General features: G+C 57.9%; 108 protein-coding genes and 1 pseudogene (1 of these 109 cut by a window edge). 50 read left to right on the top strand and 59 right to left on the bottom strand.

Annotated elements, in window-relative coordinates; translation table 11 throughout:
- Positions 1-17: 17 nt before the first annotated feature.
- The 5 genes from ACA047_RS17245 to ACA047_RS17225 form a co-directional block, all read right to left on the bottom strand.
- On the bottom strand, positions 18-455 hold the full coding sequence (locus tag ACA047_RS17245) for a type 2 periplasmic-binding domain-containing protein (RefSeq protein WP_497351297.1): 438 nt from the start codon (positions 453-455) through the stop codon (positions 18-20).
- 11 nt (positions 456-466) lie between these two features.
- Positions 467-1,558: a porin gene (locus tag ACA047_RS17240; protein WP_497351295.1), complete on the bottom strand. Its 1,092-nt coding sequence runs from the start codon at positions 1,556-1,558 to the stop codon at positions 467-469.
- Positions 1,559-1,722: 164 nt separating this feature from the next.
- Positions 1,723-2,157, bottom strand: coding sequence for a substrate-binding domain-containing protein (locus ACA047_RS17235; RefSeq protein ID WP_497351293.1), 435 nt, complete (start codon positions 2,155-2,157; stop codon positions 1,723-1,725).
- 11 nt (positions 2,158-2,168) lie between these two features.
- Complete coding sequence (locus ACA047_RS17230) at positions 2,169-3,404, bottom strand: porin (protein WP_497351291.1); 1,236 nt, start codon at positions 3,402-3,404, stop codon at positions 2,169-2,171.
- Positions 3,405-3,663: 259 nt separating this feature from the next.
- Complete coding sequence (locus tag ACA047_RS17225; protein ID WP_497351289.1) at positions 3,664-5,553, bottom strand: ATP-binding protein; 1,890 nt, start codon at positions 5,551-5,553, stop codon at positions 3,664-3,666.
- Between the two features lie 162 nt (positions 5,554-5,715).
- On the opposite strand from ACA047_RS17225, the gene ACA047_RS17220 reads away from it, so the two are divergent.
- The gene (locus ACA047_RS17220; protein WP_497351287.1) at positions 5,716-6,462 is read left to right on the top strand and encodes a sulfite exporter TauE/SafE family protein; all 747 of its coding nucleotides are present in this window, start codon (positions 5,716-5,718) and stop codon (positions 6,460-6,462) included.
- A 28-nt stretch (positions 6,463-6,490) separates the two neighbouring features.
- On the top strand, positions 6,491-7,261 hold the full coding sequence (locus ACA047_RS17215; RefSeq protein ID WP_497351285.1) for a class I SAM-dependent methyltransferase: 771 nt from the start codon (positions 6,491-6,493) through the stop codon (positions 7,259-7,261).
- 21 nt (positions 7,262-7,282) lie between these two features.
- Here the strand turns inward: ACA047_RS17215 and glyA are convergent, their stop codons facing one another.
- Together glyA and ACA047_RS17205 are read right to left on the bottom strand one after the other, a co-directional pair.
- Positions 7,283-8,521 (bottom strand): serine hydroxymethyltransferase, encoded by a 1,239-nt coding sequence (glyA, locus tag ACA047_RS17210; RefSeq protein ID WP_497351283.1) that lies wholly within the window; start codon positions 8,519-8,521, stop codon positions 7,283-7,285.
- A gap of 11 nt (positions 8,522-8,532) precedes the next feature.
- Positions 8,533-9,744 carry a benzoate/H(+) symporter BenE family transporter gene (locus ACA047_RS17205; RefSeq protein WP_497351281.1) on the bottom strand — a complete coding sequence of 404 codons (1,212 nt, stop codon included), beginning with the start codon at positions 9,742-9,744 and terminating at the stop codon, positions 8,533-8,535.
- A 348-nt stretch (positions 9,745-10,092) separates the two neighbouring features.
- Between ACA047_RS17205 and ACA047_RS17200 the strand changes: the two genes are divergently transcribed.
- Positions 10,093-11,481 carry an aminotransferase-like domain-containing protein gene (locus tag ACA047_RS17200; RefSeq protein WP_497351279.1) on the top strand — a complete coding sequence of 463 codons (1,389 nt, stop codon included), beginning with the start codon at positions 10,093-10,095 and terminating at the stop codon, positions 11,479-11,481.
- Positions 11,482-11,500: 19 nt separating this feature from the next.
- On the opposite strand, the gene ACA047_RS17195 is transcribed toward ACA047_RS17200, so the two are convergent.
- On the bottom strand, positions 11,501-12,496 hold the full coding sequence (locus tag ACA047_RS17195) for an aldo/keto reductase (protein WP_497351277.1): 996 nt from the start codon (positions 12,494-12,496) through the stop codon (positions 11,501-11,503).
- Between the two features lie 114 nt (positions 12,497-12,610).
- Here ACA047_RS17195 and ACA047_RS17190 point away from each other — a divergent pair, with 114 nt between their 5' ends.
- Positions 12,611-13,534, top strand: coding sequence for a LysR family transcriptional regulator (locus ACA047_RS17190; protein WP_497351275.1), 924 nt, complete (start codon positions 12,611-12,613; stop codon positions 13,532-13,534).
- Between the two features lie 63 nt (positions 13,535-13,597).
- Here ACA047_RS17190 and ACA047_RS17185 read toward each other — a convergent pair whose 3' ends face one another.
- Entirely contained in the window at positions 13,598-14,491 is an 894-nt protein-coding gene (locus tag ACA047_RS17185) for a LysR substrate-binding domain-containing protein (protein WP_497351273.1), read from the bottom strand.
- A gap of 225 nt (positions 14,492-14,716) precedes the next feature.
- Here ACA047_RS17185 and ACA047_RS17180 point away from each other — a divergent pair, with 225 nt between their 5' ends.
- The 9 genes from ACA047_RS17180 to ACA047_RS17140 all read left to right on the top strand — a co-directional run bounded on the left by ACA047_RS17180 (position 14,717) and on the right by ACA047_RS17140 (position 22,984).
- On the top strand, positions 14,717-15,793 hold the full coding sequence (locus ACA047_RS17180) for an ABC transporter substrate-binding protein (protein ID WP_497351271.1): 1,077 nt from the start codon (positions 14,717-14,719) through the stop codon (positions 15,791-15,793).
- Between the two features lie 68 nt (positions 15,794-15,861).
- The gene (locus ACA047_RS17175; protein ID WP_497351269.1) at positions 15,862-16,935 is read left to right on the top strand and encodes an ABC transporter ATP-binding protein; all 1,074 of its coding nucleotides are present in this window, start codon (positions 15,862-15,864) and stop codon (positions 16,933-16,935) included.
- A complete protein-coding gene (locus ACA047_RS17170; RefSeq protein WP_497351267.1) occupies positions 16,922-17,794 on the top strand; it encodes an ABC transporter permease in 873 nt (290 codons plus the stop codon). The genes ACA047_RS17175 and ACA047_RS17170 overlap by 14 nt, the downstream gene beginning before the upstream one ends.
- A gap of 6 nt (positions 17,795-17,800) precedes the next feature.
- Positions 17,801-18,598, top strand: a complete 798-nt coding sequence (locus tag ACA047_RS17165) for an ABC transporter permease (RefSeq protein WP_497351265.1) — start codon at positions 17,801-17,803, stop codon at positions 18,596-18,598.
- Positions 18,595-19,737, top strand: coding sequence for an NAD(P)/FAD-dependent oxidoreductase (locus ACA047_RS17160; protein WP_497351263.1), 1,143 nt, complete (start codon positions 18,595-18,597; stop codon positions 19,735-19,737). The genes ACA047_RS17165 and ACA047_RS17160 overlap by 4 nt, the downstream gene beginning before the upstream one ends.
- A complete protein-coding gene (locus ACA047_RS17155; protein WP_497351261.1) occupies positions 19,727-20,077 on the top strand; it encodes a (2Fe-2S)-binding protein in 351 nt (116 codons plus the stop codon). The genes ACA047_RS17160 and ACA047_RS17155 overlap by 11 nt, the downstream gene beginning before the upstream one ends.
- A complete protein-coding gene (locus tag ACA047_RS17150) occupies positions 20,074-21,450 on the top strand; it encodes an FAD/NAD(P)-dependent oxidoreductase (protein WP_497351259.1) in 1,377 nt (458 codons plus the stop codon). The genes ACA047_RS17155 and ACA047_RS17150 overlap by 4 nt, the downstream gene beginning before the upstream one ends.
- Positions 21,443-22,615: an NAD(P)/FAD-dependent oxidoreductase gene (locus ACA047_RS17145; protein WP_497351257.1), complete on the top strand. Its 1,173-nt coding sequence runs from the start codon at positions 21,443-21,445 to the stop codon at positions 22,613-22,615. The genes ACA047_RS17150 and ACA047_RS17145 overlap by 8 nt, the downstream gene beginning before the upstream one ends.
- Before the next feature lie 15 nt (positions 22,616-22,630).
- Complete coding sequence (locus ACA047_RS17140; protein WP_497351255.1) at positions 22,631-22,984, top strand: RidA family protein; 354 nt, start codon at positions 22,631-22,633, stop codon at positions 22,982-22,984.
- 80 nt (positions 22,985-23,064) lie between these two features.
- Here the strand turns inward: ACA047_RS17140 and ACA047_RS17135 are convergent, their stop codons facing one another.
- From ACA047_RS17135 to ACA047_RS17090, 10 genes are all read right to left on the bottom strand, one after another.
- A complete protein-coding gene (locus ACA047_RS17135; protein WP_497351253.1) occupies positions 23,065-24,684 on the bottom strand; it encodes an inorganic phosphate transporter in 1,620 nt (539 codons plus the stop codon).
- Positions 24,685-24,753: 69 nt separating this feature from the next.
- Positions 24,754-25,671, bottom strand: coding sequence for a polyphosphate kinase 2 (gene ppk2, locus ACA047_RS17130; RefSeq protein ID WP_497351251.1), 918 nt, complete (start codon positions 25,669-25,671; stop codon positions 24,754-24,756).
- Between the two features lie 269 nt (positions 25,672-25,940).
- A complete protein-coding gene (locus ACA047_RS17125) occupies positions 25,941-26,639 on the bottom strand; it encodes an outer membrane protein (RefSeq protein WP_497351249.1) in 699 nt (232 codons plus the stop codon).
- Positions 26,640-26,730: 91 nt separating this feature from the next.
- Positions 26,731-27,207: an SRPBCC family protein gene (locus tag ACA047_RS17120; RefSeq protein ID WP_497351247.1), complete on the bottom strand. Its 477-nt coding sequence runs from the start codon at positions 27,205-27,207 to the stop codon at positions 26,731-26,733.
- A gap of 60 nt (positions 27,208-27,267) precedes the next feature.
- Positions 27,268-30,684: a beta-ketoacyl synthase N-terminal-like domain-containing protein gene (locus tag ACA047_RS17115; protein WP_497351245.1), complete on the bottom strand. Its 3,417-nt coding sequence runs from the start codon at positions 30,682-30,684 to the stop codon at positions 27,268-27,270.
- 75 nt (positions 30,685-30,759) lie between these two features.
- Positions 30,760-31,845 (bottom strand): acyl carrier protein, encoded by a 1,086-nt coding sequence (locus ACA047_RS17110; protein WP_497351243.1) that lies wholly within the window; start codon positions 31,843-31,845, stop codon positions 30,760-30,762.
- A gap of 120 nt (positions 31,846-31,965) precedes the next feature.
- Positions 31,966-33,729: an FAD-dependent monooxygenase gene (locus ACA047_RS17105; protein WP_497351241.1), complete on the bottom strand. Its 1,764-nt coding sequence runs from the start codon at positions 33,727-33,729 to the stop codon at positions 31,966-31,968.
- Positions 33,730-33,732: 3 nt separating this feature from the next.
- A complete protein-coding gene (locus ACA047_RS17100; protein WP_497351239.1) occupies positions 33,733-34,344 on the bottom strand; it encodes an HAD-IB family hydrolase in 612 nt (203 codons plus the stop codon).
- On the bottom strand, positions 34,334-35,854 hold the full coding sequence (locus ACA047_RS17095; protein WP_497351237.1) for a class I adenylate-forming enzyme family protein: 1,521 nt from the start codon (positions 35,852-35,854) through the stop codon (positions 34,334-34,336). Before ACA047_RS17095 ends, ACA047_RS17100 begins: the two co-directional genes overlap by 11 nt.
- Positions 35,855-35,934: 80 nt before the next feature.
- Positions 35,935-36,948, bottom strand: a complete 1,014-nt coding sequence (locus tag ACA047_RS17090; RefSeq protein ID WP_497351235.1) for an SDR family oxidoreductase — start codon at positions 36,946-36,948, stop codon at positions 35,935-35,937.
- A gap of 539 nt (positions 36,949-37,487) precedes the next feature.
- Here ACA047_RS17090 and ACA047_RS17085 point away from each other — a divergent pair.
- From ACA047_RS17085 to ACA047_RS17020, 14 genes are all read left to right on the top strand, one after another.
- Positions 37,488-38,084, top strand: coding sequence for a TetR/AcrR family transcriptional regulator (locus tag ACA047_RS17085; protein WP_497351233.1), 597 nt, complete (start codon positions 37,488-37,490; stop codon positions 38,082-38,084).
- Between the two features lie 538 nt (positions 38,085-38,622).
- Positions 38,623-39,933, top strand: a complete 1,311-nt coding sequence (locus ACA047_RS17080; RefSeq protein ID WP_497351231.1) for an ABC transporter substrate-binding protein — start codon at positions 38,623-38,625, stop codon at positions 39,931-39,933.
- 25 nt (positions 39,934-39,958) lie between these two features.
- Positions 39,959-40,684 (top strand): ABC transporter ATP-binding protein, encoded by a 726-nt coding sequence (locus ACA047_RS17075; RefSeq protein WP_497351229.1) that lies wholly within the window; start codon positions 39,959-39,961, stop codon positions 40,682-40,684.
- Between the two features lie 21 nt (positions 40,685-40,705).
- Positions 40,706-41,398 (top strand): ABC transporter ATP-binding protein, encoded by a 693-nt coding sequence (locus tag ACA047_RS17070; RefSeq protein ID WP_497360414.1) that lies wholly within the window; start codon positions 40,706-40,708, stop codon positions 41,396-41,398.
- A gap of 2 nt (positions 41,399-41,400) precedes the next feature.
- Complete coding sequence (locus tag ACA047_RS17065) at positions 41,401-42,264, top strand: branched-chain amino acid ABC transporter permease (RefSeq protein WP_497351227.1); 864 nt, start codon at positions 41,401-41,403, stop codon at positions 42,262-42,264.
- On the top strand, positions 42,264-43,298 hold the full coding sequence (locus ACA047_RS17060) for a branched-chain amino acid ABC transporter permease (RefSeq protein WP_497351225.1): 1,035 nt from the start codon (positions 42,264-42,266) through the stop codon (positions 43,296-43,298). The genes ACA047_RS17065 and ACA047_RS17060 overlap by 1 nt, the downstream gene beginning before the upstream one ends.
- A gap of 84 nt (positions 43,299-43,382) precedes the next feature.
- On the top strand, positions 43,383-44,312 hold the full coding sequence (locus ACA047_RS17055) for a LysR family transcriptional regulator (RefSeq protein WP_497351223.1): 930 nt from the start codon (positions 43,383-43,385) through the stop codon (positions 44,310-44,312).
- A gap of 127 nt (positions 44,313-44,439) precedes the next feature.
- A complete protein-coding gene (locus ACA047_RS17050; RefSeq protein ID WP_497351221.1) occupies positions 44,440-44,934 on the top strand; it encodes a cupin domain-containing protein in 495 nt (164 codons plus the stop codon).
- Positions 44,935-44,999: 65 nt separating this feature from the next.
- Complete coding sequence (locus ACA047_RS17045; protein WP_497351219.1) at positions 45,000-46,019, top strand: hydroxyquinol 1,2-dioxygenase; 1,020 nt, start codon at positions 45,000-45,002, stop codon at positions 46,017-46,019.
- 92 nt (positions 46,020-46,111) lie between these two features.
- The gene (locus ACA047_RS17040) at positions 46,112-47,575 is read left to right on the top strand and encodes an aldehyde dehydrogenase family protein (protein WP_497351217.1); all 1,464 of its coding nucleotides are present in this window, start codon (positions 46,112-46,114) and stop codon (positions 47,573-47,575) included.
- A gap of 8 nt (positions 47,576-47,583) precedes the next feature.
- On the top strand, positions 47,584-48,651 hold the full coding sequence (locus ACA047_RS17035; protein WP_497351215.1) for a maleylacetate reductase: 1,068 nt from the start codon (positions 47,584-47,586) through the stop codon (positions 48,649-48,651).
- Positions 48,652-48,741: 90 nt separating this feature from the next.
- Positions 48,742-49,614: a dioxygenase family protein gene (locus ACA047_RS17030; RefSeq protein ID WP_497351213.1), complete on the top strand. Its 873-nt coding sequence runs from the start codon at positions 48,742-48,744 to the stop codon at positions 49,612-49,614.
- Positions 49,615-49,617: 3 nt separating this feature from the next.
- Positions 49,618-49,935, top strand: a complete 318-nt coding sequence (locus ACA047_RS17025) for a YciI family protein (RefSeq protein WP_497351211.1) — start codon at positions 49,618-49,620, stop codon at positions 49,933-49,935.
- A complete protein-coding gene (locus ACA047_RS17020) occupies positions 49,932-50,276 on the top strand; it encodes a Rieske (2Fe-2S) protein (RefSeq protein WP_497351209.1) in 345 nt (114 codons plus the stop codon). Before ACA047_RS17025 ends, ACA047_RS17020 begins: the two co-directional genes overlap by 4 nt.
- A 31-nt stretch (positions 50,277-50,307) precedes the next feature.
- Here the strand turns inward: ACA047_RS17020 and hisM are convergent, their stop codons facing one another.
- From hisM to ACA047_RS16995, 5 genes are read right to left on the bottom strand one after another with little or no spacing between them, the layout of a single operon-like run.
- The gene (gene hisM / locus ACA047_RS17015) at positions 50,308-51,015 is read right to left on the bottom strand and encodes a histidine ABC transporter permease HisM (protein WP_497351207.1); all 708 of its coding nucleotides are present in this window, start codon (positions 51,013-51,015) and stop codon (positions 50,308-50,310) included.
- Positions 51,012-51,701, bottom strand: a complete 690-nt coding sequence (locus tag ACA047_RS17010; RefSeq protein WP_497351205.1) for an ABC transporter permease — start codon at positions 51,699-51,701, stop codon at positions 51,012-51,014. The genes hisM and ACA047_RS17010 overlap by 4 nt, the downstream gene beginning before the upstream one ends.
- A 24-nt stretch (positions 51,702-51,725) precedes the next feature.
- Positions 51,726-52,496 carry an ABC transporter substrate-binding protein gene (locus ACA047_RS17005; RefSeq protein ID WP_497351203.1) on the bottom strand — a complete coding sequence of 257 codons (771 nt, stop codon included), beginning with the start codon at positions 52,494-52,496 and terminating at the stop codon, positions 51,726-51,728.
- 59 nt (positions 52,497-52,555) lie between these two features.
- Positions 52,556-53,410, bottom strand: a complete 855-nt coding sequence (locus tag ACA047_RS17000) for a PfkB family carbohydrate kinase (RefSeq protein WP_497351201.1) — start codon at positions 53,408-53,410, stop codon at positions 52,556-52,558.
- Positions 53,411-53,412: 2 nt separating this feature from the next.
- Positions 53,413-54,426 carry an SIS domain-containing protein gene (locus tag ACA047_RS16995; protein ID WP_497351199.1) on the bottom strand — a complete coding sequence of 338 codons (1,014 nt, stop codon included), beginning with the start codon at positions 54,424-54,426 and terminating at the stop codon, positions 53,413-53,415.
- A gap of 237 nt (positions 54,427-54,663) precedes the next feature.
- Here ACA047_RS16995 and ACA047_RS16990 point away from each other — a divergent pair, with 237 nt between their 5' ends.
- The gene (locus ACA047_RS16990; RefSeq protein ID WP_497351197.1) at positions 54,664-55,455 is read left to right on the top strand and encodes a GntR family transcriptional regulator; all 792 of its coding nucleotides are present in this window, start codon (positions 54,664-54,666) and stop codon (positions 55,453-55,455) included.
- Positions 55,456-55,510: 55 nt separating this feature from the next.
- Here the strand turns inward: ACA047_RS16990 and ACA047_RS16985 are convergent, their stop codons facing one another.
- The gene (locus ACA047_RS16985; protein ID WP_497351195.1) at positions 55,511-56,095 is read right to left on the bottom strand and encodes a TetR/AcrR family transcriptional regulator; all 585 of its coding nucleotides are present in this window, start codon (positions 56,093-56,095) and stop codon (positions 55,511-55,513) included.
- Positions 56,096-56,212: 117 nt separating this feature from the next.
- Here ACA047_RS16985 and ACA047_RS16980 point away from each other — a divergent pair, with 117 nt between their 5' ends.
- Together ACA047_RS16980 and ACA047_RS16975 are read left to right on the top strand one after the other, a co-directional pair.
- Complete coding sequence (locus ACA047_RS16980) at positions 56,213-57,649, top strand: amidase (RefSeq protein ID WP_497351193.1); 1,437 nt, start codon at positions 56,213-56,215, stop codon at positions 57,647-57,649.
- Positions 57,650-57,762: 113 nt separating this feature from the next.
- Positions 57,763-58,671, top strand: a complete 909-nt coding sequence (locus ACA047_RS16975) for a bifunctional helix-turn-helix transcriptional regulator/GNAT family N-acetyltransferase (RefSeq protein WP_497360412.1) — start codon at positions 57,763-57,765, stop codon at positions 58,669-58,671.
- A 69-nt stretch (positions 58,672-58,740) separates the two neighbouring features.
- On the opposite strand, the gene ACA047_RS16970 is transcribed toward ACA047_RS16975, so the two are convergent.
- Positions 58,741-59,556: a helix-turn-helix transcriptional regulator gene (locus tag ACA047_RS16970; protein WP_497360410.1), complete on the bottom strand. Its 816-nt coding sequence runs from the start codon at positions 59,554-59,556 to the stop codon at positions 58,741-58,743.
- Between the two features lie 93 nt (positions 59,557-59,649).
- Here ACA047_RS16970 and ACA047_RS16965 point away from each other — a divergent pair, with 93 nt between their 5' ends.
- Complete coding sequence (locus ACA047_RS16965; RefSeq protein ID WP_497351191.1) at positions 59,650-60,609, top strand: threonine dehydratase; 960 nt, start codon at positions 59,650-59,652, stop codon at positions 60,607-60,609.
- 290 nt (positions 60,610-60,899) lie between these two features.
- Positions 60,900-61,403 (top strand): hypothetical protein, encoded by a 504-nt coding sequence (locus ACA047_RS16960; protein ID WP_497351189.1) that lies wholly within the window; start codon positions 60,900-60,902, stop codon positions 61,401-61,403.
- 69 nt (positions 61,404-61,472) lie between these two features.
- On the opposite strand, the gene ACA047_RS16955 is transcribed toward ACA047_RS16960, so the two are convergent.
- Together ACA047_RS16955 and ACA047_RS16950 are read right to left on the bottom strand one after the other, a co-directional pair.
- Positions 61,473-62,063 (bottom strand): helix-turn-helix domain-containing protein, encoded by a 591-nt coding sequence (locus tag ACA047_RS16955; RefSeq protein ID WP_497360408.1) that lies wholly within the window; start codon positions 62,061-62,063, stop codon positions 61,473-61,475.
- Positions 62,064-62,116: 53 nt separating this feature from the next.
- Complete coding sequence (locus ACA047_RS16950) at positions 62,117-62,278, bottom strand: hypothetical protein (protein WP_497351187.1); 162 nt, start codon at positions 62,276-62,278, stop codon at positions 62,117-62,119.
- Positions 62,279-62,498: 220 nt separating this feature from the next.
- On the opposite strand from ACA047_RS16950, the gene ACA047_RS16945 reads away from it, so the two are divergent.
- Positions 62,499-63,446 (top strand): ABC transporter substrate-binding protein, encoded by a 948-nt coding sequence (locus ACA047_RS16945; protein ID WP_497351185.1) that lies wholly within the window; start codon positions 62,499-62,501, stop codon positions 63,444-63,446.
- A 43-nt stretch (positions 63,447-63,489) separates the two neighbouring features.
- Here ACA047_RS16945 and ACA047_RS16940 read toward each other — a convergent pair whose 3' ends face one another.
- The 3 genes from ACA047_RS16940 to ACA047_RS16930 all read right to left on the bottom strand — a co-directional run bounded on the left by ACA047_RS16940 (position 63,490) and on the right by ACA047_RS16930 (position 68,317).
- Positions 63,490-64,740 (bottom strand): MFS transporter, encoded by a 1,251-nt coding sequence (locus ACA047_RS16940; RefSeq protein ID WP_497351183.1) that lies wholly within the window; start codon positions 64,738-64,740, stop codon positions 63,490-63,492.
- A gap of 118 nt (positions 64,741-64,858) precedes the next feature.
- Positions 64,859-66,706 (bottom strand): pyruvate kinase, encoded by a 1,848-nt coding sequence (locus ACA047_RS16935; RefSeq protein ID WP_497351181.1) that lies wholly within the window; start codon positions 66,704-66,706, stop codon positions 64,859-64,861.
- 9 nt (positions 66,707-66,715) lie between these two features.
- On the bottom strand, positions 66,716-68,317 hold the full coding sequence (locus ACA047_RS16930) for an inorganic phosphate transporter (protein ID WP_497351179.1): 1,602 nt from the start codon (positions 68,315-68,317) through the stop codon (positions 66,716-66,718).
- Positions 68,318-68,552: 235 nt separating this feature from the next.
- Between ACA047_RS16930 and ACA047_RS16925 the strand changes: the two genes are divergently transcribed.
- A complete protein-coding gene (locus ACA047_RS16925; RefSeq protein WP_497360406.1) occupies positions 68,553-69,875 on the top strand; it encodes an APC family permease in 1,323 nt (440 codons plus the stop codon).
- Between the two features lie 95 nt (positions 69,876-69,970).
- Here the strand turns inward: ACA047_RS16925 and ACA047_RS16920 are convergent, their stop codons facing one another.
- The 8 genes from ACA047_RS16920 to ACA047_RS16885 form a co-directional block, all read right to left on the bottom strand.
- The gene (locus ACA047_RS16920) at positions 69,971-70,396 is read right to left on the bottom strand and encodes a potassium channel family protein (RefSeq protein ID WP_497351177.1); all 426 of its coding nucleotides are present in this window, start codon (positions 70,394-70,396) and stop codon (positions 69,971-69,973) included.
- A gap of 97 nt (positions 70,397-70,493) precedes the next feature.
- Entirely contained in the window at positions 70,494-71,141 is a 648-nt protein-coding gene (locus tag ACA047_RS16915) for a BON domain-containing protein (protein WP_497351175.1), read from the bottom strand.
- Between the two features lie 301 nt (positions 71,142-71,442).
- Positions 71,443-71,631 carry a YgaP family membrane protein gene (locus tag ACA047_RS16910; RefSeq protein WP_497351173.1) on the bottom strand — a complete coding sequence of 63 codons (189 nt, stop codon included), beginning with the start codon at positions 71,629-71,631 and terminating at the stop codon, positions 71,443-71,445.
- A 13-nt stretch (positions 71,632-71,644) separates the two neighbouring features.
- Positions 71,645-72,064 (bottom strand): DUF6691 family protein, encoded by a 420-nt coding sequence (locus ACA047_RS16905; protein ID WP_497351171.1) that lies wholly within the window; start codon positions 72,062-72,064, stop codon positions 71,645-71,647.
- A gap of 2 nt (positions 72,065-72,066) precedes the next feature.
- Positions 72,067-72,501, bottom strand: a complete 435-nt coding sequence (locus ACA047_RS16900; RefSeq protein WP_497351169.1) for a YeeE/YedE family protein — start codon at positions 72,499-72,501, stop codon at positions 72,067-72,069.
- Between the two features lie 33 nt (positions 72,502-72,534).
- Positions 72,535-73,338, bottom strand: a complete 804-nt coding sequence (locus ACA047_RS16895) for a sulfite exporter TauE/SafE family protein (RefSeq protein ID WP_497351167.1) — start codon at positions 73,336-73,338, stop codon at positions 72,535-72,537.
- A 28-nt stretch (positions 73,339-73,366) separates the two neighbouring features.
- Entirely contained in the window at positions 73,367-75,037 is a 1,671-nt protein-coding gene (locus ACA047_RS16890) for a bifunctional protein tyrosine phosphatase family protein/NAD(P)/FAD-dependent oxidoreductase (protein ID WP_497351165.1), read from the bottom strand.
- 45 nt (positions 75,038-75,082) lie between these two features.
- On the bottom strand, positions 75,083-75,961 hold the full coding sequence (locus ACA047_RS16885; protein WP_497351163.1) for an MBL fold metallo-hydrolase: 879 nt from the start codon (positions 75,959-75,961) through the stop codon (positions 75,083-75,085).
- A gap of 229 nt (positions 75,962-76,190) precedes the next feature.
- On the opposite strand from ACA047_RS16885, the gene ACA047_RS16880 reads away from it, so the two are divergent.
- The 7 genes from ACA047_RS16880 (at position 76,191) to ACA047_RS16850 (ending at position 81,510) form a co-directional block, all read left to right on the top strand.
- Positions 76,191-77,516: a sigma-54 interaction domain-containing protein gene (locus ACA047_RS16880; RefSeq protein ID WP_497351161.1), complete on the top strand. Its 1,326-nt coding sequence runs from the start codon at positions 76,191-76,193 to the stop codon at positions 77,514-77,516.
- A 146-nt stretch (positions 77,517-77,662) separates the two neighbouring features.
- Complete coding sequence (gene cydP, locus ACA047_RS16875) at positions 77,663-77,863, top strand: cytochrome oxidase putative small subunit CydP (RefSeq protein ID WP_497351159.1); 201 nt, start codon at positions 77,663-77,665, stop codon at positions 77,861-77,863.
- Positions 77,860-79,431: a cytochrome ubiquinol oxidase subunit I gene (locus tag ACA047_RS16870; RefSeq protein ID WP_497360404.1), complete on the top strand. Its 1,572-nt coding sequence runs from the start codon at positions 77,860-77,862 to the stop codon at positions 79,429-79,431. The genes cydP and ACA047_RS16870 overlap by 4 nt, the downstream gene beginning before the upstream one ends.
- Positions 79,424-80,560 (top strand): cytochrome d ubiquinol oxidase subunit II, encoded by a 1,137-nt coding sequence (gene cydB / locus ACA047_RS16865; RefSeq protein WP_497351157.1) that lies wholly within the window; start codon positions 79,424-79,426, stop codon positions 80,558-80,560. The genes ACA047_RS16870 and cydB overlap by 8 nt, the downstream gene beginning before the upstream one ends.
- Before the next feature lie 22 nt (positions 80,561-80,582).
- The gene (cydX, locus tag ACA047_RS16860; RefSeq protein WP_497351155.1) at positions 80,583-80,705 is read left to right on the top strand and encodes a cytochrome bd-I oxidase subunit CydX; all 123 of its coding nucleotides are present in this window, start codon (positions 80,583-80,585) and stop codon (positions 80,703-80,705) included.
- The gene (locus ACA047_RS16855) at positions 80,702-80,989 is read left to right on the top strand and encodes a cyd operon YbgE family protein (RefSeq protein ID WP_497351153.1); all 288 of its coding nucleotides are present in this window, start codon (positions 80,702-80,704) and stop codon (positions 80,987-80,989) included. The genes cydX and ACA047_RS16855 overlap by 4 nt, the downstream gene beginning before the upstream one ends.
- Before the next feature lie 140 nt (positions 80,990-81,129).
- Entirely contained in the window at positions 81,130-81,510 is a 381-nt protein-coding gene (locus ACA047_RS16850; RefSeq protein WP_497360402.1) for a rhodanese-like domain-containing protein, read from the top strand.
- Between the two features lie 55 nt (positions 81,511-81,565).
- Here ACA047_RS16850 and ACA047_RS16845 read toward each other — a convergent pair whose 3' ends face one another.
- The 4 genes from ACA047_RS16845 to ACA047_RS16830 are packed head-to-tail and all read right to left on the bottom strand — an operon-like array spanning position 81,566 to position 86,930.
- Positions 81,566-82,483, bottom strand: a complete 918-nt coding sequence (locus tag ACA047_RS16845) for a c-type cytochrome (protein WP_497351151.1) — start codon at positions 82,481-82,483, stop codon at positions 81,566-81,568.
- A gap of 10 nt (positions 82,484-82,493) precedes the next feature.
- A complete protein-coding gene (locus tag ACA047_RS16840) occupies positions 82,494-83,129 on the bottom strand; it encodes a c-type cytochrome (RefSeq protein WP_497351149.1) in 636 nt (211 codons plus the stop codon).
- 54 nt (positions 83,130-83,183) lie between these two features.
- Positions 83,184-85,961 carry a cation-transporting P-type ATPase gene (locus ACA047_RS16835; protein WP_497351147.1) on the bottom strand — a complete coding sequence of 926 codons (2,778 nt, stop codon included), beginning with the start codon at positions 85,959-85,961 and terminating at the stop codon, positions 83,184-83,186.
- Positions 85,962-86,006: 45 nt separating this feature from the next.
- On the bottom strand, positions 86,007-86,930 hold the full coding sequence (locus ACA047_RS16830) for a universal stress protein (protein ID WP_497351145.1): 924 nt from the start codon (positions 86,928-86,930) through the stop codon (positions 86,007-86,009).
- Positions 86,931-87,187: 257 nt separating this feature from the next.
- On the opposite strand from ACA047_RS16830, the gene ACA047_RS16825 reads away from it, so the two are divergent.
- The 3 genes from ACA047_RS16825 to ACA047_RS16815 all read left to right on the top strand — a co-directional run bounded on the left by ACA047_RS16825 (position 87,188) and on the right by ACA047_RS16815 (position 90,833).
- Positions 87,188-88,261, top strand: a complete 1,074-nt coding sequence (locus ACA047_RS16825; RefSeq protein WP_497351143.1) for an NAD(P)-dependent alcohol dehydrogenase — start codon at positions 87,188-87,190, stop codon at positions 88,259-88,261.
- A gap of 306 nt (positions 88,262-88,567) precedes the next feature.
- Positions 88,568-89,812: an MgtC/SapB family protein gene (locus ACA047_RS16820; RefSeq protein ID WP_497351141.1), complete on the top strand. Its 1,245-nt coding sequence runs from the start codon at positions 88,568-88,570 to the stop codon at positions 89,810-89,812.
- Positions 89,813-89,921: 109 nt separating this feature from the next.
- Positions 89,922-90,833: a universal stress protein gene (locus tag ACA047_RS16815; RefSeq protein WP_497351139.1), complete on the top strand. Its 912-nt coding sequence runs from the start codon at positions 89,922-89,924 to the stop codon at positions 90,831-90,833.
- A gap of 54 nt (positions 90,834-90,887) precedes the next feature.
- Here the strand turns inward: ACA047_RS16815 and ACA047_RS16810 are convergent, their stop codons facing one another.
- Positions 90,888-91,451 (bottom strand): GNAT family N-acetyltransferase, encoded by a 564-nt coding sequence (locus tag ACA047_RS16810; protein WP_497351137.1) that lies wholly within the window; start codon positions 91,449-91,451, stop codon positions 90,888-90,890.
- Positions 91,452-91,696: 245 nt separating this feature from the next.
- Between ACA047_RS16810 and ACA047_RS16805 the strand changes: the two genes are divergently transcribed.
- Together ACA047_RS16805 and ACA047_RS16800 are read left to right on the top strand one after the other, a co-directional pair.
- Complete coding sequence (locus ACA047_RS16805; RefSeq protein ID WP_497351135.1) at positions 91,697-92,590, top strand: universal stress protein; 894 nt, start codon at positions 91,697-91,699, stop codon at positions 92,588-92,590.
- A gap of 136 nt (positions 92,591-92,726) precedes the next feature.
- Positions 92,727-95,099, top strand: coding sequence for a phosphoketolase family protein (locus ACA047_RS16800; protein WP_497351133.1), 2,373 nt, complete (start codon positions 92,727-92,729; stop codon positions 95,097-95,099).
- A gap of 258 nt (positions 95,100-95,357) precedes the next feature.
- On the opposite strand, the gene ACA047_RS16795 is transcribed toward ACA047_RS16800, so the two are convergent.
- The 14 genes and pseudogenes from ACA047_RS16795 to ACA047_RS16730 form a co-directional block, all read right to left on the bottom strand.
- Entirely contained in the window at positions 95,358-95,507 is a 150-nt protein-coding gene (locus ACA047_RS16795) for an Hsp20/alpha crystallin family protein (RefSeq protein ID WP_497351131.1), read from the bottom strand.
- Between the two features lie 105 nt (positions 95,508-95,612).
- Positions 95,613-96,365, bottom strand: a complete 753-nt coding sequence (gene fnr / locus ACA047_RS16790; RefSeq protein WP_497351129.1) for a fumarate/nitrate reduction transcriptional regulator Fnr — start codon at positions 96,363-96,365, stop codon at positions 95,613-95,615.
- Between the two features lie 445 nt (positions 96,366-96,810).
- A complete protein-coding gene (locus tag ACA047_RS16785; RefSeq protein ID WP_497360400.1) occupies positions 96,811-97,596 on the bottom strand; it encodes a methyl-accepting chemotaxis protein in 786 nt (261 codons plus the stop codon).
- A gap of 111 nt (positions 97,597-97,707) precedes the next feature.
- Positions 97,708-98,970 (bottom strand): annotated as a pseudogene (locus ACA047_RS16780) (cache domain-containing protein); the annotation flags it as partial.
- 171 nt (positions 98,971-99,141) lie between these two features.
- The gene (locus ACA047_RS16775) at positions 99,142-100,254 is read right to left on the bottom strand and encodes a cyclic di-GMP phosphodiesterase (RefSeq protein WP_497351127.1); all 1,113 of its coding nucleotides are present in this window, start codon (positions 100,252-100,254) and stop codon (positions 99,142-99,144) included.
- A 379-nt stretch (positions 100,255-100,633) separates the two neighbouring features.
- Positions 100,634-101,230: a cytochrome c3 family protein gene (locus tag ACA047_RS16770; protein ID WP_497351125.1), complete on the bottom strand. Its 597-nt coding sequence runs from the start codon at positions 101,228-101,230 to the stop codon at positions 100,634-100,636.
- Between the two features lie 9 nt (positions 101,231-101,239).
- Positions 101,240-101,725, bottom strand: a complete 486-nt coding sequence (locus ACA047_RS16765; protein ID WP_497351123.1) for a nitrate reductase cytochrome c-type subunit — start codon at positions 101,723-101,725, stop codon at positions 101,240-101,242.
- A gap of 11 nt (positions 101,726-101,736) precedes the next feature.
- On the bottom strand, positions 101,737-104,241 hold the full coding sequence (napA, locus tag ACA047_RS16760; RefSeq protein WP_497351121.1) for a nitrate reductase catalytic subunit NapA: 2,505 nt from the start codon (positions 104,239-104,241) through the stop codon (positions 101,737-101,739).
- On the bottom strand, positions 104,238-104,501 hold the full coding sequence (locus tag ACA047_RS16755; RefSeq protein ID WP_497351119.1) for a chaperone NapD: 264 nt from the start codon (positions 104,499-104,501) through the stop codon (positions 104,238-104,240). Before ACA047_RS16755 ends, napA begins: the two co-directional genes overlap by 4 nt.
- A gap of 36 nt (positions 104,502-104,537) precedes the next feature.
- A complete protein-coding gene (gene napE / locus ACA047_RS16750; protein ID WP_497351117.1) occupies positions 104,538-104,705 on the bottom strand; it encodes a periplasmic nitrate reductase, NapE protein in 168 nt (55 codons plus the stop codon).
- A 221-nt stretch (positions 104,706-104,926) separates the two neighbouring features.
- A complete protein-coding gene (locus ACA047_RS16745; protein WP_497360398.1) occupies positions 104,927-105,892 on the bottom strand; it encodes an FAD:protein FMN transferase in 966 nt (321 codons plus the stop codon).
- On the bottom strand, positions 105,882-108,062 hold the full coding sequence (locus ACA047_RS16740) for a PepSY domain-containing protein (RefSeq protein ID WP_497351115.1): 2,181 nt from the start codon (positions 108,060-108,062) through the stop codon (positions 105,882-105,884). The genes ACA047_RS16745 and ACA047_RS16740 overlap by 11 nt, the downstream gene beginning before the upstream one ends.
- Before the next feature lie 25 nt (positions 108,063-108,087).
- Positions 108,088-108,558: a DUF2271 domain-containing protein gene (locus ACA047_RS16735; protein WP_497351113.1), complete on the bottom strand. Its 471-nt coding sequence runs from the start codon at positions 108,556-108,558 to the stop codon at positions 108,088-108,090.
- A gap of 94 nt (positions 108,559-108,652) precedes the next feature.
- A complete protein-coding gene (locus ACA047_RS16730; RefSeq protein ID WP_497351111.1) occupies positions 108,653-108,976 on the bottom strand; it encodes a PepSY domain-containing protein in 324 nt (107 codons plus the stop codon).
- A gap of 130 nt (positions 108,977-109,106) precedes the next feature.
- On the opposite strand from ACA047_RS16730, the gene ACA047_RS16725 reads away from it, so the two are divergent.
- Together ACA047_RS16725 and ACA047_RS16720 are read left to right on the top strand one after the other, a co-directional pair.
- Positions 109,107-109,766 carry a response regulator transcription factor gene (locus ACA047_RS16725; RefSeq protein ID WP_497351109.1) on the top strand — a complete coding sequence of 220 codons (660 nt, stop codon included), beginning with the start codon at positions 109,107-109,109 and terminating at the stop codon, positions 109,764-109,766.
- Positions 109,763-111,103, top strand: a complete 1,341-nt coding sequence (locus ACA047_RS16720) for a sensor histidine kinase (protein WP_497351107.1) — start codon at positions 109,763-109,765, stop codon at positions 111,101-111,103. The genes ACA047_RS16725 and ACA047_RS16720 overlap by 4 nt, the downstream gene beginning before the upstream one ends.
- 300 nt (positions 111,104-111,403) lie before the next feature.
- Here the strand turns inward: ACA047_RS16720 and ACA047_RS16715 are convergent, their stop codons facing one another.
- Complete coding sequence (locus tag ACA047_RS16715; RefSeq protein WP_497351105.1) at positions 111,404-113,119, bottom strand: amidase; 1,716 nt, start codon at positions 113,117-113,119, stop codon at positions 111,404-111,406.
- A 182-nt stretch (positions 113,120-113,301) separates the two neighbouring features.
- Between ACA047_RS16715 and ACA047_RS16710 the strand changes: the two genes are divergently transcribed.
- Both ACA047_RS16710 and ACA047_RS16705 read left to right on the top strand, forming a co-directional pair.
- Positions 113,302-113,652 (top strand): ArsR/SmtB family transcription factor, encoded by a 351-nt coding sequence (locus ACA047_RS16710; RefSeq protein WP_497351103.1) that lies wholly within the window; start codon positions 113,302-113,304, stop codon positions 113,650-113,652.
- Between the two features lie 36 nt (positions 113,653-113,688).
- A protein-coding gene (locus ACA047_RS16705; RefSeq protein WP_497351101.1) for a flavin-containing monooxygenase crosses the window boundary here: on the top strand, positions 113,689-114,322 show its 5' portion. 419 nt of this gene lie beyond the right edge of the window; 634 of the gene's 1,053 nt are visible here — the first part of the coding sequence; its start codon is at positions 113,689-113,691; the stop codon falls past the right edge of the window.

Below are 114,322 nucleotides of genomic sequence, written 5' to 3'. Positions count from 1 at the left end.
GTTGACCTGAAGCGTTCTTATTGCGGGTCTGGCGGTAGCGCCCTGACACTGCCATCCACTTCACGGGCCTCGATATAGCCAATAGTGGCGGGATTCTCTGCGATACGTTTTTTGACTTCCGTGCTGTTTGAAACCGCCAGCGGCGGCTGCCCTCTGCCGGTAAAGATTATTTTCGACCAGTGCGCTTTGAGCTGGGGTGCGGACTTGCCAGTGAACGTCGAGTAGAACTCATCGCGGGCCGCTGAATCTTCAGTCTGATCGATAGGAACCGCTGGTCCGCCGTCGGGAAAACGACTGGTCTTGCCCAGGAAAATATCCGCCACCTGATTACGCGTCAGCACTTTCACCGGGCTGGCGGTGGCGACGACGACCACCACATCGGCCCTGACGGTAGCGCTGGCTACGCCTATAACGAGCCCCGCTAAGGAAAATCCGATGAGCTTCACAAACCCCATGGCCTGCTCCATCAGAATACGAAATCGACAGCTAGGCTGATCAAGTTGTACGAGCCCCCCGGCGCAAAGTCCGGTTGGATATTGATAAACTGGCCGATGGCATTGTCCTTTAAACGCGTGTGATCGTATTGCAACTTGGCGTCCATATTTTTTGTGAAATCCCAGCGCACACCAAGGGAAAGCGTTTGCTGACCTTCGTTTATCTCTTGGTCCGCCTTTGTCCGTGCGTAAGTGATGTAGGGTGTGAACGCGTCAACGCGGTATCCGCCACTGACATACCAAGAGCTTTTCTTGATAAGTGAGGGTTCGAGCGTTACACGCCCCCATTCGCCCATGACGAACCAGTTGCCCGGATCATAGCTGGCCCCCATCCCGAAGAATTCGAGCGGTGTGGTGTTGGAGGGACCGCCGAGTGGATTGGATTGCTTCGAGGACAGGTCGGCTTTCATGTAAGCGATGCGGGTGGTCAGGGTGCCGAATTCGGTTGTATTGGTAATTCCCCAAAGTTCCCTGGCCATGACCTTGCTGGTATCGCCGGGCACTCGGCTGTCGTTCTGGCCGTAATTAGCCTGTACGGTATTGGTGATGTCATTGATGTGAAATCTATAGCTGACGTCCATGCCGTCGCTGCTGGTGATGGGTATCAGACTGTAGACCTCCCCTGGAGGACGCACCCAGGGCATGGTGTAACCGACCTTTCGGGTGTCGGAGAGCAAAAAAGTCGGCAACACGGTGCGGCCGACGCGCGCGTTGAAATCGGGTGTGATCTGGTACTTGATGTTGGCCCATTCCAAGAAAGGCCGGTAGCTATTGTCGTAACGCTGTTCTGAGATGGCCTGCACCACGGCCGAAAGCTGCGGTGTGAAAGTGGCGGTCAGTTGAGCGCCAATCAGACTGTCAACGTCGGCGCTCCAGCTGCGTGAATGACCTGCACCGTTGGGCTTGAACGTCCCGGCGAAGTCAGCCCTTCTCTCACTGGAGTGGACTATTCCCGCTGTGCCGAAACTGCTCAGTGTAAATATTGACGTATCAGGATCGTCAGCGCTGACGGTGCAGGCATACAACGTCACCACCAAGGCCACTAAACTTCGTTTGGGATCCATACGATCACTACTACCTCATCAAAAAAAAGCATCGTGTGGTTTAGGCACGTCTCCATAACCGGGCGCTTCGGCGTTGACCCCTATCTTCAGCCTGACCGTTGTTGCCAAAGACGGTGAATACGAATATCGATAAATAAGGCCCAATAGCCTGAATGAGGCTCTCATTACGGGTCGGGCGGTAGTGCCCTGACACTGCCATCCACATCACGGGCCTCGATATAGCCGATGGCGGCGGGATTTTCTGCGATACGTTTCTTGACTTCTGCGCTGTTTGAAACAGCCTGCGGAGGCTGTCCTCTGCCGGTAAAGATTATTTTCGACCAGTGCGCTTTGAGCTGGGGTGCAGACTTGCCAGTGAACTTTGAGTAGAACTCATCGCGGGCCGCTGAATCTTCAGTCTGATCGATCGGGACCGCCGGCCCGCCGTCGGGAAAACGACTGGTCTTGCCCAGGAAAATATCCGCTACCTGATTACGCGCCAGGGCTTTCACCGGGCTGGAGGCGGCGACGACCACCACCACATCGGCCCTGACGGTAGCGCTGGCCACGCACATGACGAGCCCCGCTAAGGAAAATCCGATGAACTTCACAAACCCCATGGCCTGCTCCATCAGAATACGAAATCGACAGCCAGGCTGATCAAATGATACGAGCCTCCTGGTTCAAAGCCCGGTTGGGTATTAGTCAACGGACCGGTAGCACTGCCCTTTAAGCGCGTGTGGTCGTATTGCAATTTGGCGTCCATATTTTTTGTGAAATCCCAACGCACACCCAGGGAGAGCGTTTGCTGACCTTCGTTCTGTCCCAGGAGGGAATTGAGGACACCATTGAGACCGACGGCGGCCTCGCTGAGGGCCGGTGGTAAAGCAGACACCGTCAAGCCCGGGGTGGAGGTGTCAAACTCTGACTTTTCTCGCGCATAAGTGATGTAGGGCGTGAACGCGTCAATTCGATACCCGCCGCTGACATACCAGGCACTTCTTCTACCGAGCGTGGAATGGCTACTCAGACGCCCCCATTCGCTCATCACGAACCACTGGCCCGGGTCATAGCTGGCACCCACCCCGTAAAATTCCAACGCTGTGCCATCCGAGTCGTACTGGTCCGCGATAGCATTGCCTTGTGCACCGAACTCCCTGAAGGTATCGAAGATTGAATTGAATTGCTCCACGGTGAGGTCGGCTTTCATATAGCTGATGCGCGTGGTCAGGGTTCCAAATTCGGTCGTATTGGTCACGCCCCAAAGCTCTCTCGCTATCGCCTTGCCGGCATCCCCGGGCAATCGGCTGTCATTCTGGCCATAGTTAGCCTGCACGGTATTCGTGATTTCATTTATATGAAATCGATAGCTGACGTCCATGCCGTCGCTGCTGGAGATGGGGATGAGACTGTAGACCTCCAGTGGCGGACGCACCCAGGGCATGGTGTAACCGACCTTTCGGGTGTCGGAGAGCAAAAAAGTCGGCAACACGGTGCGGCCGACGCGCGCGTTGAAATCGGGTGTGATCTGGTACTTGATGTTGGCCCATTCCAGGAAAGGCCGGTAGCTATTGTCGTAACGCTGCTCTGAGATGACCTGCACCACGGCCGAAAGCTGGGGTGTGAAATTGGCGGTCATCTGGGCCCCCATCAGACTGTCAACGTCGGCGCTCCAGCTGCGTGAATGACCTGCACCGTTGGGCTTGAAGATACTGGAGGCGAAGTCAGCTTTTTTCTCGCTGGAGTGGACTATCCCCACTGTGCCGAAGCTGCTCAGTGTAAACATCGACGTGCCTGAATCGTCAGCGCTGACGGTGCAGGCAGACAACGTCACCACCAAGGCCGCTAAATTTTGTTTGGGGTCCATATGATCATTGCTACCTCATCAGAAAAAAGCACCGTGTGGTTTAGGCACGGCTCCATAACCGGGAGCTCGGCGTTGACTAATGAAGTGACATGGGAACTGCCGCCATTCGTTGATTCCTTGTAACGTTGGCTCATAAATTGCGCGATACCACGAACCGAAGAGTAGCTTAAAAAAATGCCCATTCGGATCTGCAAGGCTTGTCGTCTCTGAATCCGCCTGTCATTCCCAAAAGAAAGCACCTTGCGCCGGTGCTCCGGCATTACGAAAACTGTGCCTGCTCAGAGGCTTTGATCGCCAGTTTGAGTGTGAAGATCGCACCTTTTCCCGGCCCATCGCTATGTGCTTCCAGCGAGCCCCCCATCTCCATGGCTGCCAGGACGCAGCTGTGCAAACCAAAACCATGGCCATCCTTACGCGTGGTGAACCCATGGGCAAAAATCCGCGTCAGGTTCTCTGGCGCAATGCCTTCGCCGTTGTCGATGACCCTGATAACCAAGGTCTGTTTTTGCTGCACCTCACTATGAAGTGTGATCTGAGGGCTTAGATCCGGCCTGTCATCCATTGCACTGCTGGCGTTTTTTATCAGGTTGACCAGGATCAGCAGCACTCGGTGCTTGTCCAGCTGCAGTAACGGTGTTTCTGCAAAATCTCGCACCACTGTGATCTGACGCGCTGCGAGTATTCCGGCGTTCATGCGCAGGGCATCCTCGATCAGTTCCTTGATTTGTACGGTCTCGGCGATGCTGGAAGCGCCTGCATAAGATTGCTGGGCGGCGACGATTTCTTTGATGTGATCAACGCTTTTGGTCAATTGCTCGAGTTCGTCGGTCATGCTTTGGCGTTCGACCGCAAGCGCATCCACCAGTTGGTTCAGGTATCCCGGCAGAAGCTTGCCTTTCTCGTCGTGGGAGATGAAATCACCCAGATCTTCGGCATGCTGGTTCATCAATTGCATCGCCTTGCCAAGCCCCAAGGCCTTACTGGCGCGCAGCTTGCTGGTGACCAGCCCGGCGGAGATGTTCACGCTATTAAGAACGTTGCCCACGTTATGCAGTACGTTGGTGGCAATTTCGGCCATGCCGGCCTGGCGGGCTACAGCGGCGAGCTGGGTCTGAGCTTCGGCAGCGCGCAAACGGCTTTGGGCCAGTTGCCAGCTCATTCGGGCAAGCAGCCCCACCAACAACACCAACAATAGGCTGCCGCCCGTCGCGCGCCAAAGATAGGTGTGCGCTTGGCGGGTCACGGCGGCCAGTTGTTCCTCTTCGGACAAACCGACAATCACCGCCAACGGAAAATCGTAGAGTTGGCGGGCGCTGGTGTAGCGCCGCACACCGTCCCACCCATTGACCGAGAGCACCGCCTCGGTGTTTTCAGTGTCCGGCACCACCGCCGCGTAATCGACTGCATCGCCAGCCGATACTCCTTCCCCAGTGCGTCGTACCCGGAAGACACCGTCGATGCCCAGTAAGCCGAGCAGGCCCTGGTCGCCGAGTTTCGAGGCGTCGTAACTGCTGACAAAATAAGCCGCATCGACCTCGACCCTGGCGATCCCGGAGAGTGTGCCGTCCGCCGCGTCGAGCCGGCGACTGAAGCGCAATCGCCATTCTCCCGTGGCAGGGCTTTTCCAGGGGCGGCTGATCGACAGTGAATCGTTGTGCCGCAGTGTCTGCTGCTCATCCGGATCCGCGCTATTTTCCGTCTCGTGCACGCGCGTGCTCGCCACGAATCCTCCGTCCGGGTTGACCACGCTGACGTCAAACACCAAGGGCGGCGGCAACAACGCCCGTTCTTGGAGTTTGCGCAGTGGATTAGGCTCACCCTCAGCTTCATAGGTGTACTTGACCAGCTTGAGGGTTTGATCTATTTCGTGAATGGCGCGCAACATTTGCGCTTCATAGGTGGCGCCGATTTCCAGGCTCGCGGTGGATGCGCTCTGTTGCGCGCGAACATGTTCGACCTTGACCAGGTACAGGGTACCCGACCAGATTGCCAGCAATAGCAGAGCGGCTAACAGCGGGAATAAAATGTAGGCTTCTTTGGCCTGGTCGAAGCCGCGCCGGAACAGGCGCTTTGCGGTACCGAAAATGGAGTCTGCGGAGTTGGCAATGCCAGGGGCCGACCTCAGTGTATTGGGCCGCTGGATCGGCATAGTGTGCTCCCTGCGTTGTTTCACTACGGAAAGGCTGGGTATCTGACGGAAAGAGTATCGAATCTGGTAAGAACTATAGACGACAAACCGCAGCTGTCAGTACGCCGTGAGACGAGTACACCTACAAACCCACGCCCATCCTCTAGAAGCGAGCATAGCCCCATGATTGACAGCGCCTGGCTGACCGGCGTCGGTTTGGTGATCCTTGGGGTTATAACGGGCTTTGTGGGCACCAACACAGGGGGCAGCGTATTTTTAACGGTGCCGGTGATGATTTGGCTCGGAATGCCACCCCAATCTTCAATTGCTACCGCTCGCTTAGCCTCGGTAGGGACCATGGTCGCTGGCTTGAGGCATTTCCATAACAAAGGAAAAGTCGATTATGGGGTGGCAATCCCAGCGGCGGTTCTAGGGTTGGTGGGGGCTCTTGCAGGGGCAAGCTTGCTTCTTCAAATAGACGCTTCGCTGTTGCACAAAGTAATTGGTTTGCTGACTTTGTTACTCGTGGCCCTGTCTCTTGTCAAAAAGCCCCGATCGTCCGACACGGCCCCCTCAATGATCAGGCGTGTTGTTGGGTACATTCTCTTTATCCCGGTGGGCATGATCGGTGGCCTATTTGGCGGGCAAGCCAAGCTGTCGACCTATTTGTATATCCTCTTCTTCGGGAAAACCATCAGTGAGTCAGTGGGGACTCGAAAAGTCGGAGGGTTAGTGCTATCAGTGGGCTCCTTGATGATATTCGGAGTCAGTGGCATCGTTAACTGGCAATATGGCTGCTGCCTGGTTGTTGGCACGCTGTTTGGGGCCAACGCTGGAGCCAAGTTCGCCCTGAAGAGGGGCGATGCGTGGATGGAGTCCGTATTCAATATAGTCGTTGTGGGTTTGGCATTGAAAATGCTCTTTTGGTAAACGTGTTCGTTAACGAGGTTCGCGACCCATGGCGCAAATTCAAAAGGCTGCTCAGCTCGGTTTCTCATCGCAAGCCAGCACCTATGCCAAGGGGCGCCCGAGCTATCCCGTTGAACTGCAAACCTGGCTGAGAGAAATACTCGGGATCGGGCCGGGGGCGACGGTTATCGATTTAGGCGCTGGCACCGGCAAATTCACTCGACTGTTGAAGTCCATGGAGACCGATGTTGTTGCAGTCGAACCTGTCGAGGCGATGCGAACCGAGTTTGCCAAAAGTCTACCGGACATCAGGATTCTGGACGCAACGGCCGAATCTATCCCGCTTGGATCTGAAACAGCGCAAGCGCTGGTATGCGCCCAAGCCTTTCACTGGTTTGCGAACGAAAGGGCCCTTGCCGAGATTCATCGAGTGCTCAAACCGGATGGTCGACTGGGGCTGATCTGGAACGTACGCGATGAGTCGGTGGACTGGGTGGCGGCCATCACTGAAATCATTACCCCGTACGAAGGCGACACTCCGCGCTTTCATACCGGCGATTGGCGATTGGCATTTACGGGGCGGCACTTCTCTACTCCCGAACTGACCTGCTTTCGACACAGCCACGCAGGCAGTGCCAAGGAAGTCATCCTTGACCGGTTCCTGTCGGTGAGCTTCATCGCGGCGCTGCCTGCTGCCCAAAAGGCGACAGTCACTGAGCAGTTGCAGCGCCTGATCGAAACGCATCCGTCCTTGCGCGGGTGTGAAAGGATTGAGTTCCCGTATCAGACTCAAGCCTATTTAAGTCGCCGTCTGGACTGATGGGCAGATCTGCTCCAGCAATCAGCTCGGCAGATACACCGGAAAACATTCACACAAGTGCATCACTCGGCGCCGGGCACTCTCCAGCAGCGCCGTGTTGTTCGGCTGCTCCAACAGGTCGGCGATCAGGTTCGCCACTTCGGCACATTCCGCTTCACCAAAGCCACGGGTGGTCAACGCTGGTGTCCCGATGCGGATGCCGCTGGTGATTGCTGGTTTCTGCGGGTCATTGGGGATCGCGTTTTTGTTCAACGTGATGTGGGCGCTTTCCAGCAGGGCTTCGGCCTCTTTGCCGGTGATGTTCATCGCGCGCAGATCGAGCAGGAACATGTGGCAGTCGGTGCCGCCAGACACCACTCGCAAGCCCCGTCGGGTCAGGATGTCGGCCATGGTCCTGGCGTTGCTGATCACCCGTTGCTGGTAATGTTTGAACCCATCGCCCAAGGCCTCATTAAAGGCCACGGCTTTGGCGGCGATGACGTGCATCAGCGGCCCGCCCTGGTAAACCGGGAAAATCGTCTTGTCGAGCAGGGGAGCGTATTGCGCCTTGGCCAGAATCAAACCGCCGCGCGGGCCGCGCAGGGTTTTGTGGGTGGTGGAGGTGACGAAGTCGGCAATTGCGACCGGCGACGGGTACAGACCCGCAGCGATCAAGCCGGCGTAGTGCGCCATGTCCACCATCAGGTAGGCGCCGATTTCATCGCAGATGTTGCGAAAGCGTTGGAAGTCGATGGTCCGGGAATACGCCGAGGCCCCGGCGATGATCATCTTCGGCCGGTGTTCCCGGGCCAGGGCTTCCATTTCTTCGTAATCGAGTGTCTCGGTGTCCTTCTTGAGCCCATAGGAAAACGCCCGGTAAAACTTGCCGGAAAAATTCACGGAAGCGCCGTGGGTCAAGTGACCGCCGTGGGCCAGGGACATGCCCAGAATCGTGTCGCCAGGTTCAAGTACCGCCAGGAAAACCGCCTGGTTGGCCTGGGACCCGGAGTGCGGTTGGACGTTGACGTATTCGCAGTTGAACAGTTTGCGCGCGCGTTCGATGGCCAGGTTTTCGATCTCGTCGACGACCTTGCAGCCCCCGTAGTAACGCTTGCCTGGATAGCCTTCGGCGTATTTGTTGGTGAGCACCGAGCCCTGGGCCTGGAGCACTTCTTCGCTAACATAGTTTTCTGAAGCAATCAGCTCCAGGTGGGTTTCCTGGCGATTGCGCTCGCGGTCAATCAGGCGGGCGATGACGGGGTCTAAATTTTGCAGGCTCATGGTGTGGTTCCTTAAGTAGGCGATTGGCTGCTTTGGGCGACGGCGGCGGCTTTGCTTTCCCGGGTGTAGGTCAGTACCCAATGCGCCACGAGACCGAAGATCAAACCCCAGAACGCAGCAGCCAGGCCCAGGAAGCTCATGCCCGAGGCCGTCACCAGGAAGGTGATCAGCGCGGCTTCCCGTTGTTTCTCGTCGGCCATGGCGCCGGTCAGCCCGGCACTGATTGCGCCGAACAAGGCCAGGCCGGCGAGGGAAGCAATCAACTCTTTGGGCAGCGCCGAAAACACTGAGGCCAGGGTCGCGCCGAAGGTGCCCATCAGAAGGTAGAACACCCCGCAGGCGATCCCGGCGATGTAGCGTTTGTCGCGGTCTTCGTGGGCTTCGCGGCCGGTGCAGATCGCTGCGGTAATGGCTGCCAGGTTAAAGCCGTGGGAGCCAAACGGTGCCAGCAGGATCGAGCCGATCGCGGTGACCGAAATGATCGAGCGCGCTGGCGTGTTGTAGCCCGAGGTACGCAACACGGCCATGCCTGGCACGTACTGGCCGGTCAAGGTCACCAACGCCAGTGGCAGGCCAATGTTGATGATTGCGTGCCAGCTCCATTCAGGGGCGATGAAGACCGGGTGGGCCACTGCAATGGTGATCGAACCGCTGTTGAGTTCACCGAACGAGGCGGCCACGGCGCAGCCGACAATCAGTACCGACACAATTGCGTAGCGCGGTGAGAAGCGTTTGAAGATCAGGTACGCCGCAATCATCGACAGCACCAGCGCCGGTTGCAGCTTGATCGAAGTGAACAGCTCGGCGCCAAAGCGGAACAGGATGCCAGCGAGCATGGCGGCGGCGATGGCTTTGGGAAGGCGGCTCATCAGTTTGTCGAACGCGCCGGACAACCCGACCAAGGCGATGATCACCGACGCCACCACATAGGCGCCGATGGCCTGGGGCAGGGTGACGGTGGGCAACATCGACACCAGTAGCGCCGCGCCCGGTGTCGACCACGCCGTGATCACTGGAATCCGCAGGCGCCAGCTCAGGAACAGGCCGGTAATCGCGCTGCCGATGGAAATGGCCCAGATCCACGAAGACACCACGTCGTTGGGCAGGTGCGCTTCCTTGGCGGCCTGAAACACGATGATCAGCGGGCCGGCATAGGAAATGATCACGGCGATAAAGCCCGCAACGACGGCTGACAGGGATAGGTCCTTTCTGAGTGTGTCCATGATGTCTCGTCTTGGCGCGGCAGGGGCGCGCAGTGATCAGGGGAGGATTGAGTCGATTGGTTCGATTCGATATGAGTGTATTTGAATAAATTGAGTTGATTCAATAGAGGGTGTGAAGGTGGTCGGGATTTTTATGCTTCAGATGCCGGGTTTTTCGATTGTTTTTCACATAACATTATGATTTATAAAATTAATAATATTTATATAAATATTTTCAGGTGACTCTTATCAGCGATTAAAAATCGCATCAATCGACTCAATGTGGTGATTGTGTCGATTTATGAGTTGCCTAACCTCCCTGTGATATGCTCGGATATTCATCATTTCTACGATGGGCAGTGATCATTCATGTGGGTTCCCCAGCTAAGCGAGTTCGGCCAGCCGATGTATTTGTCGATTGCTGACGCATTGGCGCGCGATATCGGCAATGGCGTGTTGAACGAAGGTGATCGCCTGCCGACCCTGCGGGAGCTGGCTAACACCCTGAATGTCACACCGGGCACCATCAGTCGGGCCTATAGCGAAGCTCATCGACGTCGTCTGGTTCAGGGGGAAGTGGGGCGTGGCACTTATGTGCTCAACCAGACGCAGCTGGAACTGCCGTCGAGCAACAGCGGCACATCGCTGAATCTGGGGCAATCCGAATTAATCGATCTCTCAATCATCAAGCCCTACAGCGAAACCCTGGAGTATTGGTTGCGCGGTGCGCTGGTGGGCATGGCCAAGAGCACCGATTTTGCTCGAGCCCTGGATTACGCGCCGGACGGCGGTCATCCGGCGCATCGCGAGGCGGGCGCGCAGTGGTTGCGCCACTCATTGCCCGATGCGCAATGGCAGCAAGTGGTGATCACGGCCGGGGCCCAGCATGGCTTGATGGTCGCGATGAGCGCCCTGACCAACGCCGGTGACCTGGTGCTTTGCGAAGCGCTTTGCTACCCCGGGATCATTTCCCTGGCCCATGGCCTTGAGCGCCGCCTGCGTGGCGTGCCGATGGACGATGAAGGCATCATTCCCGAAGCGTTGCGCGAACTGTGCCTGCGAGAAAAACCGGCGATGCTGGTTTGCGTGGCGACCTGCCAGAACCCGACGGCGGCGATCATGTCGCAAAAACGTCGGGCCCAAATCGCGGCGCTGGCTGAAGAGTTCGACTTCATTATCCTGGACGATGATATTTATGGCTTCCTCGCCACCGATCCGTCGATCAAGCCGCTGTCGGCGTTTGCGCCGGATCGCTCGGTGTACCTGACCAGCCTGTCGAAGTCGGTCATGCCGGCGCTTCGCATCGGCTATCTCTACAGTCCGCCGAAACTGCTGTCGCGCCTGACCTCGATGGTGCGCAGCAGTGTCTGGATGCCGTCGCCGTTGACTGCTCAACTGGCCAGCAATGTGATCACCGAGGGCCTGGACACCAAACTGATCCGCATCCAGCGCAACGAAGCCGCCGGACGGCAAGCGATTGCCCGGGAAATCTTTGCCAATTTCGAGCTCAAGACCCAGCCCTATTCGTATCACGTCTGGTTGACGCTGCCCGAGCCCTGGACCAGCGACGAGTTCACCATGCTCGCCCGGGCCAATGGTGTGCTGGTGCTCAGTGGCACGCAGTTTCAGGCTGAACGCTGCGCGAGCACCCGCTGTGTGCGGCTGGTGCTAATGTCGCCCACCAGCCAGGACGAACTGCGCTTTGCCCTGACCAAGCTGGCCAGCCTGATCGATTCCGACCCGCGACGTTACTACTGAGTCGCCGCCGGCTGGTTGATCAGCCGTTGAGTAACGTCATCGTCTGGGCATTGTATCTTTCGCCCGCCACCACGCCGTCGGCTCCGAAAATTTCATCGAGCTGGGCCAGCTCATCGGCGCTCAAGGCCACCGCAGCGGCCGCCACATTGCTTTCCAGATATTTGCGCTGCTTGGTCCCCGGGATCGGGATGACGTTGTCGCCCTGAGCCAGTACCCAGCCCAAGGCCAGTTGCGATGCGCTGATGCCCTTGTCCGCAGCCAATGCCTTGACCCTGTCCACCAGCGCCAGGTTGCGAGTGAAGTTGTCTGCCTGGAAGCGCGGGCTGAAGCGGCGATAATCATCGGCGGCGAAGTCTTCTGGAGACTTCAGCTCGCCCGTCAGAAAACCACGGCCCAGCGGGCTATAGGCGACGAATGCAATGCCCAGGCGACGGCATGTATCGAGCACGCCATTGTGTTCCGGGTCGCGGGACCACAGCGAATATTCGCTCTGGACCGCCGCCAGTGGATGCACCGCATGCGCCCTTTGGATGGTCTCGGCGCTGGCTTCCGAGATGCCGATTTGGCGGACCTTGCCGGCCTTGACCAGCTCGGCCATGGCGCCGATCGTCTCTTCAACGGGCACCTCGGGGTCAATGCGGTGCTGGTAGTAGAGGTCGAGGTAGTCGGTATTAAGGCGCTTGAGGCTACCTTCGATAGCTTGCTTGACGTACTCGGGGCGGCCATTGACGCCGCGGGCATGGGGATCGCTGCTGCGCACGAGGCCGAACTTGCTCGCCAGGCAAATACTTTCACGCTTGCCTTGCAAGGCCCGCCCCAGTAGTTCTTCGTTGGTGTGCGGTCCGTACATGTCGGCCGTATCGAACAGCGTCACCCCCAGTTCCAGGGCGCGGTGGAGCGTGGCCACGGCCTCTCGCTCATCCACGCCAGTGGTGTAGAAGTCCGACATGCCCATGCAGCCCAGGCCGATGGCGAAAACGTGTGGGCCTTGATGGCCGAGTTGGCGGGTCATCATGATGATTGCTCCTGGAGATAAATGACCTGTTCAGTCTCCAGTAAACGGTTTTCTGGATAAATCCATGATTTTTGGTTTAACTATTCGTGATATCTGAATAGTGGGCGTCGAACAATGGACCGATTACAGGCAATGCAGGTGTTCAGACGCATCGTCGAACTGGGAGGGTTTGGCAAAGCCGCCGACGATCTAGGGCTGCCCCGGGCCACCGTCAGCCTGGTGATACAGCAATTGGAAACTCACCTGGGCGTGCAACTGCTACAGCGCACCACGCGGCAGGTGCGCGCAACACTCGATGGTGAAGCCTACTATCAGCGCTGTGGCCAACTGCTGGATGATCTCGACGACCTCGAAAGCTCGTTGTCGGTGCAGCGCAGCCAACCACGGGGCACCTTACGCGTGGACATGCCCATCGCCTTTGGCTGCACCTGGATCTTGCCGCGCCTGCCGGATTTCTATCGGCGCTACCCAGCGCTGCAACTGGACATCGGCTTCCAGGATCGGCAAGTCCATTTGCAACGCGAGGGCGTGGATTGCGCGATCCGGGCGGGCAACATCGTCGATCAAGCGTTGGTGGCGCGGCCCATCGTGCGAATGCATCAGCTGACGTGCGCCAGCCCCGACTACCTTGCCCGCTTGGGCACGCCCCAGTGCCTGGAGGATTTGACGGCGCACCGGGCAATCAACTTTGCGGCCGGCCATGGGCGGTTTTTTCCGTTCGAATTCGAGGTGGCGGGGCAGGTGCGCGAGTTGCAATTGCCTGGCGAGCTGACCGTCAACAGTGCCGACGCTTATGTGACGGCCTGTGAGGCGGGATTTGGCCTGATTCAAGTACCGTGCTACCACGTTCAACGACAGTTGGCCGAGGGGCGCCTGGTTCAAGTGCTGAGCGAATACGGCGTGCCGTCGTGGCCGATTTCAGCGGTGTACCCGCCCCACAGGCAGTTGTCGCCGAGGGTTCGGGTCTTTATCGACTGGGTGATCGAGCTGCTGCAGGGGGCGGCGGATGCGCCGGGGGCGTTGATGGTGAGGGCTTAGCGTCGTTTTTCGGCTGCGCTTGAGCCGTTCAGTACCGGGCTTGAGCAATGGGTGCTTTGCACCTCAGGGCATCACTGTTTCTCGATAGTACGCCTTCAACGTATCGACAAACTCCTCGGCCAGTCGTGTTCTCATCTGTGCGGTCGGCCAAATCACATACGTCGGAAAGAGGATGTCCGGTATGAACGGTCTGACCACGATGTCCCGATGCAGGTAATCCTTGGCAACCAGCGGATGGGCGAGGGTGATGCCCATGCCGAGGGCCACCATCTCGCAGTTGATCGCGCTGTACTGCGCTTCAACTGCCATCACCCGCTCGACGCCTGCCTGTTCGAACAAACCGTCCACCAGTGACCGTGTGCCATCGCCGTGGCAGAGCGAAACGAACGCTTGCCCTTCAAGGTCTTCGAATGTGATGTGCGATCGCTTAGCCAGCACATGTGCGCGGGGCAATACGCACACAGCCGCTCTTTCGGCGAGTAACTCGATTTGCTGGCTGTTGACGTCGCCGGGATGGACCACGATGCCGATGTCGCAAAACTGCGATTTAACCCATTGTTCCACGGTCGGCGACGAGTTCACGTGCAGTGACACCGTGAGCTCGGGGCGCGTGGTGGTGAATTTCTTGATCACTGCGGGAAGCAGGCTCAGGCCCGTCGATGGCACGGCCGCTACACGCAGACGCCCGGTGCCCAGGTTGCGGATGTTCTTTGCCGAATGCCTGAGGCTGTCGAGGCCGACATAGGCGCGTTCCACTTCATGGAAAAACGCCTGACCCTCCTGGGTCGGAATCAGCCGAACGCCCGCGCGCTTGAACAGGGTCAGCCCGGTGCTCAGTTCCAGCTGCGCAATCAGCCGGCTGACATTGGGTTGCGAGGTATACAGCACGTCCGCCGCAGCGGTCATGGAGCCCAATCGCATGACGCTGCGAAAGGCTTCGATTTGCCTGAGATTCATGCCTGTACTCCATATCAAATATGAATAGCTAGCCCGAATATTCTGATTTGACCCTATGGATGATGCATCGTAATACTCCAGACCAGCAACCCTATAGCGCACCTGAAGATGCGCCACCGGCGCGAGGTATTCGCCGAGTACATGCGGCGTGCTGCATGGCTTCGATTGACCCCGAAGCAACTGACGCATTGTTCGATCTGCCCCCATGCACTTCGGAGATAGTCTGTGAATAGCCATAACTCGACCTCAGCAATACCGCCGTTTCGTCACCTGACCCGCATTGCCACTGCTGTCGCTGTTGCCCTTGTCGGGCTGGGCAGTGGCGCCGCATTCGCCGAGTCGACGCTGTATGTCGCCGGTGTAGGCGGCTCCACCGAGCAGATGTACAAGACCAAAGTCATCCCGGCATTCGAGAAGCAGCACAACGTCAAGGTGGTTTACGTCGCAGGCAACTCCACTGAAACCCTAGCCAAGTTGCAGGCCCAGAAAGGTCGTCAGCAGATCAACGTGGCGATGATGGACGATGGGCCGATGTACCAGGCGCTGCAAATGGGACTGTGCGCCAAGCTCAGCGACGCACCGGTTTATCAAGATCTTTATCCGCTGGCGCGGATCAGTCCTGAAGCGACCGGCATCGGGGTGGTCGCCACGGGTATCGGCTACAACGAAGAGGCGTTCAAGAAGCGTGGATGGGCACCGCCGGATTCCTGGGAGAACCTCACTGACACCCGCTACAAGCAACTGCTGGGCATGCCGCCCGTGACCAACACCTACGGCTTGCACACCCTGGTGGAAATGGCCCGTTTGCGCGGCGGTGGCGAAAAGAACATCGACCCCGGCTTCAAGGCGTTGAAGGACGAAATCGGCCCCAACGTCCTGGCTTGGGTATCGGCACCGGGTGAAATGGACGGCATGATGCAGAACGGCGACGTGGTCATGGCGGTGTATGGCAGTGGCCGTGCGATGGCGTTGCAAGGCACCGGTTTTCCACTCAAATTCATCTACCCGAAAGAAGGCGGCATTGCCCTGCAGGTCGCCGCCTGTGGCATCACTCCCAACGCGCAGCCCGAGCTGTCGCAGCAATTCATCCAGTATGTGCTCTCGCCGCAAGTGCAGGACATTCAGGCCCGGGAAAACGGTTTCGCGCCAGTCAACAAGACCGTGACCCTTGAGCCGGACATTGCCGCGCGCATGCCCTATGGTCCGGAGAAGGTCAATGCGTTGATCAAGGTTGATTGGGACACCATCAACCAGCAGCGCAGCGAGTGGACGACGCGCTGGAATCGCACGATCGAACGCTAGCCGCCCAACGGCTCCGATCCTTCCCGAAACCATTCTGGAGGCGCAGGCTCGGCCTGCGTGGCATGCCAATGGCATTTCTCACACTTGAAGGCATCGTCAAGACTTACGGCAGCTTCAAGGCCATCGACGGATTGAATCTGGAGGTGCGGCACGGCGAATTCATCGCCTTGCTCGGACCCTCCGGATGCGGGAAGACCACCACGCTTCAATCCATTGCCGGCTTTATCCAGCCAACGCAAGGGCGCATCGTCCTCGATGGCCGCGACATCACTCATGTACGTCCCGAGAAACGAGGCTTGGGAGTCGTCTTCCAGAGCTATGCGTTGTTCGCGCACATGACCGTTGCGCAAAACATCAGTTTCGGCCTGGAGATGCGCGGTGTACCCAAGGTTGAACGCAACCAGCGCATCAATGAAGCCCTGGACCTGGTGCGCCTCGGCGGTCTGGGTGAACGTTACCCCAAGGCGCTGTCCGGCGGGCAGCGCCAACGGGTCGCCATTGCCCGGGCCCTGGCCATTCGGCCCAACTTGCTACTGCTCGACGAGCCTATGTCCAACCTCGACGCCAAACTGCGCGAAGAGATGCACATCGAGCTACGGGCGATCCAGCGCGACCTGGGTATCACCACGATTCTGGTGACCCATGATCAGGTTGAGGCCATGACCATGAGCGACCGCATCGCCGTGATGCACAAAGGTCGAATCGTGCAGATCGACACACCGTACGAAGCTTACGAGCGCCCGCATTCACCGTTCGCTTCGGTGTTCCTGGGTAAGACCAACGCCTTCGCCGGCGCTGTGCATACCCGCAACGAACGGTGTTGCCAGGTGCAGGTCAAGGACACGCTATTGCACGTCCCTCACGAAGATCGCTCGCTGGGCAACGAAGTCAATGTCTATATCCGTCCAGAAAAAATCCGTCTGATGGAGGCGGGCAAGGGGCGTTTGAATGGACGCATCCGCTTGCGCGTGTTCCTCGGCAATCTGTGGTTGATCGCGGTGGAAAGTCACTTGGGTGTGGTGCACATGACCCAGCCCAACCTGGGCATGCCACCGCCCGATGAAGGCCATGAAGTCGGCCTGGACTGGTCCGACGACGACCTGCGCCTACTGGATCGGGAGGTCGCCCATGGCCAGGTATGATGCCGAACACGTCGGTGCCGCGCCTTGGTTGCTGAGTGGTCCGGTGTTACTGGTTTTCATCGTGTTGCTGCTGGTGCCTCTGCTCTTGACGGCAGTGTTGTCGCTCAACCTGTTCAGCGATACCGAGGGCGTATTGCCGGTCTACAGCGTCGGCAATTATCTGGAGGTTTTCAAGGATGGCTACTTCCACGACATCTTTCTGCGCACGGGTGGCATGGCGTTGGCCGTCACCGTCCTCTGCGTGCTGCTCGGCGTGCCGGAAACCATCATCATTGCGCGCATGGCGCCGCGCTGGCGTTCGTTGTTTCTGCTGGTGGTGTTGGGGCCGCTGCTGATTTCGGTCGTCGTGCGTACGCTCGGCTGGGCGATCCTGCTGGGCAACAATGGCCTGATCAACGATGCGCTGCTGGCGTTGGGCGTGACTGATCAGCCGGTAAAAATGCTGTTCACCCAGCTGGGTGTGATCATCGCACTGACCCATGTGCTGGTGCCGTTCATGGTGATTGCCGTGTGGGCCACCTTGCAACGCCTGGACCTGCAGGTGGAATGGGCCGGGTTGTCCCTCGGTGCGTCGCGTCTCACGGTGTTCCGCCGGATCATCCTGCCGCAGCTCATGCCTGGCATTCTCTCCGGTTCAATCATTGTCTTCGCCCTGGCCGCGTCGGCGTTCGCGACCCCGGCGATCATCGGAGGACGACGCCTGAAAGTGGTGGCGACCGCGGCCTACGACGAGTTTCTAGGCACCCTCAACTGGCCGCTTGGCGCCGCCATCGCGATGCTCCTGCTGCTCGCCAACCTGATCATCATCCTGGGTTGCAGCAAGCTGGCCGAGCGTCGTTTCAAGCAAGTCTTCGAGTAACCTGCCATGCACAAGAACGGATTTTTCTCGCTGCTGTTTCATTGGCTGTTCATCATTTTTATCGTCGCCCCACTGGTGGTGGTGATGGCGATTGCCTTTACCGACAAGGGTTACTTGTCCTTACCCACCGATGGCGTGTCGTTACGCTGGTTCCGGGCATTGCTTGAGAACCAGGAAATGCTCGACGCGTTCTTTCTGTCGCTCAAGCTGGGCCTGGTTTCGGCTACTGTCGCCACGTTGCTGGCGGTTCCGGCAGCATTGGCGATCAGCCGTTACGAGTTTCCAGGGCGCAGCACGTTGACCGGTTTCTTGCTCTCGCCGCTGATGATCCCCTCCGTGGTGCTGGGCATTGCGTTTCTACGGTTTTTTTCCATGGCGCAGATTGGCGGCTCGTTCTGGGCGCTGAGCATTACCCATGTGATTGTCGTGCTGCCCTATGCCTTGCGGCTGACGCTGGCCTCGACCATTGGCCTGGAGCGGGACATCGAACAGGCCGCCTTGTCGCTCGGCGCACGACGCTGGACCGCTTTTTACCGGGTGGTCCTGCCGCGTATCCGCACGGGTGTCATTGGCGGTTGGATGCTGGCATTTATCCAAAGCTTCGACGAGCTGACCATGACCGTGTTCGTCGCCACTCCGGGGACCACGACCTTGCCGGTGGCGATGTACAACCAGATCTCACAGACCATTGATCCGTTGATCACCGCTGTCTCCACGGTGCTGATCATCGGGACCCTGCTGTTGATGCTGGTGCTCGATCGCATGGTCGGGCTGGATCGGGTACTGATCGGAGAAAGCAAATGAGCCAGGACAGGTACGGCGTCGTGCAGTCGGACGTGATTGTGGTCGGTGGCGGGCTGGTGGGGATGGCGGTGGCCTATGGGCTGGCACGCACCGGTGTCGACACCGTGGTTCTGGATCAGGGCGACGATGCGTTTCGTGCCTCACGGGGCAATTTCGGCCTGGTCTGGGTTCAGGGCAAAGGCTATGACCTGCCGGATTACTCGCGCTGGACCCGTTCTTCGGCGAGTCGCTGGCCGGCGTTCGCGCAAGCGCTGATGACCGATAGCGGTGTCAACGTCCAGCTAAAGCAACCGGGGGGGTTCCATATGTGCTTCAACGACGAAGAACTGTTGGAGCGCCAGTCGCGACTGCAGACATTGCAGGATGCGCTGGGCGATTACCCGTTCGAAATGCTCGACGCCGCCGAAGTGAAAGCGCGTCTGCCGCTGGTCGGACCGGCGGTGATCGGCGCCAGCTATACGCCTCAGGACGGCCACGTCAATCCATTGAAAGTGCTGCGGGCCCTGCATGCCTCGGCACAGGCCAAGGGGGCGCGGCTGCATGGCAGCATGCAGGTCGACCGCATCGATTGTGCATCCGGTGAGTTTTGTGTCTGGGCGGGTCAGCGTCGCTTTGTTGCGTCAAGGATCGTTCTGGCTGCCGGGTTGGGCAACGCGGCGCTGGCGCGGCAGGTTGGCCTGTATGCACCGGTGGCGCCCAATCGCGGGCAGGTGTTGATCAGTGAGCGAGTGCGGCCATTTCTTCACTACCCGACGCTCAACGTCCGCCAGACCGATGAAGGCACTGTGCAGTTTGGCGATTCCATGGAGGAGGTGGGCTTCAATGACGGCACCTCTACCGAGGTGTTGGCCGCCATTGCCAGGCGCGGTGTTGCGACCTTTCCCTTGTTGCGCGATGTACGGCTGGTCCGGGCCTGGGGCGCATTGCGGGTGATGAGCCCGGACGGGTTTCCTATCTACCAGCAATCGCGCGCTCACCCGGGGGCATTCGTCGTCACCTGCCACAGCGGCGTGACCCTGGCGGCCGCCCATGCCCTGCGTATCGCACCGTGGATCATGGGTGGGGAACGGCCTGCAGAGCTGGCGGTGTTGACCGGCGATCGTTTTCTAACTGACAGGGTGTTTTCACATGCGCACTGATCCGCTGTTTCAACCGGTTATCAGTGAGGGCGGGGCGACGCCGACGGTGTGCCTGACCTTCAACGATGAACCGCTGAGTGTGCCTGCTGGCATGAGCGTCGCCGCTGCCTTGCTGATGTCCGGCATCAACCGATTTCGCGCCACGCCGGTCAGTGAGTCGCCCCGCGCTCCGTACTGCATGATGGGCGTGTGCTTCGAATGTCTGGTGGACATTGACGGTGTTCCCAACCGCCAAAGCTGCCTGATCGAAGTGGCCGAAGGCATGCGCATTCGTTCCCAGGAAGGGGCCCGGGATTTGATCTATCAACCCGGTGTCCGGGTCATGGAGGAACACTCATGAATCTTGAAGCCGTCGATGTGGTGGTTGTAGGGGCAGGGGCGGCCGGCATGGCCGCAGCGACGCAGATGGCCGGGCTGGGTCTGCAAGTGGTGCTGCTGGATGAGCAGGGAAGTCCGGGGGGGCAGATTTATCGGGGTATCACCCTGGCACCGTTGTCACGACGAGATCTGCTGGGGGCGGATTATGCCCAGGGAAATGAATTGGCCCAGGCCCTGCTCGCCTCGGGCGTGCGTTATGAAAAAGGCGCATCGGTGTGGCAAGTCACTCGGGATCATCAGGTCAGTTATCTGCGAGAAGGACGCTTGTATACGCTGGACGCCAAAGCCGTGCTGTTAGCGACGGGGGCCATGGAGCGACCGTTTCCGATCGCCGGCTGGACCTTGCCCGGCGTGATGAGCGCCGGTGCCGCGCAGATCCTGCTGAAAAGCTCAGGTTTGGCACCGAGCGAACCGGTGGTGTTGGCCGGTTGCGGTCCGCTGCTGTATTTGCTCGGCTGGCAGTACTTGCGTGCTGGCGTGACGATCAAGGCCTTGGTCGACACCACGCGACCCGAAGATTACTGGCGCGCCCGTCGTCACCTGTTTGCCGCTTTGCGCGCCTGGCCTTATCTGCGCAAGGGGTTGGAGTTACTGCGCAGCCTGCGCTCCGCCGGAATCGCTCATCATGGCGGTGCCGAACACCTGGCGATCGAAGGTGAGGAGGCGGCCCGGGCCCTGACATTCAGCGTGTCCGGCAAGGCGCAGCGCATCGCCACGCGCTGCGTGCTGCTGCATCAGGGCGTGGTGCCTAATATCCAGTTCAGCCAGGCGTTGCGCGCGCGCCATGAATGGGACCCGGATCAGCTGTGCTTCACGCCGGTCACCGATCCATGGGGTGAGCTGGATGTGCCGGGGGTCTATGTCGCCGGGGACGGTGCCGGCATCGGTGGGGCTCAGGCAGCGGTCGTGCAGGGACAACTGGCGGCGCTGGGGATCGCCACACGGCTCAAGGCAATCAGCACGGATAAACGTGATGACATGGCTCGGGGGCTGCGCGTTCGACTGGAGGCCAACCTGCGGATCCGACCGTTTCTCGACACGCTTTATCAGCCAAAGGAGCAAAACCGTATTCCGGCCGACGAGGTGATGGTGTGTCGCTGCGAGGAGGTGACAGCGGGTGAGTTGCGCGGCTTCGTCGCCCTGGGGTGCGCGGGACCGAATCAGGCCAAGGCATTTGGTCGCTGTGGCATGGGGCCGTGCCAGGGACGCATGTGCGGCCTGACCGTGACCGAAGTCATCGCCAAGGCCCGCGGTGTGTCGGCGGCCGAAGTGGGTTATTACCGCATCCGTCCGCCGATCAAGCCCATCACTCTGGGAGAGTTGGCCGGTGAGTGAGTCGAGCAGGCGCCAGGCTGACGTGCTGGTGATGGGTGGCGGCATTCATGGCCTGAGCACTGCGTTCTATCTCGCGCAGGCCGGCGTCAAGGTCACGGTGCTGGAAGCGGAGTATTGCGGTCGTCATGCCTCCGGGGTCAATGCCGGTGGCGTGCGTACCCTGGGTCGCCACACTCCGGAGATTCCATTGGCACTGTCGTCGCGCGATCTTTGGCATGATCTCAAAAATACCTTGGGCGACGACGGCGGTTTTGTCCCCAGCGGCCAACTCAAACTGGCGGAGAATCTGGCGGAACTGGTGGAGTGCCGGTTTCGGGTCGAGCACCTGCAGGCGTTGGGTTTCACCCATGAAGTGCTGATCGACGCGCAACAGGTGTTCGACAAAGTGCCGAGTGTTTCACGGCATGTGACGGGCGGCATCTGGGTCAAGGACGATGGGTACGCGGTGCCCTTCAGGATCATCACGGCGTTTCGCCGGGCCGCGGAGAAACGTGGCGTACACATCCACGAAAACACTCCCGCGCAACAGATCGAGCAGACGGGCCTTCAATGGCGGGTGCGTACACCCAGCGGCAGTTTCAGTGCCGAACATTTGGTGGTGACGGCGGGCGCCTGGGCCGCAGAGCTGGCTACACAGGTTGGCGAGTCGGTCCCCGTGCATCCTGAAGGCCTCATGTTGATGGTCACCCATCGCGTTGCACCTTTCTGTACGCCGGTGTTGGGCGCCACGGGTAGAGCGCTGTCGTTCAAGCAATTTGCCAATGGCACGGTTGTGATTGGTGGCAAGCTGATCGGGTCGCTGGATTTTCTGTCGCGCCATGGCGAGGTCGACATGGCTCGACTGGGCAGCAGTGCTCGCACTGTCACTGACTTGTTTCCGCATTTGGAGCACTTGGGCGTCAACCGCGTCTGGGCCGGCGTTGAAGCCTTCACGGCCGATGACCTGCCGGTGATAGGTGCCAGTCGCAAGGCCAGTAACCTGAGCTATTCGTTCGGTTTTTGCGGTAGCGGCTTTCAAATGGGCCCCGGCACCGGTAAACGGCTGGCCCAGCTCATTCTGGGCGAGCATTCGAGCATTTCACTGGAACCGTTCGCGATCGACCGTTTCAACGTAGCCGCCAGTACGACGGCTTCATCTTTTCAATCCACCTCAACCATGCCGTAACGCTAAGGAGTTCACATGCTGGACATCACACGCATTGAAACCAATCAACGCATGAGCCGCGTCGTTCAATGCAACGGCCTTACCTTTCTCGGCGGCCAGACGGCTACTGACCGGACCCAGGACATCAAGGGGCAGACCGCCCAGGTGCTGGCAAAAATCGACAACTTCCTGGCCCAGGCCGGCCTGGACAAAACCCGTATCCTCACCGCACAGGTCTGGTTGTCGGACATCCAGGCCGATTTCGCGGGCATGAACGAGGTGTGGGACGCCTGGGTGCCAGAAGGTCATGCGCCTGCACGGGCCACCGTTGAATCGCGTCTGGCGGCATCGGACCTACTGGTGGAAATCACCGTTGTCGCGGCGGGCTGATCGAGAGCGGTGCAAATCACCGGATGAAATGACGACAGGGCGCAAGGCCTCACCCGCGTGAGGCCTTGACGATTGAGCGGTCAGAACAGTTTAGTGAACAGCCAGTAGAGGCTTGCGGACAGAAGGATCGCAGCAGGAAGCGTGAGTACCCAGGCCATTACCAGGTTGCGGATGGTGCGCATCTGCAAGCCTGAGCCATTGGCGACCATGGTGCCGGCCACGCCGGAGGACAAGACATGGGTCGTGGATACCGGCAAGCCAAACATGTCGGCTGCGCCGATGGTCAGCATGGCCACGGTTTCGGCGGAGGCACCTTGGGCGTAGGTCAGGTGGGTCTTGCCGATTTTTTCACCCACCGTCACGACGATGCGCTTCCAGCCGACCATGGTGCCCAGGCCGAGGGCAATGGCCACGGCGATTTTCACCCACAGCGGAATGAACCGTGTGGAGTTGTCGATCTGCTGCTTGAACAGTTGCAGTTTGCCGCTGGTGTCGGCGTCGAAGTTGCCGACCTTGTTCTTGTCCATCAGGCGAATGGTTTCGCTGGTCAGGTACATGTCGTTACGCACGTTGCCCACCGCTTCGGCTGGCACCTTGGCCAGTGAGCCGTAACCCTTGACCTCGGCACCGATGCTGCCCGTCATGGCGGCAAGTGCCGGCACCAGCTGTGGCGTCGCTTCTTTGCTGCGGATGTAGTCGGAAAGAATCGGGCGTGGATCAGCCGGCGCCGGTAGGGCCGAGCCTTTTACCAAGGCTTGTTGAGTGACTTCAGCCACGGCGGCGAACTGCAGTGCCTGATCGGCTGGCATGGTGCGGTTCAGCGCATATGCCATCGGCAGGGTGCCGACCAGAATCAACATGATCAGGCCCATGCCTTTCTGGCCATCGTTGGAGCCGTGGGCGAATGACACGCCGGTGCAGGTCAGGATCAACATGCCACGAATCCACCATGGCGGCGGGGTGTTGCCTTCGGGGGCTTTGTACAGCGCGCGGTTCTTGACGAAGGCCCGCAGCGCCAGCAGCAACAATGCGGCAAAGCCGAAGCCCACCAGCGGTGACAGCAACAACGCGTAACCGATCTTGGTCGCCTGGGCCCAGTCCACGCCGCTGGTGCCATCGCGACCGTGCATCAGGGCATTGGCAACGCCGACGCCGATGATCGAGCCGATCAGGGTATGTGAAGAAGACGCCGGCAAGCCCAGCCACCAGGTGCCCAGGTTCCATAGGATGGCGGCGATCAGCAGGGCGAAGATCATGGCGAAACCGGCGGAGGAGCCGACTTGCAGAATCAGTTCCACCGGCAGCAAGGCGATGATGCCGAAGGCCACCGCACCGCTGGACAGCAGCACCCCGAGAAAATTGAAGAACCCCGACCAGGCCACTGCGAAGTTTGGTGCCATGGAGTTGGTGTAAATGACCGTGGCCACCGCGTTGGCGGTGTCGTGGAAGCCATTGACGAACTCAAAGCCGAGTGCAATCAGCAGTGCCACGCCCAACAGCAAAAATGGCGTCCAGGTGGTCACCACGGTGCCGAGTTCGCTCATGTCGTGCATCAGGCTGTAGGCGGTAAACAGCAGTCCGCTGCCCAGGACTGCAAAAAAGACCACCAAGGTCATTATGCTCGGCTTGCGGTTGAGTTGTGGCCTTGAGCCGTAGGAGATTGAACTCGATGAGTCCGTGGCCAGGATCTGGGTCGTCATGATGAAATCCGGTTCATTAAGGATGTGGCGCAGGGGCGCTCGGTGTTGGGTGTCCCTGTTCGGTCTGTCTTAATAGACCTGAGGCACGATGATCTCTGGCGGCGTCGGACTGCGGGAGTAGTCCTCCTGCCGCTCGCGCTGCGGCAGTTCGATTGCCGGTAGCTCCACCTCTTCATAGGGCATTTGCCCGAGCAGGTGATGGATGCAGTTGAGCCGGGCTTTTTTCTTGTCGTCGGCTTGCACCACCCACCACGGGGCTTCGGCGATGTGAGTGCGTTCGAGCATGATTTCCTTGGCCTTGGTATAGGCCTCCCAGCGCCGACGGGACTCCAAATCCATGGGGCTGAGTTTCCATTGCTTGAGCGGGTCATGAATGCGGCTGAGGAAGCGCAGGTGCTGTTCCTGGTCGGAAATGGAGAACCAGTATTTGATCAACTGAATACCGGAACGGGCGAGCATCCGCTCAAACTCTGGCACGGTACGGAAGAACTCTTCGTACTGATCGGCGTTGCAAAAGCCCATGACTTGTTCGACCCCGGCGCGGTTGTACCAGCTACGGTCGAACAGCACGATTTCGCCTGCTGCCGGCAGGTGCGAGACGTAGCGCTGGAAGTACCACTGGGTGCGTTCACGGTCGTTGGGCGCAGGCAAGGCGGCAACGCGACAGACCCGAGGATTGAGTCGTTGAGTAATGCGTTTGATCACGCCACCTTTGCCGGCAGCATCGCGCCCTTCGAACAGGATCACGACCTTATGCCCGGTCTTGACCACCCAGCTTTGCAGCTTCACCAGTTCGCCCTGCAGGCGGAACAGTTCGCTGAAATAAAGCCGTCGGGCTTCCTTCTCACTGACACTCTGGGCGTGCTCATCGAACAACGCATCCAGGCCGTGGCCGTCTTCGGATAACTCCAGTTCCAGCTCTTCGTCACTGTGATCGAGCAGCTCGCGGTGGATGCGCTGTATCAACGTTTCTTGGGTTGAAAGCATGGTGAGGCACTCGCGTCATGGATTTGGCAGACGCTAGTCGTAATTTGTTACAGGATAGTTAAGGCAGTTTTTGTTTCATGGGCTGAGCCTTCTTCCTCGGTTGAACAACTGGAGGCAGGCGATACCGGGATCGGTCGATCCCAGTCGTCGACGCGCTGGAGGGTGTTGCGACGCTCACCGAACCTACTCGCGAACCATATGCAGGGCAACTCACCTGTAAACGCTGGGTAGGCGCCTTGCCAATGCGAGGCGCCCATCCGGTTAACCGCTTAGAGCCAATAATGCAGACCGAGCATTAAGGATTGGGCGTTGTATTCAGTGCGCACATCGCCCGGGTACAGGCCTTGAATGTCACCAAAGTTCGCTTCGCGAGTCTTGAGGTATCGATAATCCAGGGACATGGACCATTGCTCGGTGAGCTCATAACCTACCCCGGCGCCGAATTGGTAGGCCGATACGGTGTCGCGATGAGTGCCGCCGAACGGGACGCCACCGGCTTCCAGGCCACTGACCGACAGCGTTGTGTAGCCCAGGCCGCCGCCAATGTAGGGGGTGAATCGACTGAAGGGCGCTGGTAGATTCAACACGTCATACCAAAGGTTGGCCATCAGACTGCTGGCTTTCTCTTCGCCTTTGCCGTCGATGCTCCCGCCGCCGTCGTAGACCCGGTCATTGAACTGGGTCAGGGTGTTTTTTCGGTAGCTGACTTCCACTTCCGGTCTGAGCCCGACGGGAAATCGCCAGCCCATGGCCAGCCCGGTGGCGAAGCCGGAATGCAAGGGTTGGTTGAACTCCATCTCGACGAAATCGAGGTTGTTCTGGCTAAGGTCCTGTGCAGCGACCCAGTTCAAGCCGCCCATGACACTGATGTAGGGGCCGAGCGTGTCGGCGGAACTGGCCGCGGGGGCCATAAAGCTCATGCCAATGACGCCCATCGCAAGGTACTGAGTATTTTTTAGTAGGTTCATGCTCGGTCCAAAGTGTGCTGTTATCGATAAGTAAGCGAAGCGCGTTTGGGAGCAAGCGTCCAACGCGCCCCCTTCCGGGATGGTTAATGGTTCATACAAGGTGCAAATTCGTTTCAGGTTTTTCGAGCCCAGGGGTACTGATGGCATTCGCTCGTTGTTCAGCCAGAGTGCACAGGTTGTCCAGTGCGGTGGTCATTGCCGCGGTCAGCATTTTGCGTAGCAGCCCGCGGTATAAAAAACTTAAGGGGCCGGAGATCTTTGCGCTATGGATGACGTGGGTTTCGTTGGGAGAAATCCTGCGCATCTGATGATCGAACTCAAGGTCGATCCAGAGCAGTCTTGCCGTGTTCCGATAGCTCTCATGCAGGCTCACGGCTTCCAGTTTCAGCGGCATGTTCAGGCCGTTTTTGAGGATGCATTTGCCTCGCGTTCCGGGTTGAAACGGGCCATTGAGTTCACAATGGCGAACGTCGGTATCCCATAACGGCGCTTCTGAAAAATGGCTCCAGATCTTCCATATTTCAGAAGGCGGCGATTTGACTATGACTTGCACTTTGACATCGTTCACGGCGACACCTTGGTTTGTTGGGGGCACGGCCAGGTTGGAGGGAGAGATCAATTGATTGCCTCAGGCAGCGGGTGCGGATTGACTCAACACTTGCGCGGTAATGCTGGCTTGACCGATTTTTTCGCCCCGGTTGAACAGGTCGATATAAATGCGGTTGGTTTTGAACGACTGATCCTGCGCGTCAAAACCGGCTTGCGGCGCCAATGACAGCGGACTGTTCCTGGGAATTGGCCGATCCAGAGTGAAACTCAAGGCCAGCAGGTTCATCGGGGTGTTGAGTGGAATCCGCAGATGGCTGTGGGCGATCTGCATGTAGCACTGGCGGGCAACTTCGAGGAAATACACCATCGAATAGTGCGCGGGGTCGCCCTCCTGGAAGAGGTGCTCATTTGGCAGCTTGACCGTGTCCACGCTCAAGCCTTGGGCGATGCCGCTCATGTCGCTGACGATGACGTTTTCTTCTCTGGCCTTGTGCAGCAAGGCCTTGTCGCGGCAGCGAGTGGCCGTGAACTCGCCGGCGGGCGATGTCTCGAACGCCGAGCTGTAAGCCATACCAAGGATGCAGGTGCACATCAGCTTTCCGGCCTGCATGACCTTCGCATTGAATACTTGGGGGTCTTTGCCCTGTTCCAGATGCAGATCAATCACACCCTGCTTTTGTACGTATTGCTGGAACTTGATACTCAGGGTTTTGACATAAGCGACTCGCCCACTCAGTGGAGGCATGGCGAGTTCAATCAGTTGCATCACGCCCTCAAGCAATAAAATGCCGGGGATGTGATCCAGAGGGTGATCGAAGAAATAGGGGTGCGCTTCATTCACCACCAGCTGGGCGCGCAATGACTGAGGGCTGCGCTGGACGTCGGTGATCACGATATTTTCCGGGCGACGCTGCCAGTGCGCCGGGCGTTGGGCTTCGGCGCCGCGGTGCAGGGCGAAAAGGCCCTCCATGGCGCGAACCCGCACGCGCAGTCCCGAGAGCAGGGTGTTGGTCAGCAGGTCGCTGAGTTGCAGCACGTCGACGCCATCATGTCGCGGCTCGCGGACAACGCTGGCAGGGCGGGCAGGCGCGATGACCTGCCGCAGTTCGTGGGATGCCGAATGAGCAAAGCGCAACATGAAGGGATGTTTGATGGCCGGGGTGGTTCCGGCCGTCTCCGGGCGCCACTCCCGAAGTTTCTCGGTAAATAGCCACATCACTGCCTTGCCGGCTTCGCGAACCTCGATCACCGTGTGAGCCGATGCACTCAGCATCACCGCCAACAGGGTTTCGATACCCGTGGCTTCAGCCAGGAAGCCGGTCATCTCTCTCACTGATCCACTGGCATGAGTCGCATCAGGCTGCAGCTCGCAGACTTCAATGCTTTGGTATTGCCTGTGCTCCTTGCCCAACAGTTGGCACGCCGCTTCCAGCGATTTCGCGGCATGGGCGAGGACCGCTGCGCGGATCACCAGCAAAGGTTTGTCGCTGGCGTCCGGTTGATACGGCCGCAGCGCAATCAGCCCCAGTCCTTCACCTTGCGTTGTTGTGGCGTGTCGGGCGCGCTCGACTTCGATTTCACCACTGATAAAGCGCCCTGCACCGAGCAAAAGCGTGGTGATGCCCTCTTTGAACCACTGCTGCGATGCCAGCAAGGTTTGCCAGAACAAACCCGGGGTGCCGACCAGTGTCTGATGGAAACCCTTGAAGTCATAAATCTGCGCCGGGTAGCCGGACAACATGTTTGGCAACATGGTTGCCACGTCCGTCACTTCCACGCCCGGCGGCATGCCTTGAGCCTGGGAGTAAAAGTTGTGAGCGCTGCTATACGCATTGCTGAAACGTTCCCCACCCATGTTGCAGCACATCACCATAGCCGTGCCGGATGAGCCGGCCACACCCGGCAGGCGTCGCAGTAAATGGTTGACGCGATCGGTGATCAACAGCTTGAACGGATCGACATGGGCCAGAGGTTTGGGCCCCATGCCGTACCCGTCGATATCAATGACGCGGTCCTGTGCCAGGAATTTCCCCAGTAATGGCTGAGCTGGAGCAGCGGTGTAATCAACGAAGCGCCCATAAGGGAAAACAACCGAGGGTGCTGCCGGCTGATTGAGCTGTTGCTTGAATGACTGCAATGAACCGTGACTGCCAATCGCCGCTTCAGCCTCGACGACAGCAAGGTTCAGTATCAGCACGCCGGGGGCGACCCGGGCGGCGGCGGGGCGGTCGTCGGGAATGTATTCATCCACCACCAGATGCGCGTTGGCACCGCCAAAACCAAAACTGGAGATGCCGATCCGCAGCGCCGTCTGACGATCAGCGAGGGGTTGTACCTGCTCTGTGGCCAGTTGCAGACAGGTCTCGTCAACTTTCGGGCTGGGCTGGTAGTCGGGCTGAGGTGGAATGCCTTTATGACGCAATATCATCAGCGCCTTGGCGAGCGAAGCGCCTCCGGCTGCGGCCAGTGGGTGACCGATGACGGACTTGATCGAGCCGATGGTTATTTTTTTTCCGTCCGCGCGATGGGGCGCGAAGAAGCTGTTCAACGAGTCCAGCTCGGTCGCATCACCCAGTGGTGTACCGGTGCCATGGGTCTCGATGTAGTCCACGTCGCCGGGATCGAGACCAATATAGGCACGTTGGTAAGCCGAGCACTGGGCCTGTTTGCCCGGCGCAAACACCGAGCCTTCGGCGCCATCGGCGGAAAGCCCCAATGCCCGCAGAACACCCAGGGGGCGGCGTTGGGCAATCAGGGCTTGGGATACGGGTTCGACCAGAAAGGCAACCGCACATTCGCCCGGCACAATGCCGTCAGCGTCCTGGCCGAACGCCTGCATTTGGGCCCGGGCGGAGAAGGCGGTCAACTGCGAGAAGCCCAAAAACAGTGCCGGTGGCAGCACGGTGTTCAGCGCCATGACAATGGCGTTATCCGCTTGTCCACTGTTGACCAGGGCTTGGGCCATATCGATTGCATAGGGGAACGAACTGCAGGCGGTGTCTACCGATAACGCCGGGCCACCCAGGGCGAAAGCTGCTGCCAGTTCAGCCACTTGTTCACCCGGCGTATAGCCCATTGACGCATCGGCTTTTGCGGACGCTCCCGTGACGAAATAACTCTCGTCACTCCAGGATGTCGCGACCACCAGTGCGGTGCGTTCCTTGATGAGCGCCGAGCCTTGTCCAGCGAGCTGGGTGAGGAGCGTCTGGAGTACTTTTTTGCCAATGGCGACCTGCCGTCCTTCATGCCGTGAAGGGGTCGATACGTCATCGGTCAGGCAAAAAGCACTGTCCAGGTAAGTGCGATCTTTTTCCCCTGTCTTGGCTGAATATATCGACGCTTTATCCAGTTCCCAGCGCGTCAGCATCGAATGGATAGGTGCTATCTGCCCTTGCGAGAGCAGGTGCCAAAGCGCATCCGTTGACGGTGCCCCAGGAAACTCGCCGGCCATTGCGCTGAAGCAAAAATCGCCCTCTGTTGTTACCGCGCCACTCATACCCTATCTCCTGATTGCCAAAAAGCTGGGTGATCGATTCGATCACCCGGATTCCATGCCATTTTTTACAGCGGCTCAGCTCAGTCTTGTCAGAAGCGACAAGGCGTCCTGCGGCGTGCGACGCGACATCAGGGCTTCACCGGCAAACTCGCTGGCAGAGCACTGTTGCGCCATGGATTGGCAGAGTTTTTCTCGGGCAAACCCGTTGAGCCCCAGTTGTGCAAAGGGGGTCTCAATGTCGATCGACTGTGGCGCGTCGGGGATCAGGGGGGTGAGGGCGTTGATAAGCAGATTGCCTATCTGCCCTTGAGCGTCCGTAGCGGCAGGTGATTGCCCTTCGGCGGGTGTGGCGGGTGTCGACTCGGGGCTGGCCAGGGCCGCTTTAATCAGCGCGATGGTTTCCTGCGGGAACTTGGCGTTGGCCAGCTCAGTGCTGTTGGCCTTGAGTGATGGCCACAAGGCGACGACCGATTCGAGGAAGTCCAGTTGCACCAGGGAATCGAGGCCCAGGCTTTCATAGCTTTGTTTCTGGTCGATCTGCTCTACCGTAAAACCGGTGATAGCCGCCAGTTGTTCAAGCACCCAGGCTTCGACATCCACGGCAGGCGCCTGCGGATCGGCTTCAAGGCGTGCCAGCAGGGCCGTAGGGGTGGGGGCATCAAAGAGTTGCGAGGTGAGCGCTTTCTTTTCCGGGAAGTGCTGGGCCAGGGATTCGAAAATATCGACCATCCCCAGAGAGTCGATGCCCATGCTTTCGAAACTTTGGTCGAAGTCGATTTGTTCCTTTTTGAACCCCGTGACCGAGCTTATTTCGGCGCGCAACCATTGCCCGTAGTTGAGTTCGGGCGTCTGTTCGACCGCGGGTGCCGATGCCAGTATCGCCGAATTCGGCTGGACCGGTTCCAGCACCGGAACGCTTTTATTGATGGGGGCTTCAAGCCCATGGGCATAAACACCCTCGAGGACTTGTTGATGAGCATTGAAGTAGTGCGCAGTGACGGATTCGGCCTGCTCCAGCAAACGCATCAATATTGATTCTTTTGCTATATTGGATTCGCACAGTGAATCAATGATTTTCTCAGAGAGAGAAAAATAGCTATTGGCTATTTTTCCATTGGACACAATGAATTCCTGCACCACATCGTTGAGTTGCATGCGCATGGGGGGTCTCCTAACCTAAGTCGGTCTATGTTTCTATCAGTAAGAAAAATCAAAAGTCATGGCCCAGGGTTGGGCCTTGTGTGAATCAATGAACCAAACTGGCAGTAGCCATACAGAGACTTAAAGTTGGAGTTGCACTGCGTCGATCTCGGAAGATGTTGTTTTTCTGGCACCCTTGAGTAGCCCGGATCGTACGTTCAGATACGTGATGAGCGTCATTGCATCAGCCCCCTGGAAAGCGATATAGCCATCAGGACGAATCAGCATCAACGTGCCCTCTTTGGCGTGGTAACGCTTGTGCAGCCGCCAATCGGGGTCCAGCAACGTCGAGTGCCAGGAAGGCAGTTCGGCGCTATTTAAGGCATCAATAACGCAATAAGCCTTGATGCCCGGATAGTCCTTCTCCACCGTTTCGGCCAGCGCGTAATAGCCCGGTAACAGAGGGGAAAACTGATCGGCCGCGCTGAAAATCAACAGCGTGAACGTTCCGTGGAACAAGTCGATCAAGCGTTTTGGCGGCAGACCTTGCAGTTGCCACAACTCGACATCGGGAGCCAGTTGGCCGGCGCGAGGCGCAGCGGTCTGGAATTCGGGTTTTTTCCCTTTTTTGTCCCAATTCTTGCGCTGCTTTTTCGTCAGCGATTCTTGAATGTAATCACTTTTGCCATAGTGGTACTGATGGCCGGAAATCATCGAGGGCAGCTTGCGCTGAACTTTGCGCCTGTTGCTCAACAGTGGCAGAACGTTGTCGCGCAGCCAAACCAGGGCGCGCTGCTTGACGGTAATCAGTCCCGTCAGTCGGTGTGCCGTGTTCTCGACTTCCAGGGCAACCGGGTAGCGCTCTTCGTTGTAGCTCTCCAGCAATGATGGATCCGCCAGGCCCTGATCGACATAGGCCATTTTCCACGCCAGGTTATAGGCCTCGGAAACCCCCAGGTTCATCCACTGCCCGCCGATCGGGCTGCCGATATGCGCCGAGTCGCCCACCAGAAACACAGAGCCTTGTTGCATCGATTGCACGCGGCGGTGTTGAAAAGATGCAATGGTGGTCGATGAAATATTGGACAGCGTCATCTTTTGCCCACGTCCTTCGCACAACCGCTGGAAGTTCTCCAGGCTCAAGGATGGGCGCTCGCCTTCTGGCGGCAGGTTGTAGGGCATCTCGATGAAAAGCCGATAACGGGACTGGGCGCTGATCGGCGCGACCGCTACATAACCGTCCTGTGCACCCAGGAAGAAGGCGCCTTCGTCCTTGCTTCCAGACCACTCGATGTCGGCATCGGCAAGCATGAAGAATCGGTCATAGGACGATCCTTCGAAGGTCATATCAAGGCGTTTTCTAATGTTGCTGCGAGCACCGTCGCACGCAACCACCCAGCGACTGGTAAAGGATTCGTCGCTGCCATCGGCATGATGAAGCTTCATGTGTACTGATCCCGGCTGGTTTTCTATATCGACCAGTTCGGTGTTCCACTCAACCTCTATCCCCAGCGCGTTCAGTCGCTCAAGCAGAATCTTCTCTGTCTGCGGTTGTGGCAGGCTGAGGAGCAGGGGATAGGTCGCGTCCAGATTGGAGAAGTTGTAGTTCAGCACCCGTTTAGCGTTCGACTGCACCGAAAACTGGTTAATCGTGAACCCGTCGCTGATGGCTTGATCGGCAACGCCCAGATCTCGAAAAATCTCCAGGGTCCTGGAGTGAATGGCCATCGCCTTGGTCGCGGTCGAGGGGCCGGCATTCTTTTCAATAATGCGAAAAGAGACGCCCCACTTTTGCAGCATGATTGCCAGGGACAGGCCAATAGGACCGGCGCCTACAATCATGACTGTCGGCGTGTGACCGGGTTGTTTGAAGTGCTTGGGGGCCAAGGTGCTCAGCGTGTTCATCGGTTAGTACCAGTTTCTGTAGAAGGGAGAGTTGGCAATGCTGAGCAGGGCATCGTCACCGGACGAGTCGCCGTAGGCATAGATGTAAAAGTCATCAAGGTTGCTCAAGCAGCCTTTGAGCCGTGTCACTTTTTCCCTTTCCACACAGTTGGTACCTGATATCCCACCGGTCAGTTTGTTCTTTGCAGTCGCCAGGCGGGTGCCGCACACGTAGTCAAAACCCGCTGCCTGACCCCAGGGAATCAGATAGTTCTCCGGCGAGTTGCTGACCAGCGCGGTGACATGCCCCATGGATTGATGCCATTGCAACCGGCGCAGGGCCTCGGGTCTGAGCCAGAGCGGTAGCAGTTCGGTAATGAAGTACTTGGCGTGCTCACGCTCTTGTTCCACTGACAGGCCGCCCAGGTAACAGGCAATGAACGCCAGTCGGGCTTGCATCAACGGTGTGATTCCCACGATCACGCTGAGCATTTTGGGCAGTAGGGGAATGATCCGGAGCCAGAACGATCTGGTTCCCACGATAAAGCGCATGTAGCGCCAGAACGTATGCCTGTCGGTCAATGTGCCGTCAAAGTCGAAAACGGCCAGTACCGGTTGGGTGCTTTTAGGTTGCATGAGCCTCTTCCTTGAGAGAGATAATCTCGATGGTTTTGGGCAGTTTGAAGCCCGAGAGGTAGCCCGAGAGCAGGGTGGAGACCGCGCTTTGGGTCAGGTCACCGTTCCCTTCAACGCACAGGTGCAATACGTTGACCTCTTTGTTGTCAGGGACGATGTAAGCCTTGGCACGCACCACGTCGGGGTGCTTCAGGGCAATGGATTCGATTTCCGTCAGGTCGACCATCTGCGCTTTGATCTTCGAGATCCGCAGGCGTTGGCAATAGAAGAACACATGCCCATCGTCGTCCCGCCAGACCAGATCACCGGTGTGAAACCAGCCCTCACGGAAGAACCGGGTATTGGTGTCCTCGGCGTCGTTATATCCGTCAATCACCATCGAGCCACGGATCAGCAGTTCGCCAATACGTCCAGGTGCCACATCCCGTTCCTCGGCATCGACGACCCGCAGTTCTACGCCGCTAATCGGTTGTCCCATGGCGCCTCGATGGACCGTGCCAATCGAGCTCTGGACGACCACTGGCATGCTCTCGGTCAATCCATAGCCTTGCAGCACCGGATTGCATCCCAGCAGTTTCCCCAGTTTCTCGGCTTCGTTGGCCGGTAGATGGCTGCCACCTGAATAAATCATCAGTTGAGGGTGCAGCGGCAGCAGCGAGCCCTTGCGTTTGGCCAGTCGCGTATTGAAGTAGCGAATGACGTCGGGCACCAGGCAAGCAAAGGTGACCTTATGCTCAGACAAGACTTCTGCCAGATCCCTATTGAGCAGGGTGTTGGTCATTAGCAGGGTGGCGCCCACACTCAATGGGAAAACCATCATCACGGACAGTCCGAAGATGGCATACAACGGCAGCGTCACCAGATGAACGGATCCGACGCCTTGAAGATGAAACTGCTCATGCAGCCCATCGCTCGATTGCGTCAGGTCAAGGTAGCGATGAGAAACGGCCAGAGGTTTACCGATGCCTCGGTAGGTAAACTGGACCGAGACGATCGGATTGCCCTCAGGCAATAACAAGGGCTCAGGCTGCCGGGGAAGTCGGGAGGCAGCCGTTGCGTTGGCGGGCAGGGGCGATGACGGCTCGCTTGTGGCGTTCAACACCAAGGTGTGACGAACGCCGTAGGCAGGCTGAAATATCTCGCTGTGCTGCTCAAATAGTGTTTCGGTCGTCACGACCAGCGTCGGCCTGGCGACGCTGATGACGCTGGTCATTTCGAACGGCGTCAGTTTGTAGTTGAGGATGACTGGAATTGCACCTCGCCCGATAATCGCCAGGTAGTAAGCGATGAACGCCACCCCATTGGGTAGAACCAGCGCTACTTTGTCACCCGGCGATACATCTAATGCTGTGAGGGCCCCATTGCACTCTTCAGCCTTAACGCGCAAACCACGGTAAGTAACGGTGTCTTCTTCCTCGTCCAGATGCCTGATAGCAATGTGGTCGGGGAAAGATTCTGAAAAACCGACGAACCGATGCAGAAAACCTTCTTTATATGAAAGGCTTTTCATTTACCAACCTCTCTCAATCCTTGAATGTATGGCCAGGCAAAAAAGTTCAACAGAGGCAGGCTACCGCTGAATTATTTCAATTAAGCATTTAGATAGTTATTGTTCCGGTACCAGTCTAGGGTATCGGTGAGTGTTTCAGCGACAGGGCGAAACTTGCACTCCAGCTCTTTTGAACTCTTGCTGTGACTGAAATGGGTGCGCCCTTGTTCTTGCTCCATGAGTTTGACCGTGGAGGTGCTGATCAGCACGGGCTTTTTTGTAATTCGGTAATAGCCTTCGTAGATCAAGGCAATTATGCGCAGCATGAACAGTGGTACTTTTCGCTCTGGTGCTTTTACGCCGCTGACGCTGGAGAGTGCCTGGAAAATACTCTTCATGTCCATGTGATTGCCGGCGGCCAGATAACGCTCTCCGGATCGGCCACGTGTGATGGCTGCGACTTGATGCTCCGCCACATCCCTGGCGTCTACAACGGAAAAGCTACCGGGCAGTACGCCGGGCAATTTTTTTCCGACAAAATCGAGCAAGAACTGTCCTGATGAGGTAGGGCCGATATCACCGGGGCCAAACATCCAGCCAGGCAATACCATGGCGATGAACATGTCCGGGTGTTGCGACAGAAACTCCTGAACTTTCTGCTCAGACAATATTTTACTCAAGTAGTAATCGTCAGCCTCCAATTCACTGCGAGACATGGTTTCATCGATGACTTGATCTTTATTGCCCTTGAGCACGGCAATGGAAGAGGTATGGACTGCGCGACGAATGCCGGCGGCATAAGCGGCCTGCAGCAGTCGCTCGGTGCCCGTCACATTCGTGTCATAGAGCTTTTGCCAGTGCTTTCCGCCTTTGTAGCTGTCGCGGAAATAGGCCGCCGTGTGAAACAGGGCATCACAGCCCTGCAGGGCATGGCTGAAGGCGTCGACATTGAGCATGTCGCCTTCGACAAATTCGACAGGCAGGTTGCCGAACTGTTTTTTGGCTTTTTCGACGGAGCGAACCAGCGCCTTGACCTTGATGTTGCGCTTCAAAAGCGCATGAACCACATTATTTCCGAGCAGACCAGTAGCGCCTGTAACGAAGGCATATTCCATTAAAATCCAGCTCCTGTGAGGTGGCCCGATGCGGCATTGAGATTGATGTCTCAGACCTCAATGTTTGTCGGGCTTTGGATACAAACGGCGCAAGTAAAAACCATGCGGTATTTGGAAATCAAGCGGTATTTAATGGCGCCTGAAGGTTGACGCTTCTGGGCGGGGCGCAAAAATACCCCTAGCGGCGCGGCTTTATGGGCTCATTATCTGGTTCGAGAGGCTCAAGGTCGTCGCCAGAAATTCTTCACCATTTGTCATCCGGCTCCAACGCGCTCAGCAGGAACCCCAAAAGGGGAAACGCGTAAGGTGGGATACGCTTGCACTGGCGGTGTAAAAACGTTGTCGGCAGCCCATCTTGCATTCCTCTGGCGTCGCCCCAATACATGACACTTACGTGACGCCTTCAAAGGTTTAAATGTAAATGATTAAAAAGGGCTGGTATAAGATAGCGTCGTAAGCGCTGGTTTTTTGCGCAGCGAGTAGGGGCTTTGTTGCATCCAGTTACAAATAGAGGGTTGTTTGGCCAGAGGAGCCGAGGCGTGATTAAAAAAAGATTAGGTCGAGAAGAAAGCCAGCAAGTAACAAGAGACAAGTTATTCGACACGGCCACTGACTTGATGGCTAGAAAGGGCTTCCACGCTGCCAGCGTCAACGCTATTTCCGAGGAGGCCGGTTTTTCGAAAGGGGCCTTTTTTTCAAATTTCGCCAGTAAGTCAGACTTGCTTCTGCAATTGACGCAACGGTTCAAGAGGGTAGAGATTGATCGATTGAGTATGACCCTGGCGTCGGGTTATTCAGCAGAAGAATTGACCCATGGCTTGAATGCTTATATTGACACGCTTAAGAACAACACCCGCTGTGCGATCCTGGATGCTGAGTTGCAACTGATTGCTTTACGCGATGAAGAGTTCTCACCGCATTACTACGATTTGCATGAGGAAAACAGTGAGGCCTTGGGCAAACTGATTACCATTATATTTAATCATGCCGGCAAGAAACCCCCCTTGGCGTATGCCGCTCTTGCCAAGACCTTCACCGCGCTGTCGGAAGGTTTGATATTGCAAGGACATAAAGACCCGGCTGTTGAAATAAAGTTGGTGTTGAACTCGCTTATCCAGACCGCAGAGCCTTTATAGAACGCTGTCCTCCTTGTGGTGGATACGCTATTCGCATGTCCGAGGCGCAGACCTCGGGCAGAATGCGCAAGGGCTCTTCTTTTCTGCAAAAGGTCTGATCGTTCGGGGCCAATTGCACGAAGGATGGGCACATTGACTCAGTGTGAGCATCCAAGCGTAGAGATTGTTCTGATTACGCAAACACTGAAGTCGCCGAGAATGGAATTGTTGGCGTAGTGGCGGGCTTGTAGCCTCCCTTATGCCGAGCATTACGATCTGCCAATGATCGAATGGAGCCCAAGCCAGGCTCATCAAGATAGACCTCCAACCGCATACCTTGCTTTCGGCCTTATGCCCCATTGGGGTCTGGCACTCATAAAAATAAGGAAGGCAGGTATGAATATTCGTGCACGGGCATATGCAGCAACCCTGTTCGACGTCAGCGTCTTTCTCTAAACCACCACCGTCGCAAAGCACCTGATCCTGCGTGCCGGCCAAGCCCATGCTGCGATCTTGTTCGTCTGGACTTTGCCAGTACGCAGTCGCTTTGGAGTACTACATGACAGATAACAACGATAAAAAACTGTTTGGCCGCGACTTCTCACGCCGTGATTTGTTGCGCAGCACAGGCCTTGCCGCCGGCGGTGTGGCGCTGGCCAGTTTGCCGTTCAACTTCGCCCTGGGCAGTGAACGGGTGATCAAGCTCGGCTATGTCAGCCCACAGACCGGTCCATTGGCACCGTTTGCGGCGGCGGATAACTACATCATCGAATCGCTCAAACAACTGCTAAAGAACACGCTCACCGTAGGCGGCAAGGCGTACCGCCTGGAAGTCATCGTCAAGGACAGTCAGTCCAACCCCAACCGCGCAGCGGAAGTGGCCAGCGAGTTGATTCTGTCGGATCAGGTCGACCTGATGCTGGGGTCGTCGACGCCGGAAACGATCAATCCGGTGTCCGACCAATGCGAAATTAACGAGATTCCGTGCATTTCCACCGTCGCGCCGTGGCAGTCATGGTTCTTTACCCGCGGTGGTAAGCCGGATCAGGGTTTTGAGTGGACCTATCATTTTTTCTGGGGCCTGGAAGATGTGATCGCTACGTACACCTCGATGTGGGGTGGCATACAAACCAACAAGGTGGTTGGCGGCCTGTTTCCCAACGACGGCGATGGCAATGCGTGGGGTGATCCGAAACTCGGCTTTCCACCGGTGCTCAAGCAAAAGGGTTTCCAATTGGTGGACCCCGGTCGCTTTCAAAACCTGACTGACGATTTCTCGGCACAGATCGCCGCGTTCAAAAAAGCAGAAGTCGAGATCGTGACCGGCGTGGTTATTCCACCGGACCTGACTACCTTCTGGACCCAGGCTCGCCAGCAGGGCTTCAAGCCCAAAGTGGTGTCGGTTGGCAAGGCGCTGCTGTTTCCCTCCGCGGTCGAAGCGTTGGGCAAGGCTGGCAATAACCTGTCGACCGAAATTTGGTGGAGCCCTGCGCACCCATTCAGCTCCTCGTTGACGGGTGCCAATGCGGGGCAGTTGGCCCAGGGGTTTACCCAGGCGACGGGCAAGCAGTGGACTCAGCCCCTGGGTTTCGTCCATGCCTTATTCGAACTGGCGGTGGACATCCTCAAACGCACCGAAGAGATCGGCAATCCGCATTCGGTACGCGACGCCTTGCTCAAGACCAACCTCAATACCGTGGTCGGGCCAATCAGTTGGAATGGCGGGCCGGTGAAAAACGTCGCCAAGACACCCTTGGTCAGCGGTCAATGGCGACTGGGCAATGACAATAAATACGACCTGGTCGTTACCAACAATTCCACCGCACCGGCGATTGCGTTGGGCGGCGAAATGCAGGTCATTACCTATTGATCGCTCGCGACTAAACAGGTGCACCATGCAACAGCCACTTCTGCAAATGAACGACGTGCACAAAAGCTATGGCTCGGTGAAGGTCACGCACGCAATGAGCCTGGCGCTGCAACCGGGTGAAGCCTTGGGTGTGATCGGTCCCAACGGCGCGGGTAAAAGCACGCTGTTCAACCTGATTGCCGGCGGTGTGTCGGCCGACAGCGGCACGATCCATTTTGATGGCCGCAACGTCACCCGTGAGCCCGTGTTCAAACGTTGCCAGCAGGGCATTGGTCGTTCCCACCAGATACCGCATCCCTTCGTGAAAATGACGGTGTTCGAGAACGTGTTGGTGGGGGCGACCTTTGGCGCGCGATTACGCGACAAGGAAGCCAATCAATGGTGCGCACAGACGCTGGAACTGACCGGCCTGATGCGCAAGGCCAATGTGCTGGCCGGTTCGCTGACCCTGCTCGACCGCAAGCGCCTGGAGATGGCTCGCGCGTTATCGACCCAACCACGCCTTCTGCTGCTGGATGAAATCGCTGGAGGCTTGACTGAACCGGAATGCCTGGCGTTGGTAGAAACCATTCAGGGCATCCACAAGGCCGGCGTAGCCATCATCTGGATCGAGCACATCGTGCATGCCTTGCTGGCGGTTGTCAGCCGCCTGACGGTCATTAACTTCGGCGCCAAACTGGCCGAAGGCGAACCGCGCAGTGTCATGGCCGACCCTCGGGTCCAGGATATCTACATGGGGATCGGGAGCTGAGACATGACGACCTCTTCAAACCTGCTGTCCATCGACAACCTCTGTGCCGGCTACGGCGACTTTCAAGCACTGTTCGACATCAGCCTGACCCTTGAGGCCGGTGAAACCGTGGCAATCATCGGCTCCAACGGCGCAGGCAAATCGACTTTCCTGCATTCACTTGCGGGGCTGATCAAAAACCAGCCTGGCGCCATCACCTTCAAGGGCCAGGCGATTGGAGACCTGGCGGCGAATCAGGTACTGGCACGTGGCATCGCCTTGGTGCCGGAAGGCCGGAAGCTTTTTGCGTCCCTCAGTGTCGAGGAAAACCTTTTGATCGGTGCCTATAGCAAACGCCCCGGCCCCTGGAATCTAGCACGGGTTTATCAGTTGTTTCCGGCCCTGGAGACACTGCGCAAGCGTCCCGGCACCGCACTGTCCGGCGGCCAGCAGCAGATGGTTGCAATCGGTCGAGGCTTAATGGCCAACCCGCAGTTGCTTTTGTGCGACGAGATCAGCCTGGGCCTGGCGCCGACGACGATCAAGGACATCTACGCCGCGCTGCCGTCGATCAAGGCCGACGGCACCACCGTGATTCTCGTCGAGCAAGACATTAACCAGGCGCTGAGTGTCTGCGACCGTTTCTATTGCTTCCAGGAAGGGCGCATAGCCCTGGCCGGGCGCCCGGGGGAAGCGGGTAAAGCACAAATCAAAGCGGCGTACTTCGGGATCTGATTATGGAATGGCTCAATACGCTTCTTCAGGGCATGTTGCTGGGTGGCCTCTACGCGATGTTCGCGGTGGGGTTGTCGCTGATGTTCGGCATCATGCGCTTGGTCAATATCGCCCATGGCGACTTCATCGTGCTGGCCTCGTACCTGGCGCTGATGGTGGTCAATCATCTGGGGCTCAGTCCGCTGGCAAGCCTGTTGATTGTGGTGCCGGTGATGTTCTGTTTCGGCTATTTGCTGCAACGGCTGCTGCTCAATAGAACACTTGGGCAGGACATTCTGCCGCCGCTGCTCGTGACCTTCGGCCTGTCGATTATCGTCCAGAACGTGTTGCTGGAAGTTTTCAGCGCCGACAGTCAAAAACTCTCCCAGGGCGACCTTGAAGTGGCCAGCGTAGGCGTTGGCAGTCTCAGTGTGGGTGTCATGCCGCTGATCGTGTTTTGCAGTGCGCTGTTGATCATCGGCGGCCTTCAGTTACTGTTTTTCAAAACCGCTGTAGGCCGTGCATTTCGCGCTACTTCCGACGACCAACACACCGCACGGCTGATGGGCGTCAACAACGCGCACATCTTCGGTTTGGCCATGGCGCTGGCGATGGCGGTGGTGTCGATTGCCGGGGTGTTTCTGGCGATTCGCACCAGTTTTGATCCCACGGTTGGGCCGGCCCGCCTGTTGTACGGATTCGAAGCGGTCATCATCGGCGGCTTGGGCAGCCTGTGGGGCACCCTGGCTGGCGGAGTGATCCTCGGAGTCGCCCAGGCGCTGGGCGCAAAGATCGATCCCGGCTGGCAAATTCTTGCCGGTCATCTTGTGTTTCTGCTGATTCTGATCGTGCGTCCGCGTGGTCTGTTTCCACGGAGTGTCGACTGATGAATGCCTTGAATAATCCTGGGTTCGGTTATCGCGTGCAGCGCATGACCCGTAGCAGCATGGTCGGATTGTCGTTGCTGGGCGTCTGCGTGTTGGTGTTGATCAGCGCGCCATTCTGGGCGGACCGTGCAAGTTTGCGGCTGGTTGTGGAGTTCGCCTATTACCTGGCGTTGGCGCAAATGTGGAACCTGCTGGCGGGTTACGCCGGGATGGTCTCGGTCGGCCAGCAAGCGTTTGTCGGTCTGGGTGGGTATCTATTGTTCATGCTCTCCACGCAGCTCGGCGTTGCGCCTTTGTTCGCGGTCTTGCTCTCGGGCGTATTGGTGGCGGTGTTGGCGATTCCCACGGCGTGGATCGTTTTCCGCCTGCGCGGCGCTTACTTCGCCATTGGCACCTGGGTCGTGGCAGAGGTTTTTCGCTTGGGCTTGGCGCAGGTCAGCAGCCTGGGCGGCGGTTCCGGACAAAGCCTTCCCGCAGCGATTGTGCGCCAGATCGGCAATGACCGCGACGAGCGTGAAATGCTGATCTACTTCACCGCACTGGCCATCTGCGTGGCGGCCATGGCCGTGGTTTATTTGCTGCTGCGCTCGCGCCAAGGGCTGGCCCTGGCATCGATTCGCGACTCTGAGCCGGCGTCCGGTAGCCTGGGCGTCGACACTTTCCGTACCAAACTGATGGTGTATGTGCTGGCTGCCGGTTGCACGGGGGTGGTGGGCGCGCTGATTTTCCTGCAAAAACTGCGTATCTCTCCGGACGCCGCGTTCAGCCTGCAAGATTGGACTGCGGTGGTGATCTTCATTGTCATCATCGGTGGCATCGGCACGTTGGAGGGGCCGTTGATCGGCACGCTGATTTACTTTGTGTTACGTGGATGCCTGGCGCAGTACGGCGCGGTGTATATGATCATTCTGGGTGTCGTCGCGGTGCTCATGATGCTCAAGGCCCCGCAAGGGGTGTGGGGACTGATCAGCGAACGACTGGGCTGGCAAGTTTTTCCCATGCAGCGGCGGTTGTGTGTTCAACACGATACATAACGCACTGTTCTGGATGTGGAGTGCGAGGTGCAGACAGGCTAACCTCGCTGTTCCTATAAGAACCAAGACATCCAGGACCCTGCCATGGATCGTTTACTCAGTGTCGAGGCCTTTGTGCGAGTTGCCGAAACCGGCAACTTCGCCAGGGCTGCCCAGCAATTGGGGGTGACACGCTCGGTGATCACCCACCGCATTCAGCAGCTCGAGCAATTTATCAATGCGCCGTTGTTTCATCGCAGCACGCGTCATGTGCGGCTTTCCGAGGTCGGCGAGACTTACTACAAAGAATGCGCGGACATGGTCGCGAGCTTCAACTCGTTGACAGAACACATGCGCGAGCTGCGTGCAAAGCCCACAGGTAAATTACGCGTACAAATGCTGCCGGGGTTTGCCATCAGCCATTTTGGAAGAATGCTGGCCGAGTTCACCCGGTTGTACCCCGACATTGAAGTCGACGTCATCGTCAACGACCGGGTGGTGGACCCGATCGAGGAGGGCTTCGATGTGGCGTTTCAGATGTTCCCGCCAATGGCGGAAACCCTGATCGAGCGCAAGCTCTTCAACGTGCGCCGATTGTTCTGCATGTCGCCAGACTATGCAGAACAATTTGGCATGCCCACGCACCCTCAACAGCTGCTGCAGCACAAAATCGCTTTATATGAAGGCTATCCGTCGCGAAATCGCTGGGTCTTCACCAAGGAAGATGAACAGGTGGAGCTGACTCTGCCTGGCCAGGTGCGATCCAATTCAGTGCACTTGCTGAGCGACTACGCGTCGACCGGGGTTTGTATTGTCTGCTTACCGACGTTGGTGGCAAGCGCCGACCTGCTCAGCGGGCGGCTGATTCCGGTGCTGCCAGAGTATGCCCTGTCATCCTTCAATTTCTCTGCGGTGTATCCCGCGACCCAGCGCCGGGCCTTGAAAGTCCGCACGCTGATAGATTTTCTGGTGGAAAAATTCGGCGAAGAACCGTGCTGGGACCAACCCTTGCTGGCGCGTGGTTGGGTGCGCTAAAGAAACGATAATCGGCTAACTGTTCGCGTTTCGCGAACACTGTTGTCGCACGAACTCTAATTGTTCCGGGCGCGGGTGCGACGTACTGTTGGGGCACTGTTACTACAACAACAAAACGGTGAAAACCATGAGTAGCGCTGCAATCGAAACGGTTTTTGGCTCGCTGGACAACTACAGCAAAGGGTCAGTTGAAATCATCAGCGGCCAAGCCAGTCACTATGCCTTTTCGAATATTTTTGAAGTGGCAGAAAAATCCCTTCCCTATGAGAAAGTCGTGGTGGGTCTCAACCTTGACTACGTCATCGAAACCCTGCGCGCCGAAGGTCAATCGCCTTGGTACACGGCCGCGCATGACGAGTTCGCCATCGTCATGGACGGTGAAGTCCGGGTCGACTTCATCAAGCTCGATACGCCTTTGAAAGAGGGCGAGGGCACCCGTTTGGCGGGTGATATTCCTGTGGGTAGACCGATGGGCTACGTGCTGCTGCAGTCTGGCCATCAATGCCTGCTGCCGGTTGGCACCGCCTACCGCTTCGAAGCCAGTAGCCCGGGCGTGATCATCCAGCAGACCATCAAAGGGCCTTTGTCGGTCGAGAAGTGGGCGGACATTTGCTTCAAATGATCCGCCGGGTCTGACCGGTTCAGACCAGCGTCCCCACCCATAAAAGCTATAAAAGGAATCCTGTCATGGCCATGCTTGAAAACGCTGTCGATAACGCGACCTTTGCCGACGACGAAGTCCGGGGCAGTGCCCCTCACGCAGTGACTGGCTATCGCTCATTTCAACTCGGCGCCTTCGAACTGTCGCGCGACGAGTATTTTGCCCGCATTACCTGGCCTGCCAAAGGTCAGACGCGTTCACACTTGATTCCAGTGGACGCTTTTCTTCGTGCCATGATGCGCGATGTGGCTTGGGGTTTTTTCTATGGCTGGGTCAACTTTGACCATGTCATTGGCACTCGCAATTACTATGGCAAAGTTGATCTGTACGCCGGTACCTTCAATGGCACGCTCAGGGCCGCCGGGGTCAATTACACCGAGAATTTTGAAACGCCGCTGATCATGGCGACTTTCAAAGCCATCCTGCGCGACTGGACCAACGCCACCTTCGACCCGTTCGCAGCGCCAGCGGAAACCGGTACGGCGTTCGGCCGTAAGAACGGCGAGAACATCGAAGCCATTGAACGCTTTCGCATCGCCACCAAACGCATGCCGGGTCTGTCGGACGATTCGCCGCTGCGTGATGACTTGCCGATCAATCGTCAGTTCAACGATGTGTCTCAAGATGAGCCTGAAATCCACGCCGCAGAGGGTTTCGAAGGCCAATTGCATGCCTTTAGCCTGTTCAAATACTTGTCGCGTTCCGACGTGACCTGGAACCCGTCGGTGACTTCGGTGTGCAAGGCCAGCCTGTTCTGCCCGACGACTGAAGAGTTCATTCTGCCGGTGTTTCATGGCAATGATCGGGTCGAGTGGTTCTTGCAATTGTCCGATGAAATTCTCTGGGATGTCGGCGACAAGGACGACGGCAACCCGCGCGCCCGTATCACCATGCGTGCCGGCGATATTTGTGCGATGCCAGCGGACATTCGCCACCAGGGCTATTCGACAAAGCGCTCGATGCTGCTGGTGTGGGAAAACGCGACTCCGAACCTGCCGCAACGCTACGAAAGCGGCGAGCTCAAGCCGTATCCGATCGAGTTCTAAGGCCCCGCGCATAGCCCGGCGTGCGTCGGGCCATTTGCTCAAGCATCCAGTCGTCAGACACTGCGCCATTGGCGCGGTGCCAGGAAAATATTATGCAAAATCAGCTCTATATCGATGGCCAATTCGTGGATGCGGTTGCCGGGGGGACCATCGACGTGGTGTCACCCCATGACGGTTCGTTGATCACCCGAGTGGCCGCTGCGCAAGCCGCTGACGTTGATCTCGCTGTCGCCGCTGCCAAGCGTGCGTTCCCGGCTTGGTCTGCACTGGGCGCTGCAGAACGCGGACGCCTTTTGCTCAAGCTGGCAGACAAGATCGAAGCGTGCAGTGAAGAACTGGCACAGCTCGAATCCCTCAACACGGGGCACCCCATCCGTGATTCCCGAGGCCTCGACGTTCCGCGCACCGCGGCCTGTTTCCGCTATTTTGGCGGCATGGCGGACAAGATCGAAGGTTCGGTGATTCCGGTTGAAGCCGGGTTTCTGAACTACGTACAGCGCAAGCCGATCGGTGTGGTCGGGCAGATCGTGCCCTGGAACTTTCCGCTGATGTTCACCAGCTGGAAAATGGGTCCTGCACTGGCTGCCGGTAATACGATTGTAATCAAACCCTCCGAGATCACTCCGCTGTCGACCTTGCGCATTGTTGAGTTGATGACTGAAGTCGGTTTTCCCAAAGGCGTGGTCAACGTCGTGCCGGGTTATGGCCATACTGCTGGTCAGGCTTTGGCCGAGCATCTGGACGTTGGCAAGATTGCCTTTACCGGTTCGACGGCGACCGGTCGCCGGATTGTCGAAGCGTCGAAGAGCAATCTAAAGCGTATTCAGTTGGAGCTGGGCGGCAAGGGCGCCAACATCGTGTTCGAAGACGCTAACCTGGACGCTGCCGTCAACGGCGCTGCCTGGGCGATTTTCCATAATCAGGGGCAGGCCTGCATCGCGGGTTCGCGTCTGATTCTGCACAAAGACATTGCTGATCAATTCCTTGAGCGCTTCATTGCGCTGGCCAAATCCATTCGACTTGGCGACCCGATGGACCCCGAGACCGAAATGGGCCCCCTGACGTCGGCGCTGCACCGTGACCGCGTGCTGGCCTACATCGAGATCGCGAAAGAGCAGGGCGGCAAAATCCTGGCCGGCGGCAAGGCTCCAGACGACGAACGACTGGCCAATGGTTTTTATGTCGAGCCGACCGTTGTTGAGGCTTCGCCGCAGGATCGGGTGTGTCAGGAAGAAGTCTTCGGTCCCTTCGTCACGGTGGTGCGCTTTAGCACCGACGAAGAAGCGCTGGCCATCGCCAATAACACTGAGTACGGACTGGGCAGCGGCCTATGGACGCAGAACCTCACACGCGCACACAAAATGGCCAACGCCATTCATGCCGGTATGTGCTGGGTCAACTGCTACAAGCGTGTCAGCCCTGGCAGCCCGTTCGGTGGTGTCGGTCAATCGGGCTACGGCCGTGAAATGGGGTTTGAAGCGATCCACGATTACACCGAAGCGCGCTCGGTTTGGGTCAATGTCGACGCCAAAATTGCTCCGCACTTCAAACGCTGAGGCCTGTCATGAATCCTTTTATTTACCAAAGCCTGCCGACCCGTGTGGTGTTCGGTTGGGGCAAGCTGTCGGCGCTCGTTGCAGAGATCGAGCATTTGGGCGCCAAGCGTGCGTTGATCCTTACAACGCCGGAGCAACAGGCCCTGGGTGAGCGGGTCGCGGCATTGCTCGGTGATCGTGCGGCAGGCGTCTACCCCCACGCGGTGATGCATGTGCCCCTGGAAGTGGCGCAAGCGGCGCGAGTTGAAGCGGCGCGTCTGGATGCCGATTGCTGCGTCGCCATTGGCGGCGGTTCGACCATTGGTCTGGGCAAAGCGATTGCCATGGATTCGGGGTTGCCGATTGTGGCCATTCCGACGACATATGCCGGTTCGGAGATGACCCCGATCTATGGTTTGACCGAAAACCGCTTGAAGAAAACGGGGCGTGATCCCAGGGTTTTGCCCAAAACCGTGATCTACGATCCGCAGCTTACGTTGACCTTGCCCGCGCAGATTTCCGCATGCTCGGGAATGAACGCCATGGCGCACGCGGTGGAAGCGCTCTATGCCCAAGACGCCAATCCAATCATTGGTTTCATGGCAGAAGAGTCGATTCGTTCATTGGCGCTGGCCTTGCCAGGTGTGGTCCAGGATCCCAACGATCCGGAGGCCAGGAGCCAAGCGTTATATGGCGCCTGGTTGGCGGGTATTTGCCTTGGTTCGGTCGGCATGGCGTTGCACCACAAGCTTTGCCACACCTTGGGCGGCACGTTTAATCTGCCCCATGCCCAGGCGCACGCAATCGTTCTGCCACATGCCGCGCATTACAACCATGAAGCGGCGGCGGGACCGTTGCAGCGAGCTGCGCGTGCTTTGGGGGGCAGTGAGGCGAGCGAGGTGGGTGCATTGTTGTACGCGCTGAACCAAAAACTGGGCATTCCATTAGCTCTGTCGGACATCGGCCTACCTGAAAACGGTCCGGCCGAGGCCGCGCAGATCGCCTGTGCCAGCCCTTACTACAACCCACGGCCATTTGAACAAGGCCCGATCGAGGCGCTGTTGACCCGCGCCATGAAAGGCCTGGCGCCAGCCTGATTCATGGGTGTCGCCGCAGGTTGCGCCGCAGCGGCTATTCGCTGCGGCCTTACGGTTGGCAGCAAGTCCCTCTTCGTCGGAATAACAATAATGGCCGATTACGACAAAACCTCGGAAGCACTGATCTGCGAAAAAGTGGTGAACAGTTTCAACGACGCTCCCAATGCGCGTTACAAACAGATCATGCAAAGCATTACGCGACACCTGCATGCGTTTGTCAGCGAGGTCGAACTGACTGAGCAGGAGTGGTTTGAAGGCATTCGCTTTCTGACCGAAACCGGCCATAAATGCGATGGCGTGGTACGTCAGGAATTCATTCTGCTGTCGGACACCTTGGGTGTTTCGATGCTGGTCGATGCGATCAACCATCGATACAGTGCAAACGCAACCGACACCACTGTCTTCGGGCCGTTTTACATCGAAGGAATGCCGGAGCGGGCTTTTGGCGAGAACATGGCGTTCACCCCAGGAGAGCGCGCCTTGGTGTGCGGCAGGGTAGTCGATACTCAGGGCAATGGTCTTGCCGACGCCGTATTGGACGTCTGGCAGACCGCCGACAATGGTATGTATTCAGGTCAGGACACCGAACAGCCTTTTGGTAACTTGCGCGGTCGCTACCGTACCGATTCCGACGGCTATTTTGCGATTCGTACAATTGTTCCGGTGTGCTATCCGATTCCCACCGATGGTCCGGTCGGGCGCATGCTCAATGCCGCCAACCGTCACCCTTGGCGGCCTGCGCACCTGCATTTCATGATCGATGTGCCAGGCCACCAAAAACTGGTCACCCACCTGTTCAATCACGACGACCCGTACCTGGAGTCCGATGCGGTGTTTGGTGTCAAACCGTCGTTGCGGGTGATCTATGAAGAGCGGGTCAAGCACGACGATTTGTCCGCGAGCCTGGACATCCCCTTGCCGTTCAGACGTGCGTGTTACGAATTTGTGATTGAAGCCGAGTGACGCATGGGACAATTTTTTGCGGTATTCGCTACAGACCATCCTGACTCTCTGGCGTTGCGTCAACGCCTGCGACCCGATCATCGGGCGTACTTGCGAGCGGCTGATACGCATCGTGTGGTGGTCCGCTTTGGTGGCCCGACACTCGACGAGACGGGTGCGTCCATGAATGGGACCTTGCTGGTCATTGAGGCTGGCAGCCTGCCGGAGGTGGAGGCGTTCTTACAAGACGATCCCTATGTCCGAGCTGGGCTGTTTGCCCGTGTCGAGATCCGGCCATGGCAATGGAGTCTTGGCAACCCGGAATTGCGGGGCGGGTTATGACTGCTATTACGTTGTGCCGGGTGGATGATATTGCGGATGGAGGGGCCTTGGGTCTGCCTGAACATCAACAGCTGCATCCCTCCGGGTTGGTTGCGCTACGTCAGGGTGAACAGGTTCGGGTGTACATCAACCGTTGCCCTCACTTCTCAGTCCCACTGGACTATCGACCGAAGGAGTTCTGCACCTATCGAGGCCGGTTTCTAATGTGCGCCCATCACAGTGCTGTGTTCCGCTTCGAAGACGGGCATTGCATTGATGGGCCCTGTAAAGGCGCGCATCTGGACTCTGTAGCGGTGGAAAATGTCGCCGGCCGAGTGGTCATGCAAGTTGCGGACAGTTGATTGAGTAAAGCGGTACGTGAGGCCCCGACATTTAGCTTAATCGCTCATACGCCAGCAACCGGCGCTCAGCCATTCGGAATACGCCCACCAGCGCACACGCCACCAACATGTAGAGCAGGGCGGCGATCCCATAGGCCTGAAAGGTTTTGAAGGTGGCAGCATTAACATCTGCCGCGATTTTCAGAATGTCGGGAACGGTTGCGGTAAAGGCGATGGCCGTGGCGTGCAGGACAAAAATCACCTCGTTACTGTAAACGGGGAGTGCGCGGCGCAGCATGCTCGGTATCAGCACAAGAATGAACACTTGGCTGCGGCTCATGCCCAAGGCCAGAGCCGCCTCGATCTCGCCGCGTGGAGTAGTGCGGAGCACGCCTGCGAGAATCTCGATGGTGTAAGCGCATGTATTCAAGGCCAGTGCCAGAATGACGCAATGCGTGCCGTCACGAAAGAACCACCACAGGCTCGGTGATTCTCTGATGAGGCTTAAACTGGCCAGCCCGCTGTAGATGATCAGCAGTTGCACGAACAGTGGTGTGCCGCGAAACACCAAGGTGTAAAGCTGGATGGGCAATGCTAGCCAACGACTGCCGTAGGTGCGAATCAGCGCCAGCGGTATCGCTGCGCACAAACCGATGGCGGCGGACGTCACCAACAGCCATAGCGTGATGGACAGACCGCTCCAGCGGTAACCGTCGGACCACAGGAAATTCGGCCCGAACTCTTTCAGTATTTCGATCATGACGCTCTCCGTGGCGGTTCGACGCTGTAGCGCCGCTCAAGGTGTTTGAGCGCAATGTTTGACAGGATCGCAAAGGCAAAAAATATTGCGGCGATTACCAGGTAGAAAAACATCTGTCGTGAGGTTGCATTGCCCGCCTGTTTGGCGACCTGGACCATGTCATTGAGGCCTAGCAGCGAAATCAGCCCGGCACTTTTCAAGAGCACTTGCCAGATATTGCCGATGCCGGGCAATGCGAACCGCATCATTTGCGGGAGGCGGATGCGCTGTAGTACTTGCCAGTGGCTCATGCCATAGGCGCGAGCCGCTTCGAGTTGACCCAATGGGATGGCCTGGAAAGCGCCGCGAAAGGTCTCGGCGCAGTAGGCGCCGTAGATGAATCCCAGCGTACCGATTGCAGTGCCGTAAGGGTTCAACTGGAATGATTCCTGGCCGAGCGCCTCCGCTACCTGGTTGAGGCCGATTTGCGCGCTGTAGTAAATGAGCAGCATCAAGACCAGGTCCGGGACGCTGCGCACCAACGTGGTATAGACCGTCGCGATCAGCCGTAGTGGCGCCAGCGGCGAGAGTTTCGCCAAGGCCCCGAGCAGACCAAGTGCGATGGCTACGCAGGCGGCCCACGTGGCCACCTGGACAGTCAACCACGCGCCCTGAAAAATGAGATAGCCGTATCCCTCGAGAAACATGCCTTCAGGCTCCGCGCGGGTGGTTTATTTAGGCGAGATATCGAAGTCGAAGTATTTTTTTGCGATGCGCTCATAGGTGCCGTTTTGGTGGATCCGCTCGAGCGCCTGATTGATTTCGCCAGCCAGTGCGGTATCGCTTTTGCGCAAGCCGATCCCGGTGCCCGGCCCGAAGATTTCAGGCGATTTAACGACCTCGCCGGCATAGCCGAAGCCTTTGCCCATTGGCTTCTTGAGCAGGCCTTCGGAGACCGCGACGGCATCGTCGAATGCGGCATCCAGCCGACCGTTGATCAAGTCCGAGTAGGTCAAGTCACTGCTTTGATAAGGCACCACCTCCACGCCTTTGGGGGCCCACATCCGCTTGGCATAGACTTCGAACACGCTGCCTTGCTGCACGCCGATGCGCTTGCCGCGCAGAGATTCGGCCGTCGGTTGCAAGGGGCTGCCTTCAGGTGCCACCAAGCGTGCCGGGGTGTCGTAAAGGGTATTGGAAAAGGCGATTTCGGCTTTGCGCTCTTCAGTGATCGAGAGGGCAGAAAGTATTCCGTCGAACTTCTTGCCTTTAAGGGCCGAGACCATGCCGTCGAAGGCGTTTTCCACCCAGACACAACGACGTTTCAACTCGGTGCACAGGCTTTCACCCAACTCGATATCGAAACCCGTCAGCGAGCCGTCCGGTCGCTTGGACTCAAAGGGTGGGTAGGTGGGGTCGACCCCGAAACGCAGCTCTTCGCTGGCGCCCCAGGTCATTAACGGGCTGGCCACGAGCATCAAACCGATCAGACATTTTTTCATCGACAGGGTATCCACGACAGGTTGGTTGAACAGTCCCGGAATGGCCGGGGCAGCACGCTTTAGCCTTGAATGTTCAAGGCTTGTTTCAATTGCTGGGAGCGTTCGGCGTCCAGGGCTTGGCCATGGCCAAAACCACCGACCCAGCCACACACCTGGCCGGCATAATCGACGCCCCTTAAAAGGCAGTCGGCAAGGCTTTGTCGGGCTTGCCACGCCAGCAAGAACGCCGCGATAAAGCCGTCGCCGGCGCCCATGCTGTCGATAAAAGTGCAGGGCAGTGCGGGCTGCTCATGAACGCCCTGTGCATCGACTGCGAGTGCTCCCTGAGCACCGCGAGTAATGACCACAGTCGTCGGGCCCATGGTCCGCATAGCATTCGCCAGCTCATACGCTTCTCTCGACGAGAGCTCGGCCGCCGAGAAGAAGGCGATGTCGACATGCTTGATCAGGGCCGGCCAATCGAACTCGACCCAGTTGTCCGAGAAGTCGAACGACAGGCAGCCGCTGGCATGCCGAATCTGCGCCAGTTGGTTTTCGAGGCCGCTGTAGAGGCTGCTGTGCGCCAGCGTAAATTGCGCGATGTAGGCCAAGTCGTCGGCATTGAGTCGCAGTTGACGACAAACACCAGGATCGCTGCCCAGAAACACTCGTTCGCCATCGATGCTGTCGACACATGCCCAACCATTGGCGCCAGGTAGCGTTCGGCAACGGGAAGAATCGACTGCTTCTTTTTGCAGGCAAGCGAGCAAGTGCTTGCCATGTCGATCATCGCCAACGCAGCCCAGGTAGGCGCTGCGAGTGCCAAGCCGGGAGGCGAATACCGCAACGTTGAGCGCATTACCGCCCGGGTATTCGATGTTTCGGTCCAGGTACACATCCAGGGTGTTGTCACCAACGGCGATCAGGCTGGCCATGCTCAGTACTCCGTTTTCCACATGTAGCGGCGAGTCGTCAGCGGTTGCTGATGCCAGACCGCCAGATGGGCGGCGATGCGTTCCGCGGCAATGCCGACAATGTAGGGCGCGACAATCGCGCGAATCTGCGGGTCGATACCCTCCATTGGGAAGTCTTTGGAGTCGTAGACCATGACCCGTTCGGTGTACCGCTGGCAGAAGCGCACGACCCGCTCCATCTGCGCTCGACTTGGGTCTTCGCCCACCAGCAGAAGCAGCGGGGTAGTGGCATCGATGGCTTCGAACGGGCCATGGAAAAATTCCGCAGCCTCCACCGGCAGACAGTGCAGCCATTGGCTTTCCATCACCACGCAGACGCCGAACACATAGGCGGTGGTGAACATCGGTCCCGATGCGAGGAAGTACATGACGCGATCATCTTTGTAGAGGCGCGCCTCTTCGCCAGCGCGCTGGTCGTTATTGACCGCCGCATCGGCCAGCGCCTGCGGCAGTGCTTTGAGCGAGCGGGTGAGCTGGTCCAGCAGCGGCCAGCCTTCGCGCTTGGCCAAAATACCGCCGATCAATGCTTGAAGAGTCATGAAGCAACCGAAGTACGCCTCATCGGTCCGCCCGAGCAGGAAGCAGTGTTGAACGGTCTGGGCTAAAGGCAGCTCGGCAGTCTGTGTCACGCCCACGGTGAGGCATGGCTTGTCCTGCAGAAAGCGTGCGGCGGCGATGGTTTCCTGGGTCGTTCCGGACTTGGAGGCGAGCACCACCAAAGTACGCTCATCCAGGCGCGGTGGGTCGATGTCCATGAAATCGGCAGGGAAGTAACGACGTACTTCCAATGAGTGGCTATAACGTTCAAGCCAGTACTGCAGGCCAAGCATGATGCGGTTGGGCGCACCGCAACTGACGAAATAGATGCGGTCAATTCGAGTTGCCAGCTCCTGGCCAAACTGCTGAGCGTCGTCGACGATTTGCACGGATTGCTGCAAGGAATTGATGAAGCCTTCCCGGTTGAATTGAATCGCCATGTGAACTCCTGAGTGCCTTGTCGCAGTGCTTCATGTTGCTGTCATGAGCACTATTTAGACCAAAAGATATACCATGAAAAATACCATTACAAGGCTTTTTCCCCGTGGTCTAATGGGCTGGTCAGGCGATTTACAGGGTATTTCCGAGCCAGCTTTTATTACAATGGCGTGTTTGCGGCTTTTTTTGTTTTTTTCAGTCGCAAGGGAGCACCAGAAAAATAATCCAGGATGTAGACCATGAAAATGATTCCTCCAAAACCCTCTGACGTGGCGCTTCTTGCGCCCCAACGCAAACAGGTGGCGTGGCAGGCCGTCCAGGCGTTGCTGGAAATGTTGGAGCGTCCGGAGTTCGGACCGACTGAACGTATTCCTGCGGAAAGGGACCTGGCCGAACATCTGGGCATCAGTCGGATGACCTTGCGCAAGGCTTTGCAAACACTGATTGATCGCGGCGTTCTTGAGCGCCGCGGCAATCGCGGAACCTTCGTGACTGCTCCGGGCGTCGAGCGGCCCCTCAACACCGTGGCACGTAAAGGCATTGCCGAGGTGGTTGAGCAGGCAGGGGCCAGACCCGGCAGCAAATTGCTCTATTTCGAACAAACCCAGGCCAGCGCGCGCGTCGCAAAGTTGCTGAAGATTCAGGAGGGGGACGCGCTGCTGACCATCAGGCGCCTGCGCACCGTGGACCAAAAACCGTTCTGCATTGAGACCAGCTACATTCCTGCTGCCCGCGTTCCTGAGCTGGTGGCGGGGGATCTGCTCGAGGGGGCCTCGTTGTATGCCTTACTGTCGTCGCGGTATCAGATCGAAATAGAAAGCGACGAAGGTACGTTGAGCATTGCCACGATGAACGATCAGGAGGCGCGTTTGCTCGAAGTCGAGCTCGGGACGGCCGCGCTGGTTTATCGGGGCGTGATTTTCGACCGTCAAGGGCAGCCGGTGGAGTACCTGGTCTCGATCAACCATCCTCAACGCGTGGTGTTCAAACTGGCAGACAGTCGGGTCAATAGCGTTCACACCAATCATTGAAGTGGGCCCGGGGCACGCTCGCTGACAGTGATGGTCTCCGTCGGGTGGCAGCCAGCTATTTCTCAGCTGACCCACCCATTTTCTTCCGAATCATCCTTATCAGGTTTTCACCGACGTGCTCGATGCTTTTGTTCTGCGAAACCACTTGAGCACCCTCCATCAGGTAAGTGAGTTCCAACGCAACCTCGTTCGGCTCGGGTAAATCGGCTTCGGCACAGAGTGCCGCCAACCGCAGGAACTGACGCTTCTTATGTTCTTCGATGAGTTGGCGGGCGGGATTTCCTGGCTCAGGTATCTCCGCCAGTGAGTTGGTAAAAGGGCAGCCCCGATAAGACGCCGCCGAGAGGTCATGCGCGATGAACTTGGCAAAACCGAGAATCTGCGCCTTTGGATCGCCGGCGTACTGTGCCGAAAGCGCTTCGAGAACCTCGGAGTATTTGTCCACGAGCAACCGCAGCCACTCAAGTACCAGCGCGTCTTTCGAATCGAAATGCCGGTAGACGGTCATCTTGGTCGATTTGGCCTTCGCCGCGATGGCATCCACCGTCACCCGACTGATGCCTTCGGTGAAAAAAAGCTCCTCGGCTGCATCGAGAATCCTTTCTCTGGGGGCTAGCTGGGGGATTCGTTCGGGCCGCATGGTGTTCTCCGCTTGACAGCGATACTCTTAGGTATCTTTCTATACCAATAAGTATCGTTCGATACTGGTAGGTACAATCATAGCGCTTTTGCCAGAAAAATGGCCCGGAGAATGATGATGAAAATCGCTGAATATGCAGAATACGACGCGCTGGGTCTTGCTGAGCTGATCGCCAACGGTGACGTCACCCAAATTGAAGTCAGCGCTGCGGCGCTGTCCGCCATCGAGCAGCTCAATCCAACGATCAATGCAGTGATTGAAGTGTGGGGGAACGAACCCCAGGCGGCTGGGCCGTTCAAGGGTGTACCCTTTCTGGTGAAGGATTTGGGTCTTACTGCCAAGGGCCGCCTGAATGAGCTGGGCAGTCGTTTAGCCGCCGGGTGCATTGCCCACGAGGACTCCAACGTGATGATCCGTTTGCGACAGGCTGGCCTGGTCACCCTTGGCAGGACCACCACTCCGGAATTAGCAGCCAGTACAACCACGGAAGCTTTATTTTCGGGGCCGACACGCAACCCATGGGACCCGGGCCGCAGTGCTGGAGGGTCAAGTGGTGGCTCGGCCGCTGCCGTAGCGGCCGGCCTGGTGCCTGCGGCGCATGCCACTGATGGCGGTGGTTCTATCCGCGTACCTTCAGCCTCTACCGGACTCTTCGGGCTCAAGTCCAGCCGGGGCAGGGTTTCAATGGGGCCGGCGGTGGACGAGGTGTGGGCCGGGCTTGCGGTACATGGCGTTGTCAGTCGAACAGTGCGTGATAGCGCCGCGTTACTGGATGCAATCGAGGGGGGAGCCGTGGGAGATCCCTTTGAAATCGCCAGGCCGCAGCATTCTTATTTATCGCAAATGACGCGTGAGCCTGGATCACTGAGGATTGGCCTTCTGCTGCATCCCCTGAACGCCACTCGCTGCGTCGAGTCGGTGGCAAAAGCTACTGGCAACGTTGCTGTTCAGCTCCAAGCCATGGGCCATAGTGTGGAAGAGGTCAATTTGGACATCGGTCTAAGCTGGGAAGGTTTCGTTGAAATGAATGCCCGGTTCTGGTCCGCCAATACCGCCGCCTGGATCAACGCCATTGCTGCGGGAACAGGCCGTCCCATTGACGCCAGCACGCTTGAGCCAGCATCGCTTTCGCTGCATGAAATGGGCAGTCGACTCACCGCCATCGATTTGCTCGAGGCCATGTATTTAAGAAATCTGGTGACCCGTAGCATGGGTAACTTCTTCTGCAAATACGACATCTTGTTGAGTCCGACACTGCCAACGCTGCCCCCTGCGATAGGCTGCTATAACGAAGGTCAAGAGCATGTGGATGGCAGAGGCTGGATGGACCGCGTATTCACCCACTCGCCCTTCACAGCATTGGCGAATGTTACTGGGTCCCCGTCCATGTCCATGCCGCTGGCATTTGATCCAGAAAGCGGTCTGCCTATCGGCATGCAGTTCTCAGCGGGATTTGGTCGCGAGGACATGCTATTTCGTTTAGCGGGTCAGCTAGAGCGAGCTTTGCCTTGGGCAGCACGCACACCTGAGATTTGGGCCGCAAAGCTTGACTGAACTCATTGATGGGTATTTAGTTGTGCTATACAACTAGTTGCTCGTTTGAGGTGAACCCCGTGAACCCTTGCGAATCAGACCTGATTAACAAAATCCGCTCGGCGTCGCGTCTCATGGTGCGAGAGTTGGGGTTCATGCAGACCACACTGGCTGCGACGGGTTATCCGCCGTCGTCTGTGCACACAATAGTGGAGATCGGGAATCGCGAATCACTGACGGCGGGAGAGCTTGTCGAGTTGCTTGGCCTGGAAAAATCCAGCGTAAGCCGGATGGTTCGCAAGCTCATCGAAGCTGGCGAGATCGAGGAAATCCCCCATGAGGCGGATGCGCGCGTCAAAAGGTTGCGACTCACGGAGCAGGGTGAAAACACTCTTCGATCCATTGATGCTTTCGCCACGAAACGGGTCGGCGCGGCCATGGCTCACCTGACCCCGGAGCAACGTCAGGCCGTGTGTGAGGGCATTGCCAGCTATGCCGTCGCTCTACAAGCCCATCGGCTCGGTACACAACAGCCTTCGGCACAGTTGACGATTGCCCGAGGCTACCGTCCTGGCGTCATTGGTCGCATGGTGCAAATGCACGCTGACTATTACGCCAGGCATTCGAGCTTCGGCCAGCCGTTCGAAAGCCTGGTTGCATCGGATATGGCTGAATTGATGGGCCGCTTGCACAACCCACGAAACGAGGTCTGGGTGGCTCTGGATGGCGAGCGGATTGTCGGTTCGATTGCTATCGACGGCGAAGCAGAGGACGGCGGCGCGGTCCTGCGCTGCTTCATTCTTGATGATTCAGCGCGAGGCAAGGGCGCCGGTAGACGCTTGCTGGCTGAAGCGATGAAGTTTTGTGACGAGTGGGGCTTTTGTGCAACGAAACTCTGGACGTTCCAGGGGCTCGATGCTGCTCGTAAACTTTATGAGGATTTCGGCTTCAGGTTGGAACAGGAGCAAGAGGGGCAGCAATGGGGGCGACGGGTCACGGAACAGTGTTTTGTAAGGCCGGGCCCAACCGCCGCGCAAATTTGAATCGTAATCCGTCAATTTCAATGGGCAGCACAGGGTTGTGGCTCCCCTTAACTGGATAACCCAGCGCTGTCAGGGCCTCGAATACCTGCGCAACTGCGCCGGACTCACTCCAAGGCGTTGCTTGAAGACCGTGGTCATGTGCGCCTGGGAGTTAAAGCCACAGGTTTGGGCAATGTCTGTCAATCTGGCTGTTGAATCGCGCATCAGGGCGCGGGCCTTGGCCAGGCGTCGGTCGATCAGGTAGCTATGTGGGCTTTTGCCGGTCGCGTACTTGAATGCTCGCATGAAATATCCCTCGGATAATCCAAGCAACGCCGCCATCGCCGGGACACCCAGCGGGCCGTCGAGACCGGCGTCAATGAACTCATCGAGCAGGCGCATCCGGCGGCCGGTTATAGCGCCTGGGGGAGGTGCCGACAACGTTTCGCTCCCCTTCACCCGCTCAGCCAACCCGATTGCCCAGGCTTCCCAATCGTCCTCCACCGAGGCCTGCAGCAGCGCGCCGCGCATTCGCCGCGCGAGGGTTATGGCCGGCGGGTCAATGCGATTGTTGAAGGCGCGGTCCCCCACCAATACAATCGCGTCGGTGCGCATGACCCGCAGGTATTCACCACCCTCGGGTGACTCGGAGAATACGTCGCACTCGGCGGGGACGAACGCCAGGCCGTTGGGCATGGCATTAAAGGGCTGCACCCGGTCGCTGCCGATGGCGTGCAGGCCTCGCTGGCTCTCGAAGGCAAAGCCGATCGCCGCCTGGGTCGCGACATATCGGGTCGCATAGGCAGAGCCGGGTAACAATTCGATCACCCACGGTCCTGCCTCGATACGACGGACCGGTTCAGTCAGGGGCGGCGGCTGGCGGTTTCGATGGCTCATAAACACCATGGTAATGAAGAGAGCGCGCAAAAGTCAGGTCAGTTTTCTGAAAGCCGGCCTATAGCGTCCGTGCCTAGACTGGGCAAAACCTGGAGGCCACTCATGCACAGACTGACGCGCGACGATATCGAACAAGCTGCTCGCCACGTATACCAAGTAATGCCCGCCACCGCCCAGTATTCCTGGCCTTTGTTGGCTGAGCGGTTGGGTTGCACTGTTTGGGTCAAGCACGAAAACCACACACCTATAGGTGCTTTCAAGGTACGTGGCGGCATTACCTTTATGCACTGGCTCAAACGCGCACATCCAGAGGTGAAAGGCATTGTCACGGCTACTCGCGGCAACCATGGCCAGAGCCTGGCGCTGGCCGCCAGCGCACTGGGATTGAGAGCGTTGATCGTAGTGCCGGAAGGTAATTCGGTAGAAAAGAACAACGCCATGCGCGGCTTTGGCGGCGAAGTGGTTGAGTGTGGCCGTGATTTCGAGGACGCCCGTGAAGAGGCTGCACGCCTGGCGCAAATACATGGCCTCTACTTGGTGCCACCGTTTCACACCGAGCTGGTCAAGGGCGTGGCTACTTATGCACTCGAGCTGTTCCAGGCTGTGCCTGACTTGGATACCGTCTACGTGCCGATTGGCTGTGGATCGGGGATTTGTGGGGTGATCGCCGCACGCGATGCCTTGGGTCTGAAAACCCAGGTGGTGGGCGTGGTTTCCAATGAGGCTGCGGCGGCAAAGTTGTCGTTTGAAGCCGGAGCCATATGCGAAACCGCCTCGGCGAATACCTTCGCCGACGGTCTTGCCGTGCGCAGGCCCATTCCCGAGGCCTTTGCCATCTACGGGGCCGCCGCAGCGCGGATCGTCTCAGTCAGCGACCAGGAAATTGCCGAGGCCATGCGCATTTATTACACCGATACCCATAATCTCGCTGAAGGCGCAGGCGCGGCAGCCTTGGCAGCGCTCATTCAGGAGCGTGACTCAATGGGGGGAACAAAGGTGGGTGTGATTCTCTCCGGTGGGAATGTTGACCGGTCGGTGTATGCGAGGGTGGTGGGTGAGTAGGGGCTCTATCGAGGCGTCCAAGGGATAAGCCTAGAACGATTATTTCTTACGGTTATTTATATAGGCGCTGATCGCATATCGATAACCGGGAAATCAGTGCTGTTGTTTATAAGGCGTCTGCAATCAGCGCGGTAAGTGTGCAGGAGCAGACAGCCTGGTTCCGTTCACCCCGCTAAGGATGCTTGAGCACTCATTCTCGCTGTTTGATCGCCATCTTGCTGGGCTTGGGGCAATGCTTAGAATCCGCCCCATCAGCGAGTCCAACTATCGATCTTACAGGGAGCCACACCATGATGAATGCCATGCAAATGCCGATGAACACCCACATGCCGATGATGCCGATGATGGGCATGCCGATGATGATGGCGACCATGACCTGTGAAATGATGGACGACGGCATGATGTGCAAAATGATGCCCGCTGCCGGCATGGACATGGCCATGTTCAAGAACAGCGCCGAAATGATGCAGATGATGATGAACTGCGGCATGCCGGTGATGATGCACTGCGCCAACATGAGCATGATGTGCATGTCCCCGGCGAGCATGGCCATGCCAATGGCAGGCATGATGATGCCAATGTCGATGATGGGCATGCCGATGCCATCGATGATGTGCGCGATGGAATGCACGATGATGGCTGACTGCATGATGTGCAAAGTCATGCCGATGGCGGGCATGAACATGGACATGATGAAAAACTGCTGCGCCCTGATGATGAAGATGATGAACGACTGCAGCATGCCGATGATGATGAGCTGCAATGGCATGCCGATGATGTGCTGCACCTGCTGATTCGTCGCGACGGTCAATGAAAAAGCCCGGCAGAGGGTCAACTCTGCCGGGCTTTTTAATACCTGCTTTTCAGTCCAGGCGCTCAGGGTAAGTGACTACCAGGTACGCCACCGCTTCACTGTCGGCCGGGTTGCGATAACGGTGGGGCTGGTCGGCATAAAACAGAATCGAGTCGCCGGTGGAGAGCAGGTAGCGTTCATCGTTGACGCTGATTTCCAGCACTCCCTGGGACACCACCAGGTTCTCCTGAACGCCAGGCCCGTGCCCTTCGGACTGGTCCTCGCCCAGAGGGCTCAGGCGCAGCTCGTAAAACTCCGACTGGCGCGCAACATCGTAGGGGAACAGGGCGCGGCTGACATAGGCGCCATTGGCGCTCACCAGGCGTTTGCTCTGGCTGGCCGACAGCACCGCCACCCCCTCGAAAGCCCGGTGCTCAAGAAACGCGGCCACCGAAACCTTCAAGCCTTTGGCGATTTTGCACAGCACTTTGATCGAGGGCACGCTGCGCCCGGATTCGATCTGCGCCAGCATTGCCCGACTGACACCGCACTGGCGGGCGAGGGCATCGAGGGAAAGATGCCGCTTGCTGCGCAGGCGTTGCAGGTTCTGCGCGACCCGTTCGCTGATGGGGTCTTGCTCCTGGGTGTCGAGGTGGTTCAAATCAAGCGTGGGTTCGTCGGCACTCGCCAGAAAGCGCGAGGGTTCCTGGGCGCTCACGGGTGGTGCGTCCCGGTCGTCTGGGCCGCCTGAACCCACTGAAACGCCTGATAACCGGCGTTACGCGCGTACATCTCCCACATGGCCCGGGCCAGTTGTTGGGCCTGCTTGCGTTTGCGGAACAGGACGAAGTCGATAACGTTGTCAGTTGGTTTCATAAGGCACTTCACTGTCGTGACCAATGGACGGGATGAGCTGAGAGTACGTATTTATTTTTATAGCTATAAATACTGATTATTTATTAATTAATTCCTTTGTGTTCTTAGTGTCGACGGTGGTTTGCGTCTATTAGCTTATTCTTTTTTAGAATTTCAAAACCTGACTGTAAGAGCGTTATGTTCTATTTAATTCGCTTTCCCATACATTCAGGAATTTCGCATGAAGCTCTCCCTACGCCTGCGCCGTCTGCTGGTCAGTACGCTGTTCGCCGCGCCTCTGACCCAGGCTTGCGAGCCGCTGGTACTGCACGTTGGCGACCAGAACTACTACAATGTACGGGCGTCGGTGGAGGCCTCGGGTATGCTCGAAGGTGCGCCCTATAGCGTCGATTGGAAACACTTCCAGGCCGCCGCGCCCCTGGCCGAGGCGTTGAACATTGGCGCCCTGGACCTGGGTTTTCTTGGCGATTCGGGCTTTCTCTTCCTGGCGGCCAAACAGGCACCGGTGAAGTTGATTGGCGTCTCGCGGCAGAACCCGGACACCATCGCCTTGCTGGTACCCAAGGACTCGCCGGTCAAAACCATCGCCGACCTCAAAGGCAAGAAGGTTGCCTACTGGCCCGGCGCCTGGAGCCAGCAACTGACCCTGCGCGCCCTGGAGCAAGCCGGTTTGCCGGAGAACCATGTCGAGTTCATCAAGTTGATGCCGATCGACGCCGCCGCAGCCTTGCCCCAAGGCAGCATCGACGCTTTCCCTGTGTGGGAACCCTATATCTCGCAACAGATTCTGTTTTCCGGCGCCCGGCCGATCCTGACCGCGAAAAACCTGATGCCCGGCCTTAGTGCCATCGCCGCCTCGACCTCGGCCATCGACAGCAAGCGTGAAGCCATCGCCGACTTCCTTGGCCGCGTGAAACAGGCGCGCGCCTGGGTCGACAACAACACCGACCAGTACGCCGACCTGTGGGCGAAAAAGGCTAACCTCGACCAGAATGTCTCGCGCCATTGGCTGCGCCAGGCGCACATGAGCGTCGGCCCGGTGGACCAGCAGGCCGCCGCCGACCTGCAGAGCACCGCGGACTTCCTGTTTAAGGTCAAGGCCCTGCCGGCTCCGCTGGCCACCGCTGGGATTGTCGATACGTCCTTCAGCCAGGCGCTGAGCCAGTAAAGCTCAAGGGTGTTCCAACGCACTGCCTGGCTGAGGAGAGGGGTCAGTACAAGGTTTGCTTGAATGGACGGGTGGCCGCCCCCCTGTAGAACGACAGGATCGCAAGCACCTGTACCGCGACGGCAGCCATCACGATGGCGGTAATGGCCTGGCCCGGGTCGGTAAAGGCCGCGCGGATCAAGCCAAAGAACGCCGGGGCGAAGGCGTAGGTGGCTTGACTGATGGCGACCATCAACGCGATCACCTTGGCGGTGTGTTCGCGGCTGAACTCGGTCTGCGCGATCAGCGGCGGCAATGAGGTAGCGTTGCCGATCCCCGAACCGATCAGCGCTACCGCCGCCCAGGCCAGCGCCGGATGAATGTCCAGGCCGAGGAGCATCAGGGTTCCCAGCATCTGGATGGCATAACTCAGGCAGGCCAATTGGCGACGGTTGGCGCCTTGGGTCATCAGGCGTGCGGCGACGTAGCGCCCGCCCATGGCGCTGGCGGTGGCCAGGCCCATGGCGAATGAGGCGTCGTGTGCGCCCATGCGTTGCGCCAGGATCGAATACAGATGGGCGATCAAACCGATCTGTGCGAATAGCCCCAGGGACATGCCGGCTGCCAGGGTCCGAAAACTTGCCGATTCAAGGGTCTGCGCCGTGGTCCAGGGGGCGGCGCTGGCGTTGGTCTTAACGGGTTCCGGTTGGTCTACGTTGTCGGGGTGCTGACCCAGGCTTTGTGGGCTTTTGTCGAACACCAGGAAGGCGAAGCTGGCGATGAGCACCACGGCCGCGACGCTGATCATCAACGCCGCCGTGGCAAAGCCAAACCGTTCAATCAACAACACCCACAACGGCGAGAAGATGACCCCGCCCATGCTGGCGCCGTTGTAAGCCTTGCCCAGGGCCTTGGGCCGCTCCTTGATGTACCAGGGAGCAATCAAGGTATTGACGGCCGCCGCGCCCAACGTCACCCAGCCGATCCCCGAGCAGATGGCCCCGGCATACAACACCCATAGCAGGTTTGCCTGAGCCCAGGTATTGACCCCGATCCCCAGTACGACAGTGCCCAGCAAGGTGATAACCGGCACACCGAAGCGTGCGTAAAGCCTCGGCAGGTTGGCGATGACCAGCGTGCCACTGAGAAAGTGCAGGGTAACGGCCGCCGACACTTGGGCGACGGGCCAGCCCGTGCGTGCCATGACCGCCTGCATATAGATGGGCGGACCGTAGAAACCGACCCCCCAACCGACAATTGCCAGGATGAACGTACAGGTCAGTACGGTCTTTCCAAAAAAACGCGTGTGCTTCATCGCCATCTCCTCCATGTTGGCTCATAGGTTAGGGTCCCGATGAGTCCTTCACTTCGAAGCGTGTCGAACTATGGATGTTGAATCTCCAGGCTGGCGCAAGAGGCCCTGAGTCGGCGAATTACTGATCGGGCAATGTGGCCACACGCAACTTCTTCATCAAGTCGCGTTTCTTGTCGTGATGCTGTTGCATCCGCTTGAGTATGTCGTCGAGCGTGGTAATGGCTTTGAGGATGTGAGGGCCTTTATTGAGCATCACGCACTCGGCGCGCACACCCATCGCGGCATCGGTGATTTCCGCTCGGGTGGGTGCTCCGGTCTTGGCCAGCGTCTCGAGAACCTGGGTTGCCCAGATCACCGGAACGTGAGCCGCTTCGCACAGACACAGCATTTCCTCTTGCAGCTCCGCCGTCCGTTCGAACCCGGTTTCGACCGCCAGGTCACCGCGAGCAATCATCACGCCCAACCGTGGTACCTGCATGCCCGCGAGCAGCAATTCTGGAAGATTCTCGAAGCCACGACGGGTTTCGATTTTCAACACCACACCCAGGTGGTGTGCATGCAGGCGGTTGAGCTGGGCCAGCAACGCTCTGACATCTTCAGCCTGATTCACGAACGACATTTCGACGATATCAGCATGCTCTGCGGCAAACGCCAGTGCCTGTAAATCGTCGGCTGAGAGCGCGTCGAACTTGAGATCGGTGGAGGGGAGGTTGATCCCTTTGTCAGCTTTGAGCTTCGCCCCATTTGGGGCATGGTGGATCTTGATGAGCAGTGTGTCGTCGGAACCGGACACGACGACGCCACCGATTTTGCCATCATCAAACCAGATGGGGTCGCCATTGGCCGCGTTGAATACCGCCGCCGCGCTGCAGCTTATTTGGGCCGGCGAGATCAGCTCCCCGTTTTCATCGAAACGGGCGGGTTGGCCCTCCTGTTCACCCAGGGTCAGCTTCAGCAGGTCGCCCTCATTGAGTTTGATCGAGCAAGGCTCAAGGGGCGTAGCGATGACCGTGGCCGAAGATTTTCGGCCACGGGAGGTTTTCACTTTCAGAACGGTGCCAGGGACAATGTAGGCGGTTTTGTGCAACTCGACCCAGCCCCCGTCATCATCAATTTCAATGACTTTCAGCTTGCGCTTGGCGTCGCGCGCGTCCCTGAATTTCAACACGTCGCCGACCTGAAGTTCCTTGAGCCATTTTTTTGGGACCTGCAGCCATTTGTCGCCACCGACCGGACGGGAAGTCAGGTACACCCTGGCTGGCGTCTGGACTTTCCCCAAGGCATTGCGGGCTGGCCGGACCTTCATCACGGCGAGTGCCGCCGTAGGCCCCGTGCGCAGCTTCGGCCCGGCGAGGTCCATGACCACTTGGCAAGGCTCACCCAATGTGTGGCTGGCACGGCGAAGGTGCTCGATCATTTTCAACCAGACTTCAGGGCCGTCATGTGCGCAATTGATCCGTTGGCAATTCATGCCTGCGGCGAGCATTCGCTCCACCATGATGTAGTCGTCGGCAGCCTCGGTCGGCATGGTGACCATAACCCGAATGGTCCTGTCCCGTGGCTGATCACCGAACAGCGCAAGACCGTGATCTTGCAATGAAGAGGTGCCAGCGATTGGATCATCCTCCACAGGTGAGCAATCAATGTCCTCGGTGGCCGATATCAGGCGTTGCAGCACGTCGATGACTCGATTTACCGAGCCCAGTACATTTCGTTCGCATCGTCCGAGCGAGGACAGGCCAAGCTCAGCCAGTTGGGTCTGCAAAAGTCGGATGTCGTGCTGTCTCAGCGCCAGGTAGCTGAGAAGATTCATTGCGCTGGCGCGATAGCTTTCATGAATGTGCGATAGATCAACCCCGGTGTTCGCAGCGCTGTGCATTCTTCTACGCAGGAACAGCAAGGTTTTCAGCGCCGATTGCAGCGCACTGTTATCGACAGTGACAATTGACGTTCGCAGGGGCTTCATGGCGCGCACTCAAAATATGGCGTGGAAGAGCGTATACAGGCCGGCGGACAACAGCATGGCCGCCGGCAAGGTGAACACCCAGGCGAGCAACAGGTTTCGCACCGTCGCCATTTGGATGCCGCTGCCATTCGCCGCCATTGCCCCGGCGACGCCCGAGGACAAAACGTGCGTCGTCGAAACGGGCAGTCCGAACGCATCGGCAGCGCCAATGGTCGCCATGGTCACGATCTCGGCGCTAGCGCCTTGGGCGTAGGTCAGGTGGCTTTTGCCAATTCTCTCTCCTACGGTGACCACGATACGTCGCCATCCAACCAGCGTTCCGAGGCCCAGGGCAATGGCCACCGCAACTTTCACCCAGAACGGGATGAATCGTGTGGCTTCGTCTATCTGCCGTTTGAATTCGTTGAGGTTCTCGCGGGTATCCGGCGGGAAATCCAGCAGCTTTTGCTGGTTCATCAACCGGATGCTTTCAGACGTGAGGAACATGTCGTTACGCACATTGTTCATGGCCTGCGATGGCACGTTGTTCAAGGTGCCGTAGCTACGAACTTCCTTGGCGATCAGGTCAACCACACCGGTCAAGGCCGGCACCAAATCCGGAGGTGCTTCGCGGCTGCGCACATATTCAAGCAGGACCGCGCGCGGATCAGCGGGAGAGGGCGCCGGTACAGCCTTGGCCAACCCATCGTGGGTCACTTGAGCCACGGCGACGAATTGGGTGGTCTGAGTCACCGGTACGGCGCGATTGAGGGCATAAGCCATGGGCAATGTGCCCACCAGGATCAACATGATCAGGCCCATGCCTTTCTGCCCGTCATTAGAGCCGTGAGCGAACGAAACGCCGCTGCACGTGAGAATCAGCAGGCCTCGAATCCAGGCCGGAGGCGGTTGATTGTTAACGGGCTCTTGATAAAGCTCTTTCTGTTTGACCAACAGACGCATCAGTAGCAACAAGCCGGCGGCGCAAACGAACCCTACCAGCGGCGAAATCAATAGCGCATACCCGACTTTGGTGACCTGCGACCAATCAACGCCTTGCAAGCCTGAGCGCCCGTCGAGCCAGGCGCTCGCGATGCCGACACCGAGGATGGAACCGATCAATGTGTGAGAAGAGGACGCCGGTAATCCCATCCACCAGGTGCCGAGGTTCCAGATGATGGCGGCGATCAGCAGGGCGTAAATCATCACGAAGCCGTTGCTGGAGCCCACCTGCAGAATCATGTCCACCGGCAGCAAGGCAATGACGGCGAACGCCACGGCACCACTGGAGAGCAGCACGCCGGTGAAATTACACAGCCCCGACCAGACCACCGCAACATTGGCCGGCAAGGAGTGGGTATAGATGACCGTCGCGACCGCGTTGGCCGTGTCATGAAAGCCGTTAACGAATTCGAAACCGAGGGCAATCATCAGGGCCAATGCCAACAGGCCATACGGCAGCCATGTGGTGACAACGGCGCCAGCCTCATCGACATCCTGGAAGACCCCCCAGGCGCTGAATGTAAGCCCGCCCACCAGCGCTACGGCAAACAGTAATAGAGTAAGCGGGCCCATGCGGTGGTCGAGGCGAGGGTGGATAGCCGCTGGCGTAGTGTGAAGGGAATGTTCCATATACACCTCAAGTTGGCCCGAACCTTCAGGCTAGAACTTGCAGATGACAGTTTTCCTACACCCTCTCGGCGCAGCGACGTATAGCTGTCTGGGGTGACGAGCGGCGCGGCACACGCCGAGGCAACATGACTGAACTTTCGTCTGGCAAATATTTCCACTGCTCAGAGAGTCATGCAGCTGCCTGGCGTTACGCGAGGTGTTCAGTAAACGTATGTCCGTTGCCAAGAGCCAGAACATGAATGTGACGCCGCCCCAATCCAGGACCACATTGCGACGTGCCGTAACGGGACCGATGCTGTTTCTTTTCATTCTTGGCGATGTGCTCGGCGCGGGCGTTTATGCGCTTGCCGGGACGATAGCCGGGGAAGTCGGCGGCGCAATCTGGGTGCCGTTATTGGTCGCCTTATTTTTCGCAATGCTGACGGCCGGTTCGTATGCCGAGCTGGTCACGAAGTATCCCCATGCGGGTGCGGCTTCGGTGTTCGCTGAGAAGGCGTTCAAGTCACCGCTCATTTCCTTCCTGGTCGGCTTTTCCATGCTTGCGGCAGCTGTCACAAGCGCTGCCGGCCTTTCGCTGGCCTTCGCAGGGGATTACCTTGCAGCCTTTGTTCATGTCTCACCCCACGTCGCTGCGTTGGTTTTTTTGGTGGCGATAGCGCTCTTGAATGCCCGGGGAATAGAAGAATCCCTGCGGGCGAATTTAGTGATGACGGTCATAGAGCTGTCAGGCCTGATTTTGGTCATCGTTGCCGCTGCCTGGTTCTTCAGATCAGGGCATGCAGACCTGGGGAACGCCTTGCAATTCAAGCCCGGGATCAGCCCGGTGCTGGCGGTGTTGGGAGCGGCGTTGCTGGCTTTCTATTCGTTTGTTGGCTTTGAAACCTCCGCCAATCTCGCCGAAGAAATACGAGACGTGCGACACGTCTATCCGCGTGCCCTGTTCGCGGCGTTGCTGACCGCTGGCATTGTTTACATGACCGTTGGCGTGGCGGCTTCATCGGTGTTGCCTATGGAGAAACTGGTCGCGACTTCGGCACCGTTACTTGAGGTCGTTCGGGCGTCGGGGTTGAGCGTTCCACCTCGCGTGTTTGCCTTCATAGCCCTCATAGCGGTTGCTAACGGAGCGCTTCTGACCATGATCATGGCCAGTCGGCTCACCTATGGGATGGCGTGCCTGGGGCTATTGCCAGACTCTCTGGCGAAGGTATTGCCCACGAGGCGCACACCGTGGGTCGCGATCATCGCCACCACGCTCGTATCAATCGCGTTGACGCTGACCGGCACCCTCGCCACATTGGCCGAGACAGTCGTTCTACTGCTGCTGTTCGTATTTCTGAGCACCAATCTGGCGGTACTGGTGTTAAGGCGTGACACGGTTGTGGAAGACCATTTCCGGGTACCGACCTGGGTACCGGTTCTGGCTATCGTGTCGTGCTTGATCTTGCTTAGCCAACAGAGCCTGGAAACCTGGCTTCGCGGCGCAGCCTTGCTCTTTGTGGGTGTGTTGCTCTATGCCTGCACTCGGATGGCCATGCCTACGGCAATAAAGCCAAGTTAGACGGTTGCCTTGGGTCAGGAAGTCTTTATCAAGGCCGTTCTCCTGCAAGACCCACGATTGGCTAATGTTCTGGGTGCACGGGCTGCGCAGAGGATTTACTTGTGACTCCAGTACTTTTGCATTTCCAGAAACAGAAACGATGCCGTCCAACTGATAAGTACCAGGCCGGTCAGTGCCTGCACGCCGGTGAGGTATTTAAGGTTGCCCACCGGAGAAATGTCACCGAAGCCGATGGTCGTGTAAGTGGTGAAGGAAAAGTACGCACAGTCCATCAGCGAACCATCGAAGTTACCCGTCAGGGTTCCCCATTCGCCGGAGCGTGCCAGCAGGTAATAAACTATCGCGAAGCACCAGACCTCCATGGCGTGCGCCATCAGCGCACCGAATACCCCGACAACAATTCGAAATCGCCTCCAAATCTTGAGTTGGGGCAGCCAGTCATTCAGACGTAGCAGGCATTCGTAGTGGATCACCACAACGATGATTACCACCAGTGTATTAATCAGTGTGACGATGAGCATGGCTAACCTTTGGCAGGGCGGGTAGATGGCGATCCTATCTAAAGGACGTCAAATAAGTCGATCAATACCGCAGCGTGCCAGGCCCCGGAGCACTGACTCAGGCAAGCAGTAGATGATTGTTCACCTCCTTGACGCCCGGTACTGACCAGGCCGCTCGTTCCGCTATCTTACGCTGACGCCATAGATGTACCTTGCCTTCGAGCCTCACCACATCGCCTTCGACCTTGACGTGAATACTATCGGCATCCACTTCGGCACTGCGTTTGAGTGACTTTTCAATGCGACGCTGGATATCGCCGGCGTTCGCCCGGGGACGGAGGGTGAGCCGATTGTCCACGCCGACCACACCGGACAGCTTGCGTACGGCCTTTTCCACGGTTTCTTTCTGATACTGCCAGTCCACCACGCCCTCCAGGGTAATCCAACCGGTTTGCACGATGACTTTGATGTCGCCTTCGGGTACGTCGCAGCTCCAGTTGATGATGTTCAAGGCGCGGCTCGCAATGGTGTCGTCTGCCGTGCCGGCGCCTTTCTCCAGTCGGACCTGGACTTCTTCGGCTACGGCGCGCACCCCCTTGATGCTTTTGACTGCGTGCTCAGCGCTGATTTTCTGGGCGTAGCTGCTGACGTGACCAAAGAGGGTGACAACGCCGTTGTCCACGGTCACTCCAATATTGGTGGCGTCGATTTCAGGCAGGAATTGGAGTTCATCCAAAATCATGTTTCGCAAGCTCAAGTCGTTCATGACGATAGCCTCTGACTGATTCGGTATAGATGACGGACCGAGAGTGCACGGTCAGTGTTTTCTACGCCTGCGTGCCGGAAAATCATTGAGCTACATCAACAATGCTTCTATATGAGCTATTCGCCGCGTCGCTGCGCTTTCCAGCGCTCGGTTGCACGCTTAATGACAACGTCTAACGGGCCAGAGTGAGTGGGTCATGGCGGCGAACCTTGGATCGAGGCTGGAGGGGAATCCATGGAGTGGCTCCAATGTCTGCGTCTAACGTCATGAGCCCCTCCAAAAAAACAGCGCAGTCACCACCTCAGTACCGTTTGCACGTCCTGATGCCCAACAAGGTATAGACCGGGCAGAAACGAAACAGGCCAGTTGCCAACGGCACCAGGCCGATCCAGCCCCACAAGCCGATCACGCCGGTCAGGCTCAGGGCAATGAGAACAAGCCCCGCGGCAATACGCAGGCTACGATCAATTGTTCCGATATTGGCTTTCATGCTGATCTCCCGATCAATGGCTGCGCCGAGTCTGCAGCGCAGTGAACAACAACATGCCAGCCAACATGGCCAGCATGAACACGATGACTTGCCAGTGTCCGCTCAGCAGGATTGCCACTGCGGGACCAGGACAGATGCCCGCTATTCCCCAGCCGATGCCAAACACCAGGCTGCCGACGATCAAGCGTGGGTCCAGCTCGCGCTTGGTCGGTAATTGCATCGGGCTTCCCAGCAGTGAACGGGACTGCTGGCGTGCCCAGGTAAGTGGGCCAATGGCTATGCCAATCGCCCCGATCATCACTAAGGCCAGGGAAGGGTCCCAGGCACCGGTCAAATCCAGGAAGGCCAGTACTTTTTTCGGGTTGGCCATACCCGCCAGGAGCAGGCCGAAGCCGAACAGCAGGCCGGCAATGAATGCAGTCAGTTTGAGCATGTTCAACCCCCCAGCCCATGACGCAGGACAAACACCGTCGCGAAACCGCTGAACATGAAACACGCCGTGGCGACCATCGAGCGCGGTGAAAGACGCGATATACCGCACACCCCATGACCACTCGTGCAGCCCGAACCGTAGCGTGTGCCAATGCCCACCAATAGGCCTGCGGCGACAAGACCTGGCCAGCCACTCTGGAACTCGATCTGCGGCACGATGGCAAACAAGCCCCATAAAAGCGGTGCGACAAGCAGCCCCAGAAGAAACAGGGCCTTCTCACTCACGCCCTCGCCACCACGCTCCAGGAGGCTGCCGATCAGGCCGCTGATGCCGGCGATACGCCCATTGGCAACGACGAACAGGCTGGCAGCCAGGCCGATCAAGGCACCGCCTGCAAGGGATGACCATGGTGTGAAGTTGAGCCAGTCAACACTCATGAAATTTCTCCGATACAAAAGGGTGAAGTTCAATCAGCTAAATGCTTTTACAAGCAGGGCCACTGCAACCAGCGCAGATAGAATGGCAAACCCTTTTTGTAAGTGTGGCTCCGACAGCCTTGCAGCGACCAGACGCCCGCCGAGCATGCCGATGAGTGCTCCAAGGGAAAACGGAACAGCAATCGCCCATTGCAGATGCCCCGCTGCCGAACTCGCTACAACCCCGGAAATCGAAACCAGTGCAATAACGGTTAGCGACGTCGCAAGCACCGACTGTGTTGTCAGATTGGTGTATCGCTGGAGTGCCGGCACCATCACAAAGCCGCCGCCCACACCGAGTAAACCGGAAAGCCCACCCGCGACTATGCCGGACATTGTGAGCGCCCATGCACAGGGGGCGGTCCAATTCAGCTTGCCGCGGTTTTCATCCAATACACAGGGCGGTGGTTTGTGCGGGGCCGATGCCTTTGATTGAGCAGAAGAGGGCAATGATTTTTGAAAGGCCCGGTATGCCACGTACATCAGCAAAAGGGCAAACATGATTGTCAACGGACGGTTCGGTGTGCGCTGGGCCAACCAAAGGCCAAGTGGGGAGCAGACGATCCCCGCGCCCGCAGTCAGAAGTGCGGCCTTATAGCGTACGGTGCCGTTTCTGAGGCCCATCACGGCACCCAGGGTGGCGGCTAAACCCACCGCGAGTAAACCGATCGGACCTGCTTGGGCCATGTTCAATCCCACGCCAAACACCAGCAATGGAACAGCCAGTATGCCTCCACCAGCGCCGGTCAACGCCAGAATCACACCCACGGTGAACCCGAGCAGCAAGGCTGCGATCATCTCAGTCTCCTTGCTGGGTGGTCTGATTTCATAAGTCCGCCATCTCTGGTTTCGCCAACCACTCATGACCCCTGAGCATTCCCTTCCAATACAGCGGTGGAAGAATCCGCTCTTTGAGCAGCCACGCCAGCCTCGATGGCCGGGTACCGTCAATCAGCCAGGACGGAAAACTGGGAGCGACCTTACCGCCATAGGTGAATTCCGCCAGTACGATCTTGCCCCGTTCAACGGTCAGCGGGCAGGATCCGTAACCGTCGTAATGGGCACTGCCTTTGGTTTTACCCATTGCCAGCAGCACGTTATGGGCAACCACGGGCGCCTGTTTACGCGCTGCTGCAGCGGTTTTGGCGTTGCTGGAATTGGTAGCGTCACCGAGTGCGTGAATATTCGCCCAGGTTTTATGACGCAGGGTGTCAGGGTCGACATCAATCCAGCCAGCCGCATCGGCGAGGGGGCTGACGCGGATGAAATCGGGCGCAACCTGTGGGGGCACCACATGCAGCAGGTCGAAGTCGTGAGTCACCAGGTGGGCACTGCCATCGGCTTTAACGCAACTGAAGGTGGCCGTCTGCGCGGGCCCATCAACGCGGGTCAGCGTGCTGCCGAAATTCAGGTCTATGCCATAGGCCCTGATGTATTCCATCAGGGCCGGCACGTAGTCGGGAACACCGAACAGCACTGCTGCGGCGCTGCAGAAGTCGATCTCGATATGGCTGAGTACCCCTTCACGTTTCCAGTGGTCAGCAGACATATACATCGCTTTTTGAGGGGCTCCAGCACATTTAATCGGCATGGGCGGTTGTGTAAATATGGCTCGGCCACTGCGCAGTTGCTGTACCTGTTCCCAGGTATAGGGCGCGAGGTGATACAGGTAGTTTGAAGTTACGCCATTGCGCCCCAGGGTTTCCGATAAGCCTTCAATGGCATGCCAATCGAGTTTGAGGCCAGGACACACCACTAACTGTTCGTACCGCACGACTCTGCATCCATCGAGAATGACGGCATTTCTTTCGGGTTCGAAAGCGGCTACGGCGGCTTTGATCCAATGCACGCCGCGAGGAATGGTTTTGCCCATTGTGTGGGCAGTCTGGGGGGCCTCGAAAACGCCGCAGCCGACAAGCGTCCAGCCCGGCTGGTAGTAGTGAACATCTGCCGGGTCGATAATGGCAATGTCGAGTCCAGGCTCGCGTGCCAATAAACTCGATGCCGTCGCAATACCCGCCGCGCCGCCACCGATAATGACCACGGCATGCTCGGCCTCGGCCACTTCAACAGGCGTACGTCCGTTATTGGCAATCCGGCGAATGACCCCCTTCATGTCGAACCCGGCCTTCTTGGCGGTTTCAACGATCTGTGGCAAGGGCTGGTGGCTCGCTTGTGACAGCGCCCACATCGTGGTCGAGCGCATGCCGGAACGGCAATACGCCAACACCGGTTTTGGAAGCGATTCAAATAATTTACCGAAGGCAACGCCTTGCTCGTCGGTGACCTTGCCTGATTCAGCGGGAAGGTAGTGCGCTTCAATGCCCATCGCCTGAGCCACACGTTTGATTTCGGCAAACAACGGTTGATCGCTGCCTTCGCCATCCGGGCGGTTACACACGATGGCGCGAAAGCCGGTGTTTTTCAGTTCAACCAATTGGCTGGGAAAAACCTGTTCTGATACCGATAAGCCTGGCGCAAGGTGGCGGATGTCCATAATGGTCTCCGTGATGGATATTTTTCTTATTGGGGGAGGGGGACGTCAGAGCACATCGAGCGGGATCTTCAAGTAGCGCGTGCCGTTCGATTCAGGCTCGGGAAAGTGTCCGGCGCGCATGTTGACCTGCACCGATGGCAGGATCAGCGTCGGCATCTCCATCGATGCATCACGCTTGGTGCGCATCGCCACGAATTCTTCCTCACTGATGCCGTTACGGACATGGACATTGTCGGCGCGTTGCTCGGCCACGGTGCTGGCGAACTGCACCTCGCGCTCTCCAGGCTGGTAATCGTGGCAGGTGTAAAGGACGGTGTCGGCCGGCAGACTCAGCACCTTGTTGATGGATTGGAACAATGTGCGGGCGTCGCCACCGGGGAAATCACAACGAGCGGTGCCGTAGTCAGGCATGAACAAAGTGTCGCCGATGAATGCAGCCGTTTCCTTGCCATTGCTGATGACATAGGTCATGCAAGCGGGTGTGTGGCCCGGAGTATGGAGTGCGTGGCATTGCAGCGTACCAATGGCAAAAGCTTCTTCATTCACGAACAGGTGATCGAACTGACTACCATCGCGGGCCATGTCGCTACCGGTGTTGAACAACGTGCCAAAGACTTCTTGCACGGTGGCTATCCGGCTACCTATCCCAATTTTGCCGCCGAGCTTTTCCTTAAGGTACGGCGCGGCTGTGAGGTGGTCGGCATGGACATGGGTTTCAAGAATCCATTCGACCTTCGCGTCCAGCTCGGCCACTCTGGCCATTAACTTGTCGGCCGTCGCCGTCGCAGTACGGCCTGACTTAGGGTCGTAATCCAGTACGCTGTCCACGAGTGCGCAGTGGCGGGTCGTTTCATCCAGCACAAGATAGCTGACAGTATGGGTGGCAGGATCAAAGAATCCTTCGACGTGCAGTGTTACGGTCATGATCGGTCTCCTTGGGCCCTAGCCGACCCGCTCGAAGAACTGGTATAGCAATAAGTTTGCCATGCCTTCGTTAAACAAGAGTCTATGTTTAACCATATGATTTAATTAATTTTTTATTGGGTTTCTGGTTTTGAGTTTTTTACCGCTCCTACAAAATGACTGCCATTGGCAGTGTTTGTTGGCATAGTGGCAGCGTCACCTTAGTCTGGATGGATTCACAGGAGCCACGATGGCCAATATCCTGCCGACCCCGCATAACACGCTTCCGCATCCGGACCAGGTGCAGTCACTGGTTTCGTTTCTTGAGCACGAGCCTCAGCCGATGATTGTGCTCGATCCCGATTACAACATCCTGGCGGCCAACACGGCTTACCTGCGTCAGTTCGGCAGCGCCGATAAACCTTTTATTGGCCATAAGTGCTATCGGGTTTCCCATCACTACGATGTCCCTTGCGATCAGGCGGGAGAGCATTGCCCGATGAAAAAGGCGAGGGAAATGCGCGGCCCGGACCGGGTCTTGCACATTCACCACACGCCCCGCGGCCCTGAACACGTCGATGTTGAACTGCGTCCGATCCTGGATGAACACGGCGACATCACCGCTTATGTGGAGCGTCTTACCCAGGTGCGCAGCGCATCAGCGCGGCCTAGCAATGAGGGGCTGGTGGGCAGTTCTCCCGCGTTCAACCAGGCCCTGTCGCAATTGCAGCGGGTAGCGCCATCCATGTTGCCGGTATTGCTGCTGGGAGAGTCCGGCACGGGCAAGGAATTGTTCGCTCGCGCCGTACATGAAACCAGTGATCGGGCCACTGGACCCTTCGTGGTCGTTGATTGCTCTGGCTTGACCGAAACGTTGTTCGAGAGCGAGCTGTTCGGCCATGAGAAGGGGGCGTTCACGGGCGCCACCATGCGCAAGCCCGGCCTGGTTGAAACGGCCCAGGGCGGTACGCTGTTTCTTGATGAGATTGGCGACGTTCCGCTGGCCATGCAGGTGAAACTGCTGCGGCTGATTGAATCTGGCACGTATCGCCGTGTCGGCAGCGTAGAGACCCTGCACGCGAATTTCAGGTTGGTTGCTGCCACTCACAAACCATTGGAAAAAATGATGGAGAAGGGTGAGTTCAGGCAAGACTTGTACTACCGCATCAGTGTATTTCCCATTCACTTACCTCCCTTGCGCAACCGTATTGAAGACATCGGATTGCTGGTGAATTCGTTTCTGCAACGTTCCGGTACGGGCAAGCGCCGGCTGACGATCGACGCCGATGCCCTGATGCAATTGCAGCGGTTTTCCTGGCCGGGCAATATCCGTGAGCTACGCAATGTTCTGGAAAGAGCCAGTCTGTTCGCGGATGACGGCGTTATTCACTCCGTGCATTTGCCCCTGGCCCCCACCGCAATCTCTCCCCGGATCGCTACTGCGGTTTCTTTCGACAGCGGCACACTGGCCCAGGTGCTGGCCACTTTTAAAGGTACCCGCAGCGAACTGGCCAAACACCTGGGCATTAGCGAACGCACTTTGTACAGGCGCCTGAAAGAACAAGGTTTGGCTTAGTCATCCGTTGCATCACCCACGGCTGCCACTGCCTGCCGCCCTGGCAGGTTGGCAGCGTGTTGATCTGCCAAGACATCCAGCGCTTTAGGTGGATAACTCTTAAGTAACTGTTATGTAACGATTAAAACAAGGTATCGCCTCTTGGCATGACGCGTGCTAATGGCATCGTCATGACTATTTCCGATAAACGACTGCGACGCCAATTGCTCACAGCAGTGCTGATCAAGCTGATCGTGCTGACAGCACTGTGGTGGCTGTTCATCCGGGATTCGCGCGTCAGCGTCGACTCGAACACCATCGGCGACAGGTTCGGTGTACCCATCTCGGCTCAAGGGGCAAGCAAGTGATCTCAGAACAACTGGTGGACTTGTCACGGCTGCAATTTGCAGCCACTGCGCTTTACCACTTTCTTTTTGTCCCCCTCACCGTGGGCATGGTGTGGCTGCTGGTCATCATGGAAAGCGTCTATGTGATGACAGGTAATGTCATCTGGAAAGACATGACGCGCTTTTGGGGCAAGCTGTTCGGCATCAACTTCGCCTTGGGCGTGACCACGGGGATTACCCTGGAATTTCAGTTCGGTACCAACTGGGCGTACTACTCGCACTATGTCGGCGATATCTTCGGCGCCCCGCTGGCGATAGAGGGCCTGATGGCGTTTTTCCTCGAATCGACCATGATCGGGCTGTTCTTTTTTGGGTGGGATCGTCTGAAGAGACAGCATCACTTGCTGGTCACGTTGCTGATGGCGATTGGAACCAACCTGTCGGCGCTGTGGATATTGATCGCCAATGGGTGGATGCAAAACCCGGTGGGTTCAGAGTTCAGCTACATCACCATGCGCATGGAAATGGTCGACTTCTGGACGGTGGTTTTCAACCCGGTTGCGCAGGCCAAGTTTGTGCACACCGTCTCGGCGGGTTACGTCACTGGCTCGATGTTTGTGCTGTCGATTTCCAGTTGGTATTTGCTCAAAAATCGTGATGTCGAGTTTGCCAAACGCAGCTTCCGGGTGGCGGCAGCGTTCGGCCTGGCGTCTGTGCTGAGCGTGATTGTGCTGGGTGATGAGTCCGGTTACACGGTGGGTGAAGCGCAGCAGACCAAGCTGGCTGCCATGGAAGCCATGTGGGAAACAAAGCCTGCGCCGGCTAGCCTGACGTTGATCGCGAGCATTAATGAAGCCGAGTCCAGAAATAACTGGGAAGTCGAGGTGCCATGGTTGATGGGCCTGATTGGTACCCGCTCAGTCAGCAAACAGATTCCAGGTATCCATGACATCAAGGAAAAGAACCGGGCTCGCATCATCCGCGGTATTACCGCAGTCAATGCGCTGGAAACACTGAGGGCCAATCGTACCGATCCGGCAGCGCTCAAGACGTTCGAAGAATATAAAGCTGATCTGGGTTTCGGCCTGCTGCTGAAACGGTACGTCCAGGACGTCAACCAGGCCACGCCGGCCATTATAGAGAGGGCCGTAAACGATAGCGTACCGCGCGTGACCCCCATGTTTTGGGCGTTTCGGATCATGGTAGGCCTTGGTTTTACCATGCTTGTGCTTTTCGGGCTCGCCTTCTGGAGCACCTTGAAGTCGACCTGCACGCAGCGCCGTTGGTTGCTGCGTTGGGCGCTCTACATGCTGCCTGCGCCATGGATCGCATGTGAACTGGGTTGGTTCGTCGCCGAATACGGCCGCCAGCCCTGGACGATCTACGGGGTGCTGCCGACCCACATGAGCGTATCCACGCTCAGCGTCAACAATCTGTATGGCTCGCTGGCCGGGTTCATCGTTTTCTACACCGTGCTGCTGGTGGTGGAAATGTTCCTGATGGTTAAGTTCGCCCGTCAAGGTCCCGGCAGCCTCGGCACAGGCCGTTATGCTCACGACGCCCATTTGAAGGAACTCAGTCATGTTTGATTACTTCACCCTGAAAATTATCTGGTGGGCGCTGGTCGGTGTCCTGCTGATTGGCTTCGCCATTATGGATGGCCACGATATGGGCGTCGGCACGCTGCTGCCGTTTGTTGGCCGCAATGACTTGGAGCGGCGCGTCGTCATCAACACCGTTGGGCCGCATTGGGATGGGAACCAGGTTTGGTTCATCACCGCCGGCGGCGCATTGTTCGCGGCTTGGCCCGTGGTGTATGCCACCGCGTTCAGTGGATTCTACTGGGCGATGATTCTGGTTCTCTGGGCGTTGTTCTTCCGCCCGGTGGGCTTTGACTATCGCAGCAAGATTCACAACGCCACTTGGCGTAGCACATGGGATTGGGGGCTTTTCGTGGGCGGGGCTGTGCCACCGTTGGTGTTCGGAATTGCGTTTGGCAACCTGCTGCAAGGTGTACCGTTCCACTTCAACGAGTATCTAGTGTCAACGTATACCGGCAGCTTCTGGCAACTGCTGAATCCTTTCGCGCTTCTCACCGGCGTTGTGAGCAGTGCAATGATCACATTGCAGGGCGGCGCTTATCTGGCACATCGCACTGAGGGTGTTATCCAGTCCCGGGCAATAAAAGGTGCGGTGGGCGCTGCGATCGTGCTGGTGTGTTCATTCATCGTTGCCGGCATCTGGCTGCAATGGATTGACGGCTATCGCATTACGTCGCTCGTTGATACCGGCGGGTTGCCTGACATTCTCAGCAAATCGGTGGTGCGCGAAGCGGGGGCCTGGATGGCTAACTATGGCCATTATCCTTTGCTGTGGCTGCTGCCCGCGCTTGGATTGGGTGGGGCGGCGGGTGCCGCCATGTTGTTGATGATGCGCCATACACTTTCAGCATTTGTCGCGTCATCGTTTGCGGTGATCGGTGTCATCAGCACGGCAGGCGTATCAATGTTTCCATTCGTCATGCCGTCATCAACGATGCCCGCGGCGAGTCTCACCGTGTGGGACAGCGTCTCCAGTCATCTAAGCCTGGCCATCATGTTTTGGGCCACGTTGATCTTCATGCCACTGATTGTGATTTATACCTCATGGGCGTATCGCGTCATGCGCGGTAAGGTCACTGTTGCACAGATCAAAGCCAACGAACATTCAGCCTACTAGTGCCGGCAGAGGAGTAGAGAATATGTGGTATTTCGCCTGGATGCTGGGCGTCGGTTTTGCATTGCTGCTGGCGATATTGAATGCAATGTGGGGCGAGAACGAAGCGGGTCGAGCCTTGAATGACAATGACGAGGCGCCGCTATGACGCCGCAACTCTCCAATGTCCAACCGTCTTCACGCATTCATGTGCTGAGTTTGATTATCGCAGTAGCCATCATGCTCGCCTGCACGCTTTACCCTCCCATTATGGCAACGCCCGATGGGAAAGCTGATCATGCGCTGGCTAGCGCATTGTTCGCTGCGATGAGCGTGGCTTTTGTGAGAGGTGTGGGTTTCGTGCCGCGGATGCAGGTCTGGCGGTGGCTGTTTTCACGCTGGACCTGCTTGGCGGCACTGGCGCTTGCTGGTTGGCTGAAGTTTCTGCATTGAAGGCTGAGGACGTGACAGAGCGCTCGAGTATCCAACATAAGAACAGTGTCCGCTCTATTTAAATGAGCCGCCCTGTCTTCGATACGCGTTGATGAGGGCTGCTCGACCTCGACCATAACGGGAGTCTGCAAAGTATCATGATAAAAACTGCCCATGATCTAGTCGTTGACGCCAGAGCACTGATCGAAGAAGTCGCCATTGAAGACGCCGATCAGGCTATCCAGGATGCAGATGTACTTATTGATGTGCGTGAAGCGGATGAGTATGCGGCTGGCCATCTCGCCGGGGCGATACATGCATCGCGCGGCATGCTGGAGTTTAAGTTGACTCACGACAGCGCGCTCAATTCCCGTGACCTGAACATTGTGCTGTATTGCAAGACAAGTGGTCGTGCGGCACTGGCCGCGGCCTCACTGCTCAATATGGGCTACCTGCATGTGAAGTCGATCGCTGGTGGATTTGACGCCTGGGTCAGCGCAAAAAAGCCGATTGCAGGCCCGCCTCTACCAGCTTTCGATTAACACCTTTAGGTGCGCCACATTGATCGAAGCCATGGGCAACGTCTGTTAGACGGAATCATTCAGTTCCTTGGCCAATTATTACGTCGTTCACTTTTTGCCCATAGAGATTGACGCCATCATTGGCGTGGAATTTTAATCGGGTCTGTTCGACAGAGCCGGCAATCATCCTTGGGTCTTTCGGGCGTTCGTGGCTGTTCATATAGGCTGCAACGTGCCATGCCTCATCGGCGGAAAGCGTTCCACCTTTACCTAAGGGCATATTTGATTGTATGAAGCCGGCTGCGGTATTGATTCGATGCATCCCCGCACCCCAGTTGAATGAATCTTTACCCCACAAGGGTGGAAACACGTAGTCACCCCCTGCCTTCTGGCCTTCACCTTCATGTCCGTGGCACACGGAGCACTGTGCATCGTAGATGGTTTTTCCCTTGGCGAGATCGAAACCTTTGGCAGGCTCAGGAACCTCAGGGTAAGAACGTCCAGGTAGCTCTTGCCCTGTAGGTGCCCCCGTGGCGAGCCAGTATGAATATGCCGTAAGAGCGGCGATGACTTGGCTGTCAGCGGGTGGTGCTTTTCCGTTCATACTGAACTGGAAGCATCCTTGTAAGCGCTCAGCGTAGGTATTGACCTTGTCGTTCTTTTTTCGATAGGCCGGGTACATTGTGTAAGCCCCCCGAAGAGGGGCAGAGTCGGCTTTTCTTCCCTGCTCTAAATGGCAGTTGGTGCAATTCAATCCGTTCCCTACGAACTCGGATGCGTTGGCTTTGGTATCGACAAAAATCGCGTGTCCTTGCTGGACTAATCGACCATAAGCGTTGTCAGGCAGCGTGTCCTCCGCAGGAGGAAGAAATGGGGGGGGCTGATGTTGAGTCGTATTTGGACTTTTGGTTGTTGCTGATGTGCCTACGATTTCAGCGGCGCAGACCATCGATATCATGTTGAAACTCATAAGTGCAGCGATGAACGATTTCATGGCTAGGCCTCTATTTACTGAGTTCAGCAAAATATTGGGAAACGGCCTCGACCTCGGTATCGGTGAGCGAGCGCGCAATGTGGCCCATGAGATCGTCTGGATCATTTGTTCGGGTTTTTTGCCGCCAGGCATTCAATTGCGATGTGAGGTACTGAGCTGACTGACCCGAAAGGGGCGGAAAAGCGGCACCGACACCGATGCCAATTGGACCATGGCACGCTACGCACTCGGGAATGTTTCGCTCCCATGCACCTCTTAATGCCAGGATTTCCCCCGGTCCTTTCGCTGGGTTCGCACGATTCACAGGCTTTACTGCAGGGCTTGGCATCTTCGCAAGCATGACTGCCAGGGCTTTAGACTCGTCTTCGCTCAATGCCTGAGCGATTGGAAGCATGATTGGACTGCCCCTGGAGCCTGAGCGGAAATCGTTGATCTGCTTCGTGAGGTAATCAGCAGGTAGGCCTGCAAGCCTTGGGAAACCTGGCAAAGGCATCCCTGAACCGTCCGCACCGTGACAAGTTGAACAGGCTATGGCCGCTGGATTAGACCCGCCTTGGGTGAATATTTTTTGTGCGTCTGCTGCAAAAGCGGATGTCGCCAATGCCCCGGATAAAGTACAGACTAAAGCCCATCGAGAAATGTCCATCGGCTAGCCTCGTAAGTAATGTGGTTAAGACTCCCCGCGGGCATTGGCCAGTAATTAATGATCAAGCTCGCCATCCCCCAATGAGGGCGTAGCGCTCTTCGATTCAGATAACCGCAGTCGAATCTGTTTTTCAATTTCGATAATGGCAAACAGAGCAACGCCAACCCCTATGATCAGTAATCCATCCATGAAGGGGATTGCTTGCGTAGCAAACACTTTTTGCAGGGGCGGTGCATACGTGATTGCTAACTGAGCGCAGGTCACCACGGCGACGGTCATCCACACCACTTTTGTCCCTCGAACGGCCTTCCAGGTCAGCGACGTGCCGTAGAGATTGCGTATGAAGAACAAGTGGAATATTTCCATCACGACCAACGTATTGACCGCAATGGTGCGGGCCAACTCCACTGAGTAACCTCGGTCGAGCGCATACGAAAAAATGCCGTAGACACCGCAGAGAAAGAGAATGGAAACAAGCACCATATGCCAGATCAACGCGCCGCTTATCAGCGGCTCGTGCCTTGAACGCGGAGGCCTGCGCATGGTGTTTTCTTCGGTCGGTTCGAACGCCAGCGCGATACCCAGTGTTATGGCGGTAATCAGATTGATCCACAAGATCTGTATCGCTGTCACTGGCAGCGTAAAGCCAAACAGCAGCGCGACAATGATGGTCATTGTCTCGCCCGCGTTGGTCGGCAAGGTCCAGCTCAGCACTTTCTTGATGTTGTCGTAGACCGTCCGCCCTTCACGCACAGCGGCCACGATGGAGGCGAAATTGTCATCTGCCAACACCAAGTCCGCGGCCTCTTTCGCCGCTTCACTGCCTTTGCCACCCATGGCGATCCCAGCGTCTGCGCGTTTTAGCGCTGGCGCGTCGTTGACGCCATCGCCGGTCATCGCCACGGTCATGCCGTTCGACTGCAGCAACATCACCAGCCTGAGCTTATGCTCGGGGCTGGTACGGGCGAAAATGTTCACGTCCTTCAGGGTTTCTTTGAGTGTTGCATCGTTCATGGTGTCCAGATCAATGCCAGTCAGTACCTTGTCCGGATTTTTCAGGCCGATTTGATAACCGATGGCGGAAGCGGTGCCGGAGTGATCCCCGGTGATCATTTTCACCGTAATACCTGCCGCCTGACATTGCTGAACTGCCTGGATCGTCTCTGGGCGAGGCGGGTCAATCATTCCTACCAAGCCCAGCAAGGTTAACGTCCCTTGCACGTCAGCAAATTCCAGAATGGAGTGCTCGGGCTGTACTGACCTGACGGCAAACGCCAACACCCGTTGGCCTTTGCTGGCGATGGTATTGGCCTGCCTGTGCCAATAATTAGTATCGAGCCGCTCAGTTTCTCCAGCGTTGCCACGCTGTTGCGTGCACATGGCGAGAATCTGCTCAGGCGCGCCTTTGACATAAATAGAGGCTTGTCGGTCATGGTTGTGATGCAGAGTCGCCATGAAGCGGTGTTTAGCGTCAAACGGAATGGCATCGGTGCGCGCCCAGGTGCCTCGCTCTTCTTCGCCATTGATTCCGGCTTTTGCGCAAAACACCAGCAATGCGCCCTCCATCGGATCCCCTTCGACCTTCCATGCGTCCTCGTGCTGCCTCAACATTGCATCATTGCAGAGACTGGCCGCGCGTCCCAGTTCGGCTAAGGTCGGGTGATTGGATGTGTCGATCAACTGATCGGCAAGGTTCATGTTGCCCGTGGGCTGATATCCCGCACCATCGACCGTGAAGGTGAGATCGCTGGTGACGACTGAGGCCACCATCATCTCGTTGCGGGTGAGGGTGCCCGTCTTGTCCGTGCAAATGACCGATACCGAACCCAGCGTTTCGATGGCCGGCAGGCGACGAACGATGGCATTGCGCCGGGCCATCGCCCGGACCCCGACCGCCAGTGTAATGGTGAGTACGGCGGGCAACCCTTCCGGTATGGCAGCGACCGACATGCCCACCACGACCATGAATATCTCGGTGAATACGTAATGCCCGACGAAATGACCGTAAACGAGTAGCAGGCCGGCGATCAGCAGAATCAATATCGTCAGCCACCGCGCAAAGACGTTCATTTGCTGTACCAGTGGAGTAGTTAATGTCTCTACTCCCGATAGCAGATTGCTGATGCGCCCGATCTCGGCTGATGTTGCGGTGGCAACAACGACCCCTGTTGCTTGTCCGCACGTCACGAGGGTGCCACTGAATGCCATGCAGGCACGATCACCCAGGGCGGCTTCGATGCGTACCGGTTCGGTATGTTTTTCTGCGGGTGCGGATTCTCCGGTAAGAATCGCTTCGTGTATCTGAAGTCTGTTGGCGTGCAGCAGGCGTAGATCAGCGGGGACTTTGTCGCCGGCCTCCAGCAAAACGATATCGCCTGGTACCAGTTCCTCGCCTGCAACGCTCAAGCGTTCACCCGAGCGAATCACCGCGGCACGTGGTGCCAGCATTTGCCGGATGGCGTCCATGGCTTTTTCCGCTTTGCCTTCCTGGACGTAGCCAATGATGGCGTTTGCCACAACCACCGCAAGAATGACCACCGTATCCCACAGGTGTTGCAGTATCGCGGTAATTGCAGCAGAACCTAGAAGCACATAAATCAGGATGTTGTGAAACTGCAGCAAGAATCGCAGCCATGCTGGACGCCGGGCTGATTCCGGCAGGCGATTGAAGCCTGTGCGCTCAAGCCGGGCTTGAACGTCGACCACGTTCAGCCCGACATGCTCATTGACCTCTAGCAGGTTCAACACCCGCTCTGCAGGCTGCGTGTACCACGCCACGGCATCTGTGGTATTCGGATTTTGCTCCGTTGATGCGTTGCTCGGTCGATTCATCAAGCCGTGTTCCTGTGCGCACGCAGCGGTGGTTTTTACACGCCCTCAGCCGACCTGCTGTGGCGCGATCACCCACAGGCTGCATGGCATCTTGTACAGCAGACTCTCCACGGTACTGCCAATCAGTTTGTCCAGGCCACCGTAGTGCACTCGGCCCATGACAATGACATCTATGTCATAGGATGCCGCGTAGCTGGCGAGTACCTTGGCGGGGTCGCCCATGATCATGCGCCGTTGTTCCGGGGCGATGCCGTTGCGTTCGGCCAGTGCGTCGAAGGCAGCACCCTGAGATTCGTAGAGCTGTCGGGACAGGGCAGAGGAGAAGAACACTGATCCATTGCCGAACCCGTATTCGGCGGCCGTGATGGACGACAAGTCATACGCATAAACGACTTCCAGCGTTGCGTCACAGGCGGCCGCCAGTTTGTTGGCTTCGCTCAGGATTCGGTCGTTGAGACCATCGTAGCGCCCGTCCTGATGAAACGGGTCGACGGCGGCCAGAATTTTGCGCGGGCGCGCATGGGTGAGCTTGTTGACGAAGTGCAGCGGCACTTCGCATTGGTGCAGCAGATGCACATCCAGCGGTGTGAACATCAGGCGCGTGAGCCAGGATTGATGCTCCACCGTCTTGATCAGCGCATCCATGGGCTGCTCTTTGAGGTGGATCAGAATTTCCTGCAACGGCCTCTCGACCCACGTCACTTCTGTCGTGACTTCGATGCCGAGCTTGCGCAGTGGCCTGGCCTGTTCCTCCAGCCATTGCCGATGGCGTTCAATGTAGCCGATGCGCATCTGTTCCAGTGCCTGTTCATTGACCAGGCCGGCCGTGGCCAGGCCTTCCAGGTAGTCGAAAGCGACAATATGCAGCGCGGCGCCTTCGGCCTTGGCCAGCGCGGCCGCCCGGTCGAAGGCCGGGCTGTGTTCCATCAAGGGTGAGACGACCAGCATCAAGCGTGATTGTGTAGACATGACGAACCTCCCGAGCGTGGACGTGTGGGGCACCGGGCGACCCTTCGCGCGGCGTGGCGTCTGGGAGCGATGATGTTCTCCCTCGGCCCCGGTAACTTGATCTGCATCAAACTCATTCCAAAAGCGTTTCATCGGGCGCAGACGGGCGCGGGCAATCGCGCAATGATTGATCATGATCAAGCTCCCCGGCACAAGAGCGGAGCAGGCTCGGGTTGCACCCTTGAATTCACGCGCATCAGGCAACCGGAGCATTGGTCATGGCCAAGATGAAAGCCGCGATTTTCGTGGAGAAGAATCGAATTGTGCTGGAAGACAAACCCATCCCCGAGGTCGGGCCGCTGGATGCGCTGGTGCGCATTACCACCACGACCATCTGTGGCACCGACGTGCACATTTTGCGCGGCGAATATCCGGTGGCCAAAGGTCTGACGATCGGCCATGAGCCGGTGGGCATCATCGAACGGCTGGGTTCCCAGGTGCGCGGTTTCGTCGAAGGGCAACGGGTGATTGCCGGCGCCATCACCCCCAGTGGGCAGAGCTATGCTTGTCTGTGTGGCTGCGGCTCTCAGGACGGTGCGGACACTCGCCACGGGTTTCGTGCCATCGGTGGCTGGAAATTCGGCAACACCATTGATGGCTGCCAGGCCGAGTACGTGCTGGTGCCCGATGCGCTGGCCAACCTCTGCCCGATTCCTGACGGCCTCAGCGACGAGCAGGTGCTGATGTGCCCCGACATCATGTCCACCGGGTTTTCCGGCGCGGAGCGCGGTGAGGTGAACATCGGCGATACGGTCGCTGTGTTTGCCTTGGGGCCTATCGGTTTGTGTGCGGTGGCCGGCGCCCGGCTCAAGGGGGCGAGCACCATCATCGGTGTCGATGCGGTGGCCGAACGCATGAACGTGGCCCGGGGACTGGGGGCCACTCATGTGGTCAATTTCAAGGACGGTGACGTGGTGGAGCAGATCATGACGTTGACCGACGGACGCGGTGTGGACGTCGCGATTGAAGCCCTCGGTACCCAGGGCACTTTCGAGTCGGCGCTGCGGGTGTTGCGCCCCGGTGGTCGCCTGTCGAGCCTGGGCGTCTATTCCAGCGACCTGACAATCCCCCTCAATGCCTTCGCCGCCGGCCTGGGGGACTACAGTATCGTCACCACGCTTTGCCCTGGCGGCAAGGAGCGCATGCGCCGGCTGTTGGCGGTGGTGGATAGCGGCGCCGTGGATTTGTCGCCACTGGTGACCCATCACTTCAAGCTTGACGACATTGAAGCGGCTTACGACTTGTTCGCCCACCAGCGAGACGGGGTGATGAAAGTGGCTATCACGCCTTGATGAGCGCCTGACTAACAGTGATCGGTTGTTCAATCAGGCCGCCATTGGGCGGCGGGAGGGTGATCATGATGATTTGGATAGAAGAGCAGATGATAGGGCCCCGCTGGGTGGTGCGCCTGGGCGCCTGCCGGGCGGAGTTCAGGTGCCTTGATGACGCCCAGGCATTCACAAGGACATTGCAGGCCCGAATCGAGGCGCCTCATGCCTGGCCGACGGGAAACGCACCCCTGCGACCGGGAACGGCGGATGTCGCTCGAGTGACGCGCCAACGAAGGTCCGATCAAGTCTCTCCATAGAACCGCCGTCATGACCGAAACCCTGGGTTTTACCAATGCTGCCGCTGCGCTGGGAATAGGCCTGCTGGTGGGGCTTGAGCGCGAGCGGCGCAAAGGCGAGGGCGACAGGCGCGACTTCGCCGGCTTGCGCACCTTTGCCATCATTTCTCTGCTGGGGTATGTCACGGTCCAGGCCGGCGGCCCTTTATTGCTGGGGTTTGTTGCGCTTGCGCTGGGCGCATTGGTCACGATGGCGTATTGGAAAAGCCTCGACAAAGACCCCGGCATTACCAGCGAAGTGGCTTTGTTCGCGGTGTTGGCATTGGGTGCGCTCTGCGTGAGCGCCCCGGCGCTGGCGACAGCGATTGGCGTGGTGATGGCCGGGCTGCTGGCCAGCCGCCAGACGCTGCACCACTTTGCCCGCAATCAATTGACCGCTACCGAGATGCGCGATGGCCTGGTGCTGTTGATCGCTGCGCTGGTGGTGCTGCCCCTGGCGCCGGATCGTTTCCTCGGGCCTTACAATGCGATCAACCTGCGCACCATTTGTACCCTGACCGTCATGCTGATGGCTGTGGGGGCGCTGGGGCACATCGCGGTCCGCACCCTCGGCACGCGCTACGGTTACGCCCTTAGCGCGATTGCCTCAGGGTTTGCCTCCGCCACGGTGACCGTCGCGACCATGGGGCACATCGCCGCGAAACAGCCGATAGATCTCAAGGCGCTGAGCGCCGCCGCTATGTTGTCCAACTTGGCGACGGTGGCTCAGATGGGCCTGATCCTCGGGACTGTGGAACCGGGGCTGTTGCGTTGGATGTGGGGGCCGTTGTTGTGCGGGATGCTGATGACATTGCTCTACGCTGGCGCGCTGATGTTTCCCCGGCCCAGGGTGCGAGCCGATGAGCCCATCAAGGATGGCGGGGCGTTCAGCCTGAAACTGGCGTTGACGGTGGTCCTGGCAATGACCGGTATCACCGTGTTGTCGTCGGCGATGCTCGATGGATTCGGGCAGACCGGTGTGATCGTGACCGCGATTTTCAGTGGGCTGGCCGACGCCCATGCCTCGACAGCCTCCATCGCCTCCCTGGCGAAAGCCGGGCTGCTGCCTTTCGACGGCGTCGCGGTGCCGGTCCTGATGGCACTGAGCAGCAACTCCCTGAGTAAATGCGTGGTGGCGTGGCTCAGCGGTGGGCGGGGGTTCGCCGGGTACGTCATTCCCGGACAGGTGCTGGTGACGCTGGCGATGTGGGCCGGGGTCCTGGTCCCGCGGTTTTAAGGGGGGCGAACAGCGGCCCACTTGATGAAGATCAAATCCCTCTCCTGGCAAACGCTCATTCTGAAATTCTATTGACTCAAGTGGCTGCCGCCACATGCTGAGGTGTCCCATGTCCCAGACCCAACGTTTGCTGTTATTGGCCCCTGACGCCATGGCCCGTACGCCTGCGTTCGACCGCGCCACCGAACTGGCCCTGGCTCTGGACTTGCCTCTGCACATCGTAGCGATCGATTATCTGGATTTGCTCTCGGTGGCCGCTCTCTTTGCGCCGGATCAGGTCAAGCAAGCGCGCGAGGGGTACCTGGAAACCCATCGGCACTGGCTGTGGCAACAGGCTGAACTGGCGCGTCGGCACGGGGTCGAGGTGACGTGCGAGGTGGTTTGGGGCAAAGACCCTTATCAGGCTCTGCAGCAATACATCAAAGAGATGCCACTGGCACTGATCATCAAGGACGCCCAGCCGGAACCGGCGATGAAGCGGGTCTTTTTCACACCGCTTGACTGGCGATTGCTGCGTGACTGTCCAGTGCCGGTGCACTTGGTCACGGACTCTCGCCATCCCCGGCCTCGGCGGATCCTGGCGATCGTCGATGTGTTGCGCAGCGAGGAGCAGGATCTGGTGTTCAATGACAGGATCGTCGACGCCGCCGTGAAACTGGCTGGACAGTGCAACGCACAGGTCGAGTTGTTGCACGCCTTCGACTGGACGGCCGTCTACGCTTCGGACATGGGCATCGGTGCGCTCCCCCTGGCCACCGGGCTTTACGAAGCGTTGGGCCAGGCACAGCACGAGGTGTTCGAGTCGCTGGCCGAGCGTCATGGGGTTGCGCCGCAGCAGCGTCATTTCATCGAAGGTACGCCGCTAAATAGCATTTGCGCGTTCGCAGGCGATCACCAGTGCGATGTCATCGTCATGGGCACCACCCAGCATCGTGGTCTGGACAGGCGTTTGGGCAGCACCGCTGAACAGGTGTTGCAACGTGCGCCCTGCAGCGTGTTGGCGATCAAGCCGGAAGAATGATGAGGTCAACAATGCGAGGGGCCGTGATGCGTGGCCCCGTGCAAGTGTCTGTGACTAAAGATCGAGGCGGTGGATGACCTGCCGGGTGTCGTCGGGGTCGGAGTGGGTTTCAAACCCCAGGCCATGAGCCAGGTCCCGCATGGGGGCGTTACTGGCGGCGTCGATGGAGTACAGCTGGCGATAACCGTTTTTACGCGCGGTTTCTATCAAATGCTTCATCAACACCGTCCCCAGTCCCAGATGCTGCCATGGGTCGGCGACGGTTACGGCGCACTCGCATTCATATTCGCCGGTGGCGCAGTAGCGGCTGACGCCGATTTCGATCAACTGGCCGTTGTCGTGGGTCAGGGCGATGTAGGCCATGCGCGCCTTGTAGTCGATATCCATCAACTGGTCGAGCATGGCTGTGCCTGGTTCATTGATTTGCGCCAGAAAACGCATGTGCCGGGACTCCGGTGACAGACGCTTGATGAAGTCATATTCGCGCTGACGGTCTTCTTCCTTCAACGGCCTGACCAGCACATGCCGGCCGTCTTTAAGTGTTTCGATCCAGTGCTTGCCACTGATGCTGGCATACATGGCAGCGGCGCGTTCGTTGTGGTCTTTGACGGTGAGCATGGTGCAATCCTCCATCGGATTTGAACGTCCGGCGCGGCAACGGCCACGCAGTCGTTACCGTTCTACGCCCGTGATGGCGATCGATTCTGATCTGGATCAGTGCTCGTGTTTGCACCCTTGGTTACCTTGCACTTGATACAGATCAAACCGCTCCCGCCGTAGTTGGGTGCACGCTGGGGGTCCCCCTCAAGAAGGTCGGAGCAAGACACCGGACCTGACGGGGAAGAGCCCAGCGGAGGTATGCGATGGCGCAATACCAGCGTTTACTAATGATTGTCGAACCCGACCTGCAGCCTTCTGCCGCGCTGCGTCGTGCCTACGCCCTGGCCAGGGCCAGTGGCGCTGCGCTGCATTTGTGCGCCTTTGTCCAGCCACCGCCGCGCACCCACTTGTGGGGTGAAAAAATCGACGAAGCGACGATCCAGCGCTATGTGCACCGCTACCGTCGCTGGATGGTGGAGGAGGCCGCGATGCTTAAGGAGGAAGGGCTGAATGTGACGACGCATGTGGTCTGGTCCCTTCATCCGCTGCTGGATATTCTGCGCTACGTCCAAGAGTTCCAACCCGACCTGTTGATCAAGGATGTCACCCTGGAGCCCTTGCTCAAGCGCGTCTTTGTAACGCCACTTGATTGTCATCTACTGCGCGAATGCCCGGTGCCGTTGCATCTGGTCAACCAGGCTGTCCGCGGCTTGCCGCGCCGGGTCGTGGCCGCGGTGGATCCCGCAGACCCCGAGGCCAATGCTTTGAACGAGCGCATCATCCAGGCGGCCGGGGCACTGGCCTTGCAATGCAATGCCTCGTTGCATCTGTTGTACGCCTGCGACCTGTCGCCTGCCTTCAACGGGGAGGCCTCGTTGCTGGCCGGGGCCTGGAATGAAGACTTTACCGACGCCCTGCGAGAATCGCTGCACGCGGCGTTCATTCACCTGGCCGAGCGTTACAGCATACCGCCGGAATGTCGCTACTTCGTCGTCGGCCTGCCAGTGCCGGTGATTCATGAATTCCTCGATGAGTTCGAGGCCGATGTGGTGGTGATGGGGGCCGTGCAACGCGCCGGCGTTGAGCGGTTGATTGGCAGCACGACAGAGCGGGCATTGTATTCAGTGCCGGGCAGCCTGTTGGCGGTCAGGGAATGAGAGTGGCGCTCTGACTCTGATGTAAATCAAGTCGGTTCCATTCCTGCGCTCCAGAATCAGCCATGGTAGGCCGTTGACAAGCGGCTCAAGCGATCAGGGTTAACCGCCGGTGATCCTGCTTTTTGTGGAGGATGTGATGAGCGAATTTCTCAACCCCGACCAACTCACAGGCATTGACGCCTACTGGCGTGCTTCCAATTACCTGGCCGTGGGGCAGATCTACCTCAAGGACAACCCTTTGCTGCGTAAACCGCTGCAACGTTGTCATGTCAAGCCGCGCCTGTTGGGTCACTGGGGCACGACGCCGGGGCTGAACCTGATTTACGTTCACCTCAATCACCTGATCAAGACCCACGACCTGGACATGATACTGATCACCGGCCCCGGTCATGGCGGTCCGGCCATCGTGGCGCAGAGCTACCTGGAAGGCAGCTTCACCCAGTGTTATCCCTCGGTGGAGCAGAACGAGAATGGAATGCTGCGTTTGTTCCGGCAGTTCTCCTGGCCATACGGACTTTCCAGCCATGTCTCGGCGCAGATTCCCGGCTCCATCCACGAAGGTGGGGAACTGGGGTATTCCCTGGCGCATGCCTACGGGGCGGCGTTTGACAACCCGGAGCTGATCGTGGCCTGCGTCATTGGTGACGGTGAAGCCGAAACCGGCTCGCTGGCGGCGAGCTGGCATTCCAACAAATTCCTCAACCCCAGGCGTGACGGTGCCGTACTGCCGATCCTTCATCTCAACGGCTTCAAAATCGCCAACCCCACGTTGCTTTCACGCATCAGTGAGGACGAACTGTCGGCCCTGATGTATGGCTACGGCTACGATCCTTATTTTGTCGAAGGCGACGACCCGCAAGCTGTTCACCAGCAACTGGCCAGGGTTCTGGACAGCATGTTGCTCAAGATTCGCGAAATCCAGCACACCGCCCGGGCGGACTCGTCGGGCCGTGAGCTGGAGCGTCAGCTTTGGCCGATGCTGGTGCTGCGTACGCCCAAGGGCTGGACCGGTCCGAAGTTCGTCGACGGCCAGCAGGTCGAAGGCACCTGGCGCGCCCATCAGGTGCCGCTGAGTCATTTCGAGCAGCCCACACACCTGACGCAACTGGAACAATGGCTCGACAGTTACCGGCCGCAGGATTTGTTCGACGCCAACGGCGCATTGCTGCCAGACCTTGCCGCGTTGGCACCGACCGGCCATCGACGCCTGGGCGCCAATCCTCATGCCAATGGCGGCTTGCTTTTGAAGCCGCTGGAGCTGCCCCGGTTTACCGATTACGCCCTTCAGCTTCCCGAGCCCGGAGGTATGCAGGCAGAAGCCACCCGCGTGTTGGGCGGTTTTGTGCGCGATGTCATGCGGCACAATCTCAAGGCAGGCAACTTTCGCCTGTTCGGACCCGACGAAACAGCCTCCAATCGCCTTGATGCGGTGTACGAGGTCAGCGGCAAAGCCTGGATGGCGGCGCTGGAAGCCGGCGATACGAACCTGGACTGCGAGGGCCGGGTAATGGAGATCCTCAGTGAGCAGGTGTGTGAAGGCTGGCTTGAAGGGTATCTGTTGACTGGTCGCCACGGACTATTTTCCTGCTACGAGGCGTTCATCCAGATCGTCGATTCGATGTTCAACCAGCACGCCAAATGGCTCAAGACCGCCGCCCAGATTCCGTGGCGCGCGCCGATTGCTTCGCTCAACTACCTGCTCACGTCCCATGTCTGGCGTCAAGACCACAACGGTTTTTCCCATCAGGATCCGGGGTTCATTGATCTTGTGGCGAACAAGAGCGCCGATGTGGTGCGCATCTACTTGCCACCGGACGCCAACTGCCTGTTATCCGTGGCTGATCACTGCCTCAAGAGTCGCAATTACATCAACGTTATCGTGGCCGGCAAACAGCCAGAGTGGCAGTGGCTGGACATCGACTCGGCGATCCGCCACTGCATGACCGGCATCGGCCGCTGGGCCTTCGCCTGCAAGGACGATGAAGACCCGGACGTGGTGATGGCCTGCGCCGGTGACGTGCCGACCCTGGAAATCCTGGCCGCCGTCACTCTACTGCGCCAATACGTGCCGGACCTGCGTGTGCGGGTGGTGAATGTGGTGGACCTGATGGTCCTGCAACCGCCGCAACAGCATTCCCACGGTTTGCCGGATGCGGAGTTCGATGAGCTGTTCACCGTGGACAAACCAGTGATTTTCGCCTTCCACGGCTATCCGTCGCTGATCCATCGGCTGGTCTACAAACGGCACAATCACGACAACTTCCATGTGCGCGGTTTCATGGAAGAGGGGGCCACCACCACACCGTTCGACATGGCGGTCATCAATCACCTGGACCGCTACCAACTGGCACTCGATGTCATTCAACGGGTGCCACGATTGCAGCCGTTGGTGGACAGCGCCCGGGACCGCTACTGGGAAACCATGGAAAAGCATCAGTTGTACCTTATCGAGAATGGGCAGGACATGCCCGAAGTCTTGAACTGGCGCTGGACGCCTACGCCGGGGTGACGACCAGGAAGCGTCATGGCATCGACTCCGTACCGTAGCGTTCGAACCCGACTTTTGGAGATCCATCCCATAGGGGATTTACTCAGGCAACCAGAGTTAACAGGCGAATTGGCTTGCCAGTGGCCCAGGCCTGCAACTTTTCAATCATTAGGGGAAAGAGCCGCAGATAATTTGTCGATTGGCTCACCCCTTTGCTCAACAAGCGCAGGCATAAAAAAGCCCCTCGTCGTTGGCCGGCGAGGGGCAGGGGAGCAGTCTTCAGTCTGCCTTGATCGGCGCGACTTTTTCCGCTTTCAGTACTTCATGTTTTTTAGGCAACGTCAGCGTCAGCACGCCTTTGCTGAACTGGGCTTCTATCTTGTCGACATCGACCCCTTTTGGCAGGTTGAACACCTGCAGCCGTGACAAAGCCTCCACGAGAAGAGAGGTTCGACACGGTGTCTTAATTTCGGCTTGAAGGTGAGGAGGGGTCTTGATTTAGATCAGGGGTCTGGCAAACCGTCGGGCGGTGGGTCACTGTTCAGTGTGACGATGGCAACCGGCGACTTTGTGCCTGAGACCGGGCAGGTCCAGGATATTGACGTTGCGTCCATGCATATCCACCAGTTCTTCCTGGCGTAGATGGGCGATGCACCGGCAGATGGTTTCCAGGCGCAGGCCCAGGTAGGAGCCAATGGCCTCTCGACTCATGCGCAGCACGAACTCCCTGGAGGAATAACCGCGCGTATTAAGTCGTTGAGATAAGTTCAACAGAAACCCTGCCAGGCGCTCATCGGCGTTCATGTTGCCAAGCAACAGCAACATGCTGTGGTCGCGCACGATCTCCTGGCTCAGGAGTCTGTTCAGGTTGTGCTGCAGAGACGGGAGGTCGCGGGCCAGTTTCTCCAGATGACTGAAAGGAATCGGGCAGACTTCACTGTCTTCCAAGGCTATCGCAGTACAAGCGTAATGATCGGTGCTGATGGCGTCCAAGCCGAGCATCTCGCCCTGCATCTGGAACCCGGTGACTTGTTCTCGGCCGTCCACTGACAATACGCTGGTCTTGAAGAAACCCAGCCGCACAGCATAGAGCGACCTTAGCGGATCGCCAGTGCGGTACAACGATGCCCCTTTTTTGACCTTCACCCGCTGAGCGATCAAGGTGTCGAGACGCTCGACTTCACCGCCCGTCAGCCCAATGGGTAGGCACAGTTCAAGCACGTTGCAATTGGAGCAGGCGGCTTTGAGGGAGTGCACGTTTAACAGGCGAACATTGGACTCGGACATTGGGGGTAGATTCCTTGGTTGCAGCAATCATAGAAGACCTGCCCCATTGCGCCTGTTTTTTGTCGCTCAAAGTAATACCGACTGTCGATTGGCCACACAGTCTGACAGGGAGTGGCACATGGACAGAGATGACTAGGTTTGCGCATCCCTTGAAGGTTACGTAGAGGGGATAAGGATGGGTTGCACCGCTATTTGTGGTGCGGGGCCGTCGCTGATTCAATGGGACTAAACGTATTGAATCATCCAATAAAAGATCACCAAGCATACGGATGTGACCTCTCAGACAACGTTCGGAATGGTTTACCGTATTTCCCTGGGGGCACAGCAATCGATGTGCCCCCCCCGGGGATAACGTGAATTTACGGCTCATGTATTACATTTGTTTGAGTGCCAGCGAATATTATTGCGCGCTTGAATTTATTTGATGCCTGTCGGTTTCCAACCCCTATTTTTTCACCTTGAATCGACTTAACTCCCGCTGCATCAGCGAAGCACGCACTGAAAGATCCTTGGCCGCCACCGCGCACTCTTGTGAGTTTGACTGGTTTTTCTGCGTCACTTCGTCGATCTGTTCAAGTCCGATGCTTGCCTGCTGCAAGCCTGAAGCCTGCTCGCTGGAGGCTTGGTAGATCAGCGAAACCAGGCTGGAAACCTCGCTGGTTCCACTGACGATGTTTTTGAGTGATTCGGCGGTTCGGCCTGCGATGATCATGCCCTGTCGTGTCTTGCTCGAGGAGTCGGCGATCAACGCGGCCGTCTGCTGGGCCGCCTCGGCGCTGCGGGCTGCCAGGCTACGCACTTCGTCTGCCACCACGGCAAAACCGCGCCCCAGCTCACCCGCCCGGGCGGCCTCGATGGCGGCGTTCAAAGCCAGCAAATTGGTTTGTGCGGCAATGTTATCGATAGTAGTGATGATCGCTGTAATGTCCTTGCCCGAGTTATCTATTTCGGCCATTGCGCCAATCAGCTCACTCATCAACTGGTCACTTTCTCCCGCATCGGCGCGTGATGCCTGGGATTGCTCATCGGCTTTTTTAGCGTTGGCGGCGTTGTCCCGGGTTTGAGCAGCCATTTGCGTCATCACCGCACTGATTTCGGTGATGGACGATGCGGAATTGGCTGCCCCATCGGATAAGGACTGACTCAGATCGGTGACCTGCCCCGAGCTGCCGGTGATCTGGGTGGCACTGGCCTGGACTTCGGAAATCAGCTGGTTGAGGTTACTGACCATCTTCTCAAGTGACTTGCCGAGCGTATCGTGGGGTGAAGACAACCTGACCTCTAGATCCAGATCACCTTCGGAGATGCGCTCGGCCACCCTGACTTGCCGTTGCAGGCTTTCAGACATGTCGTTAAGTGCGACCGACAATTGCCCCACTTCATCCTCGGTTTTCTGCACCAGACGACGGGAGAAGTCGCCCAGGCTGATATTGGCGGCCAATGCAGCTGCCTCACGAATCGGTCCGACGATTTTTGCAGCGGCAAACCATAGAGCGGCCAGCGCCAACAGTGAAATACCCAACCCCACCGACACTTGCCAGATGCTGTTGCTGATACTGCGTGCCTGCAACTCCTGCTCCAGGGTGATGGCCTGACTCATGACTACAGCCTTGGGCAAGCGAATCAGCACCGCCCAGGGCTTGCCTGTGCGCCCAAGTTCAATGGGCATCAGCACTTCGATATTCTGTGTTTGCGGATTAAGCAAACCGTCACTATGACCGCTCTGGATATCGCGCAGCACTTTTTCCCAGGAGCCGGGCAGCAGGGCCTTGATGGGCTGACCAATCAGGTCAGTACGCTGGCTGTCCGCTACTACCAGACCCTGGTTACTCATGATCGTCACCGAGCCCTTGCCACCATAGAGATCGGCAGACATCTGCTCGCTGAGTTTCTGGATAAAAGCGATATCGAAGTCAGCCCCGACCACGCCGTAGAACTTGCCATTGGAAACGATCGGAACCGACAAGGTGGTCAGCCATACGTTTTTACCCTGAACCACATAAGGAATGGGATCGAGCACACTTTCCTTCAGGGTTTCGCGCGGGCCGCTGTACCAGCCACCTTTTGGCACACCATTTGGGTGACGATCCGCAGAGTCATACTCGACCAATGGTTGCACCGCCACATGCCCCCCGGAACTGCGTGTCCAGTAAGGCGTGAAGCGCCCGGTTAATGGATTGCTGCCATCCTGAGCATTACGGAACGCGAGATCCTGCCCGTCCAGCGCATCCGGTTCCCAGCATGAATAAGTACCGTTGAAGTCAGGGTTATCCTTAAGGACGCTGAGCAATACGGTGTTGATCTGTTCTCGCCCCAATGCCAAAGGGCTTTGCGAGGCCTTGCTGGCGGCAAAGGCATTGGCCATGGTGCGAGCCGCATCCAGGGCATTTTGCAGCTTGGCCTGAATGGCGTTGGCACGGGATTCGGCCAGGTTTTGAATTTCCCGGATCGTTGATTTTTCAACCAGTGCTGTGACTTCGGCTGCCACGTATTGCTCATTAGCCCGAGCGGTAAAGAGCCCGTAAGCAACCAGGCTGACGGATGAAACAAACAGGCATATACCTGCCGTAACACAAATACGTACCTGCAATGATTTGAACTTCATAAAACCTCCCAGCCCAATCTATTTGTGTGCCGACAAAAAAGGCGGCAGATTTTTATGTTTTGCACGGTCTGGCAAGTGACGCTTGAATTCTTCGCTGCTTAAACTCAGCTGTTGTTGAGGTCGGGTTAAGTGAGTGTCGGGCGATCCAGGGAGTTTCCTGAACACTTAATTCTAGGCGGGAGGTCCGTTCCACAAGGCGTCTGTGTTCTTAAAGCCGTATTGCTCGGCCAAAACACGCTCAATAATTTTTTCGCTCGACGCAGCGTCACTTATGTCGATGGTCGAAGGCTTGATATAGGCATTTAAAACCGTGGAAAAGAAAATTTTTACGGTGGGCGTCAATAAAGAGTGTGGATGTTGCTCAGTGACCACGCCAATATGCCCACTGCTGAGGCGCACAACAGAGCCCACCGGATAAATGCCGACTGACTTTACAAATGCCTGGAATACTGAGTTGTCGAAATGTTGTTTCCATCCCGACATTTTTTGAACGGCGATAGCAGGGCCCCAAGCCTCATTGTATGGGCGATCAGATGTGACCGCGTCATAGACATCGCAAATGGCCGCCATGCGGGAAAAGAGGCTTATTTGCTCGCCGATTAACCGATCGGGATAACCGGAGCCATCCATTTTTTCATGATGATGGAGACAAACATCCAGCACCGCCTCATACAGCGGTGTCGAGGCGAGTAATATTTGAGCTCCCAATCGTGGGTGTTGACGAATGACCTCAAATTCATCATCGGTCAATTTTCCTGGCTTGTTAAGAATGGTGCCTGGAATCACCATCTTTCCAACGTCGTGCAGCAGGCCTGCAAGCCCGGCCTGATGGATAAGCTCCTCAGAAAAGTCCAGTTGATGAGCCACGGCAATCATTAAAGCGCAGACAGCGACTGAATGCATGTAGGTGTATTCAGTCGCCTGTTTGAGACGTACCAAGCTAATAAATGCATTCGGGTGACGCGTGATCGAGCAGGATATGTTGTCGACCAGTTCGTCTGCCTGTTTCATGGCGATTGCCTGTCCCATCCGCGCATGACTGAACATCTCGATGACCGCTGTCTTTGATTGGAGATAGAGTTTCTTCGCTCTGATGAGTTCTTCATTCAGCGTTGTGGTACTAACCACGCTATCGATCAGTTCCTCCTCAATCGTTGTATCCGGGGGGCTCGGCAAGCATGGGGCGTCTTGATGGGGTAACGTATCCTTCCAATAGGGGAGGTCGAAACAAGAACGACAGGGTTCGTTTTTGCAACATTCACCTGTTTCTTTACATTTCGTCATAGCGCTCATCCTTTCAGCGTCGCGGCGTCCCTGTTTTGTTCAAAACCTTCTTGGCTTTGTTTTTACAACTGACTGGATAGTGCTTGTCGAGGCTCCACGACGAATAGATTCACGGGTGACCACTCGCTCGGCGCATGAACAGATAGGTTGGCTGCATGGCTATTGTTGATATCAAGAGGACATCATTAAAATTATACTTTGGTATCGGTTTTGTACAGTTTTTGTAAAAGTTTTCGATGCAAGCTCAACAGAATATCGTTCGCTGGGTTTGTGAGCTTGGTCTGGCTTGGCTTGGCCAGGGCGTGTGGAGAAGGCTTTCGTCCTGGATGTCCGACGACTGCCCTCGATGCACGCGCTATACGTGATGTTCCAACTACTCTTACCAGCCTTTGACGCCGCTCATATCGGGTAGCTTGTGTGCGATGCCCTTGTGGCAATCAATGCAGGTGGCTTCACCGTTGGCCAGTGAAGTCGAGTGCATGGCCGCGGCACGCTTGCCTTGGCGGGTGAAATCCATGAACTCGAAGTTGTGGCAGTTACGGCATTCGCGGGAGTCGTTGGCCTTGAGCCTGGCCCACTCGTGTTCAGCCAGCTCGCGTCGCAGGGCAAGAAATTTGTCTCGCGTATCGATGGTGCCGAAAATCTTGCCCCAGACCTCCTTTGACGCCTGCATCTTTCGCGCGATCTTATGGGTCCATTCGTGCGGAACGTGGCAGTCCGGACAACTGGCACGCACGCCGGAGCGGTTGGTGTAGTGGATCGTGTCCTTCAACTCGACGAAGACGTTGTCACGCATTTCATGGCAGGAGACGCAGAACTTCTCGGTGTTGGTTGCCTCCAGCGCGGTGTTGAAGCCGCCCCAGAAAATGATCCCGGCGACAAAGCCCCCAAGCGTCAGAAAACCCAGGCTGTAGTAGAGGCTCGGACGACGCAGGATGCCCCAGTAATCCTTAAGTAGGGCGAACAGTGATTTCATGTTGCCTCCTCAGGGTTTTTGTGCGGCGTTGGCGTCGTCTTGCAGGATTTTGTCGATGGTCTCGAAACTGTTGTTCACCAGAGGCTTGGCTTCTGTTTGTGGCACGTGGCACTGGTTGCAGAAGTACCGACGCGGTGATACCGCCGCCAGCGCCTGGCCGTCGCGGTCCATGTAGTGGGTGATGCTGATCATCGTTGCCTGGGTCCGTGCGCTGTTGGCACGGCTGTGACAGGACAGGCATTTGTTGCCGTTCCTGTCGATCTGATAGCCGCGGATGGTATGAGGGATGGTCGGCGGCTGATCCGGGTAATTGCGCTCGCGCTTGAGGTCCTTGTTTTCTTCCTCGGCAATGGGTGGGGCGGCGATGCTCTGAGTCAAGGTGCCGCCAGGTCGGCGCCCATCGGGTGCCGGCGCGTCGAGCGGGTAGTCGATTTCTGCGGCGATGACCACGCCAATCGTAGCGAACAGGAGCAACGGCAGGATTCGAAAAGGCATGACGGTTCTCCTTAGGCCACGCTGATCAACTCGATGCGTATCGCGCATTTCTTGTAATCGGTTTGTTTGGAGATCGGGTCGGTGGCATCGAGCGTGACCTTATTGATCAACTTGTTGGCGTCGAAAAACGGTACGAATACCAGCCCTTGAGGCGGCTTGTTACGCCCGCGGGTTTCGATGCGCGCACGGATTTCACCGCGTCGGCTGATCAGTTTCACCTCACTGCCGCGCCGCGCCTTCAAGGCCTTGGCATCGTCGGGGTGCATGTAGACCAGCGCGTCCGGCACCGCCTTGTACAGCTCCTCGACGCGTTGAGTCATGGTGCCGGTATGCCAATGCTCGAGGACGCGTCCGGTGCTCAGCCAGAACGGGTAATCGGCGTCCGGGGATTCGGCCGGCGGCTCGTAGGGGAGGGCGAAGATGATCGCCTTCTTGTCCGGGTAACCGTAAAACTGCACCTCGCTGCCTTTCTCCACATAAGGGTCCAGCCCCTCGCGATAACGCCAGCGTGTTTCCTTGCCCTCGACGACCGGCCAGCGAAGGCCACGTTCGCTGTGGTAACGGTCAAACGTAGCAAGGTCATGCCCGTGGCCGCGACCGAACTGGGCGTATTCTTCGAACAGACCTTTTTGCGGGTAGAAACCAAAGGCCTTGGCTTCATCGTTTTTGTATCCGGCTTCCAATTGATCGACAGGGAACTGGTCGACCTGGCCATTTTTGAACAGCACGTCGAATAGGGTCTTGCCCTTGTACTCAGGTGCCTTGGCCAGCAATTCAGCGGGCCAGGTTTCGTCGGTGGTGAAACGCTTGGAAAACTCCATCAACTGCCACAGGTCCGACCTGGCGTCTCCCGGCGCGCTCACCAACTGATGCCAGAATTGTGTACGCCGCTCGGCGTTGCCGAATGCGCCTTCCTTTTCCACCCACATGGCGCTGGGAAGAATCAGGTCGGCGGCCTGGGCGGAAACGGTCGGGTAGACATCGGAAACAATCACGAAGTTATCCGGGTTGCGCCACCCCGGCAGCACTTCCTGCATGATGTTCGGCCCGGCGTGCATGTTATTGCTGGCCTGGGTCCAGTAAACGTTGAGCACACCATCCTTGAGCATGCGGCTCTGTTCTACCGCATGGAAACCGGGTTTTTCCTGAATGGTGCCGGCAGGTAGCTTCCAGATTTTTTCGGCAATGGCGCGATGCTTGGGGTTGGTGACAACCAAGTCAGCAGGCAATCGGTGGGAAAACGTCCCGACCTCGCGTGCGGTACCACAGGCCGACGGCTGACCGGTCAGTGAGAAGGGGCTGTTGCCCGGTTCGCTGATCTTGCCCGTGAGCAGATGGATGTTGTAGATCAGATTGTTAGCCCAAACACCACGAGTGTGTTGGTTGAACCCCATGGTCCAGAACGACACGACCTTGCGCTTGGGGTCGGCATACAGCTCGGCCAGGTTTTTGAGCCGCTCAGCCGGGACACCTGTCTCCTTGGCGGTTCGCTCCAACGTGTAAGGCTTGACGAAGGCGGCGTAGTCTTCGAAGGAAATATCCGTCCAGGTGTTGGCTTTGCTGGCATTTTTCGCCTTTGTTTCCCGCGGGTCGTCAGGACGAAGGCCGTACCCGATATCGTCAGCCCCCTTGGCAAACCGGGTGTGCTTGCTGATGAAGTCCTGGTTCACCGCGCCGCTTTCAATGATGTGATTGGCGATGTAATTGAGGATCATCAAATCGGTTTGCGGCTTGAACACCATGGGAATATCGGCGAGTTCGAAGCTGCGATGCTCGAAGGTCGACAGCACCGCGACCTTGACATGGGGCTGGCTTAGACGCCGATCGGTGACCCGGCTCCAGAGTACCGGGTGCATCTCGGCCATGTTCGAGCCCCAGAGCACGAAGGCATCGGTGACTTCGATGTCGTCGTAGCATCCCATTGGCTCATCCATGCCAAAGGTGCGCATGAAACCCATCACCGCCGAGGCCATGCAATGGCGGGCGTTGGGGTCGATGTTGTTGGAACGAAAGCCGCCCTTCATCAGCTTGTTGGCGGCATAGCCTTCCCACACCGTCCATTGTCCGGAACCGAACATACCGACCGATCCGGGACCTTTGCTTTTCAAGGCTTCCTTGAATTTCAGCTCCATGATGTCGAAGGCTTTCTCCCAACTGATCGGCTGGAATTCGCCCTGTTTGTCGTACTGGCCATTTTTCATGCGCAAAAGCGGTTGGGTCAGGCGATCGACGCCATACATGATCTTTGAAAGAAAATAACCCTTCACACAGTTCAGCCCACGATTGACTTCAGCCTTCACGTCTCCATGGGTGGCGACCACACGGTTATCCCGGGTCGCGACCATCACACTGCAACCGGTGCCGCAAAAACGGCAGGGCGCCTTGTTCCAGTCCAAGGTGACCATGTCCGCTTCGGTCATCAGATTGCTGGCAGAGGTCACAATCGGCAGGCCGGCAGCGGCGGCTGCAATGGCGGCGGCCTGGGTCTTGACGAATGCTCGGCGGGTCAGGCTCATTCGATATCTCCTTCTTCGGGTTCGAGGAGTTCGTGATAGATCAACGCCGCGTTGAGTACACCCGGCAAGTTGTTGATCTGTTCGATGCGTTGAAGGATTTGGTTTTCATGCACGGCCTCAAGCACCACCACCAACTTTCCGGCTGCACTTTCATGATGCAATTCCAGGCCGTCCAACAGACGCAGGTTTGCTTTAACCGCGTCGAACAATTCCGGTCGGGCAAGTACTACAAGACTGGCAATATGCAGGGCTTCGTCCATGAGCAGGCTCCAATAGCCTTGAGAAACAGCTATCCGTTAGTGGGGTGGACCCGGAGGGCCATAGAGCATTTGGAAAAACCAGACGAGGAAACCGTAGCCGCCGACGAAGGCAACCGACAGCAAGGGGAAGAGGCAGACGACGAGGAAGAGGAACAGCCGGGTTTCCTTGCGGCGTTCAGGTTTGTGTTCTTCAGCCAACGACATTTGGACAATCTCCAGCCGGAACTGGGGTAGATACTAGATCACGATGTTTGAGCTGGCCTCTCTGTCAGGTTTTTATCTAGACCAACGGTAACCTCATGGGCGGTCAGGCAATCCACTGGGTTCGGGTATTCGGGGCTAACGCTGCTGGTCCTGTTTCAACCCAGGATGTTGACGATCGATGGGGCGTTGCCCCGAGATTCCTGAGTGGCCAGGAATCGGCTTCAGCGCGTTTCAATCTGCGCCTGCACCTGTCCGCCGACAATGGACAGTTCTTTGAATTGCTCACCGTCGTGCAGGACGAACAATGCGTCCATCCCACGCTCCTGTGCCAGCCGTGGACCACCGATTTCGCCCAGCACCATCAGCGCCGTGGCCCAGGCGTCGGCAAGCATGCACGAAGTCGCCACGACTGTGACGGCTGCGAGTGGATTGCACACGGGGGCACCGGTGGCCGGGTTCATGGTGTGAGCATAGGACCGTCCCTTCACATCGACCCAGTGTCGGTAGTCCCCGGAGGTGGCGATGGCGGCGTCGTGGAGTTCCATCACACCCATGACTTCACGCATGCCTCGGCAGGGTTTTTCTATGGCCACGACCCAGGGGTGAGCATCAGGCTTGACGCCACGGGCGCGCATCTCGCCATCGATGCCGACCAAGTAGCGCGTGATGCCGAAACCCTCCAGGCAGCGGGCCAGTTCATCGACGCCAAAACCCTTGGCGATGCCGTTCAGGTTGAGGTTCAGCGGCGCCCGTTTGCGTATTTGATTGCGTTGTGGATCAACCACCAGCGCCGCACTGGCGGACAGCCGGGCCCGCAGTGGCGTCGTACCGAGCACCGGCTCCGTGACCGATTGTTCGCCGGGACCAAATCCCCAGGCGTCTACCAGATCACCGACGGCGATGTCGAAGGCGCCGCTTGATTGCTGGCTGACACGCAGCGCCGTAGACAGCACCGTGACCAGCTCCTTGGGCGCTGACATCCATTGCTGCTCGGGTGCGGTGTTGAGGCGGTTGAGGTCGGAGTCGGGTTTCCAGGTGGACATTTGCTGGTCCACCCGGGCCACGGTGAATGCCAGGCTGTGGCCGATTCTGTCGATATCGATTCCGGCTGCGGCATAGAACACGGCAGTGTAACGGGTGCCCATGGTCTCACCGTTCAGGCTGTAGCGTTGCCATTCAGTAGACATCTTCACGGTAGCGTCCTTGTGCCTTGAGGGTCTGCACACTCAGGTTGAGCGGCGCGAGTATTTCATCCAGCGCCTGCATCACGCCTTTGGCCATCTCGCGTCCGCCACATACCAGCACCTGGGCACCTTTCTCAATCAGCCGCCGCAGGACCTGGGCATCGTTGATCAAGCGGTCTTGCACGTAAGTGCGGTCCATAACCTGTGAGAACGCGGCGCGCAATGCCGTGAGGCGATGGTCTGCCAGGTAGCGCTTGAGCTCCGACTCATAGAGGAAATCCGAGGTCGGGTTGCGCCCGCCCCAATACAAATGCATGGGGTGGTGGGCCTTGTTGTTGCGGATAAACCCGGCCAGGGGACCAATGCCGGTACCGGCACCGATCAGAATCACCGGGTGTGCGCCCGACGCCGGCCGAAATTGCGGATTCGGCTGGATGAAGGCTTTGATCGGTGCGCTGATGTTCAGGCCGTGAAGGAACTCCGAGCACACGCCACCTTTATGTTTGCGGACACAGATCTCCAACACGCCATCCTGCGAACTGCTGGCCAGCGAGTAGAAACGCGGGACCGGGCTGCCCGGGGGCAGAATGCCGACTAGGTCACCGGCCTCAAAGTCCGGCAGCCTTCCCGACGCTTTGAAGCGCAGTACGTGGGTCGGTGCATCCACTTGCTCGCCGTAGGCAATGCGCTCGGTCAGCACCAGTTGATGGGTGTGCGGTTGTTGTGCAGTGTGGACCAGCATCAGGTCGTGGCCCAGAACTTCGCCCAAGGCGTGGCCCCAGCGAGAAAACTCCTGGGCGGATTGGCGATTGATGGTTTCCAGGCCCAGCAACGCAGAGCCACCGGCCTGCAACAGGGCATCCTGGACCTGCTGTGCGAACTGACAAAACTGCGGAAACTGCCGGTCACCAAAACCCAGCACGGCAAACGGCTGGCCGGGTTTCAGGCCGACTTTGGCCAGCCGTGCCAGAAACTGCGAAGCCGAGGCCGGAGCATTGCCGTCACCGTGGGTCGCGGTGAGGATGAACACGCGTTGGGCATTGACGTAGTCGTTGGCGTATTGATTCATCTGCGCGCTATGCACGCGGTGGCCGGCCTGGTGCAAGGCATCATGCAAGGTGTTGGCAAAGCCCCAGGTGCTGTTGTTTTCGCTGCCCACCAATATCACGGTGTCGGCCGACTGTGCGTCGCTGTTTTGACGGATTTTCGGCCCGGCCTTGCGGCGGCGCCACCACATCAGGATGCCGGTGATGCTCATCAATGGCACGCAGAGAGCACAAAGACCCAACAACAGGCCGAGCCACCAGAGACCTTCACCCGTGTGCAACCGATAGATCAACTCGTAGAGGTTGTGCATCGAATCGTGGGCTTGATAGGACAGTAAGATGCCGCTGGCCTGGTCCACGTAACCGTCGCCCTGGACCGTGCGCAGGGAAAACACGTCCTGCGGATTGTTGGGGCTGGGGTAGACGAGCTCGCGCAGGTCATTCAGGTCGGTGGCCTGCAAAGCTTGCAGGTTCGCCACCGGCAACGCCGGGCCGGCGCTGACGTGGGTGGGGAAGGTGGGCTCACTCTGACTGCCATCGGCGATGAAGTCGAAGGTGGTGGCGCACATATAGAGCCCGCTCAGTGCCGACAGCAGCAACCCAAGCAATGCCAGACGCCCGACTTCAGCGTGCCAGCGCTGGCTGAAGGTTCCTCGCAAGGGGCGCAGCAGGTTGCGCCAGCCGCCCTGTCGTCGGGCCAGCAACAGCGCACCGGACACCGATAGCATCAGCATCAATAGCGCGCCAACCCCCGACACCCCGTGGCCCGGTGTCCCCAGGAACAGCGAGCGGTGCAGGTCTTTCATCCAACGTGAGAGGGCAGAGGGTTCGTAAGGCGCCAGGCCTTGGCCGGTCAGCGGGTCAACCTTTTCTGCCCCTGCCTGACTGTCCTGGTTGTAGTAGACGATCACCGTCCCGGACGCAGTGCGCTGGATCTGCTCCACGCCCGGGAAGTGGCTGGCGATGCGCCCGGCCAACTGGCCGACGTTGATTTGTCCGGTCGCGGTGGGTGTGCTGTGCAGGCGTTCCAGGGCCGGGTCGACAGACAGCAGCGCGCCGCTGATGGCCAACAACATGACCAACAGGGCGGCGAACAGACCGGACAGGGAATGGAACTGGCGAAGCATGTTCAGCCTCCAGAAGTGGCAGGTGCTACAGATCGTAAGTAAAGGACTCGACGTAGGTATTGCCGGCCGCAGGCTTGCCTGCGCCCTCGCAAGTCAGGGGCACGCTGACATCGGCACGGGCATCACGTTTGTCCTCGACGGCGCTGTCAATGCGGATTTGATACCCGGCATCGATCAGGGTGTCTGCCAGCTCGACGCTGACTTTGAGCGTGCGCCCACTGCCGACACTGGCGCCGGTGACCCCGTCAAACTCGTTCGGATTCATCTGGCTTCCACGGGCCCAGTCGGCCAGATGTTTGTAATATTTGGCTTTCTTGCCGGCCACCCAGAGGGTTTTCTGATATTGGCCGGAGGCGTCAGTCAGGTAGATCGCCAGATACGCGTCATTTCCTCTATAACTCTTGAGCTGCGTGGTCAGGGTTACTTCACGGGCCTGGGCCAGCCCAGGCAGGGCAATGGCGCTGACGATGCAGGTTGCAGCGATGATTTTTTTCATGGGAGTGTCCTTTGTTGATCGTTAGGTCCAGAGCCTGGACCTGCTTGCTGACAGCAACCTGAAGGGCAGGGAAACTCCTCGACAGGTGGGAAGGTCATTCTGTGCGTGGCCTGCCGAGGTAATCCTTGGCATCGCCATCGTCCTGGAAGTGGATCTCGAGTTTGTGCAGGTGCAGCGATGCCGGTGAATAACTGGCTTCGATAGCATTGCCCTTGCGATCCAATCCCTTGAGCTTGTAGCAACCGTCGTCGACCTTTATCCGCTGCACACTCCAGCCATATTGCTGCTCCACCTGCTGGCGCAAGGTTTCGCGTGATTGCCAGTCACTGACCGGGTCGCGGCAGTCTTCCTCGGCCAAGGCGTAACCGGTGACCAGCAAGCTCAATAGCGCAGTGCTGGCAATAAAACCTGATTTCATGATCTGTCTCCTGTCGAGGCGCCGTCGTTGGCATACCCTAGGGTGCATTCCTGACAACCACCTGAATCTTCAGATTCACGTCAGGTAAGGCGATTAAGGTGCTGCACGACAACATCACAGGAGCTGCCAGATGCGGGTTTTATTGGTCGAGGACGCGCCAGGGCTGGGAGAGGCGGTGAGCGAACAGATCGCCGATGACGGCCACGCAGTCGATTGGGTGCAGCGCCTGGACCATGCGCGCAACAGCGTGCGCACCACCCCTTACGATTTGATCCTGCTTGACTTGATGCTGCCGGACGGTCGTGGGCTGGATTTCTTGCGTCAGCAACGGTGTGCAGGCGACGTGACTCCGGTGATCATCCTGACCGCTCAGGACCAGATATCCGATCGCATCGCCGGCCTCAATGCCGGGGCCGACGATTACCTGGTCAAGCCGTTCGACTTGTTTGAGCTCTCGGCCCGTGTTGCTGCGGTGGCTCGCCGTTACAGCGGCAACCCAAACCCGCAGATCAAACTCGGCAAATTGCACATCGACATGAGTGCCCGTACGGTGTTGCGGGCCGGCGCGACGGTGGACCTCACGGCGCGCGAGTGGGCGCTGTTCGAGGCATTTGTCCAGCGCCCCGGCGCGCTGTTGTCCAAGGCGCAACTCGAAGACCGGTTGTACGCCTTCGGCGCTGAAATCGAGAGCAACACTATCGAGGTCTATATCAGCCGGTTGCGCAAGAAACTCGGCCGCGACCTCATCGAAACCGTGCGCGGCATGGGCTACCGGTTGTCGTCCCCATGAAATCATCCAGCCTGCAAAAACGCCTCGGCCTGGGGTTGACCCTGGGCATGACCTTGCTTTGGCTGGCGGCGACTGTCGGCACCTGGCGGGTGGTGCAACACGAGTTGAACGAGGCGTTTGACAGCGCGTTGGAGGAGACCGCGCAACGCATCCTGCCCCTGGCTATTCTGGAAATCAGCAATCGGGAAGAGCCAGGTGAGGCACAGCACGTGGCCACCCTGAAAATGCACAAGGAATACCTGACGTACCTGGTGCGCGATGCCAAGGGCACGATCCTGATGCAGTCCCACGATGCCAACCCGAAGATCTTCAGCAAACAACCGACTGAGGGTTTCTCCACCACTAAAAAATATCGTCTGTATGGCGCCAGTGCGCTACGTGAGACAGTGTTCATCGAAATCGCCGAGCCCCTTGGCCATCGCCGCGAGGCCGCACGGGAGGCCTTGTTTGCTTTGTTGTTACCGTTATTGGCGCTGATCCCCATCAGCCTGTTGGGTACCTGGTTATTCGTACGCATGAGCCTGGGCAGCGTGCTGGCCTATCGTCGTGCCGTGGAGGTCCGTGGCGTAGGGGATCTGTCGCCGATCAAGGTGCCGCACCTGCCGGCGGAAATCGATCCTTTGGCTGACGCGGTTAACCGGCTGCTGGAGCGCTTGCGCAAGGCTCTGGAGGCCGAGCGCAGCTTCACCGCCAATAGTGCCCATGAACTGCGCACGCCACTGGCCGCGACCCTGGCGCAGGTCCAGCGGCTGCGCCAAGAAGCGCCCGAAGGCCCGTTGCGGTTGCGTGCGGTAAAAATCGAAAACTCGCTGCGTGAGTTGGCGCGGCTCTCGGAAAAACTCATGCAACTGGCCAAGGCCGAGGGCGGTGGGCTGTTGTCGCAAACGCCTCAGGATCTCATTCCGTTGCTGGCTCATGTAGTGGATGAGTGGTGCCACAGCAGCGGTCGCCCGATCAAGCTGCAGTTGCCTGCCCAGGCCCATGTGTACTCGGCCATTGACCCGGACGCTTTCGGGATCCTGTTACGCAATCTGGTCGAGAATGCACTGAAGTATGGCGAGAAGGATCAACCGATTGAAGTCAGTCTCACTGACCAGGCGCTGCTGCGGATAGTCAATGACGGCCCGCCGGTACCGGAAGCGGTGTTGCAGCACCTGACCGAGCGTTTTGTCCGTGGTCAGAGTGAAACCAGCGGGTCAGGGTTGGGGTTGGCGATTGCCAAGACGATTGTGCAAGGGGTCAACGGGCGAATAATGCTGCTGTCGCCGGCCACAGGCCGACAGGAGGGATTCGAGGTCCGTGTCTGGTTACCGCTCGCATCGGCGCCCGAGGGCTGAAGGGCATGGCGCTACTGACTCAATGGGGGATCAAACATGAGCCTATTCTGGAGTTGGGTGGGGTGCGAAAAAAATCAAAAACCATTCCCGATGAGACCAATGCATGTTGGCTCAATCGCAGCTTTCACAATTACGCGGATTATGCGCTCTCGGACGAGTTTGACCCCTCATGCCAGTCAGTTAAGCAGAAGCCACAGCATCACCCAAACCGTGGCGAGGGAGCTTGCTTCCTCGCCACGGGATTTTGTTTGTCGCTATTTCTCTTAACTGATCGGCATTAGGGTAAACCCCGCCGAACCGCTATTTTTCGTCGCCCGACAACGGTGGGGTCCGAGGTGGGATCAGTCGTTTCGAGCCAATTGATTCAAACGCCGAAGCCAAGCGCAGCAGTGTCGAGTCGTCATAGGCGCGACCGGCAAATGTCAGCCCGACGGGCATGCCAATGTCTGCCATGACCCCCATCGGTACAGTAACGGTGGGGACGCCCAGGTGCCGGATGGCGAGGTTGCCGTTGGCGACCCATACACCGTTGCTCCAGGCGATATCGGCAGACGCTGGATTGACGTCAGCATCCGCCGGCCCTACGTCGGCGACAGTCGGGAAAAGCACCGCATTGAGCCCAAGCCGATCCATCCAGTCTTCAAGGTCAATTCGCCGCGTCTGTTCAAGTCCGCGCAGCCCGTCAGGCAGGGTGGGAATCTGGTCCCAAGGGGTGATACCGCGCTCGGCCATCTTCACGTACTCGTCCATGCCAGCGGCGAGATCGTCCTCCCGGTTGGGCAGGGAGCCTGGGTCGTGGGGGAAAATCCGCGGTCCGTCAACGTCGGCCAGGCGATTCAATTTCGGATCATCGTTGGCTCGAAGAAAGTCATCGAACGCCCAGGCCGACAAGTCCCATAACTCATGGTGCAGGAACTCTTTGGAAACCAGGCCTCGAGTAAACACCGTCGGTGCGCCAGGGCGGTCGCCCTCGCAGTTGGACACCAGCGGGAAGTCCACTTCCATCACTTCGGCACCACAGGCTTCGAGGGCCTTGCGAGCCTCCTCCCAGAGCGCGATCACCGAGGGGCGGGTGATGATTCGCTGCCCCGTCGGACCGCCGATACCGGGAGCATCCGCCGTGCCCGCTTCGGGATCGGCGTTGATGTACATGCGCGGAACGCCGAACCGAATGCCGGCGAGCGCACCCGTATTGGCAGCCAGGCTCGGATACGAGGCGGGGCGAACCGAGGCGACGCTCGGAATGGGCACCCAAGGCTGCAGGCGCCACAGGTCTCCCCGAGTCTCGGGGTCATCTGCCACCACTACGTCGAGCACCTCAAGTAGGTCGGCCATCGTCCTGGCATAGGGCACGACAACATCCATCGTCGGCGTCAGCGGCCAGTTGCCACGCACCGAGATCACGCCGCGCGAAGGCGTGTAGGCGCACAAACCATTGTTCGATGCCGGGCCTCGTCCGCTGGACCAGGTCTCTTCGGCCAGGCCGAATGCTGCAAAGCTGGCCGCAGTCGCAGTGCCCGCACCGTTCGAAGAGCCGGATGCAAACGGAGCGGTGAGATAGTCGCCGTTGTACGGGCTCTCTGCACGGCCATATACCCCGCGCTGCATGCCTCCGTTCGCCATGGGCGGCATATTGGTCTTGCCCAGGCAGATCGCGCCAGCAGCACGAAGCCGTTCGATCGTGAACGCATCGCGATAGGCAATCAGGTTCGCGAAGGCAGGGCTTCCAGAGGCTGCGGTGAGCCCCTTCACCAGATAACTGTCCTTGGCCGTGTAGGGAATGCCATCGAGCGGACCGAGGCTCTGGCCGCTGACTCTACGGGCATCGGACGCCTGCGCTTCCTTGAGTGCATCGGGGTTGCGAACCACCACCGCGTTGAGGGCAGTGGGCGTTTCGGGACCGTCGTAGGCATCGATCCTGGCGAGATAGGCCTGGACAAGTTCTACCGCGGTGGTCTTGCCAGATTCGAGCGCAGCACGCAGTTGTGCAATCGAGACTTCGGTGATTTCGATCATGCTGTTACCACTTCCGCTGACGGGTGACGTGATGCAAGGGGCCATTCAAACTGAGTCTTGGGCACTTCAGATAATCTCAAAGCGGGTTCTCATATCGTTGGCGTGCACTGTACTACGGGATCTCGGATTGCGTGAGTTTCGTGAATTGACGTATGCATGAATATGCACATATAGTTGCAAGCATGACAAACAAGCCCTCTACACGTACCCAAGCCATCGATGCCGCCATCGAGTCTCTCGACGGGGCGTTTTTCAAGGCGCTTTGTGAGCCGTCGCGAGTCGCTGTGCTCAAACGCGTCATGCAACTGGGCCGTGCGGATATCGCCGAGATTGCCGAAGGGCTCCCTCAAGAGCGCTCAGTGGTTTCCCGCCATCTGCAAGTGCTGTTAGAAGCGGGCATTGTCCGCGCTACCAAGGTCAGCCGGCAGATGTTCTATGAAGTCGATGGCCCGGCTGTCGTGACGCGGCTTGAAGCCATGCTCCAGCAAATGAAGAAGCTGGCCCCGTTTTGCTGCCCTGGTGTTCCAGAGTAGTTTTTTTTACCTCTATGTATGCATGAGTGCGCACACATGAATGTAAGTAATGAGCCCATGGATGTCATTGTCATTGGTGCGGGCCAAGCAGGGCTTGCGTGCGGTTGGCATCTGCGGCAGCACACTCTCAGGTTTCTCATCCTGGATGCCGAGCGCCAACCTGGTGGGAACTGGCGCAATTACTACGACAGCCTGAGGCTGTTTTCCCCGGCAGTTTATTCATCACTGCCAGGGATGCCGTTCCCAGCTAACGCTCATCACTATCCACTGCGCGATGAAGTGGTACGTTATCTGGAGCAATACGCGGACGCTTTCCAGCTCCCCATTCGGCAGAACATTCGAGTCGAGCGGGTGTGGAGGGAAGATGGACTGTTTCTGCTCCAGGCATCCGATGGCCAGCGTTTTTGTTCAAAGGCATTGATCGTCTGCACCGGCGGATTCAATCAGCCGTTCATCCCTGATGTTCAGGGATTGGAGCGTTTTCGCGGGCAGCGTTTACACAGCGCGGATTACCGAAATGTCGACGGCTTTAGGGATCAAAAAGTAGTGGTCGTAGGTGCAGCCAACTCAGCCGTACAAATTGCCTTTGAGTTGGCTAAAGTCAGCAGCGTCGTGTTGGCGACAAGAGAGTTGATTCGGTTTTTTCCACAAAAGATCCTGGGTGTGGATT

The sequence above is a fragment of the Pseudomonas sp. LBUM1664 genome (assembly GCF_059695895.1).
The sequence above is the reverse complement of the archived record's forward strand: the minus strand, read 5'-3'. Positions and strand labels throughout refer to the sequence as shown.

Coding starts and splice junctions, on each gene's coding strand:
- ACA047_RS17245 (WP_497351297.1), bottom strand. CDS start 455: ATGGGGTTTGTGAAGCTCATCGGATTTTCCTTAGCGGGGCTCGTTATA.
- ACA047_RS17240 (WP_497351295.1), bottom strand. CDS start 1,558: ATGGATCCCAAACGAAGTTTAGTGGCCTTGGTGGTGACGTTGTATGCC.
- ACA047_RS17235 (WP_497351293.1), bottom strand. CDS start 2,157: ATGGGGTTTGTGAAGTTCATCGGATTTTCCTTAGCGGGGCTCGTCATG.
- ACA047_RS17230 (WP_497351291.1), bottom strand. CDS start 3,404: ATGGACCCCAAACAAAATTTAGCGGCCTTGGTGGTGACGTTGTCTGCC.
- ACA047_RS17225 (WP_497351289.1), bottom strand. CDS start 5,553: ATGCCGATCCAGCGGCCCAATACACTGAGGTCGGCCCCTGGCATTGCC.
- ACA047_RS17220 (WP_497351287.1), top strand. CDS start 5,716: ATGATTGACAGCGCCTGGCTGACCGGCGTCGGTTTGGTGATCCTTGGG.
- ACA047_RS17215 (WP_497351285.1), top strand. CDS start 6,491: ATGGCGCAAATTCAAAAGGCTGCTCAGCTCGGTTTCTCATCGCAAGCC.
- glyA (WP_497351283.1), bottom strand. CDS start 8,521: ATGAGCCTGCAAAATTTAGACCCCGTCATCGCCCGCCTGATTGACCGC.
- ACA047_RS17205 (WP_497351281.1), bottom strand. CDS start 9,744: ATGGACACACTCAGAAAGGACCTATCCCTGTCAGCCGTCGTTGCGGGC.
- ACA047_RS17200 (WP_497351279.1), top strand. CDS start 10,093: ATGTGGGTTCCCCAGCTAAGCGAGTTCGGCCAGCCGATGTATTTGTCG.
- ACA047_RS17195 (WP_497351277.1), bottom strand. CDS start 12,496: ATGATGACCCGCCAACTCGGCCATCAAGGCCCACACGTTTTCGCCATC.
- ACA047_RS17190 (WP_497351275.1), top strand. CDS start 12,611: ATGGACCGATTACAGGCAATGCAGGTGTTCAGACGCATCGTCGAACTG.
- ACA047_RS17185 (WP_497351273.1), bottom strand. CDS start 14,491: ATGAATCTCAGGCAAATCGAAGCCTTTCGCAGCGTCATGCGATTGGGC.
- ACA047_RS17175 (WP_497351269.1), top strand. CDS start 15,862: ATGGCATTTCTCACACTTGAAGGCATCGTCAAGACTTACGGCAGCTTC.
- ACA047_RS17170 (WP_497351267.1), top strand. CDS start 16,922: ATGGCCAGGTATGATGCCGAACACGTCGGTGCCGCGCCTTGGTTGCTG.
- ACA047_RS17165 (WP_497351265.1), top strand. CDS start 17,801: ATGCACAAGAACGGATTTTTCTCGCTGCTGTTTCATTGGCTGTTCATC.
- ACA047_RS17160 (WP_497351263.1), top strand. CDS start 18,595: ATGAGCCAGGACAGGTACGGCGTCGTGCAGTCGGACGTGATTGTGGTC.
- ACA047_RS17155 (WP_497351261.1), top strand. CDS start 19,727: ATGCGCACTGATCCGCTGTTTCAACCGGTTATCAGTGAGGGCGGGGCG.
- ACA047_RS17150 (WP_497351259.1), top strand. CDS start 20,074: ATGAATCTTGAAGCCGTCGATGTGGTGGTTGTAGGGGCAGGGGCGGCC.
- ACA047_RS17140 (WP_497351255.1), top strand. CDS start 22,631: ATGCTGGACATCACACGCATTGAAACCAATCAACGCATGAGCCGCGTC.
- ACA047_RS17135 (WP_497351253.1), bottom strand. CDS start 24,684: ATGACGACCCAGATCCTGGCCACGGACTCATCGAGTTCAATCTCCTAC.
- ppk2 (WP_497351251.1), bottom strand. CDS start 25,671: ATGCTTTCAACCCAAGAAACGTTGATACAGCGCATCCACCGCGAGCTG.
- ACA047_RS17125 (WP_497351249.1), bottom strand. CDS start 26,639: ATGAACCTACTAAAAAATACTCAGTACCTTGCGATGGGCGTCATTGGC.
- ACA047_RS17115 (WP_497351245.1), bottom strand. CDS start 30,684: ATGAGTGGCGCGGTAACAACAGAGGGCGATTTTTGCTTCAGCGCAATG.
- ACA047_RS17110 (WP_497351243.1), bottom strand. CDS start 31,845: ATGCGCATGCAACTCAACGATGTGGTGCAGGAATTCATTGTGTCCAAT.
- ACA047_RS17105 (WP_497351241.1), bottom strand. CDS start 33,729: ATGAACACGCTGAGCACCTTGGCCCCCAAGCACTTCAAACAACCCGGT.
- ACA047_RS17100 (WP_497351239.1), bottom strand. CDS start 34,344: ATGCAACCTAAAAGCACCCAACCGGTACTGGCCGTTTTCGACTTTGAC.
- ACA047_RS17095 (WP_497351237.1), bottom strand. CDS start 35,854: ATGAAAAGCCTTTCATATAAAGAAGGTTTTCTGCATCGGTTCGTCGGT.
- ACA047_RS17090 (WP_497351235.1), bottom strand. CDS start 36,948: ATGGAATATGCCTTCGTTACAGGCGCTACTGGTCTGCTCGGAAATAAT.
- ACA047_RS17080 (WP_497351231.1), top strand. CDS start 38,623: ATGACAGATAACAACGATAAAAAACTGTTTGGCCGCGACTTCTCACGC.
- ACA047_RS17075 (WP_497351229.1), top strand. CDS start 39,959: ATGCAACAGCCACTTCTGCAAATGAACGACGTGCACAAAAGCTATGGC.
- ACA047_RS17065 (WP_497351227.1), top strand. CDS start 41,401: ATGGAATGGCTCAATACGCTTCTTCAGGGCATGTTGCTGGGTGGCCTC.
- ACA047_RS17060 (WP_497351225.1), top strand. CDS start 42,264: ATGAATGCCTTGAATAATCCTGGGTTCGGTTATCGCGTGCAGCGCATG.
- ACA047_RS17055 (WP_497351223.1), top strand. CDS start 43,383: ATGGATCGTTTACTCAGTGTCGAGGCCTTTGTGCGAGTTGCCGAAACC.
- ACA047_RS17050 (WP_497351221.1), top strand. CDS start 44,440: ATGAGTAGCGCTGCAATCGAAACGGTTTTTGGCTCGCTGGACAACTAC.
- ACA047_RS17045 (WP_497351219.1), top strand. CDS start 45,000: ATGGCCATGCTTGAAAACGCTGTCGATAACGCGACCTTTGCCGACGAC.
- ACA047_RS17040 (WP_497351217.1), top strand. CDS start 46,112: ATGCAAAATCAGCTCTATATCGATGGCCAATTCGTGGATGCGGTTGCC.
- ACA047_RS17035 (WP_497351215.1), top strand. CDS start 47,584: ATGAATCCTTTTATTTACCAAAGCCTGCCGACCCGTGTGGTGTTCGGT.
- ACA047_RS17030 (WP_497351213.1), top strand. CDS start 48,742: ATGGCCGATTACGACAAAACCTCGGAAGCACTGATCTGCGAAAAAGTG.
- ACA047_RS17025 (WP_497351211.1), top strand. CDS start 49,618: ATGGGACAATTTTTTGCGGTATTCGCTACAGACCATCCTGACTCTCTG.
- ACA047_RS17020 (WP_497351209.1), top strand. CDS start 49,932: ATGACTGCTATTACGTTGTGCCGGGTGGATGATATTGCGGATGGAGGG.
- hisM (WP_497351207.1), bottom strand. CDS start 51,015: ATGATCGAAATACTGAAAGAGTTCGGGCCGAATTTCCTGTGGTCCGAC.
- ACA047_RS17010 (WP_497351205.1), bottom strand. CDS start 51,701: ATGTTTCTCGAGGGATACGGCTATCTCATTTTTCAGGGCGCGTGGTTG.
- ACA047_RS17005 (WP_497351203.1), bottom strand. CDS start 52,496: ATGAAAAAATGTCTGATCGGTTTGATGCTCGTGGCCAGCCCGTTAATG.
- ACA047_RS17000 (WP_497351201.1), bottom strand. CDS start 53,410: ATGGCCAGCCTGATCGCCGTTGGTGACAACACCCTGGATGTGTACCTG.
- ACA047_RS16995 (WP_497351199.1), bottom strand. CDS start 54,426: ATGGCGATTCAATTCAACCGGGAAGGCTTCATCAATTCCTTGCAGCAA.
- ACA047_RS16990 (WP_497351197.1), top strand. CDS start 54,664: ATGAAAATGATTCCTCCAAAACCCTCTGACGTGGCGCTTCTTGCGCCC.
- ACA047_RS16985 (WP_497351195.1), bottom strand. CDS start 56,095: ATGCGGCCCGAACGAATCCCCCAGCTAGCCCCCAGAGAAAGGATTCTC.
- ACA047_RS16980 (WP_497351193.1), top strand. CDS start 56,213: ATGAAAATCGCTGAATATGCAGAATACGACGCGCTGGGTCTTGCTGAG.
- ACA047_RS16975 (WP_497360412.1), top strand. CDS start 57,763: ATGGTGCGAGAGTTGGGGTTCATGCAGACCACACTGGCTGCGACGGGT.
- ACA047_RS16970 (WP_497360410.1), bottom strand. CDS start 59,556: ATGGTGTTTATGAGCCATCGAAACCGCCAGCCGCCGCCCCTGACTGAA.
- ACA047_RS16965 (WP_497351191.1), top strand. CDS start 59,650: ATGCACAGACTGACGCGCGACGATATCGAACAAGCTGCTCGCCACGTA.
- ACA047_RS16960 (WP_497351189.1), top strand. CDS start 60,900: ATGATGAATGCCATGCAAATGCCGATGAACACCCACATGCCGATGATG.
- ACA047_RS16950 (WP_497351187.1), bottom strand. CDS start 62,278: ATGAAACCAACTGACAACGTTATCGACTTCGTCCTGTTCCGCAAACGC.
- ACA047_RS16945 (WP_497351185.1), top strand. CDS start 62,499: ATGAAGCTCTCCCTACGCCTGCGCCGTCTGCTGGTCAGTACGCTGTTC.
- ACA047_RS16940 (WP_497351183.1), bottom strand. CDS start 64,740: ATGAAGCACACGCGTTTTTTTGGAAAGACCGTACTGACCTGTACGTTC.
- ACA047_RS16935 (WP_497351181.1), bottom strand. CDS start 66,706: ATGAAGCCCCTGCGAACGTCAATTGTCACTGTCGATAACAGTGCGCTG.
- ACA047_RS16930 (WP_497351179.1), bottom strand. CDS start 68,317: ATGGAACATTCCCTTCACACTACGCCAGCGGCTATCCACCCTCGCCTC.
- ACA047_RS16925 (WP_497360406.1), top strand. CDS start 68,553: ATGAATGTGACGCCGCCCCAATCCAGGACCACATTGCGACGTGCCGTA.
- ACA047_RS16920 (WP_497351177.1), bottom strand. CDS start 70,396: ATGCTCATCGTCACACTGATTAATACACTGGTGGTAATCATCGTTGTG.
- ACA047_RS16915 (WP_497351175.1), bottom strand. CDS start 71,141: ATGAACGACTTGAGCTTGCGAAACATGATTTTGGATGAACTCCAATTC.
- ACA047_RS16910 (WP_497351173.1), bottom strand. CDS start 71,631: ATGAAAGCCAATATCGGAACAATTGATCGTAGCCTGCGTATTGCCGCG.
- ACA047_RS16905 (WP_497351171.1), bottom strand. CDS start 72,064: ATGCTCAAACTGACTGCATTCATTGCCGGCCTGCTGTTCGGCTTCGGC.
- ACA047_RS16900 (WP_497351169.1), bottom strand. CDS start 72,501: ATGAGTGTTGACTGGCTCAACTTCACACCATGGTCATCCCTTGCAGGC.
- ACA047_RS16895 (WP_497351167.1), bottom strand. CDS start 73,338: ATGATCGCAGCCTTGCTGCTCGGGTTCACCGTGGGTGTGATTCTGGCG.
- ACA047_RS16890 (WP_497351165.1), bottom strand. CDS start 75,037: ATGGACATCCGCCACCTTGCGCCAGGCTTATCGGTATCAGAACAGGTT.
- ACA047_RS16885 (WP_497351163.1), bottom strand. CDS start 75,961: ATGACCGTAACACTGCACGTCGAAGGATTCTTTGATCCTGCCACCCAT.
- ACA047_RS16880 (WP_497351161.1), top strand. CDS start 76,191: ATGGCCAATATCCTGCCGACCCCGCATAACACGCTTCCGCATCCGGAC.
- cydP (WP_497351159.1), top strand. CDS start 77,663: ATGACGCGTGCTAATGGCATCGTCATGACTATTTCCGATAAACGACTG.
- cydB (WP_497351157.1), top strand. CDS start 79,424: ATGTTTGATTACTTCACCCTGAAAATTATCTGGTGGGCGCTGGTCGGT.
- cydX (WP_497351155.1), top strand. CDS start 80,583: ATGTGGTATTTCGCCTGGATGCTGGGCGTCGGTTTTGCATTGCTGCTG.
- ACA047_RS16855 (WP_497351153.1), top strand. CDS start 80,702: ATGACGCCGCAACTCTCCAATGTCCAACCGTCTTCACGCATTCATGTG.
- ACA047_RS16845 (WP_497351151.1), bottom strand. CDS start 82,483: ATGAAATCGTTCATCGCTGCACTTATGAGTTTCAACATGATATCGATG.
- ACA047_RS16840 (WP_497351149.1), bottom strand. CDS start 83,129: ATGGACATTTCTCGATGGGCTTTAGTCTGTACTTTATCCGGGGCATTG.
- ACA047_RS16835 (WP_497351147.1), bottom strand. CDS start 85,961: ATGAATCGACCGAGCAACGCATCAACGGAGCAAAATCCGAATACCACA.
- ACA047_RS16830 (WP_497351145.1), bottom strand. CDS start 86,930: ATGTCTACACAATCACGCTTGATGCTGGTCGTCTCACCCTTGATGGAA.
- ACA047_RS16825 (WP_497351143.1), top strand. CDS start 87,188: ATGGCCAAGATGAAAGCCGCGATTTTCGTGGAGAAGAATCGAATTGTG.
- ACA047_RS16820 (WP_497351141.1), top strand. CDS start 88,568: ATGACCGAAACCCTGGGTTTTACCAATGCTGCCGCTGCGCTGGGAATA.
- ACA047_RS16815 (WP_497351139.1), top strand. CDS start 89,922: ATGTCCCAGACCCAACGTTTGCTGTTATTGGCCCCTGACGCCATGGCC.
- ACA047_RS16810 (WP_497351137.1), bottom strand. CDS start 91,451: ATGCTCACCGTCAAAGACCACAACGAACGCGCCGCTGCCATGTATGCC.
- ACA047_RS16805 (WP_497351135.1), top strand. CDS start 91,697: ATGGCGCAATACCAGCGTTTACTAATGATTGTCGAACCCGACCTGCAG.
- ACA047_RS16800 (WP_497351133.1), top strand. CDS start 92,727: ATGAGCGAATTTCTCAACCCCGACCAACTCACAGGCATTGACGCCTAC.
- fnr (WP_497351129.1), bottom strand. CDS start 96,365: ATGTCCGAGTCCAATGTTCGCCTGTTAAACGTGCACTCCCTCAAAGCC.
- ACA047_RS16785 (WP_497360400.1), bottom strand. CDS start 97,596: ATGGTCAGTAACCTCAACCAGCTGATTTCCGAAGTCCAGGCCAGTGCC.
- ACA047_RS16775 (WP_497351127.1), bottom strand. CDS start 100,254: ATGACGAAATGTAAAGAAACAGGTGAATGTTGCAAAAACGAACCCTGT.
- ACA047_RS16770 (WP_497351125.1), bottom strand. CDS start 101,230: ATGAAATCACTGTTCGCCCTACTTAAGGATTACTGGGGCATCCTGCGT.
- ACA047_RS16765 (WP_497351123.1), bottom strand. CDS start 101,725: ATGCCTTTTCGAATCCTGCCGTTGCTCCTGTTCGCTACGATTGGCGTG.
- napA (WP_497351121.1), bottom strand. CDS start 104,241: ATGAGCCTGACCCGCCGAGCATTCGTCAAGACCCAGGCCGCCGCCATT.
- ACA047_RS16755 (WP_497351119.1), bottom strand. CDS start 104,501: ATGGACGAAGCCCTGCATATTGCCAGTCTTGTAGTACTTGCCCGACCG.
- napE (WP_497351117.1), bottom strand. CDS start 104,705: ATGTCGTTGGCTGAAGAACACAAACCTGAACGCCGCAAGGAAACCCGG.
- ACA047_RS16745 (WP_497360398.1), bottom strand. CDS start 105,892: ATGTCTACTGAATGGCAACGCTACAGCCTGAACGGTGAGACCATGGGC.
- ACA047_RS16740 (WP_497351115.1), bottom strand. CDS start 108,062: ATGCTTCGCCAGTTCCATTCCCTGTCCGGTCTGTTCGCCGCCCTGTTG.
- ACA047_RS16735 (WP_497351113.1), bottom strand. CDS start 108,558: ATGAAAAAAATCATCGCTGCAACCTGCATCGTCAGCGCCATTGCCCTG.
- ACA047_RS16730 (WP_497351111.1), bottom strand. CDS start 108,976: ATGAAATCAGGTTTTATTGCCAGCACTGCGCTATTGAGCTTGCTGGTC.
- ACA047_RS16725 (WP_497351109.1), top strand. CDS start 109,107: ATGCGGGTTTTATTGGTCGAGGACGCGCCAGGGCTGGGAGAGGCGGTG.
- ACA047_RS16720 (WP_497351107.1), top strand. CDS start 109,763: ATGAAATCATCCAGCCTGCAAAAACGCCTCGGCCTGGGGTTGACCCTG.
- ACA047_RS16715 (WP_497351105.1), bottom strand. CDS start 113,119: ATGATCGAAATCACCGAAGTCTCGATTGCACAACTGCGTGCTGCGCTC.
- ACA047_RS16710 (WP_497351103.1), top strand. CDS start 113,302: ATGACAAACAAGCCCTCTACACGTACCCAAGCCATCGATGCCGCCATC.